The sequence below is a fragment of the Alteromonas sp. 5NW40-0090 genome, assembly GCF_057552975.1.
In genome coordinates this window covers 1-115,343 of sequence record NZ_BAAJLT010000008.1, presented here as the reverse complement: position 1 = coordinate 115,343, position 115,343 = coordinate 1, and the positions used below count along the sequence as shown (strand labels likewise).

Below are 115,343 nucleotides of genomic sequence, written 5' to 3'. Positions count from 1 at the left end.
CGTTGATCTTGATGATTGCCGCATGGGCCCTGCTATCCAAGATTTGTGGATGATGCTAAGCGGCGACCGCCAACAACAGCTTTTACAGCTTGATACTTTGGTGGAAGCATACGAGGAGTTTCACCCGTTTGACACTGCACAGTTGCCACTTATTGAGCCCCTGCGCGCTATGCGAATGGTACATTACATGGCATGGCTTTCACGACGCTGGGAAGACCCTGCTTTTCCGCGGGCATTTCCTTGGTTTGCTGAAGACAAATACTGGGAAGGCCAAATACTTGCTCTGAAAGAACAGCTATCAGCACTACAGGAGCCTCCGCTAAAATTGGGTTACTGATCCAACCATAACACGACTTAAAGAGCGCTTTTTCGATGACCTTTGCTCAATAACCATATGCGGGTTACGAAAAAGCGTAAGGTATAAGAAACCGTATTCGCTATCACTTTTTAACTTAGATATAATCGTTATCGTGTAGGTGCTCTTGTCTAGCTCTAATGTTAACTACGGCGACAAGAGTTAAACGGGAAATCAGTGAAAAACTGATGCTGCCCCCGCAACGGTAAACTCAACGCGTTGTCGTTTTCTTTTCATACGCCACTGTCTTTTATACGTTATCGCGCTATTGCGGACTAAGCGCCATTAGATGGGAAGGCAAAAGAGCTATTACACTTTTAGTAATGGTGAGTAAGCCCGGATACCGGCCTGTACTTCATGGTGTCGTTTGCTTGCTCACATCCATAATTAAGCAAAAACGTGCACTTTCACTAATCATGTGCTCGGGTGGAGCGCATCAAAGACAACATAAAAAACATGCGTACACATTTTACCAAAGCAGCCCTTAGCGCTGCAGTTATTTCGTGCTTAAGCACACCTGCCTTTGCTCAAACTTCTGACCAAGATATTGAAACTTTAACAGTAACAGGCACGCGTTTGCCTATTTCGTTGACCAAACTTCCTGGTTCAGTATCGGTACTAACTGAAAGTGATATTAAAGCTTCGGGCGCACTTCAACTTACCGATCTCATTCGCGGCCTACCCGGCGTTAGCTTGTCTCAGTCAGGAAGCCCTGGCGGATTAACAGAGCTACGCGTGCGCGGCGGTGAAACTAACCATCTACTCGTTTTAATTGATGGCGTTGTTGCCAACGACGTAGGCCAAGGAAGCCTGGTTGACCTTGCTCACTTAACTAGCGCAAACGTGGTGCGCATAGAGCTACTTCGAGGCCCGCAAAGTGCAAGATGGGGAAGCGGCGCTATCGGTGGCGTACTAAGCATTACTACGAAATCAGGCCAGTTTGCAGATAATGGGTCACACGTAGACTTCTCTGCTGGCGTCGGCACACAAGGTACGTTGCAGGGCAGCATGAACGCGCGCTCGCAAAGCGATAACGTAGGTATTTCTGCATACGCCAGCTACATACGTACCGACGGTGACAACGTATCTCGTGTTGGTAACGAAGATGATGGCTACGACAACATGACCGCAGGCATTAATATTAATTATGCCGCAACGTCGGAGCATACGTTAATAGCTAACCTTCGCACGGTTCAGTACGAGAACGATTACGACGGCACTGATTTTGTGACGACGGGCCTTCCTGCTGACTCAGATAACGTGACGGATGGTTCACAAATTAGTGCGAAATTAAGATGGGAATTTGCTGCGGAAAATACAGGCTATCGCTCAGCGCTAAGTGCGCATTATCGCAAAGACGATAACGATAACACTGAGTCAGGTGCAGACACTGGCGGTACCACTGGTGAGCGCATAGAGCTAAACTGGACAGGTTTCTATACCATGGATAACTGGGATTTTGCTGGCGGTGTTGAATACCTACAGCGCCTTTTTACCCAGCGCGGCCCAATTGCATTTGGCGATCCGAACCAGAAGCAGCACGACAATACTTATAGCGTATTTGCCGAGACAAATGGCCAGTTAACCGAGTCGCTAACCGCAACACTAAGCGCACGATTCGACAACAACAGTGAGTTCGACAATGCCGTAAGCTATCGCGGTGGCCTTACATGGCAGCTTAACAATTACTACGCTGTTTTTACCAGCTATGGTAAAGCTGTTAAAACACCCACCTTCACCGAGCGCTTTGGCTACTTCCCAGCAAGCTTCATAGGCAACCCAAACTTAGAACCTGAAACCAGTGAAGAATGGGAAATAGGCGTTAAGGCAAACTGGAAATCACTGTCTGCACAAATCAGCGCATACACTACCGATCTTGAAGATGAAATAAACGGTTTTGTGTTTGTATCTGACTTGGGGGCGTTCAGCGCAGATAATATTGACGGTGATAGTTCACGAGAAGGGATTGATGTAGAGCTAAACTGGGGCAGTGGCTATGGTGACCTTACTGCTGCCTATAGCTATCTAGATGCTGAACAAACTGACGGTGGTATCTCAAGCACTGAGTTACGTCGTGCGCGCCATCAAGGCTCGTTAACCTACACCACTAACTTTGGGACAGAAAAGTTCAGCTTTTACACCAAGCTGGCCTATACAGGAAGTCGTTACGATACTTTCTTCCCACCATTCCCTGAACCCTCTCAAACGTTAGCGCTTTCAGCTTATACCCTTGCTACGGTTAACTTGAGCTACCAGATAGACAAACAGTGGCAAATATCTCTGAAAGTAGATAATGCGTTTGATACCGATTATGAAGACATTGTGGGTTATGCAGGTCAGGAGCGACGAGCGCTGTTTTCTGTTAACTACGCTATGTAGTTAATTAAGGCTTAGCCTAGCAATTTAATCGGCTACATCTTGGTGTAGCCGTTTTTCGTTCAATAGTTTGACGTCTATTGTATTACTTCAGCTTTTTCTTCTAATTATTATCATTTCTTTTACCGCTAACTTAGGCTTCAGATCGTTCCCTTTCTCACGTTTTATAGTCTACCCTTCGCATTTAATGTTATTCATATTCTATTCATAGTGAGAGGTTTATTCTGCGACAATCGCTTATCCTATCGCAGACAATGTTAACCTTGTCGCGAACTAAGACCTTGTTGTGAAACAGGTCCTAGTTAAGCGAATAAGGCTGTGATAATCTCAACTTTGATAATTATTTTTTTAATACAGGATCATAATCCATGAAAAAGTTTGCAGTAATGTTTGTCATGGCAATGCTTTTGCCATTAGCAGCTTGCGCTCAAGAGCCGGTGTCTAAATGGAAAGAAGGCACGCACTATAAAGTGCTTGATAAAGAAGCCACAGATAAACCAGTTATTACTGAGTACTTCTCATTTTGGTGCCCACACTGCTTCCAATTTGAGCCAATCGTTGCACAAATTAAAGAAAAGAAAAGCGACGGTACTAAGTTCAATAAAGTACACGTAAACTTCATGCGCTTTACCGGCCCAGAAGTTCAGGACGATGCTACCAAAGCCATGCTTATTGCACGTGCAATGAAACAAGAAGATGCAATGAACAGTGCTATCTTCAACTATATTCATAAACAGCGTGCGTCTATCACAGGCTTGAAAGACCTTCGCAATATCTTCGTTGTTAACGGTGTAGACGGTGAAGAGTTTGATAAAATGGCCAAAAGCTTTGGCGTGAACAGCATGGTGCGCAAGAATCAACAGCAAATTGATGAGTATCGTGAGCACTTAACTGGTGTGCCAAGCTTTATTATCAATGGTAAATATCAGCCTACGTTTACTGCTGACATGACCTTCGACGATATCGCTGACCTAATCGTGTGGCTATCTGAGCAAAAATAATCTGGTTTATAACCAATACACTCATTAGAACTCGAATAATTAAATGGGCGCTCAGGCGCCCATTTTTACGCCTTGGAGCATCCCAATGTATGCAGTAAGTGACTTTGCTGACTTTATCTGTGAGCTTGACCAACTAAAAGCAGTTAAGCGCCAGATAACCCTCCCCTGTGATGACTATCGACAGGAAAACTCCGCAGAACACAGCTGGCATGTTGCATTAATGGCAAATATGTTAAGTGAATATGCAGCTAAACCTATCGATATTACCCGTGTTATTCGCATGATCCTCATTCACGATATCGTGGAAATTGACGCTGGCGATATGTTCGCTTTCAATCATCAAAGTGACCATGACGCGCAAGCCGAGAAAGAGCTTGCTGCAGCCAAGCGCATTTTTGGGTTGTTACCGAGTCCACTGGATAATGAAATGCTTGAGTTATGGCTTGAGTTTGAAGCAGCCGAAACCGCAGATGCAGAATTTGCTAAAGCAATGGACCGAGTGCTACCTGTTTTTCAAAACATGAAAGACAATGGGGGAAGCTGGAAACGCCATTCAATTGCAAGAGAGAAAATTGAAAAACGTAATGCCCATTTAAAATCTTGCGCACCAGCGCTGTGGGACTACGTATTGCAGCAGCTAGATATAGCTGTTGAAAAAGGTTGGCTAAGTCAATAACGACTAAGCCAACCTAAATTTGATGTGGCTATTGCGCTACGCGGTATCTAAAAACTGATTCACCCTGCGATTAAAAACGGGTACCAACCCACATCCAAAAGCGGTTAGCATCTACTTTTATATCGCCCGCGTCATAAGTACCGTACTTGATACCGAAATTATACTTTCCAGCGAACTTCTTAGTATATTGAACGTTAATTTCGCTACCTAAATCGTCAACACCATTGCTGCTATCGTCTGCAGAAAAGTCATGGTAAGCCAATAACCATTTCCCCCCTGCTAAGCCTCCAGATAGTGAAAACTTAAGGTCTTTCAAACCCTGGGCAGGCGTACCCAAAAACTGATCGGTCCATCCATTGAATTTGTGTAGAGTAGCAAGGGGCGTTGCAAATCCGTACATGCCATCGTCTGAGCCTAAAATTTCGTAATCCACTTTAGCCGTTACGCCAGAGAATGTAGCAGCTAAATATGTATTAAGATAAGACGCATCAAAATCAGTGGCAGTTTCACCCGCACCAGCTTCGCTCGATTGAGTCGCAAATTCACCACCATAAGCCCAACTAACGCTATCGCCTTTCATTTTACCATCGTAGCTTACACCATAAGTATCTAGTGCGTTGTCAGTATCGTTATCAACTTCTAACAAATAAGCATAGGCCACAAATTTACCTATCTTAGATGTATAGGTTGCGTGAAGGATGTGGTCTTTTGAATCAAGATCAGCGGCCTCTGCAAAGATACGGTTGCGCTTGTACAAATAGCCATAGAAAAGCGCTAGATTGTCCGATGCTGCATATTTAGCACTTACGGCGTCGAAGGTCTGGCGGTCTTGTCTCCAGCCAACGTGGCCAACAAATCTGTGATCATCTAGCGTAATCACTTGGCGACCTACTTTGGCAGTGAACTTGTCCGTTTTATATTGAATAAAAGCTTGGTCAACTTCCGTTGTTTCAGGGTCGGCAATTACCGAGTATTCACCTACATTAAAGCCCGTAGGCCCTACGGTAAACTCGTCCTGCCCCATTACTATGCGGCTGTCTTCAACCTCGGCGGTAAATGAGAATCCATTAACACTTCCTGAGCTAAAGCCTAAACGCGTGCGCAAAGTCAAAGCGCTAGCATCTTCTAATGCATTGTCTTGATCAACTGACTCGTAGCGCAGGTTCAGGTCTGCCCATGCTTTTGAATCACTAAGAGCGGCGTGAATATCGGCAGCCATCGCGCTGCCGCCGAATACTGTCATAACAGATGCCGCTAGCACATTCATGCTTAATTTTTGTAACGTGTTCATGTGTATTCCCTATCGGTTTTGATTTTTATTAGCCAACACTTACCCAGCCAGCATTAAAACACTGGTTGAAAAGTGAAATTCGTAGGTTGTGGGCGGTGAAGCTACCGCCCTTATCAGATGCCGATAATGCTAGGCAGCATCTGATTTTTTAGCGTCTTTTTTTTCAGATGTCACCCCGCTGGGTTTTGATGATGCGCTATTAGCGCGTGAGGTAACGGTTTCAACCTTCTTCTGCTTGTCGTATAAGAAGGTCAGTACCTCATGTCGGTAGTGGTTGTATTGTTTATTATCTGCAAGTGCTAATCGGTCTCGTGGACGCGGCAACTCAATATCCAAGATTTCGCCAATAGTGGCCGCAGGACCATTGTTCATCATAACAATGCGGTCAGATAGCAATACTGCTTCATCTACATCATGCGTTATCATGATGACGGTATTACCTAAATCAGCATGAATTTCCATTAGCGAGTCTTGAAGGTGAGCGCGCGTTAACGCGTCTAGTGCACCGAACGGTTCATCCATCAGTAACACTTTAGGCTCCATAGCCAGCGCGCGCGCAATGCCCACTCGCTGCTTCATACCACCTGAAATTTCACTAGGCAGTTTGTCAAGAGCGTGGGTCATGTGTACAAGCTCTAAGTTATGCATGATCCAGTCACGCATCTCGCTTTTACTCTTGCCCCGCATGGTCGATTTAACGGCCAGCTCTACATTTTTATATACCGTAAGCCAAGGCAACAAAGAGTGATTTTGGAACACTACGGCGCGCTCTGGCCCTGGCTGCTTTACTTCAGCACCATCTAAAATTACACCGCCTGTAGTTGCTTGGTGCAAGCCGGCAATGATGTTCAAAACCGTCGATTTACCGCAACCCGAGTGACCAATTAATGACACAAATTCACCTTTGCTAATTTTAAGATTTACATCTTGAAGCGCAGTAAATGGCCCTTTCGGTGTTGGGAAGTCGATACCTACCTGCTCTAACTCTAAGTGTTTAGTGTGCATAAATTTCTCCTCAAAATTAGCGTAAGACGCTCGACTTATCCCAGCTTACCGCGCGCTGAATTGATAGCATTAAGCGGTCTAGCACGAAGCCGATGGCACCAATAGTGAGCACTGCCACCATGATTCTGGCTAACGACTCCGAGCTGCCGTTTTGAAACTCGTCCCACACAAATTTTCCTAAACCAGGATTTTGAGCAAGCATTTCGGCAGCGATGAGTACCATCCAGCCAATACCAAGCGACAATCGAAGTCCAGTAAAAATCATGGGAATAGAAGACGGCAGTACTATCTTGGTCAGGTGTGCAAAAGGGGTAAGCCGTAGCACTTTACTCACATTGATAAGGTCTTTCTCAATGTTTGATACGCCCACTGCCGTATTTATTAGGGTTGGCCACAAGCAGCAAAGTGAAACGGTAAAGGCAGACGTTACAAAGGACTTAGAAAAAGCTGGGTCGTCACTGACATAAAGCGCACTAACCACCATGGTAACTAACGGCAACCATGCTAGCGGTGAAACTGGCTTAAATAACTGTATCAGCGGGTTTATCGCTGTGTATGCCGATTTGCTTAAGCCACATAAAATACCCACAGGCACTGCCACTACAGACGCGATAAAAAAGCCAACCATGACGGTGTAAAGGCTTGTCCATATTTGGTCGAAGAAAGTAGGCGCCCCTGTGAACTCTCTAATTTTAGGCTGATATGTAGGGTCTTGCGCTACGCGCGCTGCATTTCTTTCTTCTTGACGTTGATAGAAAGCGTCCGCTTTTTCACGCTGAGCAACGTGCTCATCTACTAAGGCACCTGCTTGCTCAAAAACCTGTGCTGGGCCTGGAAACTGCCCTAACGACGTGTCAATACTCTTTGCAACGCCATTCCAAATGGCCAAGAACATTAGCAAGCCGATAACCGGCAACAGCAACGCAGGCGTGGATTGATATAAACGGCTCAACACAGAGTTGGCGTTTGACGGCGATGATGGAAGGCGAAGAATGGTTGTCATCTTGCTCATTGCTTGCTCCTGACTCTTTGTATGCGCTAATGCGCTGTGTAAGTGCCCCGCCTTCACAAAGGCAACGACGGGGCTGTTCTACAAGACACTTACAGTACAGTGTCGCCTTTAAGACCAATGTCGAACTGCTCTAAGTAAGCGTTAGGTTTGCTTCCATCAAACGTCACGCCATCAATAAATTCACTCTGAGGTGGTTTATAACCCGTTTCCGCTCCAAACTCAGGAAAGTCAGATGCTTTAGCCTTACCTTCTGCGATTAGCGCTTTAGCAGCCTGAGCATAAACCTCTGGTTTGTATACTTTTTTGGCCGTTTCTTTATACCATTCATCAGACTTTGCTTCTGAAATTTGGCCCCAGCGGCGCATTTGAGTGAGATACCAAATTGCATCACTGTAGTACGGGTAAGTGGCGTTGTAGCGGAAGAATACGTTGAAATCTGGTACTTCACGCTTGTCGCCTTTTTCATATTCAAAAGTACCTGTCATGCTGTTAGCCAGTACATCTTCGTCTGCACCAACGTAGTTGCTCTTAGCAAGAATTTTTACTGCTTCAGGGCGGTTAGCATTGTCGTTTTCATCTAGCCACATTGCGGCACGGATTAATGCTTTGACCACGCGGATATGAGTATTAGGGTATTTTTCAGCCCAGCCTTGGCTTACGCCAAATACTTTCTCTGGGTTGTTTTTCCAGATTTCATAATCGGTGATCACAGGTACACCAATACCTTTAAATACCGCTTGTTGGTTCCATGGCTCACCAACACAGTAGCCATAGATAGTGCCGGCTTCCATTGTCGCAGGCATTTGTGGTGGAGGCGTCACAGATAATAGTGCTTGAGCATCAATTTGACCTGCAGTATCCCCTTTATGCGGTGCGTAGTACCCAGGGTGAATGCCACCAGCAGCAAGCCAATAGCGCAACTCGTAGTTATGGGTAGAAACAGGGAATACCATACCCATGTTAAATGGCTTTCCTGCATTGCGATACTCTTCAACCACTGGCTTTAAGTAATCAGCCTTAATGGGGTGCACAGGCTTGCCATTTTCTTGTGGGATGTGCGCCTTCATTTTCTCCCAAATTTCGTTCGAGACAGTAATGCCATTACCATTTAGATCCATACTAAACGCGGTAACTACATGGGATTCCGTACCAAAGCCAATTGTTGCGCCAAGTGGCTGGCCTGCAAGCATGTGAGCGCCATCTAGCTGGCCATCAATAACGCGGTCAAGCAATACTTTCCAGTTAGCTTGCGCTTCTAATGTGACGTATAGCCCTTCATCTTCGAAAAAGCCTTTCTCGTACGCCACAGCGAGTGGCGCCATATCCGTTAGTTTTATGAAACCAAACTTTAGCTCTTCTTTTTCCGGCCAACCAACTGCAGGGGCTTGTGCTGAAACAGAAGTTGAAAACGTTGCTACAGAGACAACAAGTGCAGCACAAACGCTCGCACTCGCCGCCCTTAAGCGTTCAAATAGTGATGTTGTCTTTAACCCAGTCATACGTGTTCCTCGTAACCAAAAAAAAACCCACCTGCTATCGACATTAATCTGTCTAGCATGGTGGGCTTCGTTGCCGTGTTAGTAACATCGGAGTAATTACTAACGCATCAAATTGTTGTTGGTAAGTCAGGAATTCCCGCTCACACACCTCATCTTAAAGGGAGGTTATCTAAAAGCTTTAGCTTTAAAAACCATCTTTTATTATTGTTATAATCATTTGCCATAAATGCCGGAGAAGATGGAGCTTCCTTACTGCTCTCCATTGATTCCTGATAATTTTTCTTATTCACACTATGGTAAATGTTGTGCTGTACACACTGCCAAACAGTTGTGCCGCACTCGCTGCCTTATATGACAACGTTGATATTGCACGTATTGTTTAGCAGCGAGCGTGCCAAAATTTTAAACACCTGATAAATATAAGGTTTTCAAAAAAACCAACATTATCAAAAGGGATTGATTTATGATTTGGTGCACCAAAACGGTGGAGGTGTTCAACCATGGTGCGAGTGAGCGTGCACCATGGTTGGTCTAATACAACCTAAGTAAGTGAGATGTATATTATCTTCTATAGACGTTTAGTGAATTGTCCGATGGCGTTAACCACCTCATTGGCCCCGCCTTGAATCTCTTCCATCGCATGGCCGGATTGCGTTGAGTATTCAAGTGCCTCGCGAGCTTTTTCTTGCCCAGCTTCAATTAACTGAACCGCATTCTCAGTGAGCTTTCTGTTCTCAACCACCACGTTTACTATTTCTTCGGTTGCGCTGCTTGTCCGTGAAGCCAATTGTCTGACCTCGTCAGCAACGACAGCAAACCCTCTACCTTGATCACCCGCACGAGCCGCCTCAATAGCCGCGTTCAGCGCAAGTAAATTTGTTTGGTCAGCAATTCCGCTGATACTTTTTACCAAATCAGCCACTTTCTGAGATTGCTCATCGAGGTCTTTGATCCCTTCGCTCGCATTACCCATTTGTGTTGTAAGCTCATTCATTGCTTTTACTGTGGCATTCAGCACTTCATTGCCTTTGCGCGCCTGCTCACCCGTTTCTTGCGATATATTAAACGCCACGTTTGCCGCTTCAGAGATGGCGAACTCACGCTGCATTTGCTCGGTAATTACCGTGGCAAACTTAACGACTTTATAAAGATTGCCGTCCTCATTTCTGATTGGGTTATAAGAGGCTTCTAGCCAAACTTCGTTTCCTCTGCTATCTATTCGTTTAAACCTTCCGGACTCCAATTTCCCTGCGGCTAGATCGCGCCAGAAATGTTTATACTCTTCGGAATTAGCTTCTTCTTCTGTACAAAAAACCCTATGATGCTTACCTTCTATTTGCTCTATGGTATAGCCCATACCTTTAAGAAAGTTTTCGTTCGCTGTTATTATCGTTCCATCTAAATTAAACTCAATAACTGCCGATGATCGGTGAAGTGCGGCAATCATATCGCGCAATTCGTTACTTTGAGTGATGTTTCGCGTTTGCTCTGCCATGTAGAAAGCAATGTATTTTACATTTCCATACGCATCGTCAACGGGCTGCACAATACCTCGCACCCACATTTCTTGCCCCTTTGCATCCTGAAAGCTGACCGCACCGTGCCAATGGCGATGGGTTTTAATAGCGCCTAGCATGTCCTGTGCCGCAGGCTTTTGAAGCATACTTTGACTCATTATGCTTTCCAGCGTCTTCCCTTCCAAATTACCTGACGAGTACCCGGTGGCTTGAGAGCATAAGTCGTTTATTCCGTTCACTTTACCGTTTGCACTTAACTCGATGTAAAGCATCTCTTCACGAAGCTCTTCCTGAACAGTTCGATATGCCTCAATTTCTTTTTGCAAACGCGAGTTTTCTGCTATCAACTCTTTATTTTTGAAAAACATTCTGTGCTCCTGATAATCTAAGCTTCTCTCACTGTTCAGCCCTTAAACCCTTTGCGCTCCCCAAATTAAGGTAAGATATGGTAATACACAATTAGTGACGATGAGTGCCTGAAGCTATAAGCTTTTTTTACTTTTGATTAAAGATAGCAGAGGAAAGAAAAATTTTTAGAAACTAACGAAAATAAAATAAAGTAAAAGCGTTGAAGCATTTCTTTTAATAAAAGTCCCTTTTCTTTGAAATCAAAGGAAGTAAGTTTCAAGCTTGCCATGATCGTCGACTACGGAAGCGATGTGTATACGCAGCAGTTTCGTCCATTAGATTTAGCGTCATACAATGCTTTGTCAGCGGCATTTAAAATCGTTGTTAGCGCCCAACTATCGTTTTTAGCAAATTCAACCGTTGCAACGCCTAAACTGACAGTTATTGCGGGGGCAATCGGGTTTTTACTATGCGCTATTTTTAAAGCTTCAATGGCTTTTCTAATCTCTTCAGCTTTAACTCTTGCTCCTTTTTCATCGGTATCGGGTAAAATGGCAACAAACTCTTCCCCGCCATAACGAGCGCAAAAGTCGGTGTTGCGTGCTACTACATTATTCAATTCTACGGCGACCGCTTTTAAACACTCATCGCCTTTAGTATGGCCGTAATTATCGTTGTATAACTTAAAGCTATCAACATCCAACAAAACCATTGTCAATGGCCACTTGTGACGTTTTGACATCGCCATCGCTTTTTCCATTTCCATCTCGAATGCCCGTCGATTGGGAATGTGAGTCAGTGGGTCGCTTAGGGACAAACGAGTGAGTTCTGCTTCTTGGTTTTTCACTCTTTCAAAATATAACGCAAAGGTCTTGGCTAGACGTGAAATTTCATCATTGCCTTCAAACCTAACCACTTCCTCACTACTTTTCTCGACCAGATTCGTTAACGCTATCAAGCGCATAATTATGCGCTTATAAATGTAAACGATTATGGCGCAGCATATAAACATGACAATTAAAGACAAAGCTACCGAAAGCCTAATTTGTTTTGCAACCGCTATGTTTGTGTCTAATGCATATGAAGAGGTATTTTGGGTTACAGATGAAGCGCTAAACTCGATGTTTGATGCCACTTCTTCGGCCAAGTGTTCAACAAAACTGCCACGACCTCTAGAGCGTCCTCTTATGCGCATTACGTTAGCTTGCTTATCTATCATACCCCATTTACCAAGCACCCCTTCTTCAAGCGTATTCACTAGTTCACGGCTTCGCTTATCCAATGACGATGTTCGAAGTGCCGCAATACTTTTCTCTATGCTATCCTCAAGCTTTCTCAATTCGTGCAGTTGAAACTGCTGGTTGATTTGCGCTATTTGCAAAACTAAAGGAACTAGGCTCTTAGAAGATTGAAGACCATCATACTGTCTGTTTTTTCCTTCAAATATGCTATTTAGATAGGCAAACAATACTTCTCTTTCCACCCTCACTTCTTTTTCTACATCAATACGCTGGCGTACCAGCTCATTAAGTTCCTGTATTTCTAAGGTGAGTACTTTTAGTTGTGTCGCAAGATATTTATCACTTTGTTCCACATTTGAATTAGATGAATTTAAGCGTTCAATGGTTTCGTCGAGTTGCGTTTTAATGATACGTCGCGACGATTGACTTTCAGAAGAGGTCAATCGTGCTGAAAGAGAAATCAAATGTTGAACTTCACGAGTTATTTCAGTTGCTTGGCTGAGCGTGGGGATAGAAGACGTGGTGATATCGTCAAGCACTTTTCGCACGTCATTTAAGCGCAGCAGCGACAACACCAGTATCAAAAGAAAAAATCCCATTACACTGCATTGCGCAATGATAAACAGATATAAGGTCTTTTTCTTATGCTGCATCGGCTCAACCGCCTTTTGCCATATTTATTATGCGGTTATCAGTTTCAGGCTTTATATCGTATTGATTGATGATGGCCTGCATCACAAGGTCTGATATTTGGGGAGGACGGGTGCTCATGGCCGGGCGCTTTTGAGTATTCTTCAACGCATAGAAGCCGTCTCCGCCATTAGCCAAAAAGTTACTTGTAGCCAGTGAGTAGGTTTTCGATTCATCTATTCGCTTTCCATTAATCGTGACATTCTTTACTCGTTGAAGCACTTTGGCTGAAGGGTCGAAACTATAAGACATACCCGATACATGAGGAAAACCGCCTTTTAAGTTTTGATATTGTGAAAGCCCTTCTTCCAGAGCTTGGATTAACTGAGCGCCCGTTATATCCAAAGCCACAACATGTGCACGAAATGGCATTTCAGTGACAATGTCTTGCCGAGTTATTGGTGTACCTGCCTGATATTGTTTGTTGCCTCGAATGCTGCCGCCATTTATCAAGGCAATGTCAGTCTTCGCATAGCGTTTAATGGTATCAGCGACAAAATTTACAAACGGGTTTTCTTCACGTCTCACTGCTTTGCGCGCAGTCGAAACGGCAATCTTCCATTCGCCAATCTGGATATTTAACAACCGCTTTAGACGCGCTTCGTATTCAACGAGTTGTTCATTTAACTCTGCGTCAGCCTCTATATCTTCTAACGGCTGTTCGGTATACGACGTTGCTAACCACCCAGCATTTTTCATAAAGCTAGCAACGACAGCGGTGCCCTGCTGCGTAAGTACCATACTATTAGGATGACGTGTAGTTTCGAGCATATGTTTCTCGTCTAAGCGACTGTCTGTTATAAAAGCGACATCAATGATGCGTTTGTTTAACATGGTATTTATAAAAGGGAATGGGTAGGAATAGTGCAGCAAAACGATATCCGCGCCTTCCTGACGCAGTCTCCTAGACTCCTCCATAATGGCCTTTTGAGGAGGCGTTATAATAATATCAGATAATTGGTACTCCTCTATCACTCTCTCATGTAAAACTGATATAACACCAAGAGTTAATTCTTCTTTTTCAACAATTACAGAAGTGTGCAGGCCGTCAGGGGAGCGCCCCATCCGGTTATCTATCACGTTGCTGGTTACCAATGGAAAGGCAGCCTCATAAGAACGAAGAGACAACTCATCTTCATAGAAACTAAATTCTCTTTTTGTGACCCCCATCACATCTGGCTCAAGGGAATTGAGGATATCAATAATGTGGGAACCACGGTCAAACGAGGATAGCGCGCTCGGTCCAATTGAACCGCCGCCGAAAATGAAGAAGACAGTATCACTATTTTGCCGCTGCTGTTTTACGAGGGTCTGTAGATTAGCGTAACGCCCTGTGCGGGAATCGCTAATATTAGGCATATCTGCGGTTAGAACGAAAGTTACGCTAGAGGTTGCATCCTGCTCTCGATTTTCAGATACAGCATATCCTGCTCGAAATAAGAGCGACAAGCTAGCTAAAAAGACGAGCCATTGCGTGATTCGCATAACACTACTTAAGGAGACTTTGCTAATACTATTAACAAGTATAGCAATGATTAAGTCAATGCGACGATTGACTATTTTCCTCAATCAAGAGGGTTTTACGCCCCCCGCGGTTAAGCTTCTATTTAGTAGGCAGCTAACACGGGCTATTCGACCAATACTCGGGACGTGTGATCTTTGATGGAGTTAAACGGTTATTACACCGAACGATTAAAACGGCGTTGAGCTTTTATCGCGCTGTGCCCAAAGCTGCCTTGCCTGCGATAAGGCATCTGCGACATCACACTTTTGTAACAGCACTAAATAGCTGGCAAGTGTACTCAAAATGGCTTGTTCACCATAAAGGCTACTCGCGTTACCCGCCCACACATCAAGCATATCGCCTACCTTCATCTCTTTGTCTTTGAGCGCCCATTTGTCAGCAACCACCGGCATTATTACTTCTTCGGTCTCACCATTTCGGGTAATAAATAGTTCAGTTTCCCGCTCACCATTAACTTCAGGGTCTCCGCCGTCACCACGAAAGCAAAGCGCGTCGATAGAAGGATAATTTTCGTTAACGCGGCAGTGTTTGTGGTCAAGGTGCATATGATAAACGCCCTGTACGCAAAATTGTGCAGCGGTGGGATTCAACAACCTTGCAAGCGTATTTGCGCATGAACGCAGACCAAATACCTCGCGAAGTTTAATAATTGTGTCGAGCGCAGGCAGCAAATAAGACAAGTCAAGGTAAGTCACTCCTTTTTCAGTTAACTGCTGTTTGGCATCCGCAATGCTGCTAACTTCAGGCAGGCCCAATTGGGGTAACGCTATACTTGCATAAAGGCGCCCCGAACCCGGTTCATGAGCACCGTGAAGCATAACCGAGTAACCATTGTTGGCCAGTACCGCTACGGCCAATAAGTACCACGGTAACTGGCGACGCTTTCCCGCATAGCAGCCAATATCTAACGTGGGGGTGAGGGTTTTAACTTCTGGCTCTATCAGCTCTCTGCATGCATCGACAAAGCCAATAACTTCTTCTGGTGTTTCTTCACGGGTACGAAGCAACATAAGAAATGCGCCGCGTTGATCGCCTGTCACTTCATTGGCCAACACCATTTTCATGGCATGGTAAGCTTCATCACGGGTGAGGCTACGCCCTCCTTTTTGGCCCTTACCAATAATTTTTATGTAGTCGCTAAATGGTTGCTGCATGCTCGGATGAATGTAGTAGAAGAGTATTTACCTGTTGACGAGACTCTACCACCTTTCCAAATATAAGTAACGTAGGCCCTGTTAAATTTGCAGCGTTAACTTTGCTATAAATATCGGCAAGCACGCCAGTAATTACGCGCTGTTCAGGAGACGTGGCATTTTCAATTGCCGCTACGGGCCATGTATTCGGCACCTTATTGTGAACCAAGCCTTTGCATAACCCTTCTAGTCGGCTTAGCCCCATATAAACTACCATGGTTTGCTTCAATACATTTTGCGCCATGGCTGCCATTTCTGGCCATTGTTCCGCGTCTTTAAAATGTGCCGTCATAAAACTCACCGATTGAGCACAGCGCCTATCAGTTAAAGGGATCCCCGTATAGGCTGACACGCCCGATGCCGCCGTAATACCAGGAACAATAGCAAAAGGGAGGTGGGCTTTTGTTAGCGCGTCGGTTTCTTCGCAAGTTCTTGCAAATAAGGCTGGATCACCACCTTTTAACCGCACGACAGTATGCCCTTCACTTGCCAATTCAACGACGCGTTTGCAAATAGCATCCTGAGTAAAGCTGTGCTTTTTGCAGCGCTTCCCTACATACTCTTTCACCACTTTAGAGGGAATTAGTGCAAGAATATCTTCGCTGACTAAAGCATCGAACAGCACGACATCGGCTTGCTGGAGCAGACGAAGCGCTTTTAAAGTGAGTAACTCTGCATCGCCCGGTCCAGCACCTACGATATACACGTGTCCCTGTTTACGACATTCATTGTGTCTAGTTGCTGACTTCAACCACTTATCTAGGTACGAATGCTCAGATGAAGATTGAGCATTCGCAGAGCGCTGGCTTGTGGTTTTAGTCGAGGTTCTCGCCAAAATAGCTTCGCGAGTAAACAGATTAAGAAAAGATTTCTGCGGTTTAAATAAGGTGCGCAAAAACAGTAACGACCAACTAGATGCAATTGACATAATTTAACGCTCCTATACAGATTGGGTTTCAATGACTAAATGCTTGTCTATAAGCTGAGACAAGGCGGGCTTGCACGAGCCGCAGTTGGTACCGCATTTTAACTGCTCTCCTAGACTAGCTACTGTGGAACAACCGCCGTTGATGGCATCTGTTATGGTCTTTTCTCGCACTTCAAAGCAGCTACAAACCACGTCACCATTTAAAAATACGTCGTCGACTTGGCCTCGCAATAAGTTGCGCTGAGTCTCTACCGAAATAGGTGTATTTAAGAGGCTGGCAAGCCATGCGTTAGGCACTGACCATGTACTTTCTGGGTGTGGCGCTGCCAAGGCTTTTGTCGTATTTTCCGGCTTATCGCCTAAAAACGCAGCGAAACAGAGTACGTCATCGACAAGTGCTAAGCATACTGAGTATGCATGGTGATGAAACTGCATTAGCACTGCGTTTTGCGGTAGAAGAGGTATTAATGCTTGTGCAAACTCTCTACGGCCTTTATTCAAAGCAACATTCAATACTGATAATGCTGCATCCGAGTTACTTACAGGTGAAGACGCCTCTGTGCTTTCAAGCGGTGTTGTATTCCAGTAATCACATACATGCTTTAGCGCGTCTTCATATGAGGAGCTAAGCTCTGAATTATTTGCTGATTGGCTTACTGATGAAACAAAGAGCTTACCGTAGGTAGTAAAAGTAACTGGCGCGATAGCAACCGCCGCGTGCTTTAACTCAGGTTGCCCTGAAATAGGGTCTACCGCGCTGGCGTAAAGTGCGCCTAGTTTACTGTGCGAACCCCATTGCGCCGACCAGTGAATGGGGATGAACACCTCCCCTTTGCGCATATCCGTATCTGCTTTAACCGGATAGATAACAGGAGCGTCTTTACATACTGCACTTGAAAGAGAAACAAGATCTCCGCTTTCAACGTCCAATTCAGCAGCGTCTTTAGGGTTGATATGCACGTAAGCACTTGGCATATGCGCCAGTAACTTTGCCGCTTTACCCGTGCGCGTCATGGTATGCCACTGATCTCGTGCTCGCCCGCTGTTCGCAACAAAAGGGTAAGCGTTCGACGTAATCTGCATTGGCGCTTTGTAAGCTACAGGAATAAGTTTAGCTTTGCCGCTAGGGGTTGAAAACCGTTTGTCTTCGAAAGGACGTTTACTGGTAAGGCTAGGGTTAGATTTAGAATTAGCATTGGCCGTATTCTCAGCTTTTGTAACTGTTTGAAAAGGCCACTGCAAAGGCGATAGCCCATTGTATTGAGCTTCACTTAACGATTGTAAAGGTGACAGGTCTAACTGACGCTTACCGTCATTTTGATAGCCGGTTAGCCCAGCGTATTCAACGAATATTTGCGACGGATGGGTAAAGCTAAATGCCTCGCCAAAGCCCATTTTACCCGCCACTTCGCAAAGTATTTGCCAGTCGTGTTTTGCACTGCCTGGTGGAGGCAATATACCGCGCTGACGTGAAATACGGCGTTCTGAGTTTGTCACTGTGCCGTCTTTTTCCGACCAGCCGGTCGCAGGGAGGGCTATGTGCGCGTAGTTTAGTGTATCGTTGGACTCAACAATATCAGACACTACAACCATGTCACATTTTGAAAGTGCGCGCTCAACTTGACCGCGATTCGGCATACTGACAACAGGGTTAGTCCCCATTATCCAAACAAATTTCACCTTACCTTCTTCAATGGCATTAAATAGGTCTACCGCTTTAAGCCCCTGCCCTTTAGGCATAACAGGGGCGTTCCAATAGGTTTTAACAGTGCTGATATGCTCAGGGTTTTCAAGGTCCATGTGTGCAGCCAGCATATTAGCTAAACCACCCACTTCGCGGCCCCCCATTGCATTGGGTTGGCCAGTAATAGAAAACGGACCACAACCGTCTTTGGCAATTAAATCCATAGCTAAGTGACAGTTGATAATAGCTTGGGCTTTGTCCACACCGGCAGAAGACTGGTTTACGCCCATAGAATAAAAAGTAATGGCGCTAGAGGCTTTGCAGAAGGCATCGAAAAAGGCCTTAATGCTGTTAATGTCCAGGTCGCATACTTCAGCAACTTCATCTAATGTTAGGGCATTTGCTCTTTTAAGGGTTTCTTCAAGTCCCTCGGCGTAGCTCTCAACAACGGATTTGTCTATACAACCTTGTGCGTTTGCATAGCTGAGTAAACCATTAAATAGCGCCACGTCGCTACCCGGCTTTAATGGAAGGTGTAAATCGGCAATGGTACAGGTTTCGGTTTTGCGCGGGTCAACAACAATGACCTTCATATCAGGGTTTTTCAGCTTTGCTCGCTGAATGCGTTGAAAAAGCACTGGGTGCGCCCACGCCGCATTACTTCCGGTGATCACCAGTAAATCTGTACATTCCAAGTCGGTGTAATCGCAAGGCACCACGTCTTCACCGAACGCACGCTTGTACGCGGCAACGGCCGATGACATACATAGGCGTGAATTCGTATCGATATTGGAACTGCCGATGTAACCTTTCATAAGCTTATTGGCAATGTAATAGTCTTCGGTGAGAAGCTGACCTGATACATAAAAAGCAACGGCATCCGCGCCATACTGCGCAATGGTAGATGTGATCTTATCCGCAATCACATCGGTGGCCGTGTCCCAATCCACCGATTGACCTGCTATGGTTGGGTGAAGCAAACGTCCGTTTACGTCGTTTGTTTCAAGCAGGTTTGTTCCTTTAACACACAATCTTCCATAATTGGCGGGATGCTCTGGCGTGCCTTTAACAGTGTCCAGGGTTATGGCACGCGGGCTTACGTTGCAACTGATATCTACACCACACCCTACGCCGCAGTATGGGCATGTTGTTTGTCTTAATTGTTCAGACATCATGTCGGGTTGTCGTGTAGCCATATTCATTTCATTACCTTTTTCGATTTCACAGCTTTTGAATGCATTTTGCTAGAAGGCTTTATTCATGTGGGCGTTCAAATAAAGGTAGTTTGCTTAAACGCCGACAAAAACCTTTTCGCCCTCTACCTTTACAGCGTAAGCCGTGACAGAAACATCATCGTGTTCTTTACACAGCCCGGTTTCTAAAAAGTAATGCTCTTTGTATAAAGGCGAAGCAACAACAGGCGCACCGCCTATCGACCCTAGAAGCCCGCGATAGAGTACGTTTGCTTTACCAATAGGGTCGTAGTTACTAATGGCGAAAACCTGGGTTTCGCCGTTTATCTTTAAACTGAAAATTGCCACTTGCTGTGAGTCGACAAGGGCGCAAACCCCACTGTTTGTCACTAAGTCGTTCGTCTCACAAACATAGTGCCATTGCACTTGCTGTGGTTCTGACGCCATTACATTTTGCGCAGCTGTCATAATTTGATTCTCCTAACAGGGTTGATAAGCCAGTGGCTATACCATAGAGACAGGAATGAACTGATCTTTACCTGCTACTTTTTCAGCTTCAGTAGCTGGGCGAACCTGGCCTCGCTCTGAAACAAACTGGATATTGGTGTCGCTAGCATTGCTGTTTACGAATTGACGGAAACGTTTGCGCGACTCAGGGTTTTCAATGGTGGTTTTCCATTCGCACTGATAAGCATCAACCACAGCATCCATCTGTGCTTCAAGCTCACCATTAATGCCAAGAGCATCGTTTATCACAACGTCTTGCAAGTAAGCTAACCCACCTTCTAAGTTGTCCATCCACACCGATGTGCGCTGTAGGCGATCAGCCGTTTTCACGTAGAACATCAGCACGCGGTCGATATACTTAATAAGGGTTTCGGTATCTAGGTCGGTGGCAAACAGGTCTGCATGTCGAGGCTTCATGCCGCCATTCCCGCAAACATACAGGTTCCAGCCTTGCTCGGTAGCAATAACGCCAATGTCTTTGCTTTGGGCTTCTGCGCACTCACGGGTACACCCCGACACTGCAAATTTAATCTTATGTGGCGCACGTAAGCCTTTGTATCGGTTTTCTAAATCGATAGCGGTTCCTACAGAGTCCTGTACACCGTAGCGACACCAGGTGCTTCCCACACACGACTTCACCGTGCGCAGCGCCTTCGCGTAGGCGTGGCCGGTTTCAAATCCACCAGCAACGAGTTTTTCCCAAATATCGGGTAACTGCTCTACGCGTGCACCAAATAAATCAATGCGCTGACCACCAGTGATTTTCGTGTACAAGTTGTATTCTTTTGCCACTTCGCCCAACAGTATCAGTTTTTCAGGCGTAATTTCCCCGCCCGGTACACGTGGTACAACCGAATACGTACCATCTTTTTGCATGTTGCCAAGGTAAATATCGTTGGTGTCTTGTAGTGGAAGATGTGAAGACTTAAGAATGTAGTCGTTGTACACCGAGGCCAAAATTGAGCCAACTGCAGGCTTACAAATTTCACACCCTAGACCTTCACCATGTTGCTCTAATAGCTCGTCAAAGGTGCGAATGCCGTTTACCTTAACAATGTGAAAGAGTTCTTGTCGGGTGTAATTGAAGTGCTCACATATAGCTTTTGATACTTCCACACCGCGCTTTTCAAGCTCGCTGTCTACCACATTTTTAAGCAGGGCGGCACAACCACCACACCCTGTGCTGGCTTTGGTTTCACCTTTCACATCGCCAACGCTACAACAGCCACCTTCGATAGCTGAAACAATGTCGCCCTTAGTCACGTTTAGACATGAACAAATAGAGGCCGTGTCTGGAAGTGCATCGGCACCTAATGCTGGTGCAGCATCAGAAGATGGCAGAATCAGGCTTTCTGGGTGTTCAGGCAATTCGATATTATTAAGCGCATACTGTAGGAGCGTGTCGTAGTCACTGGTATCACCTACAAGGACCGCACCAAGTACATACTTTTGCTCGCTATCTACCACCAGCTTTTTATACACGCCCTCGGGCTGATTTAAGTAGGTGTAGCTAAGCGCTCCGTCTGTGCGTTCATGGGCATCGCCAATTGAGCCCACTTCTACGCCCATAAGTTTGAGTTTAGTGCTCATATCTGCGCCAGCGAACTCTGCATCGCCACCTGTGATATGACTCACTGCGGTACGTGCCATGGTATAGCCTGGTGCAACAAGACCAAAGATTTTGTTATCCCACAGCGCACATTCACCCACAGCGTAAATGTTTGGATCAGACGTTACGCAATGGTTATCTATAACAATACCGCCGCGCTCGCCAAGTGTTAATGCCGACTTTCTGCCAAGCTGATCGGAAGGTCGAATACCAGCAGAAAAAAGTATCATATCGGTTTCAAGTGCAGTGCCGTCAGCAAACACCATTTTATAGCGACAGGTATCACCAGCCTCTATAGTTTGGGTTGCCTTTTGGGTATGAACTGTAACGCCCAATGCTTCAATTTTATCTTTTAAAACGTTACCACCAGCTTGATCTAGCTGTACCGCCATAAGCTGCGGGGCAAACTCAACCACGTGGGTATCTAGACCGGCTTGTTTAAGTGCGTTAGCTGCCTCTAAACCTAAAAGTCCACCACCAACAACAACCCCTACTTTGCTCACCGCCGCTGACGCTTCAATAGCGAGTAGGTCGTCAATGGTGCGATACACTAAGCAATGCTCTTGTTCGTTGCCTGGAATAGGTGGAACAAATGGGTATGAGCCCGTGGCTAGCACTAGCTTGTCGTAGCTAAACACCTGCCCTTCCGACGTCGTCACTTTATTATTGTCACGGTCTATATCCGTCACCAAGGCATTGGTGACTACGTTTACGCCCCATTCGGCGTACTGAGCGGGAGTAGTAAGCGCTAAGTCATCAGCACTCGCGCCGCTAAAAAAAGACGACAGATAAACGCGGTCGTACGCAAGGCGTGACTCGCCGCATAAAACGGTTATTTCTACATTGGCATCGCTTTGGTGAAGCTGCTCAACAAAATGATGCCCCACCATGCCGTTGCCTACGACGACAATTTGCGTTTTTGAGTCCAATGAAGTCATGATATTCCCCTTTTTTCGGGACAAAAAAAAGCCCGCTTCAACTTTCGTTGATGCGGGCTTCGTTGCCTATTTTGCTAGTACTGACACTTAAGATCAGCATGCTCTAGCTAACACATTTTACGGAGTGCTATAAATCACACAATTTTTCAGCGATTGACACAAATCACCAAAACACACTTTACGCTTATAGCTATCCAAGTTCAGTGCCAAAACCGTAATCCATTGTTTTTATTTGATTTACTAAAAAACAGGTATTATTCAGTCTTCACAGCTGCACCAAACAAACGCAAACCTGTGTTCACTTGGTGCATTAAGCGCTATCAAATTAATTAGGCCAGTTTATCCGTTGCTACGCGGTAGCGAGGGTCTTCAACCACGTTAATTTCAACAAATTTGTCGGCCTTGCGAAGCAGTGAACGACACTCATCGCTGATATGGCGAATGTGTAGCTTCTTACCTTGCTCCTCGTATTTATCTGCAAGGGTATCTAGTGCGTCGATACCTGATGAATCCCAGATACGAGAGTCTTTAAAATCGATAACGACATCTTGTGGGTCGTTAGCGATATCAAATAAGTCTTTGAAATGCGATACCGAGCCAAAGAACAGCGGGCCATCTAGTTCATAGACTTTCCAGCCGTCGTTATCAATATGCGACTTCGCCTCTATATGACGGGCGTGTTTCCATGCAAATACTAGGGCTGAAACGATAACACCAACAACAACGGCAATCGCCAGGTCGGCGATAACGGTAACCCCAGTCACTAGGAATAGTACAAAGGCATCTTCTTTATTTACGCCGCGAATAATTCTGAATGAGGCCCACTCGAAGGTAGCAATTACCACTACGAACATTACGCCAACAAGAGCAGCAAGCGGGATCATTTCAATAAGCGGTGCGGCAAATAGAATGAAGCCCAATAGTACAAGTGCGGCAGTAATACCGGATAAGCGACCACGGCCGCCAGAGTTTATATTGATCATGCTTTGACCAATCATGGCACAACCGCCCATACCGCCAAAGAAACCGTTTACGGTATTTGCAACGCCTTGGCCAACGCACTCTTTGTTGCCGCGTCCGCGGGTATCGGTCATTTCATCAATTAATGAAAGAGTAAGAAGCGACTCAATAAGACCAACCAAGCAGAGAATTACTGAGGTTGGTAGTACTATCATAAATGTTTCCCAAGTGAACGGAACCATAGGAATAGCGAAGCTAGGAAGCTCGCCAGCAAGTGTTGCAGTGTCGCGCTGGTCAGCCGGTAGCAAGTCACGAACAAAGTCGATTACCGTACGTGCTTCTAAGTCGAGGCCGTGTACTAATGCGGTTACAGTAACAATCGCTACTAGCGAGGCAGGAACGGCTTTTGTGAGCTTAGGCAGTAAATAAATAATGGCCATGGTTAACGCTACAAGCCCTAGCATCCAGTACAGCAGTGTACCTTCCATCCACTGAAGCTCTCCAGCAGCGTTGGTGACTTTAAACTGACCTAACTGAGCTAAGAAAATAACGATAGCAAGACCGTTTACAAAGCCAAGCATTACCGGATACGGCACTAAGCGGATAAACTTTCCAAGCCTGAATATACCGCACATGATTTGCAGCAAGCCGGCTAAAATAACCGCGGCGAATAGATATTGCACACCGTGTTGGGCAACCAGTGCCACCATTACAACGGCCATGGCGCCGGTAGCACCAGAAATCATTCCAGGGCGACCGCCAATAGCAGACGTAATCAAACCCATCATAAAGGCCGCGTATAGACCTATCATTGGTTCTACGCCGGCTACAAATGCAAATGCTACGGCTTCAGGGACCAGGGCAAGTGCCACTGTAATACCTGATAGCACATCGTTCTTAACGTTGCTGTCTTTACTGGTAATTAAATCGAACATGTTCTCTCAGAAGCTAAGATGTTAAACACAACAACCCACCGTGGCGTAAACCGCGTGATAGCAGTACACCAAGTAGGCAGGATAATTTTTCGGCGATTCTATCACCATTGCAGCTTAAAATCTTTTAATAGATTGTTACGAGTGTATAAACACAGGTCAAAGGGCGTGGCTGACCATCTAGCAGCGCAGAAGTCTCTTTACGTCTTACCCATACAGCTTCTCGATTTAGCTTCAGGCACGCTAAATTTTTGCGCCTTTGCTGACAAGAGGCCTCTTACATGGCATCGTATTGCAGTATTTTATAACCTAGCCCATCGGGGCGCTTAGCTCATAGCATTAGCTCGCTACTTTGCGCTAAGTTGCACATGATGATAGGGCAATGATGTAAGGCATAAGTCTTATTTAACGAGGAGTTTACGTGGTACCTTATATTCTTACCATTTTGTGCGTGTTAGTGGCAGGCGCTATTCATTGGATGTCGCCAAAGGCTTATTGGAAAGCCACCATTATGTCTACCGCCGTTATCTTATTATTTTCTGTCGCCGCGCTATTTATTTTTCAGGCTTCTGGAATGCTTGTGAGCGAACATACTGGGGAAAGTGCAGACTTCTCAGGGCAAATGCTCACCATTACTACTATGATTGCCTTCTTTGGCTTCTTGATTTCTCTCTTTGTCGGCTGGTTTCTCCGCGTGGTTAGAAACTAGCTTTTGAAATTAGATCTAAGCATCTGCAGGCGGGTTGCACCACTAAAGTGCAATTCCGCTTGCGCACTCTCTTAAAGTGCCCGTCATCTTTCACTCATCAAATTACAGTTAATTCTGCTTAATACCTATAAGAGTCACATCTGTTAAGCATTCAACGGATTACACTCGCCTCCAAACCTTGCATAACTACATTCTTATAAACAGGGCATAAGTGTTGCTTAATTTATTGTGCTTTAAAGCATTATTTCGCAAACAACTATCAACAAAAAAGCGAATTGGGTAAACCAACATTTAGCAAGGCCTTTTATGCTGCACGAACCTGAACAAACCATTGCGCTTTGTAGCGATGCGACCAAACGTTTTTTGCTGGCCGCAAAACATGCAGAAATCACTGTATTAGAACAGCTTTCTAGTAACTGTCGTATTGTTATTGCGGTTCGTGAGCTCATACATGAACTGCAAAAAGAGCGCGGAGCCAGCAATATCTTTCTTGCGTCTAAAGCCGAGCGCTACCAAGTTGAGCGAATGCAGTATGTCAGTGCTAGTGAACAAGCAGAGTCAATGTTAAAAAGCCATTTGAAGTCTCTTTACTTAACTGATGAGATCACCTCTGGCAACCCGCGCCTATTAAGCAGTATTACTTTAGCCATGCAGGCGACAGACTACTTGCCACGCTTAAGAGAACAAGTCGATAAGCAACAGTTAACGCCACTGGAATCAACACGGGCCTACAGCCGTTTAGTGGCAAGTTTACTTACTGTCATTTTTGAAGCAGCAGATATCGCGAGCGATCCAACTATTACCCGTTTGCTGGTTGCTTTGTTCAATTTTATGCAGGCCAAAGAATATGCAGGGCAAGAGCGAGCGTGGGGGGCAATTGGTTTTGCAGAAACCCATTTCGACGCGCGCCTATGTGAAAAACTAGCCGCACTTCAGCAAGCCCAAGAACATCACTTCAATATATTTTGTGAGTTTAGCTGTATGCCTCACAAAGCGGCATTGGAAGAATTAAATAAAAGCCCCGCTGCAATAGATATTACACAGCTTAGAAATATGATCGCGCAGCTTGGCGACGGCAGTCCGATTGCCGGTGAAATATCAGAAGTTTGGTTCGATGTAGCGACTCGTCGTATAGATGCAATGCAGGGTATCGAGGTAGCACTGACCGAAGCCTTAACACAGCAAGCTAACAGTAAAGTAGCCAATGCAAAAAATGAAATGGCAAATCATCAACAGTTACTTACACGCTTTAACGATGAGCACGCCAATGATGGCTCGCCGCTCACCTTACTGTTTGACCCTAGCATGCCGGGCTTAGCAGAAGATACAAAAGACGACGAGAATAAAACGCTGTCACTCAGCGAGCAAACTAAAACACTGTCAGCCCACCGCTCTTTCTATGACTTACTACGCTCTCAAGCCCAGCATATAGAAGACATGGAGCGAGAGCTTGAAGAAGCTAAACGTGCAATTCAAGATCAGAAGCTGATAAGCCGAGCAAAGCTGGTAGTTATGGAGCAATTTGGACTAAGCGAAAACAATGCGTATCGCCGACTGCAAAAACAAGCCATGAGCGAAAATACAACCATAGCCGCTATTGCCGCTAAAATAGTAGATATTACTACAAAAAACTCAGCCGCAAGGTAAGCATAAATCATTGCTGATGTTGTGCTATCAAGCAGCGCTACTGTCACTAAGTTACAGCAGGCACTACATTTTAGTTTTACATTAAGCTAACGACTTATTTAAGTTCGAACACCTGCTCTACTGGAATTGCAAAATAATTGGCAATTTTTAAAGCAATAACTACCGATGGTGTGAAGCGCCCTGTTTCCACGGTACTTATGGTTTTTCTGGAAACACCAATCGCATCAGCTAGTTCTTGCTGGGATATTTTATGCTGCAATCGGAGCTTGTGAATATGGTTATCTAAATCTTCATTCACTGAGGTCTTCCTCACGTAGCTTCCACAAAATAGATGTTCCATGGGCGGCTGCGGCTACACCAAGCAAGACTTGAAGCGCATTGGTAATATCAAAGGGAGCAATTACTTCTACAAACCACTTACTGTCCCCCCAAAAAGCAAGAATCATTGTGCCAAAAATCAGGATATGACAAGTAATACGCAAGCTAAATGAGCTGACATAGTCCACGTATTCATCGTCAAATGTAAGTGTCCAAAAACCCAAACGAGATATATTTTGGGCAAACTTCATAGATTTGATCCCTAATACTACGCAGTAAATAGCGCTTGCTAATGACGCTAATCCTAGTGTCCAGTAAATAACTGAGTCTGTATTCTCAATCATAACTAATGCGGCTTTAACTAAAATAAATAAAGCTAAGGCGAGACTGACTTTACCCGTTATTGTTAAATACTCTTGTTCCGTCTCTGGTGGTACTAAAATTGATGTTGCCATTTTTAAATTCCCTATTATTAACGGCGTATTGATGCCGTTTACAGCTCACTGCATTTAAATGTCGCATATGATACCTAAATAAACCATATGTAACCTTTAGGTATCAATGATACCTAAAGGTTACATAAGTGCAAGTTTTTTATGCAACTCATATGTTACGCGTTTTCGGTAACAGCGTTCTTTCGTAATTTTTTCGACGATAGGCACAAAAAAATACCGAGATAAATTGGTTTTTTAGTAGAGCTTTACTGATGGCATGAAAGCAGAAAAAACAACGTATTGTTATGCAGAAGAATGTTTATTGTGGCTTTGATTAATCAAAGTATAGTCTGAAAGATTGCGCGCCGATTCGCACAAATACGTACTGCTTTCCAGCTATATCTGGACTGTCAGCGAAGGCCAAACAGTGAGCCAGTTCTTAGAAGCAAGTCGCTGTTTGAAAACATCGGGTCTTGGATATTTTGGATTAATACTTATGGTGCCTGCGAAGTTTGCTTCCAAGCCAAATGGCGCCAGTAGGTCTAAATCATCATTGGCTAAAAGACGAACCGCAACACAGGTTTCTCGCTCTATCCAATATGAAATAGCGTCGTGGCAATTTTTATAGGGAGCATGCCCGTGAGCCAAGTGCATCCGTGCCTGGTTTTTAACCTGCCAATTAGCTTGGGGCACAAGGCGAGAAAGTCCACGCTCAATCTCTTGCTCCTTTGATTTTGTTAAAAATAGAGCTTGCGACTGAGCGTCTTCTTTTTCTTTTGGTAAGTTTAGAGCGTGGATACTTTGGGTTTGGAAAACTTCATCACTAAAGTAAATAACGTCAATATCATTAAGCGGTGTAGAGATGTCATTATTGTGCAAATCATCCCATATCGCATTTCGAACAAACCCTGCACCTATGTAGCCCTGCGGTAAATCAAGCATCCGCAAGGCATGAAGGCAATCCATTCTGAAAGGATCTCGCTTGATAATATCGCCAAGCCTTTTGAGATCTTGCACACTTAACCTTTATCTTTAATACGCAGCTTTCGCTTCCACTTAATCACGTAAAAGCAAAATGCCGCCATGCTTCCGCCGGCAAACCAGCCTGCGATAATATCACTAGGCCAGTGCACACCCAACAAGACACGGCTAAGACCAATGCAAAATACCAGCAGAGTAGTCGCAAGGTATATCCATACTCTTACCCGCGTACTTGTTGCCAAATGTGTGAGCAAATGAGCTACATAAAAGTAAACCAGGGTTGATAGCGTGGCATGAGCCGAAGGAAAGCTTTGAGTGTACACATCGACATGTTGCATGCTCAGCGATGGGCGCGGTCTGTCGATACCCGCTTTAAGAAGAAAAGTCATAGCAATGCCAGCCGCAACGGCAATGATAAAGGTAACAGCCTTTTTCTTCTCTCCCGCCATACCCAAAGCACCAGCGACTGCTGCCACAACAAAAATTAGCACCGTATTGCTACCTAGCGCTGTGGCATCTCTAAGCACGTCACGCTCCCACCCCGACACATTGCCTAGCTCGCTAATTGTGTTAAACACTGCATTATCAAATGACGTTAAAACGCCCATGTAAACAAACAGCATCATTAACAAAAAGCCTGTTCCAAGTAGTAAAACTTGAATAGCGGGTGTTTTTATCATGCTTAAATAATCGGCGATGGCGCCATTTTTTGTCTTTTCACTGCTTGTCATGTTTCTACTTCCATTTAGTACGATTGAGGGTGCTACTTATCGTGCTTGCTGCCGCCTAGACAGTGGGGTGATGCTAGCGATTCTCCACCTCGCGCTTCCCACTCTGCAGGCGTATACGTGTGAAGTGCCAATGCGTGAACAGGGCCCTGCAGGGCTTCAGCCGCAAGACCGTTAATTTCTCTGTGCCTCGCTATCAAGCGCTTACCCTCGAAAGCATCGCTCACTACCGTTACTTTGAAATGACTTTGAGCCCCCTCTGGAACATTGTGCATAAAACTCTCATCTACAACCTCGAGATAACTCGGATTAAGTGCAGCTTCAATCGTAGTTTCCAGAAACGCTTTTACTTGCATTTGGCTTACCTTGCTTTTTGGATAAGATGTCGGAATGTAAGGTTAATTCTACCACCGATAGGCTTCGCCGTCTTCGCAATACCGTGTACATAATGAGTTTGTGTTGTTCCCGCCATAATCAACACACTGCCGTGTTCAAGTACTTGAATATGCTTCGCCTTTGTTTCCTTATGCTTGAAAACAAAAGGTCTTGCCTCCCCTAAGGTAACTGATGCAATCACGGGGTTGATACCTAGCTCCGGCTCATCATCTGAATGAAAGCTCATGCTATCTTGTCCGTTGCGATACCAATTCGCTAATACACTGTTGAACTTTGTGTTTTGGGTTGGAGCACATAACGCTTCACAACAATCTTTAATACTTAAAAGACTGTTCGTCCACGGATTTGGCGACATGGTTAAATTCGAATAGGTATAGGTGCAATCTTCATCACCGTGCCAGCTCTGAAGGCGGGGAATTTTTACCGACTTGCCAAACAATCTGATCGAGTCCTGACGCCAGGGTAACTCGGCCTTCAGTAACTCAAAAAAAGTATCTGCATCATTTTTTGATAGCGCTTGAGGAACATAAGTGACATCGCCCTCTGACAGCGGGAGCTTATGAAATGAGCTATTGTTTTCTGGGGTCTCGAATAGAGAAAACTGCATGCGTAACTATGATATTTCCGGTGATTTATAATCTTGGCTATGGTCACTTGATCTCAAAAGTGCTTAAACACACCTATGAAGTCCCCCAATTACACTTTAATTACGCATGCATTGCTAATGTGGATTTTTCTGCGAACTGTAAAAGTGATTCTTCCACCAGTACATTGTCACCATCAACAGTGCGCGGCATAAGAATAACACGTTATTGGTTAGAGCCGCGTAGCTGATATGATAAGATAGGCAACGCGTACATAAACCAAATAGGCATTCTCAAAAGTGTGTGAGTGCTTTGAGCCTTCTCTGAAAAAAGACTCCAATGAATACAGAATTTATTTTTGCCGACCGACAATTCTCGCTTATTCGCTACCCTGAAAAGCACCAGCACATAAGCCTTCAAGCATGGGATAGCGCTGATGAACTCGTTATTGAGCACATTGAGAGCTTATTAAGTGAAGCGTCGCTTTCAATTGGCAATGGTGACAATAATGGCTCAATGATGATTTTTAACGACGATTTCGGCGCGTTAGGTTGTTGGTTTTCGCACTTAGCACCTTACTGGGTATCTGACTCCTACATATCTTTGCGTTCACTCTCTGAGAATTTAAAAGCCAATCATTTACTGAGTAATGCAGAGGCGAGCAATAAAAACGGCCTGCTAACCGCGCCGCTGAAAACCTTGACTAGCGTGCAAAGCTTAACGTTTAAGCCAGAAAAGGCGCCGTGTCTAGTTGTGCTGAAGGTCCCCCGCGCCCTTGCACTTCTTGAACAACAGCTTATTGATTTACAAAAATATATAACACCTGACACGCGCGTTATCGCAACAGGTAAAGTGAAGACCATCACAAAATCCGTACTTAACCTATTTGAACGATATATTGGCCCCACCACCACTTCCCTTGCCAAGAAGAAATCGCGGCTTGTGTTCGCTTCGCCTCGTGAGTCTCTAAAACTCGCTGACTCTCCCTACCCAACGCGCTGGCAGTGTAAAAGCACCATGGGCGCAGAGCTTACTATCGATAACCTTGCCAACACATTTGCTCGGCAGTCGCTGGATATTGGCGCGCGTATTATGCTTGAGCACATGACGGTGAGTGCCAATGACGTGGTGGTAGATTTGGGCTGTGGTAATGGTGTATTGGGTGTAAACGCGCTGTCTCTCGCTCCTGACGCCAAGGTGATATTTGTGGACGAGTCCTATATGGCATTAGAAAGTGCCAGACTCAATGTGCTCAACAACTTTCCGGATAAAATCGATCAATGCGAGTTTGTTGCAAGTAATTGCCTTGAAACATTAATCAATAGAGAGAATAAACCTGCTGTTACCAAAATTCTGTGTAACCCACCGTTTCATCAGCAAAACGCGATCACCGACCATATTGCATGGCAAATGTTTACTGACTCTCGTGAATTACTGATTAAAAGTGGTCACTTGGTGGTGGTTGGCAACCGACACCTCGACTACCACATTAAACTTAAAAAGCTGTTTGGTGGCGCCAAGGTACTTGCGAGTGATAAAAAGTTCGTTATCTTAGGCACTGCAAAACGCTAAGCGCATAAAAAAGTGCGCAAACTAAGGAATACATTTAAAGGCATTTTTATGAAGAAAATACTTTTATCAATCATGACCGCCGTTATGCTGATTGGCAGCAGTTCACCCGTTATGGCCAAAAAAGACGATGGGTCTCAGGTTCAGCCCGATAACTATTACCCTCGGGTGAAAATAGAAACCACCATGGGCGATATCGTAGTTGAGCTAGACAGAAGACGCGCGCCAATTACGGTAAATAACTTTCTTCGTTATGTGGATAAGCGCGCCTACGAAGACACTATTTTTCACCGTATAGTGCCTGGTTTTGTTGTGCAAGGTGGTGGTTATACGGCCGACTTCAACGGCAAGTCGAACTTTCCAGATATCTTTAATGAGTCAGGTAACGGTTTGACCAACGACCTGCACACCATTGCAATGGCAAGACAAAGCGACCCGCATACCGCAAACCGACAGTTTTTCTTCAACGTGAATGACAACAGCAGCTTAAACCCAGGAAGAGATTGGGGCTACGCGGTTTTTGGCGTGATTGTGGAAGGCGAAGATATTGTTGATGCCATGTCGGAAGTAGAAACCGAATACTCCATTCGTCTTAACGCAAACAACGTACCCATTGAGCCGATCATTATTAAAAAAGTGACCGTTTTACCACCGCTATAAGGTTGTATCGGCTTTGGCCGAAAAGCATTATACATTCAGCCATAGAGCTGACTCATCTATGGCTGAAGCTCAATTCTAAACAAATGCTGTTTTGGAAACGTTTTATCGAAGTAAAGACCCTGTTTTTTAAAACCTAGTCGCTGTAATAGCTTTTGCGATGCCTTATTGTCTGGATGCGTCATTGCGGTTAAAAAGCCATACCCTTCAGCAGTAGCCCAAGCTATAACCTTATTGCATGCCTCGTAGCATAAGCCGTTTCCTCTTGCTTCAGGCAACATGGCGAAGCCCAAGTCTGGGCATTCAAAGGCAAAGCGATTAAATAACCCGCAAACTCCTAACGGTTGTTTGGTGTCATTTAACTCAACAGCAAGTAAACCGTATCCCCATTCTTCTCGCTGCGAATTGGTTTTTCCAATGTAGTCGCAGGCGTCATCTAATGTGTTTACATTCTTACTTCCAATGTACTTAAGCCACAACTCGTCTTGCTGTAATGCTAATACCCAGTGTTGATCATCAAACGTGAGCGGCCTTAAGGTAATTCTGTCGGAAGTTAAAATTGATGCTTCAGTATTCACACTAAACTCTCTGCCTAAGGGGCGTCTGTTACTGCTAAAACTAGCGCTTTGCTAGAATTCTGTCTATATGCTCAATAGCTTCACTATTTACTTTTGCCGCACGCGGGTATTTGGGTTGTGCTCTATCGTTTGTTCTTGGGTGCTCCCACAGCGAGGTATGCATTACAAATCGCTCCGCTTCTTTAATGCCACCATGTTCTAGGCACCCCGCCATACAGGTATCAACATAGGTTTGGCTAACAGGAAAAGCTTCGCTTGCTGGCTCGCACGCGAGTGTTTCACAAATCCAGAAAGTGAACTGCGCCAATTGCTCATTTAACATATCTGCTACCACACCTTGATGAAGGTGAAAATCGAGTGCTTTAGGACTCACTTCAATAAACCTATAGTCTTTTTCCCTCTCCTGTAAGGCAGGGTTAATTTGCGTGGGGATAAGCTGAGCGTTCAGATGACTGCGGGCGTTGGCTACGGCGCCAACATATGTCTGTTTTTCATGAAGACTGCGAGTCACCCAAGCTCTTTCGAAGCCAGATACAGTTACAGGGATCCCTTTAGTGAAAATGTTCGAGTGACGTTCTCGGCTGTCTTTACTGAGTAAGCTTCCGTAACCTAAAACCATATGCTTTTCGGTTTGCGCACTTAGCCAGTTCGCTATTTCATTCATTTTTACCTCTACGTCATAGCCGCTTCATTATCACTATTTTCGGACTGTTTACCTTCTCAGTGCAAAGCCCTAAAAAATTGCGTTCAGCATTTTTCACACAGCATAAACAAAAAAGGCGGAGTAACAAGTTACACCGCCTTTGCTTAATATAGTTATGGTGTTAATTAAAACAACGCTCTCACACCCATAGTAAAGTTTCTACCTGGAAGCGGTGCTTGGTCTTTTAAGAAAGATGTATGAACACGAGCTTCCTCATCAGTAAGGTTTTCACCACGGGCAAACACTACCCAGTCGATGCCTTGAGAACCAAACTCATACTGCACGCTTGCGTTAACTAACGTGTAACCGTCGGTTGTAGTTTCAAACGACGCAACTTCGTTCTGGTCGTCATACCATGTAAAGCCAACGTCAGCACTTAAGCCATCGTTTACATAGCTTAATTCACTACCGAAGCGCATAGGTGGCGTGCGCGGAAGATTGTCACCTTCTACTTCTGCGCGAATATAGTCACCAAATACAGTCAAACGTAGCGTGTCTGATAAATCAACGTAAGTTTCTGCTTCAAAGCCCCAAATGTCAGCGTCAGCTTGTTGGAAGTAATAGATAGGCAAGCCTTCTTCATCGCCGTGCTCTTCATGCTCACTAAGTGCAATTAAACCCGTGCTTGTTTGGAAAATATAGTCATCCGCTTGATTGTAGAAGAACGACGCACTGTAGCCCCAGCTTCCGGTAAACTTACGGAAAGTAATATCTAGGTTGGTACTAACTTCTTCTTTTACGCCTTTAAGTGTTTCTTCGATATGGCCTTCCTCATCCATATCAAAAACTAGACCTACTTCGTAGCTTTGCGTTGCTAAATGCTGGCCAGCAGAGAAAAGTTCTTGTTGGCTGGGTGCACGTTCGCTGCGTGATAGGGTTACGGCAATTGAGTGACCTTCCTGGTATTCCCAGTTAGCGCCCGCTGAAAGTGATAGGCTGGTGAAGTCGTAATCAGGGAAGTTGAAAGCAACAGCGTGCTCTTCATGTTCTTCACCCTCATGCTCTTCATCGTGCTCTTCGCCTTCGTGCTCATCATGTAAAATGTCAAGTTCTACTTCGCTTGCGTCAGCATCCAAAGTCGTGCGTTCAAGTCGGCCACCAAGCTCAAACGTTACATCGCCCACATTCTTTTGCTCAACAATGTAAAGTGCATAGCTTGAGGTGGTATTGGCTGGCGTGAAAGCTTCTTCGCCAACAGCATTATAATCGCTATGGTTAAACTGTAAGCCGAATACGCCGTGCCATCCGTTTATTTCTTCGTGATAAGCCGACAAGCGAATGTCGCTTGATTCGTTTGTGAATACAGTACCAGGCTCGCCGTCTTCAATTTCAGCATGCTCGTAATCAGTGTAGGCTGCTGCAAATTTAAGATTAGTTAACCCTTCGAAAGGAGAATGCCATTCACCGGCTGCTTGGTAGCGGGTCATGTCTACATCAAGCAGCACGCCTTCTTCGCCATGGTCGTGTTCTTCGTGCTCTTCATCCTCATGCTCTTCGTCATGTTCATCGTGCTCCTCTTCACCGTGAGCATGACTGTGGCCTGGCACGCCATATTCATTATCTAACTGCTCAACCGCGAAGCCAAAGTAACCTTCGTCTGCTACGTAAGATAGACCCGCAACAATGTTGCGCGTTTCCATTGCGCTGCTTTCTAGTACGCCGTTAGGTTCATCTTCATCGGGGTCGATAGATGCGAAGCCTGGGATGTCAGCATTGTCTGTGTCGCGATAAAAGCCATCTACATGCCATACGATATTTCCACTACCGCCACTCACATCTGCGCGGGAGTACGAACCATTATTCACTGTGCTGTAGCTGGTTTCTGCTTCGCCTTCCACGCCGTCTATCTGGTACTGAGGAATACGCTTGTCAACCACATTCACTACACCGCCAATAGCGCCACTGCCGTATTGAAGCGTCGCTGGACCGCGAAGTACTTCTACCTGTGTTGCGCTAGAAAGGGTAGCCGCTACGTTATGGTCTGGGCCAACGCGAGAGACATCAGATACATCCAAACCGTTTTGAACAATCTTTACACGCGGGCCATCGTTACCGCGAATAACCGGACTGCTTGAAACTGGGCCAAAGTAGGTGCTGTGCACACCAGGTGCGTTTTTAAGGGTTTCACCTAAGGTAGGCGCTTCTATTTTACGCAGCTTCTCTGCACTAATAACAGTTACTGGCGTAACAGATTCAAGTACAGATGATTGAAGTGCATTGGCGGTAACGACGATATTTTCGACGGATGCAGGCTTTAAAACGAAGTCTACATTTTGATCCGTATTTACGTCGCCTAAGTCGTTATCACCATGAATGTAGTTTGAAGAATAAACATGTAAATGAATATGTGGCTGCTTTACATCGTCAAAACGGTACACACCGTTTACATCGGTGTAAGCTACGCGGCGGCTGCCTTCAATTTTTACTTCAGCCCCTGCAACAGGCTGGCCTGCCGTGTCAGTGACTTTTCCTGTTACCGTTGTGGCATACACAGGCGCACTTAACAGCCCTGCTATGGACAAACTTAGCAGTGAACGCATTTTCATGGGTATTCCTCTGAGGATGTTATAACATTATTTGGTGATGTTATAACATTTTTCAGCATTGACCTGCTCATGTCAACAGCAGGTCAACGTAACTTACCAGTTATCTAACGTTATTTAATGTTTTGGGACTATTTAAGTGCAAAGTCTGCGCCTTTCTAACCCACAAGTAATAAAAAAGCCTTAAGCTCTGCTTACCGTGAAGTTAATCACCTCTTGTATGTGTTTCGCGTTGGTTTTAAGCATAAGCAGCCGATCGATGCCCAGCGCCACACCCGCACACGGTGGCAAACCTGCGTTGAGCGCACTTAGAAAGTTTTCATCGATGGGCTTTGCAGGTAAACCCGTTTCTTGGCGTTTCTCGTTATCAGTTTCAAAGCGCTCTCGCTGCTCTTTTGCCGCACTTAACTCATGGAAACCGTTAGCAAGTTCAGCGCCTTTGTAATACACCTCAAAGCGCTCGGCAACCCGTTCATCAACTGGGCTTAGTTTGGCAAGCGCCGCCTGAGAAGCAGGGAAATCGTAGATGAAGCACGGTTTTTCGTTACCGATTTTAGGTTCGATTACATAGCTGAATAACAGTTGTAACTTGCTGTCATAGCTTAAGCTTTGCGGCGCGTGAATATCTATGTTCTGCTCTTCCATTGCCTTTAGCAAAACCTTGTTATCAGCACTTAACGGGTCAATATTTAAATAGGTTTGAAAAGCTTGCTGATACGTCATCTTATCGGCCGAAGCCGTGTTTAAGGTTTCTTGCAGCAAGGCGTCAACCTCGTCCATTAGCACAAAATGGTCAAAACCTAAGCGGTACCACTCTAGCATAGTAAATTCTGGGTTGTGCCAGCGCCCTTCACCTTCATGGCGAAACGCTTTACACACTTGATAAATACTACCGCTGTCAGCGCACAGTAACCGCTTCATGGCATATTCAGGGGAAGTTTGAAGATATAGCGTAGTTGGCTTACCAGATGAGGCAAAATTAAATTGTGTATCAAACGCGTCTAAATGCTCATCGGTAACCGTGCCGTTAGAAAGTAAAGGTGTATCGACTTCTAACACGTTTCTTGCGTAAAAAAACTCTCGGATTGTTCTGAGTAATTCTGCTCGCGCAACACGGGCTTCATGAGTGGTAGTAGGCTGCCAAGATTGCATGTGTTCAAACCTAAGAAGAATAGCTAAAACAAAAAACCGGTACACAAAGGCACCGGCTTTACACCTAAACAGAATGCGCGATATGCGCTTAATACCAATCCGCATAGATCATTGCCCACTCAGAAGGCGCTGGCAAGCTTCATAGCGAAGCGTGGGAATGCAGGAATGGTTGTTCCCTTTCAAATTCCCAGAATGAAGCTAGGAAGCTTGCCAGACCTTCCCCAAGGGCGAGTTTAAAATGTCCGTACTCTTTGTTGTGTCACCTTGATGTAGAACCACTATACCTGCGGCAACACGCCGCGATTACGAACATTTTAACTCTCGCTGAGTGGGTAATTATCTATGCGGACTGGTATAAGATATTATTTTTGTGCGCGAGACACGTATTCGCCAGAGCGCGTATCTACACGGATAACTTCGCCTGTTTGAACGAATAGAGGAACGCGAACAACTGCACCCGTGCTAAGTGTTGCTGGCTTACCGCCAGTACCTGCTGTATCACCTTTAAGGCCAGGATCAGTTTCGGTGATTTCAAGCTCAACGAAGTTTGGTGGCGTTACTGTGATAGGTGAACCGTTCCACAGTGTAATGGTGCAAACGTCGTTTTCTACCAACCACTTGGTATTCTCGCCTACCGCTTTTTCGTCTGCAGCGATTTGTTCGAATGTATCGTTGTTCATAAAGTGGTAGAATTCGCCGTCGGTGTACAAGTAGGCAAGTTCCGTATCCATTACGTCTGCGCCTTCTACTGATTCACCTGAGCGGAAAGTTTTTTCTAAAACTTTTCCTGAAATAAGCTTGCGGATTTTTACGCGGTTAAACGCTTGGCCCTTACCCGGCTTTACGTATTCGTTTTCTAGAATGTTGCAAGGTTCGCCGTCCAGCATGATTTTCAGGCCGCCTTTGAACTCGTTAGTGCTGTAATTAGCCATAATTCCTCTGTCTAAACATAAGGTACAAAAAGTTTCGTGGAACAAATAATACCTAAAAAACCGATTTCTGTAGAGCATAACTGGCAAAAAGAATTAGCAAGTAGCTTTACCGATCCTGCAAAGCTCTTGCAACACTTAGGTTTAGACCAAGAAAAATACGCTCAACACATTAAAGCACGTCGTCTTTTTCCTATGCGTGTTCCACGACATTTTGTGGATCTGATGGAAAAAGAAAATCCCAACGACCCGCTGTTTTTGCAAGTTATGCCGCTTAGCGACGAGTTTCTAACATCACCAGGTTATAGCGAAGATCCGTTAGACGAACACGATACGGCAGGCAAAGGCATATTGCACAAATACGATTCTCGCGTGTTATTAATGGTTCGCACCGGCTGTGCGGTAAACTGCCGTTACTGTTTTCGCCGCCATTTTCCTTACGCCGACAATGCGGTAAGCAAACACCAATGGCTTGATGTGCTTGATTACCTTCGCAATAACAGCCAAATAAATGAGGTGATTTTTTCAGGTGGCGACCCACTGATGGCGAAAGACGATCATCTGTCGTGGCTAGCCAACGAAATTGCCGCTATTGCCCATATAAAGCGCCTGCGTATTCACAGCCGCCTACCCGTGGTACTCCCAGAACGAATTAGCCATGACTTTGTTGAATGGTTTACCGCATTGCCGCTTCAAAAAGTATTGGTGCTGCATGCTAATCACGCGAACGAAATGTCAGAAACGCTAAAATCCCGATTAAACACATTACGAGAAAGAGGTGTAACCCTACTTAATCAGTCGGTATTGCTAAAAGGCGTGAACAATTCCGGCGATGCAATAAGTGATTTAAGCGAAACCTTGTTTGAGGCTGGTGTTCTGCCCTATTACTTACACGTGTTAGATAAGGTACAGGGTGCAAGCCACTTTTATGTGAGTGATGATGAAGGTCGTCGAATCATGAAAGAAGCGATAAAGCGCCTACCGGGCTTCTTGGTACCAAAACTGGTGAGAGAAATTGGCGGTCAACCCGGCAAAACGCCTATCGACTTACATTTGCATCCGTAACTTACGCGTAGGTATCGATGTTGGCGCCTAACGCGGGGTTTGAAGATGACGCTTTTGGTACGTCAGCGGCTGATTCCAGCAGCTGAAGCGACGCTTTTCCCTCTTGCTCTTGCTGGCTTTTTGCCAACTTAAGAGAGGCCAACTCAAGTGACGCACCGGACGCTCCAGAGGCACTAGTACCTTGTAGATCCATACCATTTTCCTTTGTTGCTTGTAGCAAAGTAAAAAAATGGGCAGAATTGCCCACCCTTACGGCGTGTTGTGCATTACGTAACCAACAAGCTTCGTAATTTACAACAGTCTTTAGGTTATCGGCCTTGAAAGACGAAACTTTAACCATTATTTACCGTGATACATTTGGCGTAGCGTAAACAATAGCTGCGCAGTATATGAACATTGAGTGTGCGGCTAGCACGTACACCGGATTACATTAGAAACAAAAGGCATGACCATGCAACAGAGCCAAGAGATGCAAGCTGTTCATCAACAACTTCAGGAAACCATTCAAACGTTACACCGCAAAGCTGTTGATGCTGACCAGATATTAGATAATTTACAGCGCGATCAAAAAGGTAAGTTTGCAGCAGTGTTTGCTGATGACAGCGGGTTTACCACATCAGCCAAACGATTCGGTCCGTATGTACAAGAAATTGCCAGCGACTGGCAAACGCTAAAGGAACTGGATGACGATGCGGCCAAACAAGCACTTGCGCCACTGGTTAAAAAGATAGAATTAGCGTTGGTGACCATTGCGCAATTTCAGCAATCTCTATCTAAAAGCTAGCACGTACTAAATTTAATAACGAAAAGCCCGCTTTATTTGCGGGCTATTTTGAATTAGCACATCACTTTCGGCGCACTCTCACGCCTTACCACTTATTTTTGATAAAGCGGCAGTAAGCGAATTCTGCGTTTAATTTCCTCGACTTCTTTTAAGTACGCTTCACTGTCTACCCGTTGATATTGTTCGGTAAACGCTTGCTTACTTAAGCCTTCAGGCAGCCCATCGATCGGCGGGATGATTTCAAGCTCACTTTGAATGCGCGCCATCGCGTTTTGTACATCCATCGCGGTGCTTGGATTTGTAGCAACCTTCGCAAACTCAGTGCCCGACATGTCTGCCGCCAAATCCACAAAGCTATAGCCCGAACCACCATTGCCCCTGTCCATAAGCTCTTTGAACTCGCCAATTGCCAAGGACATGCCTTGTTCAGCCATTAACTCTAATGCCGCAGAGATAATAAAGTGACGAGCCAAATCGTTGCGCTTGTGCAGCACCGCACCTCTGCGAGGCTTTAACGCTTTTTCGGAATCTGGCTGTATGTCGCCCACCAGAGTCCCAACACGATGATGCCCAACGTAAACCGCTAAAGCGAGGATTACCGCATTATTATGCAGTACTGCATCTTCAGGGGTTTGGCTTTGCTCTCGCGCTCGTGCCATCCCTTCGCGCAAATATTCAATAAGGGATACCGGTTTAGTTGATAAGGCTATTTCTCTACCAGACAAATAACGTAAATAGTACGCAGATAACTGCTGAAGCTCGGTCTGTTCGCTTACCGACATGTTCGACGCCACCACGTTTAACTCGCTTAGCAGCTCATCTAAACGCCCGACATCTAAAGTAAGCTCACCGCTTCGCATCGTCACACGCTCAACCCGCGACAGCGCAATGGTGGCTATTTCTGATTGCGTATAAGAGTTCACCGTACGCTCTAAAAACCCTAGTAAAAAACGACCCGGAATGGTTAAGTCGCCAACTTGGACTTGCTCTATACGCAAGCTATCACCAGGCAGTACTAGCGCTGACGCATTTACATAATACCCCGTATTGTTGATAGCGTAAGTAACGTTAATGGTTCCCGCCAACGGCGTGATATTCACTACGCCCTTAAAGTCAGGTAATGCGCGCTGTAACACACCTACTAAGCTTTCGACTTGGGTTTCGGTGAGCGTAACTTGATGGCCCTCTTCTCGGCGAGAAAACGCTTGTTGCAACTGACCGAGGAGTTCATTAACGCTATCAGCACCATCTAGCTGTGTGGGCGCTGTCGATGCGACTAATGGCGCTTTTTGTACAGCCATAACAGTAACCGTAGCAACGCTTACTACAAGCAGAACAACAATGATGGCAAGAGTAATCAAAAGCCATTTTACGCTACGCAAAATCATGAGAAATCAGCTGTACCTGTCATAACAATGAATAAAAAATAAGTTAGCGCCTCTTGCGTTCTTTGCTGTAAAACAAAGAAAGTTACGCCCTAACGTGCTGGTTATACTACGTTATCTATTTTCGCGCCACCAGTGACAAGTGGCACGACAAGTCGGCAATTAACCTCCAGCACATTCGCTAAAAAACGAGTTCGCAGTCCACCCAGTCTTTCAAGCTTGTATACCGCACTGTAGCACTAGACAAGTCATGATGTTTCGACAAATCCGTGGGTATCACAACGCAGGCTAGGTCTGCAGCAAGTGCCGCTGTCATGCCGGTTTGCGTGTCTTCAATTGCCACACATTCACCTGGTATTTTTCCTAGCTTGTCCATTGCAAGCGCGTAACAATCAGGTGCTGGTTTGCTGTTTTCGACATCTTCCACGGCAACCACACAAGAAATATAAGCACTTAAACCATACTGAGATATGGTTTTTTCCACCGATTTTTTACTTCCCCCAGTCACAATGCCAATGGTGTAACCTTTGTTTGCACAATGTTCAATAGTTTCTTTTGCAAACGGCATTAAGGGAAAAGCTTGCTTATCTAAGTAGTCGCTAATGCTTTTGTGTTTTTGCTCTGCTAGCACCTGCGGCGCTATATCCATATTAAAGTATTCGACGAGATCGACAGCATTTTGCTTTACGGGAATACCCGCCATCACTTCACAATAAAAATCCTCGCTCAGTTCAACATCGTACTTCAGCAAAATGTCTTTCCACAGGTCAAAATGTACGGATTCTGAGTCAATAAGGGTACCGTCGTGATCAAATAACAGCGTTGTGGTTTTATCGCTTACCGCTAACTTGCGGGCTGATGAAGAAACTGGGTTCAATGCCAAAATAAACCTCCTTGCTAGTTCAATACCGGTTTTGAAAATATATTAGATGTAATCGATACCGAAAAAACGATAACACCTTTAGATCCTGGTGCAGTGCTTTGTTAATGGTGATTGTTTTCATGCCATATTTCAGAACATGCCAGAACAGTGCCAGTGCTGTGGTACACTGTGGCTTTGTGGCTTTCACGAGCTAGAACATTTTCAACGTGGAGCAAATTGGGTGCTTTACCACATTCTAGGCTTTGCCAGTACCGCGCTATTTTTACTGACATGGTTAGGGTTATGGTCGCAGATTAAGGCCATGACGCGCTTTCAAGTGCCCGTTTCTAGCGAGAGTGACGATGCTAACTATAGTTTGTCACTTAACCAGTTTGGCTCTAGCTATTTTGCCTTTTTCTCTATTTTTCTATTTGGCATTTCGGTAGAGCCTTTCAACCATTATTTAGTGTGGACCCGTTTTGGGGCGCTCATTCTTACGCTCATTATCATTTGGAAAATTTGGCAGCACAGGCGCACTGCAATTTCAGGTTACGTTGCCGTAGTCGCCTTGCTAGCTCTCATCGGTGGCACTCTTTCCATCGCTTTTCGCCCTTTCCCAGCGCTTGCACAACTTGGCGCAAACACGTTAATGCTAGTTGTAACCGTCATCTTATTTCAAGGTTCACTGCACCAATGGCTTGTACTGCAGCGCAGACAAAAAGTGGGGTCGCTGTCCTTTTCGCTGTTTCGCAATATCTTGATAAAGGACGTTAGCACTTTATTGTTTGGCCTAACAATGCCATTAAGCCAAAGCTGGCCGCTGCTTATCTTAAATGGTACGAGCGTAATTATGCGTGGCAGTATTTTGTTGCAGATGCACAAACTAAAACGCCGAGAAATTTCCGTATCAGGATAGTATCTCGGCGTTTTCGATTTGCTTCATGTCGCGATAAGGTTGCTTGTCTAGCGGTCACTTGTTTGAACAGCGTTATCAATACACGCTTCTATAAATAAGCACAAAAGCGGCGTGCTTCTGCAATCTACAACGCCACTTCAGCCATATTACCTTTGCTTTCAAGCCATGTTTTACGGTCGCCAGAACGCTTCTTAGCAAGCAGCATGTCCATCAACTCCATCATTTCTTCCGCGTCTTCAATAGTCAGCTGAACAAGTCGACGGGTGTTCGGGTCCATGGTGGTTTCGCGAAGCTGTAGCGGGTTCATTTCGCCCAAGCCTTTAAAGCGCTGCACGTTAACTTTGCCACGTTTCTTCTCCGCTTCAATTCGGTCAAGAATGCCCTGCTTCTCGCCTTCATCTAGCGCGTAATACACCTCTTTGCCTACATCTATTCTAAATAGCGGCGGCATAGCAACATACACATGGCCTTGTTCAACCAAGGTTCTGAAGTGACGCACAAAGAGCGCACATAGTAACGTTGCAATGTGTAGCCCATCGGAGTCAGCATCGGCAAGAATACAAATTTTACCGTAGCGTAAACCAGACAGGTCGGTTGAATCTGGATCGATACCCAGCGCAACTGAAATATCGTGAATTTCCTGTGATGCCAGCACTTGAGAAGAGTCGACTTCCCAGCTGTTCAGGATTTTACCGCGCAGCGGCATAATTGCTTGAAACTCTCGGTCTCGCGCTTGCTTGGCCGAGCCACCCGCCGAGTCACCCTCTACTAAAAACAGTTCAGAGTAAGAAATATCTTGCGATGAGCAGTCGGTCAGTTTGCCTGGTAGTGCAGGCCCTTGGGTAACCTTTTTACGCGCAACTTTTTTGGTTTGACGAAGGCGACGCTGTGCATTGTTGATACACATTTCAGCAAGCGCTTCAGCAATTTCAGTGTGTTGGTTTAACCAAAGGCTGAATGCATCTTTCACTACACCTGATACAAACGCGCTGGCCTGACGTGAAGACAAGCGTTCTTTGGTCTGCCCGGCAAACTGTGGGTCCTGCATCTTAGTCGACAGGATATAGGCACAGCGGTCCCAAATGTCATCTGGCGATAACTTAACACCTCGGGGCATTAAGTTTCTAAATTCGCAAAATTCGCGCATTGACTCTAGTAAGCCTTGGCGCAGCCCGTTAACGTGTGTACCACCTTGCGCTGTAGGAATAAGGTTAACGTAGCTTTCCGTTACCAAATCACCACCTTCAGGCAACCACATTACGGCCCAATCGGCGGCTTCTGTGTTGCCGCTGAATGTACCTACAAATGGCGTGTCAGATGGTAAGGTTTCAAACTCCTCTACCGCTTGATACAGGTAGTCTTTAAGACCGTCTTCGTAATACCACTCTTGGCTTTCTTTGGTGATCTTGTTGTCGAAACGAATGCGCAGACCGGGGCTTAATACCGCTTTTGCACGCAAGTTGTGTACAAGTCGGCTGGCGGAGAATTTTGCCGAGTCGAAGTATTGCGGGTCAGGCCAGAAGTGAACACGGGTTCCTGTATTGCGCTTACCGCAGGTATCAATAACTTGTAAGTCTTCGACTTTGTCGCCGTTTTCAAAGGCAATTTGGTATACGTTACTGTCTCGTCGAATAGTTACTTCTACGCGAGTTGAAAGCGCGTTAACTACCGAGATCCCCACCCCGTGAAGACCACCAGAGAAGGCATAGTTTTTATTTGAAAATTTACCACCCGCGTGAAGCTTACATAGAATAAGCTCTACGCCTGATATTCCCTCTTCCGGGTGTATATCTACCGGCATACCACGACCATCGTCGATAACTTCTAACGATTGGTCTTCATGCAAAATTACTTTGATGTTAGAGGCGTGACCAGCAAGCGCTTCATCCACACTGTTATCGATGACTTCCTGACCCAAATGATTTGGGCGGGTAGTGTCGGTATACATACCAGGGCGGCGTTTTACGGGGTCAAGGCCGTTTAAAACCTCGATAGCATCTGAATTGTATTGATTTGACATAGTTATGGTTGTTATTTAAGCCAGCGACAAAGAAAGAGGTACGCGGCACTAAGGTTAGCTATAGTAACTTCAGTAAGCATAGCGCCGCACAGCATAGGATTGATGTTAGCAGGGCGAGTACAGACTGGCAATGCGCTTATTTCAGCAAAAACTCGGCAATAGCAGGTAAGTGATTTTCGTAACCTACAAAGCTGTGATCGCCGCCTTCTTCAATAACAAGATGACTTTGTGCGTACTTTTCAGCCGCCAAGCGGTAATCCAGTGTTTCATCCTCGGTCTGAAGCAGCACTTTGTAATTGCCTGGCGTTTTAATTGAGGCAGCTTCTAATGCTTGGATTACCCCCATATCACTTTCTACTATTTCAAACTTTTCTTTGCTGTAAGGGTTTTCGTGGGCACCGATAAAGCCTTGCAATAGCTCGTAAGGGCGAACAGCGGGATTGATTAACACGGCTCTGCCACCAAACTTTTCAAGCAAAAACGTAGAGAGATACCCCCCCATTGAACTACCAATAAGTTTCAGCCCGTCTTCAAGCAATGCCGGTGTGTTCTCAATAAGTGAAATTAGCTGGTCTTCCACTTTACTAGGAAAGTTAGACAGCTCAGGTATGTGTAAGGTAACGTTTGAGTGATGCTGCTCAAAATACGCTTTAGTGGCTTGCGCCTTAATGGATTTCGGCGAACTTAGAAAGCCGTGAAGATATAAGATGTGCTGCATGTTTTTCTCTATTTTGTGTTCTCTGGTCTTTTTTGTTTCTTTGTTTGCTCTAAACTCGATGCGAGTATGAAACGGTTTTAACGCCAAACGCGCCTACAGCATCCTTCAAAGCCAAGCTCGACTGAGCTAAACCCTGACAACGGTAACGTTTACCGTGCCGTCATCCATTAAATTCATCACTTGATACCCCGGCGCTTCATTGTTAACACCAAACTCGGGCCGCATTTCCCACTGCCAACACGTAGAAGGGCTGCCGTAAGAAGGCGTATTGTGCTTTCCTATCTGCTGGCGCAACGGCGAATGCACGTGTCCGTGTAGGAAGGCTTTTATTTGCGGATATTTATCTGTAAGCGATACTAACCGCTGAGCATCAACCAAAGAGTGCTTATCCATCCAACTGTTTGAAGGCAATATGTGATGATGAAGCGCAACAAGATGATTTGTCTGCGGCGACGTAGTTAACGATTGCTCTAGCGCCTGTATATCGTTTTCTTTTACTTCCCCCGCTGCCGTATGCATATTACTTGTAGCACGGGTATCCATGCCGTGTATTTGCCAATTGCCCAAACTTAACGAGTCATTGCTTTGTAAGTGCCGACTGCCAACGTACTTTTCGAAGTACGGATTATTGTCATGGTTTCCCGCCAGCACACACCATTCTATATTTGCTGGCTCAATATGTTGCTCCATCAATGCAATAAACTGCTGATAGCTCTCAGTGGAATTATCGCCGCTAATATCCCCAGTAACCAGCAAGACTACTTGCTGGTTTGCTCTCTGCTGGGGCTCACTGGCAACTTCTTGAACAATGTAATTTGGGATATCAGAAAGCACGCGTGCTAGTGAATCATAGGGCGCGATGCCCGCATATCCCGTCTTATCTTTGTCTTTTAGTAAGTGGCAATCACTTAGCTGAATGAGTGTTATCACGCTTCAGAGGTAACGCTTGAGGAATGTTGCAAACAGAAGTTTAGCCATTCAGCTAAAAAGATATTCACCATGTGCTTTTCGTTACGCTGGCGCATTTTTAAATTCGGATACTCGTAAGACGGTTCAAGCGCTCCCGTGTTTTGGCTATTAATAACCTCTGCCATACGCGCATCGTGATATAAACGCACCGTCATGCTGGGCGTTAAATATGAGGGCATATCTTTAGTGGTTTGCTTAATGCTTAACGTACTGGTGTAGCGAGCAGACTCCACAATACGTATTTCATAAGACAGGCCGACACCAACCGAAAATTCATAGCTCAAATCTTCCGTATCGCAATCAGGCAAAATCCTCAGAACATGGGAGTAGTTCAGTTCGCAAAGCGCCTGCATTGAAGGAAGATGAGGTACGTATTTTCGTTGATTGCGTTGTGTCACGATGTCTGCCACTGCTCCAGAAGTTGTGTTTTGTGCATAAAGAACCATTGTAGCGCAATTACCGCTGCGGCGTTGTCAATATGGCCATTTTCCAACCATTCAAGGGCGGTATTTTCTTTTATTCGGTGTACTTTAATGTCTTCAGACTCGCTTTCTAGGCCGTGAATGCCTTGCGCTTGGCTAGCATCAGTCTTTGCTATAAAAATGTGTAATCTTTCGGTCGTGCCGCCCGGGCTCGATAAATAACTCAGCGCTTTGGTTAATTTATCTAGGGTAATACCTGCCTCTTCCATCGACTCTCTATGACATACTGCTTCTGGTGTTTCTCCTTTGTCGATCATGCCCGCGATAATTTCTATTAACCAAGGGCTTGAAGATGTGGCTAATGCCCCAATTCTAACTTGCTCAATGAGCACGAACTCTTGGAGAACGGGGTCGTAGGGTAAGACACCCACCGCGTGACCGCGTTCAAATATTTCTCGCGTGACCGTGTCGCTCCATTCTCCATTAAAACACTTGTGCTTAAATTGATACTGATTCATGGTAAAGAAACCACGATACACTGGCTTAATGTCGGTGATTTCGACGTCATTTGAGGTAAATGAAAGGAATTCCTTGCTCATTTGCAGACACTTATGGTTCAAATAGATTTATCATACATAGTACATTTACACACCAACCATGTATACGCATGAAAATTGCGATATGGCGTGTGAGCGAATAACAGAAAACTCATATTACAAGTCGTCTATTACTATAATAATTGCGTGGGTAGATCACATATTCTGTTACAGTTAATCGAATACTGTTACGAGTTTGGACTTTCGGTTTGTGGTTGAATTTTCATACACTTGATTTTAATAAGTCGTCTCAATGAATAAACGACGACGCAACTTGAACACAACAGGAAGACGTAAGCATGAAACGAACACTTCTGTCGCTAGTTATCGGTGTTTCGATGACAACTGGTGCGCTAGCCGATGACCTAATGCAGGTATATCAACAAGCACTGGCAAACGATCCATTGGTAAACCAGGCGAAAGCGCAACGTGATGCTGCGTTTGAAGGGATCAGTCTTAGCCGCGCAAGCCTACTACCCCAAATCTCAGGCTCTGTGGGTTACACCCAATCTGAATCAGAACGCTTTCAACAAGCGGCTGGTGACAATGGCCTTCAAGTATTCACGACAGATACTGAAGTAGACACGCTTAACTACGGTTTATCACTTTCAATGTCTTTGTACGACCACGCAAATTGGTTGGGTCTAGACCGCGCAGAGAAAGTAGCTGAGCAAAGCGATGCACGACTTGCCGCTAGTATGCAAGACGTTATCGTGCGTACCGTTACTGCTTACTTTGACGTATTACGCGCCCGTGACAATGTAGAGTTCGTAGGGTCAGAGAAACGCGCCATTGAGCGACAGCTTGAGCAAACACGCCAGCGTTTCGAGGTGGGCTTAACGGCTATTACTGACGTGCACGAAGCGCAAGCGAACTACGACAGTACAGTAGCTCAGGAAATCCAAGCGAAAAACCAGCTTGAGTTTGCCCTTGAAGCACTTCGTGTTATTACCGGCAAGTACCACGACCGTCTTTTCGGTCTAAATACAGAGAATTTCTCTGCGACTATGCCGGTACCAGAAACTGTAGACAGCTGGCTAGAGACCGCACAGGACCAAAACCTTGCTCTATTAGTTGACCGTTTGGCCATGGACGTGGCAAAAGAAGATATTGCGATCGCGCGCTCTGGTCACTTGCCAACATTATCACTGTCTGGCAGTTACGGTCGCTCGAAAGATGATGTTGATGCTGAAGTATTAAATGACGACGGTTCTACCACACCGTTTGGGTATGAAACGCCGTACTTGGATAGCCAATCAATTGGCATTACGCTGAACGTTCCAATCTATCAAGGCGGTAGCGTAAGCGCGCAAACGTCGCAAGCGAAGTACAACTACGTAGCGGCCAGCCAAGCCGCAGAGCAGACGTATCGTCAAACGGTACAGTCAGTTCGTAGCTCGTTTAATAACGTAAAAGCCTCTATCTCTACTATTCGCGCTCTTGAGCAGTCAGTGGTGTCTGCAGATAGCGCACTTAAAGCCACAGAAGCGGGCTTTGATGTAGGTACACGTACTATTGTTGACGTATTGGACAGCACCCGTAACTTGTTTGACGCACGTCGTAACCTTGCGGGTGCACGCTATGACTTTATTCAGTCAGTGATTACGCTTAAGCAAGCGGCTGGAACCCTTACAGGTGAAGATGTGGCTATGATCAATCGTGGTCTTAAACCTGTAGAGAAGAGTAGCAACGAATAGGATGTGATGTAGCGCAAGACCAGCGTTTAAACACCACATAGGAAGGGTGGCTACTGGCTGCCCTTTTTTGTACCTAATACCAATTCGCGCAGGTAATTGCCCACTCAGAAGACCCTGGTAGGTTTCCTAGCGAAGCGTGGTAATGCAGGAATGGTATGATAAATCTTTGATAGCATTGAAGCGAATGACTATTTGGCGCAAGAGAATTTTTGCAAGGCGCCCAGCAACTGTCGATATTCTGCACATAAGGCTTCAGCATTTTGTTTAGTCATTACAAAGTCAGATAAACGCATTGAAACGGCGCGTAATTTCTCTTGCAACAGCTGTAACTCATCATCCATGATTATGCCCTTTAAATTTATCTCTATTTTTAGTGATGTTATTTTTGCCGGGTTTAAGGCTTTAAAGTCGCCTTTTTGCCCCTACATTTTGGTGCATAAAATGTGCTAACAACGACCTTAGTATAACGCCAAGTGAGTTTACGACAAGCTTCTTGGTTCATTGTTTTTTCTTGAGTGATAAATAAAAATGCAAGCCTCTGAACTACAAAATAAATTTGAGCGCATAAGAGCAAATAAATGGTTTGAAGCCTTTGTTATCAGCGTCATCGTGATATCAGCGTTATTAGTCGGTGCTAAGACCTATGAACTACCTACTGGCATGTCATCTATTACTTTGTTTTTAGACTGGTTCATCAGCGCGTTTTTCTTAACTGAGATTACCATTCGATTTTTAGCGGAAAAGAAAAAGCGCTATTTTTTCAAGAGCTTCTGGAACTGGTTCGACACTCTCATTGTGATTATCAGCCTTATACCGGCAGACGATACTGAACTTGCGCTAATAGCGCGATTAGTGAGGGTTTTCCGCGTGCTTCGTATGATTTCCATTATCCCAGAGCTTCGAATATTACTCGTTTCACTAGTAAAAGCTCTGCCTCAGCTAGGCTATGTCATGCTGCTGATGTTTATCATCTTCTATATATATGCAGCGGTAGGCAGCACGTTGTTTGAAAATATTAACCCTGTGCTGTGGGGCGATATTACTATCTCTATGCTGACACTCTTTAGGATTATGACCTTTGAAGATTGGACAGATGTGATGTACGAAACTCAAGAAGTGTACTCACTAAGTTGGATTTTCTATTTAACCTTTATCTTCTTTACCGCATTTGCCTTCCTTAACATGGTCATAGGCATTGTGGTAAACGTGATGGAAAGAGAAAACGAAAAGGCAAGAGCAGAAAAAGAAGCCGCTTTGCTTGAGGAACAAATTGCACAAGGCCACATAGAGCCTACCTTGCATGATGTTTTAAAAGAGTTGCGCGAGCTGAAAGCCCAAGTTTCATCGCAAGGCAGCAATGAATACGAAACCAAAGCCGACTAACGGGCTTTGCAGTTTTATAGAAATGGTAATACATGCCGCACATTAATATATCGGTAGTTGAGTATTACCATGCTCTTAGCAAAGAAACTAAAACGTGAATAAACCGAAGGCCACATTGAGTGGCCTTCGTTCGTATCGGGCTTTTGTAATGCAATAAAGCGCGCCCCCTAGCTCGCTGAACTAGCATTACATCCCGTATTGCTGCTCAAGACTTTCGACTCTTTGTTTTGCCGCTTCAGAGGTGAACTCTCTGCTTGCTAAGCGTCGCTTTGCTAACGCTTTTTTATCAAGTTCAAGCAACAAGGCAACGTGATTTAAATACACCTCATCATTAGCAATGGGGGCTGTTGAAATTTGCTCATAGAGCTTCAAAGCTTCAGCTTTTTCGCCCTTGGCAATATAAATTTGAGCAAGCGTATCCACTGCATCAGCATTTTCTCGCTGTAGCGACACGGCTTTCTTTGCGAGTTCTTCTGCTCGATTCAGTTTTTTATCTTCAAATGCTAAATAAGCCAGGTTGTTAAGCACCACGAAATTGTCGGGGGTTTTGGTAAGTATAAGCTCGTAGGTATCAATGGCCGCAGCTCTATCTTTTCCTATTTGACGCTCAGCTAACAACATTGCACTTTGAACGTCTTTATTGTGCGCATTTACGTGCTTTTGTAGAAAGCTAAACGCTTGCTCTTTTTTACCTGACATTTCAAGGGCCGCAACAAGCAGCAAAGCATTGTCTGAGTTTGAAGTAGCATCATAAGCTGCTTTCGCGTGGTCAACCGCCTGCTCAGGCGCTTTATCTATAAGGTGTAAACGCGCAATAACGCCCCTTACGAACGGCAGCGACTTAACCTCCTCAGAGACATTATTTATAATCTCCCATGCCGGTTTTGATTGACCAAGACGGCTATAAAAATACGCTTTCAAAAGCGTTAGCTGAGCGTCTGGGCGCTTAGACAACACCTTGTTTGTTAACTCTAGACCTTGCTTGAATTGCTTTTGTGAGTCGACAATAAGCAGCTTGCCCAACACCGCATTTTTATCTTGTGGATAAAATGATAACCAGCGATCAAAGAAAGCCGTTGCGTCGTTAACATTATTGCTCGCAATAAGTGCCTGACCTTTTAAGTTCCAAAAAGCCTGAGGTGATGACTCGTCACCTTCAACAGCAGTCAATAATGAAACCGTTTTATCTAGCTGGTTATTAAGCGAGTACATTCTTGCTAGTAAAAGGCGTAGGTTTACGTCGCTCTTGTTCTCATTAAATTGTGTCTGTGCATGATTAATTACAGCATCTGCATTTCCCTTTTCCATCGCTAGCGCAAACCATAACGCTAACGCTTGAACGTCCGAGGGATTCTTATCTATGAAGGTGCGAATAAGCGCTTCCGCATTGTCTTTTTTGCCTTCGGCAACAAGTAGCTTAGTTCTAGAATACGTGATCTCATTACCCGCATCATCAAGCGCACTCGCTTTGTCGAAATATTGTGCCGCTTCTTGGTATGCCCCTTCTGCCGTTGCAATATTCCCCAAATAAATCAGGGGCGCCGCAGTCTGTGGTGAAGCCTCATGCCACTCTTTTGCAGCACTTTTTGCTTTTTCCAGCTGATTCGTCGCTATGTAGGCACGCAGTAAGGTTGCTTGTGAGGTGACGGACTCAGGTGCTTGCTCAACCGCTTGTTCAAGGTTTACTAAACCATCGATATCATTTAATGAAAGCTGTAAAACCCCTAAACGCGATAAGTCTTCGGCTGTAGTACTCACCCCTTCAGATTTTTCTACCATCTGCTGCGCACCAATGACGTTGCCTTCTCTAAGCAACTGATAGCTGGCTTTGGAAAACAGGGCCGCATCAACACCTTGTTCACCTTTAACCCTAGCCAGAACTTCAAGGGCTTCATCGTTTTCACCTAGTTGAAGCATGCTGTCTGCTAGCATTCGAAGGCCAGGGTGATTATCAGGCAAGCTAGACGCCACCATAGTCAAGTGGCGCTGTGCAGCCTCGAAGTCTTGAATTTGATACGCACTAAAACCCGCAACCAAACGCACAACCTGATCGCTCCTACCGTTTTGAACGGCAATTTCCAAGTGTTCAAGGGCTTTCACGTAATTTTCGTTGGCTGACTCAATAATGCCTTTAAAAGTATTTAGCAGCGGATGGTTTTCGTTCAGCACCAACAAGTCATCGACAATAGGCTGAGCGTTATCAAGATCTCTTATCTCAATAAGAAGCGCGGCATACGCAAATTTACTGGTAACGTCATCAGGAAACTGGCTAACATAAACGCCATATACCTCTGCAGCTTTTTCTGGTTCGCCATTTTGCAGATAAATTTTGGCAAGCTGTTGCAATACGTCTTTGTTGGTCGGCGCTTGCTCGCGCAATGCTTCTGTTGCGGTTAATGCACCTTCCATATCGTTTTCTAATACAAAGGCATAACTATCAATAAGGCCCTTGTAAACCGAACTTGTATCTAGGGTAGAAAGATCGGCAAGAAGCGCTTGCGCCTCTTCTTTTTTACCAAGCTGCATCAGTGCTTGAAGCTTATAAAAGCCCACTTCTGCTGATTCAACCGCGGTCATCCCTTCGGCGCGATAGTCTACTTCAGCGAGGGCATTTTCTGCTCCTGACTGTTGATAAGCCACAGATAACAATGGAATAACTTGGCTAACGGGATGACCTAAATCCATTGCCTTGTTAAGTTCTTTTTCTGCCGCCACATAATTGTTTTGTTGTAGGTACAGTTTTCCTAGCTCAAAGCGAGGTTCTGCCGCATTAGGGCCTTTTTGAATAGCGTTTTTGTATTCAACGATGGCCGCATCAAGCTGCTGTTGAGAGGCATAGTTTCGTGCATCAGCCAAATGGCTTTCCATCGACTTCTCGCTACACCCTGACAAAAGTACAGTGGTTAACATAACTGCTAACGTTGTGCGTTTAATTAATTTATTAGTTCTCTGCTTTGTCATTGTAATTCCTTGCCCTTCCTCAGATTTTTGTCGTCACATTCCTGCTCTTTGTCAAAAGCACTGACTAAACTGCTCATTATTTCATCTAATTTGTGCAATTTCGTGGCAACCTGTCCATTATTCGAATATAATACTGTTTTTTGCAACACTGCTGGCAAGCATATCGCGAAATACGCTAAGAATACGCTTCATTAACTCGCCGGAAAGGCCAGTTCAACGCTGTATAGCGTCTTGCGATAATAAACCGAAAAAGTACGGTTTAGTCGTATGCCGCACCCTCCTTACTTAATGCACCAGGACCCTTAATGACAACAACTGTCGACATGACATTTAAAGACCTCAATTTACCAGAACCAATCTTACAAGCCCTTGAAAAAGTTGGCTACGAGAAACCGTCTCCTATTCAGGCTGAGAGTATTCCTCTTATTCTTGAAGGGCACGATTTACTCGGTCAGGCACAGACAGGGACAGGAAAAACCGCTGCGTTTGCCCTGCCTATGTTGGCAAATATCGATCCTGAGCAACGTAAGCCGCAATTACTGGTATTGGCCCCAACCCGTGAACTAGCTATTCAGGTTGCAGAGGCGTTTCAGGTTTATGCGAGCTTTAGTCAAAAAATTAAAGTACTTCCAGTATACGGCGGTCAGTCGTACGACAACCAAATTCGCCAGCTTAAGCGCGGCGTTCAAGTGGTTGTGGGTACACCAGGCCGTATCATTGACCACATAAAGCGCAAAACATTAGACTTAAGCGAACTTAAGTTCTTAGTGTTAGACGAAGCTGACGAAATGCTTCGCATGGGCTTTATTGATGATGTTGAACTTATTCTTAGCCACGCACCAGAAGAGCGCCAAACTGCCCTGTTCTCGGCAACTATGCCTGGCCCAATTAAGAAGATTACTCAACGTTACTTAAAAGATCCTAAGCACGTTAAAATTGCGTCTAAGGTAAGCACCGCAAGTACAATTCGCCAGCGTTACTGCCAAATCGCACCGCACCACAAACTTGAAGCACTAACCCGCATCATGGAAGTGGAAGTGTTCGACGGTATGATCATATTCGTTCGTACTAAAACCGCTACGGTTGAACTAGCAGATAAACTATCTGCTCGAGGTTACGATGTAGAGCCGCTAAACGGTGATATTCCTCAGGCAGCCCGTGAGCGTACAGTTGAAAAACTTAAGCAGGGTAAAATTGATATCCTCGTTGCTACCGACGTAGTAGCCCGTGGTCTTGACGTTGAGCGTGTAAGTCACGTTATCAACTACGATATCCCGTATGACAGTGAGTCTTACGTACACCGTATTGGTCGTACTGGTCGTGCAGGTCGTCAAGGTGATGCAATCCTATTTATCTCTCACCGCGAAAAACGCTTGTTGTTCTCTATAGAGAAAACCACTAAGCAGCCTATTGAAGCGATGCCTATTCCTTCAATCAGCGAAATCAATGAGACACGTTTAAGCCGTTTTAAACAATCGGTTGCCGAAGCTACTCAAGACGATAGCATTGAATCATTAATGCCTATTGTTGAGATGATTAAAGAAGAAAACGAAGCATCGCCTGAAACCATCATGGCTGCGCTACTTAAAATTGCGCAAGGCGATGAGCCGTTAATTCTTAAAGAGTCAGATCGACCAGATATCAATAGCAAGCCCCCGCGCGATAATCGTGATAGAAACTCTCGCGATGGTCGTGATGGCCGCGAAAGAAAGCCAAGAGTACCTCGTGGAAACCGCAAGCCTGAAGAAGGCATGCAGCGCTTCCGTATTGAAGTAGGTCACGTACATGGTGCGAAGCCTGGCAACATCGTTGGCGCTATTGCTAATGAAGCAAACATAAACTCGAAGCACATTGGTGCTATCGAAATTTATGACAACTTCAGCACAGTAGATCTTCCTGACGGCATGCCGAAGGAAACGCGCGATACGCTACAAGGTACCCGTGTTGCTGGTCAGCGTTTGAATATTCGCGAATGGTCAGACACGCCGCCGGCTAAACGAGAAGGTCGTGGCGATCGTGGTAATCGTGGCGACAGAGCGCCTCGCGGCAACCGTGAAGATCGAGGCAATCGTGGAGACCGCGAAAACCGTAAGCGTAAGAACTAAATAGCAATACATTCAGTCTTTATATAACTAATCGAAATATAAAGGCTGTTTTCGTTGTTTTCTAATTAAAAAGAATTGGCGCAAAATAGTGTCAGTTCTTTTTTTGTATTTAAAGCTAAGAAAACCTTTATGGATTACTTTCCGCTATTCCTAGACGCTAGAAAACTCAATGTCCTTATTGTTGGGGCCGGTGAAGTGGCAGCCCGTAAGCTAGAGCTTATTATGAAGACACCTGCAACCATTACAGTGGTTGCACCTTGGGTTTGTGACACGGTTAAGCAACTAGCGTTAAATGAGAAAGTCACGCTGATTGAACGTGAGTTTGAAAATAGCGACCTTACCCATAAAGACATGGTGTTTATTGCCACCGACAAGGGCGATGTTAACCAGTATATTCACGACTTAGCTCGCGCCAACAAAGTTTTGGTTAATGTGGTAGATAACACGCCACTATGCCAGTTTATTACCCCTTCTATTGTTGACCGTTCCCCTATTATCATTGCTATGAGTAGTGGTGGTGTTGCGCCAGTTTTGCTGCGTTATTTACGACAAAAATTAGAGACTGTTCTGCCTGCTAATTTAAGTCGGTTAGGCGCGTTTTCTGAAAAATTCCGCGAAAAAGTAAAACAGACGCTTAACGGTGTAACTGCAAGACGTTACTTTTGGGAGGACGTTCTTGACGGCGACATCGCGGAAATGGTTGAAAAGGGCCAAGACCAAAAAGCTGATGAAGCGTTTGACTTAGCATTGCAAGCTGCCGCTGAAGACAAAAAAGTCGAAGGACAAGTGTATTTGGTAGGGGCAGGTCCTGGCGATCCAGACTTACTTACCTTTCGCGCCCTCCGGTTAATGCAAAAAGCTGACGTTGTTGTTTACGACCGCTTAGTTTCACCACAAATTCTTGAGCTTGTGCGTCGCGATGCTGAGAAAATCTATGTAGGTAAGGCCAAAAGCAATCACACGCTTCCTCAAGACGATATTAATCAGCTAATGGTTAATGAAGCGAAAAAAGGTAATCGCGTGGTGCGTTTGAAAGGCGGAGACCCCTTCATATTCGGTCGTGGCGGAGAGGAAATTCAAACCCTTATTGAACACGGTATTGAGTTTCAAGTGGTTCCCGGCATTACCGCAGCTAGCGGCGCATCGAGCTATGCTGGTATTCCGCTTACCCATAGAGACCATGCACAGTCTGTGGTGTTTGCAACCGGACACCTTAAAAACGGTACTATCGATCTAAACTGGCAAGCCCTTGCGCAAAAAAATCAAACCGCTGTGTTTTATATGGGGCTAACAGGTTTGCCTATCATTTGTGAAAAGATGATTGAACACGGACTTGACGCCTCAACGCCAATAGCACTGGTTCAGTCAGCCACCACTGAAAAGCAGCAAGTATTAACCGGTACACTAGAAGACATTGTGGCTAAGCAGGAAAAGGCGCAGCTTCAGCCGCCGACCCTAATTATTGTAGGTACCGTGGTGAATCTTCACGATGAGTTAAACTGGTTTAAAGAGTAGGCGACGTAAGTCGCCTTACTTTTCACAACAACCAACTGGCCCACACTATTTTGCTATTCATGCCACCTGCCGATTTGATTAGGGCATGAACTTGTTTTTTACACGCAGGCGCGCATACTCAATATACTGTGAATATGTGAAATACGGTGCGCATTCCATTGTTAAAAAAAAGCCTTAGCTGTTATTTGTCTTTTTCGAGTTTTCAGCCGCCTTATGCCTTAAAACCTGTGAGTTGGTATGGGTTAGCCAGCGTATTTTTACTTATTTCAGGGATATTCTTTTCGTGTATTGCCCATGGCGAACAACTCAAATACAAAAAAACTAAAACCGACACGGGGGTGAGTTTTAGTTACGAATGGCTAGATAATGATAACACACGACAATCGATTTCTTTTGAGCTACCCAATAGCGCATTGAGAGAGGCCCCTTCGCGACAAGCCAACTACAAACCAAAGATTGCTCAGCGATACATTATCGTCGCATTAACCGAAGAGGCAAAAAAAATAGACCCGAAAGTTGCGCGTGTGAAGATAACGCCCAAAAGAGAGTCAATTGATATCCAGGTTACAGGGTCAGATGAAGCAAAGGTTGAAGAAATACTCAGTAAATTAAAAGCTATTCAGCAGCAAGAGTACGATAAGTACTTGCGAGATCATTACTTTACGCGCTTTACAACCTTGTTTAATCAAAAGGCGGTAAAACCAGACCACGTGCGATATGTTGCTGAGTCAGTAAAGCCTTTAGTTGCAGCATCACAAGCGTTTTACGAAAAAGTGGCTTCACAGTCAGACTCTAGAGCCTATTTCTCGCTAATTCTTAGCTGGCTTCAAAGTATCCCTTACGACACCTTGGAGGATAGAGTAGCGAGCAATGGTACTGGTTATGCGCCGCCTGTCAGTTTGCTTATGCAAAACCTCGGTGATTGCGATAGTAAAGCGGTGCTTGCGTCTTCAATGGTGCGCGCATTTTTACCTTCTACAAAAATGATCATGATATTTTTACCAAATCATGCCTTGCTCGGTATTGCATTGACGCCTATGGCAGATGAAAGAACTATAGAGCACGAGGGAAACACCTACGTGCTCTATGATCCAACCGGCCCAGCACTCATTCCTTTCGGGCAAGTATCAGAAGATACAGAGCGCAACATCGTGACCGGGCGCTACCAAGTAGAAGTAGTAGAGTAAGTTTCATCTACATTTACCTAGCATTCCCCGAATAAAACATCACTTCACTGCCAATCACACTGTTGGTAGCTTTATCAACAATAACAAAGCTAACAGACTGCATGGTATCAGCCATTGGCCATAATGCTTCAACTGAAAACGGCACATTTCGCTTTTCGCCTGGTGCTACGTTTATAGTCGGTACGTTAATAAGCTGCATATCTGATGGCGTATCTATAGCAATTTCATAGGTTTTGGCCACGCGGGATTTATTTAAAACTGTTAACGTATAAGTGTTTTCAATGTGTCCCGCGTTGTTCTCTCTGTAAAGCGCGTTGCGGTCACGGCTAATTGAAGCTTCGAAGTCCTGCCTGTCGATAGCCCACTCGCCCATTGCGAGCAGTATGGCTATGATTGCAGCGCCGTAAAGATAGTTAGTGAATTTACGCGCAGAATTTCTGCCGGCTCGCGTAAAATTGATAAGTTTGAGTGGATAGCTAAATTTGGCCATGACCTTATCGCATGCGTCAATACACAGGCCACAGTTAATGCACTCGTACTGAATTCCTTCACGTATATCTATGCCTGCTGGGCAGACTTGAACACATAAATTACAATCGACACAGTCTCCCAAGTCTTTGTGCTGTGAAAAACGCTTCCTAGGTCCGCGACTTTCTCCTCTGGTTTCGTTGTAAGTAACCAATGACGTACTGTTATCAAACATCGCAGCTTGAAAGCGAGAATAGGGGCACATATGCGTACACATTTTCTCTCGAAGCCAACCGGCATTGGCATAAGTGCAAACGGCAAAGAACATTGTCCAGCCTGAAATTAACGCAGGCGCAGAGAAAGTAAAAAACTCCGTGTATAGACGAGATGCCGGATAGAAGTAAGACATAAATACCAGCGCAGTAATAAGGCTTAGTGCCAACCATGCACTGTGTTTTGCCCCCTTTACAACTACTTTTGTTAGTGAGCTAGGCTGCTTATCTAAAGCCTTGCTTTGGTTGTGCGTACCTTCAATACGGCGCTCTACCCAATTGAAAGCGAGAGTCCATACGGTTTGAGGGCAAGTAAAGCCACACCATATTCGCCCGTAATGACGGGTGACTAAAAACAAAACAAAAGCCGCAAGAATAAACAGAAAGGTAAAAATCATGAGGTCTTGTGGATACAACACCCATGCAAAAAGCGTAAGGGTTTGACGCCCCACATCAAACAAAATCCCCTGCTGTCCTTGGTATTGAATAAAGGGGAGCGCAACAAACAGCGTCACTAATACTACATTCAAGTATCGACGTATTTTTTGAAAGTGCCCGGTTTCCTCACGGATATAGATTTTTTTGCTTTCTACGGTTGTACAAGCAATGATGTCTTTTTGCCGAATTTTAACTGCCGTCATTAGCTTTCTCCGAAAATTTTGCGCTAATGGTAGGGATTTAAGGCCGTTAAAATAGAAACAGATTAGGGGTTTCTTTATAGATCAGTTGCTATGACTTTTTGAGGCGTAGATATTTATGAAAGACTTTTTATAAATAACGAAAGCTTAAGCAGTTGATTGCGCTTCGCTTCATTCAGAGCAAACGAGGCGTTTAAACGAAAACAATGGTTAAACTCATTGGTTAAGCTAAACAGCTTTCCAGGCGCAATGGTGATGTGTAAACGCAACGCTTCTTTATAAATAGCCATTGCATCAACATGCCCCCGGCATTCCACCCACAAAAAATAGCCGCCGCTATGTGTATGAATAGTCGCAACGTCTGATAGAAGGTTGGTAAGCAGCGCCGTTATCGTCTTCTTACGAGCGATGAGTTTTTTTCGCAGCTGCTTTAAATGAGACTCGTAATTTTTTGTGGATAAATAGTCTACAAGCGCAAGCTGTATCGGCGCACTGGTTGCCAATGTACTCATAAGCTGCTGTTTTTGTATTTCAAGGGCACGCTTACCTGCGGCGACCCACCCTATTCTGTACCCTGCCACTAAAGACTTGGAGAACGATGAACACAACATGCTATCTCCCTCTTTCATAAAATGCTTAATTGGCAGAGGTGGACGCTTATCAGCATAAAGCTCGGCATACACATCATCTTCAATAAGGGCAACATTATACTTATCGAGTAACGCGGCCACCTGCTGTTTTTGACCGTCACTCAATGAGTATCCAACTGGATTTTGAAAGTTGCTCATAAGCCAGCAGGCTTTCACATTATGATTTTTAAATGCGCGCTCAAGTGCAGCTACATCCAGGCCAGTGTTGGGTGATACCGTTACAGTAATCGCTTTTAGACCTAAACGTTGAAGCGCCTGCAGCGTTCCATAAAACACCGGCGACTCGACAACCACCCAGTCTCCTGGTGTAGTGCATGCCTGCAAACTCAAGTTCAGCGCCTCTAGCGCACCAGCGGTAATAATGATTTCATCAGGCGATATATTTACACCTTTGGCGGCATAGCGCTTAGCGATGATTTTTCTAAGGTCCAGGTTACCTGGAGGCAAGTTATCCATGGCGCTGGTCAAGGAAATTTGCTGGGCGGCAGCTGCAATAGATTTATTTAAATGTTGCCTTGGATAAAGGCTTGGGTCGGGGTAAGCAAATCCTAAACTGAACATGTGGGGGTCGCGAGAGGCCTGCAGCACTTCATACACAAAGTCATTAATGCTGACGGCTTCTGTGGCCTGTACACGCGCTTTTGAGGCATTGCTCGCTTTAGCTGTTACCAGAAAGCCAGAACGTTCTTGGGAGCTGACTATGCCTTGGCTTTCTAACATCTGATAGGCGTGCAGCACAGTCATTAGGCTGAAGCCTGTTTGTGCTGCCTGTTTGCGAAGCGATGGGAGCTTTTCATTTTCTACCCACACGCCACGCTCAATCTGCTCTTTAAGTTGGTGAGCTAAAACTTCGTATTTAGCCACGTTATACTCCGATAGTTCCTACCAGCGGAGTATAACAGTGAGGACAGTATTCTGTTATAAAAACAAAACAACCAATTTACGCGCTACCTTAGGTTAAAGATTCTCTTCAGCAAAACTCGCAAGACGACTTCTTACCACGCCGTCTAGGTTTATGGTGGCACTGCCCGAGAAGTCTTTAAACTTCTCAACCAAGTAAGTAAGCCCCGATGTCACTGCGCTCAGATAGTTACTGTCTATCTGCGCCAAGTTACCCCCCACTATCAGCTTCGTTCCTTCACCACAGCGTGTGATGATCGTTTTAAGCTGTGATGCCGTTAAGTTCTGCGACTCATCCAAAATCACAATCGCATTTTGAATGCTTCGGCCTCGCATAAAGTTCACCGACTTGTACTGAATGTTGGCTTTTTCCATGATGTAATTCATAGAACCTTTAGTATTTTCGTCGTGCTTGTGGAGTACTTCCAAAGAATCGGTAATTGCTGCCAACCAAGGCAACATTTTTTCTTCTTCCGTTCCCGGCAAGAAGCCAATCGACTCAGCAATTTCCGGCGTGCTTCGCGTAACAATGATTTTGTCATACATGTTACGCTCTACCACCATTTCAAGGGCTGCCGCTAACGCAAGTAGCGTTTTACCACTACCGGCAGGGCCTGTGAGAATAACCATATCAATGTGTGGGTCTAGCAACGCGTGGAGCGCCATGGCCTGCCCTATATTTTTGGGTGTGATGCCCCAGGCGTGACGACCCATCAAGCGTTCGTAACCTAAATCCAACACCTCTAAATGAGCGTCGGTGATCTCTTCTACTAAACCTGCAAACTGTTTAGTTTCGTCGAGCAAAAACTCGTTGATATACGCTTCTGGCAACATAGACTTGGGGATAGTGTGAATAGTGTCGCGCCCTTCGCTGCGGCTATCCACGCTTTTTACGCTATCCCAGAAATTACCATCAAAGGTATGAAACCCGCGAGATAGATATTTGATGTCAGTAATTAGCTGGTCGGTGCGGTAGTCTTCAACATGAGCGAGGCCTGCTCCTTTCGCCTTAAGCCGCATGTTTAGGTCTTTAGTAACCAACACCACTTTTTGCGGCGCGAACGTCTTTTGCAAGTGCAGCGCTACGTTAATAATGCGGTTGTCATTCTCATTGCTGGTAAAGACTCGCTGGGCTTCGACCATATTAAGGTCGGCAAATATAGACAGACTCCCTGTAGGTGCCGTTTGACCCGCGCCCAACCCTTCCATCGATACACCCGCTAGCATATCTTCTGGCGTTGCGTCGTGGAGCAAATCCTCCATAGCCCGAATGGATACCCGTGCATCACGCGCCACGTCTTTTTTGCTGTCTTTGATGTAGTCGAGCTCTTCCAATACGGTCATTGGAATAACAACGTCATGTTCTTTAAAGGAGAGAAAAGCGTGAGGTTCGTGCAGCAGAATATTGGTATCGAGGACGTAAATCTTAGTATCGGTAGAATTTTTTCTTGGCATCCTTCACTCCGGTAAATAAAGCCAGGTTAGACGTATTGTTCATTTATGAACGCACGCGCTAACAAGCTACAGTTACGGTTGTAGGAGAATGCCGCTCGAAACAGGACTTCTTCCCCTACTCGCGTCGACTGAGAAGCAGTACTACTCTTTCTGCCTCAAAGGTTCGTTTGTTAAATTAGCGACCCCTTAATTCCACCTTAATCCAGTTTTTGAGATTTAGCACTGTTTTTTCTTTTTTATTTTTCGTTAGAGCAAGTGAGAAGCGAAGAACAGTCCCCTCTTCGCCTATGTAGTAAAAATGACAACCAGTAGTCTAGTATTAATGACTTATCACAACGCAATGCGTACAATACTGCCCCCCCGAAAAATAGGTTGGTGATTTATGAGTTCAGATAGTCAATTTTCAGTTGGTCAGCGTTGGTTAAGCAACACAGAAATAGAGCTGGGGTTAGGTGTCGTTATTGGTAGCGACTTCCGTTCAGTTGAAGTGTTGTATCCGGCAACAGGCGAAGCGCGAAAGTATACTAAGCAAGATGCGCCGCTTACGCGACTAGTTTTTGAAATTGGCGAAACGGTCAAAAGCCAAGACGGCTGGGAAATGACCATTACTGAAAAAGAAGAAAGCCAAGATCTTTTCATCTACCACGGGCTTCGCGAAGATACCAAAGCGCAAGCGCGATTACCTGAAACCATGCTAGACAGCCATATTCGCTTGAACCAACCTGAAAAGCGTCTGTTCAGTCAGCAATTAGACAACCCTAAATGGTTCGATTTACGCGAACGTGCTTTAGATCATCAATACGACTATTTACGTTCAAACACCATTGGTCTTGCTGGTGCGCGCATATCGCTTATTCCACACCAACTCCACATTGCGTCAGAGGTGGGCGGCAGACACGCACCTCGCGTATTACTTGCCGATGAAGTAGGTCTTGGTAAAACCATTGAAGCCGCGTTGATCATTCACCAACAGCTTAAAACAGGCCGTGCGGAGCGCGTGCTTATTTTGGTTCCAGACTCGCTCATGCACCAATGGCTTGTTGAAATGCTTCGCCGCGTAAATCTTCCCTTCGCTATTTACGATGAAAGTCGCTGCGAAGCCATAGAAAAGAGCGAAGCAATTGAGAAGAGCGAAGGCTTAGAAGATGACGAAACATCTGACGCGAGCGCTGTGAATCCATTTGAAAACGACCAGCTGGTACTTTGTAGTATCGACTTCCTAAGCAAGAGCGAAAAACGCCAGCAGCAAATTCAAGCTGCAGGATGGGATTTAATGGTTGTCGATGAAGCCCATCACCTTGCGTGGTCAAGTGAGGCTCCCTCTGCCGAATACTTGTGTGTGGAAGCGCTGGCAAACCAAACACCCGGTGTATTACTGCTTACCGCAACGCCTGATCAACTTGGTCACGAAAGCCACTTTGCCCGCTTGCGCCTGCTCGACCCAGCCCGCTTCCATAGCTACGATGCATTCTTAGATGAAGAGTCGAAATACAGCCAACTGGCCGATGCGGTAGCGCCATTACTTTCAGACGCCGAGCCTAACGATAAACAGCGTAGCAAACTCGCTGAATTCGCGCCTGACGTAATGGAACATGCGGGTGATTTAAGTTCGCCGGAACATCGCCATGCGCTGCTGCACCAGCTTATCGATTGTCACGGCACCGGTCGTATGCTGTTTAGAAACCGCCGCGCCAACATAGAAGGCTTTCCGGAACGTAAATTAAGCGCTTACGAGCTTACTTTGCCTGAGGTTTATTCAGAGGCAGTGAGCGGCGGCGACTTAACCTATTCACTGTACCCTGAACGTATGGCAAGCGTGGTTAACAGCTGGACCAAGCATGACCCGCGCGTTGAATGGCTGCTTGATTTCATGCAAGGCGTTAAGCCAGAAAAGATTCTGCTTATTTGCGCGAGCGCCCGCACGGCGCAAGAATTAGGTGAGGTTATTCGCACGCAAACCGGTATTCGCCACAGTGTGTTCCACGAAGGCATGAGCATTGTTGAGCGCGATAAGGCGGCCCATTACTTTGCTGATGAGGAAGACGGCGCACAAATTCTACTGTGTAGTGAAATTGGTAGCGAAGGCCGGAACTTCCAGTTCGCTCACCATTTGGTGCTGTTCGATTTGCCTATTACGCCAGATCTGCTTGAACAACGTATTGGTCGTCTTGACCGTATTGGCCAAACCCAAACCGTACAAATTCATGTGCCGTATTTAGCGAAAACCGCGCAGCATGTATTACTAGATTGGTACCACGAAGGGCTGAATGCCTTCGAAAAGACCTGCCCGACTGGCTCTGGCGTGTTCGACGACGTGAAACCTTTACTTATTGGTGCCTGCTTACACCCTGACGATATGAGCGCCCGTGACGAGCTAGTGAACATGAGTGTTACGCTCAATAGCCAGCTCGTGGCGCAGCTAGAAGCCGGTCGCGATCGTCTTCTAGAGCTTAATGCTTCGGGAGAGGGCCGCGTAGAACAACTGCTTGAAGACATTATTACCCTCGATAGCGAACAAGATTTGTCGCGCTTTATGGGTCGTGTTTTCGATGCTATCGGTGTTCAGCAGGACGAAAAAGGCAATGACTGCTTTATTCTTATGCCAACCGAATCGATGGTGAGTCAGCTTCCAGGTCTAGACCCAGAAGGCATGACAGTTACTTACAAGCGCCGTGTTGCCACCACGCTAGAAAACGTGCAGTTTTTAAGTTGGGACCACCCGCTTGTGCATACCGCCATGGACGTAGTGCTTACTGACGTACACGGGAAAAGCAGCATGGGCTTCATTGCCGAGCCTTCTTTGCCAAAAGGCGCGTACTGGATTGAAGCGTTATTTGTGCTGCAGGCACAAGCACCTAAATCACTTCAACTAGGCCGCTTCTTACCACAAACGCCGGTTAGAGTGTGTTTAGATGCGCAAGGCAATCCGTCTGACTTGAGCTTCGACGTTAAACGTAAGATTGGACGTAAGATCTCAGCTCAGCTTTTAAAAGCTTTACAACAGCCGCTTGAGCTTGCCATTGAAAAGGCGCGTAAGCTTGCCCATCAGCAAGCTAACCAAAAGCAACACGATGCACTTAACAGTATGCACAGCACACTTAACGAAGAAATACAGCGCTTGCGCGATCTTCAAAAGCGTAACCCAGCAGTACGTGACAGCGAAATTGAGTTTATTGAAACGCAAATGAACGCCCTTGATAAAGTTATTCAGGATGCAGATGTTCAGCTGGACGCCATTCGTATTGTGGTAAATAACCCGTAACCTCTAAAGGTTTAACATTCAAAAGCGACTGTGAAGTAACGAGAACATAATGGCGAACCCAAGTTTTGTTTATAACCCACCGACGACACCTTATCTTGATATTTTGTATCAAGATGAGGACATGGTGGTTGCGCATAAACCTAGCGGGCTATTGAGCGTTCCGGGCAAAGCATTAGCGCACCGCGACTCGCTGATTAGCCGGGTGAACCGTGTGTATCCCACCGCCACAGTAGTGCATCGCTTAGACATGGCGACCTCGGGTATTTTGGTGCTGGCGCTTAATAAAGATAGCCATCGCCATATCTCGAAACAATTTGAATTACGTCAAACTAAAAAGCGCTACTTCGCCCGAGTTCATGGACATGTAGAGCAGGACAGCGGAGAGGTTAACCTTCCACTCATTTGCGACTGGCCGAACAGGCCTAAGCAAATGGTAGACTTAGAGCGCGGTAAGAAAGCCGTGACACACTTTGACGTAATAGAGCGCACGCTGGACGAAAAAGGGCGCCCTCACTCTCTTGTAGCCCTTTACCCCATTACCGGTCGCTCTCACCAACTGCGCGTGCATATGCTTGCTTTGGGCCACCCTATTTTAGGGGATAGACTCTATGCCCATGAAGAAGCGTTATCCATGGCGCCTCGTTTACAGCTTCATGCTGAAAGCTTGAGTTTTTCGCACCCGACACGTGGGCATTGGCTGCGCTTTCAAACTACTATCCCTTTTAGCCAGTATCGTCCCAACCCGCTTGCGGAAAATGTCGAGTAGCATTTTCGCGTTACTCCGCTTTACCAAACGACCTCATTATAGTTTTAAAGCGCATTGCCGATAAGCTTATTAGAACGATATGGTTGATGAATTGATTTGATACAGACAGCGCTGTCTGTATCAAAGTGATAGCTAAAGGCAAACCACTTTTTATGAAAAGGCACGCTCTCCTTTTAACCTTGGCAGTTATGATTTCGCTATTGCCTTTAAAGGCTTACTGCGACTTTTTTACGGATGTAAAAAATGCTTATCTGCCAGGCGAAGTACAAGCGCTTATGGTTGGCGAAATGGAAGTGCCACTTATTGAAGTTGAGGCAAAAACACCTCTCCCCTTGGGGGTTGCCATTGTGCTCACAGAGCCTTTTCCATCGAGCCTTACCCTCGCGCAAGGAAATAGCTTAGCAAATATGCTTGCAGAAAAAGGCTGGAATGTCGTTATAAGCCCTTTCAACATGCCCATAAGTTCGACCACCGCCAAACCCAATGGTGAACAGGACAGCGAAATATTGACAGAGGGAGCCTCGCCATTAACTGATACAGCGAAAGTCATTCACCCTAGAAGTAACCAACTAACGCAGTACCTCAACTTTGAAACATCGACCACAGCCTTAGCGTTACAGCTTAATGCCCTAGACAATTATTTACAGAATAGAACAGGCTATCGCATGGTCATCGCGCAGGGCATGCTTGCTACCGCTTACCTGTCCTCCATAGAGACAATACCTAGCTTACAGCCTGACACTTTTGTTGCCATTTCGCCGTTTTGGCCAGAGGAAACTACAAACAACTTAGTAATTGACACTATAGCGAAAGCGAGCTTCCCAGTGCTCGACCTATCTCTCAGCAACTTTAATGACTGGGAGACTAGCACGACTATGAAAAGGAAAGTTAGAGCAAAAAATGAACTGAAGTTACACTACAGGCAAGTTATCATTCCAAATAATTCTTTAACCTTTAGTATAAAAGAAATTGAAAAAACACCTAACATTCAGATGGTTGCGAATAGCACCATAGGTTGGACACGGCATCTAGGCTGGTAATTACGTCATCTTGAGATTACGCTAAATTAGTACCCAAAACAGTTACCTACCCGCTATAGAGCGAACAGTGGGTCAATGCAGTCAATGGGATTCAAGTAATGGACTATACTAATTTAAGCAGACAAAGACGGTTGAGTTACTCGTGAATGTTCAGGATTTTGTAGATAACAAAGCGAAACAGCTGTGTTTCTATTTGAGGGCATTTTGGCAGGGAGAGCTTCCGATCGAGGAGATCGAGCTATTCTTTTGGGATAGTATGGAAGAATGGGGGCAAATTGAATGCACGCTAACACAGCCTTACACGCAGAAGGAACGTGTATTTTGGCATTTGCTTCACCAAGTGCATTATTGGAATGAAGAAAAATTGACAAAAGATCAGTTTCTTGTTGATGAGCTTACTAATTGCGTCAATTTTCTTGAAGGCCTAGGGCATTGTCCTCTAGACTGCGTGGGGATCCGCCCTTAAATCTCTCTTACCTAACCAAGTTAATAATAACAATCCGCCTTCACAGTTTTATTGCTAAACACCGTGGTTCATGGCTCAATACACTTTTGAGTTAACGCCAAAGGTCGAAGTATTGCTAACTGCATTAAAAACGTTCAATGACAAACGTTACCTAACCATTTTTCTTTTTGGCATTTCCAGTGGCTTTCCTTGGATCATGATTGGTTCGGTATTATCAGCATGGTTAAAGGATGAAGGGTTATCGCGTTCGGCTATTGGTTTGTTTGGCATCATCTTCGCCACTTACTCATTTAACTTCTTATGGTCTCCTCTTGTCGACAAACTTAAGCCCCCACTGTTAGGGCAGCGACGAGGCTGGATTTTTTTGATGCAAAGCTGTGTCGTACTACTGTGCTTAGCGATGTCACAACTTAACACTGACCATGATTTATTTTACGTTGCATTAATCGGCTTATTGATTGCCATTGCTTCTGCTACGCAGGATATTGCTATTGATGGCTTTCGGATTGACTGTATTGAACAAGGTGATAAAGACGGTATGTCAGCCGCCTCATCGATGGCGACCGCCGGTTGGTGGACAGGTTATGGTGGCCTTGGTGCTATTCCCTTTTTTTTAGCAGATCTAACGTCGTGGTCATGGCCAAACATATATCTATTACTGGGTGCTATCATGGCTTTATTGGCCTTTGCGACTTGCTTTGCCAATGAGCCAAGCGTAGATAGAGAAGCGCTGCTTGGCCGAATAACAAATACCCACGCAAATAACTCGGCGGTGATTAATTGGTTAAGAACAACGCTTGTTACGCCATTTTCTGAGTTCTTTAATCGAAATGGTATCAAGCTGGCAGCTTCATTTTTATTATTCATTTTCCTTTTCAAAATTGGTGAAGCTTTTTTAGGTCGTATGAGCATTGTGTTCTACAAAGAGGTTGGGTTTTCAAATAGCGATATTGCCACTTATTCAAAGCTTCTTAACTGGTGGGTGACGATCGTCTTTTCACTACTAGGTGGGCTAGTCAATATCCGTTATGGTATTTATCGAGGGCTGATGACTGCGGGTGTTGCTATGGCGGCTTCAAACCTTCTGTTTGCGCTCATTGCACAAACGGGGCCTTCTACTTCACTGTTAGCCATTACTGTCATTGTAGACGGTTTTACAGGAGCATGGAGCACTGTAGCTATGGTCGCCTTTATATCGCTTCTATGTAATCGTGCTTTTAGCGCCACTCAATATGCCCTTATGGCCTCGCTCAGCGTTGCGGGGAGGACGTTAGTCGCCTCTAGCAGTGGCTTGGTTGTGGATAGCCTGAGCGGAAACTGGAGTTTATTTTTTGTTTTAACGGCGGTTATGGTAATACCAAGCCTTTGCTTTTTACACGCTATTAGGCATCACATTAAACGCGTTGAAACGTCATAGTTAAACGGTTCTATTCTTTTTTTACTTCCAATTAATTTGACGACATTTCCTTGCAAGTTAGCGTTAGTTGCCTACCTTTATAGAAGGCAACTAACGCTAACTTGCAAGGAAGAAAGTTGAGTCCAAACGATGCTACTAAGCTACAGCGGAAGACATTGAGCAACGCCGTCGCATTTAGTTTTTCTAAAGTGAATGCGACGGCCTTGTTGTTTGGCATCGTTATTTTTTCAATCTTGCTGGCATTAATCAGCAAGCAGCAGTCTTTTATTACCAAGCTCAATCAGCAAAGCGAGCTTCGGGACGGGTTGCTTACCTCTGAGCATAGAATTCATCAACTCTACACTCATGATCAAGGAGCTAACCGCACCCGCACTGCTTTAGAGTATGAGTTACAAATTGCTTTTCAAGGGTTGCAGCAACATATACAAAAAGAAGGTGGCGTTGATGAGGCGCTTTCTCCCCTTTCTGACACTGCGTTTAGGGAAGCAACAACCAGCCTGGGAAACACCTCGGCGAAAGAAACCACAAAAACAACGCTGCTACTGCTTCACACGCTTATTCAACTCCCACACACAGAGAAAGTTCGCTACATTAAAAAAGATGGCTTTAGCCTGCTTCCGCTTTTAAAAGCCTTACAAGCAGAAGAAAACGCCCTGTTGAGCCGTATTCAGTCACTGCAACACAAAATATTTCTTACCACACTATTTGGTGTGATTATTTTGGTGCTTTGGTACTTTTTAGTATGGCTCTTTTACAAAAGTTCAATCAAAAAGCCATTGCGAAAACTACATAAATCAAAGTTGAGACTGGCAATCGCAGATGATCAGACGAATTTGCAAAATAAAGAGTTTTTGAAACTTATCAGCCATGAATTTAGGGCCCCCATTAGCGCCATTATTAGTGCCTTGGAGCTTATTCCTAATTTGAAAGAACAGCGTACTCGATTGATTCAGCAAGCTGAGCAGTCCAGTTACCGGTTACTAAATTTAACAAACAATCTTACTGATATACTCAATAACCACGTAGAGGATGACCTTCAACTTTCGAATGTAGATTTAATCAGTCTATTAGACGAGTGTATTTCACCGTTTTCGGTTAGAGTTAAAGACAAAAAGCTTGAATTCAATATGCATTGCAGTCATAGCGTACCTAGCCATGCAGAGACCGATCCTATGGCACTCTCCAAAGTCATAGTGAATATACTCGATAACGCCGTAAAGTTTACTTCTACAGGGCTTATTGATGTAACCGTCACAACCTTAGTAAAAAATAAACGAATATTCTTAATAATCACCGTTAATGACACCGGCATCGGCATTGATGATAATACGCAGAAGCATATGTTCGAGCGCTTTTACCGAGGGGAACATCCACAAAGTCAGCGCTACCCAGGTGCTGGAATTGGCTTATACGTAGCCAAACGCAGTATTGATATACTTGGCGGTACTCTTCAGGTTAATAGTACTGTCGGCGTCGGCTCGGAATTTAAAATATCACTGCCTATTAAGCCCCTAGAAGATTCACCATCGGTGTCATCTACTCCTTCAAATGCCAAATTCGCGGTTGTCGACGATTTAGAAATATCAAGGCTTCACCTTCAGTCCATTGTTACCAAAGAAGGCTATAGCGTAAGAACATTTTCGTCTGGCGCCAACCTTTTGAACCTTCACGAAGAACTGCTTCAATTCTCGGGCATCATTGCCGATTTATATATGCCTGGGATGAATGGACTTGAACTGGTGAAAACACTACGCGCCATCTACGGAGAGCGAGTGCCACCGGTCATCGTATTATCGGCAACACCGGATATTGCAAATATTATCGCCAACAGCGAGCTACCCATATATCAGAGTTTTGTTAAACCTATCGACAGAAACCGGTTTGTAGACGCCATTCATCAACTAACGTTAAATAATACTAAAGCCATAAAAGATAAAGCCAAGGCCAACATATTAGTTGTTGAAGATGAACCGATTAACGCCGAAATGGTAGAGTACATGCTAAAGAGTATGGGGCACCATGTAACTGTGAGCTACACTGGCGACGATGCCATTAGCCGGACTAACGAAACCGCTTTTGACTGCGTGTTGCTCGACATCAACCTGCCAGATATTAACGGCTTGGAAGTAGCAAAAATAATGAAAGAAGGGCACCCTAACCTCCCTGTAATTGCCCTTACCGCTAACGCCCACCGAAATGATAAAGAGGCTTCACTGCAAGCGGGCATTCGCTATCACCTTGTAAAGCCGGTCACCTTTCAAGAACTTAGAAACACCTTGCGCCTTGCGCTATCCTAAAGGGCGTTCTGGTCTAAGCGTAAATACGGTACTGATTTCTACCATTTTCTTTAGCTTGGTAAAGGGCTTGGTCGGCACATTCAAGCCAGGCCATCGCCCCCTCAAAATCGGATGAGAATTGCGCTAAGCCAAGACTAACGGTGAAGGTTATCGACTCACCATCGTGTTCAACTACCAAACGCTGTGCGAGTTGACGAATACGCTCTGCCACCGCCTGTGCATCTTCAACGGACGAGTCGTTAAGAATAATGGCAAACTCTTCACCACCATAACGCCCAGCTAGGTCAGTCTCACGCACACAACGCTTGATCAAGGCGGCAAGCATTTTTATCACCTTGTCGCCTGCTTGGTGACCGTAGGTATCATTAATGCGCTTAAAGTGGTCGATGTCTAACATAAGGGCAGTGCTAGGTTTTTCTCGCCGAACACACAATTTGTGCATTTCATCAAAGCGTTCTTGCCAATAGCGGCGGTTAAATAAGCCTGTTAAACCATCCACTCGGCTTGCGGTTTTCAATTCTTCGTTTAGATGTTCCATGCCAAGCTTACCAAGTGCCTGTTCAGTTACATCGTAAACTAACATACAGAACCGCTCTACATGGCCATTCTGGTCGACAATTGGGAACATAGTCACGTTCTGATACATAAAATCAGCAGCGCAAGTTACCGGGCGGTTACAATCGAATTTAAATAAATAGGGTCGCTGCTCCCAAATGATAAACACTGGGCTTTTTAAATTAAACACAGGATCAACTTTGGTTCTAAGCCACCTTTCTTCAATTTCAGGGAAGTGAGAGAACAAGCTGTTTCCAATAATAGATTCAGCTTTCTTGGCACCATGGTTCTCTAGAAATTTGTTCCATACTTGCACGTTGAAATTGCGATCTAGTACCGCAATCCCAACTTCGATTGAATCAAGTAACTCAGCTGGTACATACGATGAGTCAATAAGCGCACCAGCATTGCTCATATCTGTTGAAGCATTCATAGGCCTTCCTGGTCCTGTGTTACTAAGCCGTCATCGAACAATCTGGCGTAAATATGATTCATTGCATCGCCAGGAAACAGCAGTAATAGGTCAAAAGCGATACCCTTTGATTTGATCGCATAGCCGATTTCAATGGCCATCAACTTTCCCCAGCGCTGTACATTATCGCTCAATAGGGTTGATAACCCTTGATGCTGCCCCAGCAAAACAGGATGCGTATGGCTGAAGGCAACGTTAAGCTGTTCTGACAAACCGTTCAAACAAGCGCCTATAAGAATGTTTGAAACATCCATGAGTGCCTCAAGAGCGAGCTTATCTGAAGAGGCAGACGGGGGATACTTTAATAGCTCCACAATATTCTGTGAGTTAGTATCATTAAAGATGACCAGAGCCTCACCGCTTATCCCTTCGCTAATAAAACCTTTCGAAACCGCTGAAACACTGTCGCTACGATTAATCTCAGCAATCGCCATGGACAGTTCATTGCTTTCTATTAGGTTTACGTTTGGTATGGGTAAGTCAATAAACTCGCCTAGCAACGCAGCAAGATTTTCTCCAGCACGTCCCATGGCAATATTCACCATTTCGCGGCATGCGTCTAATTGATCTTCTTTACTTGTTTGACCATTGGGTTGAGCGTTACCCGGCTCATACTGGACTTTTTGCAACCGCGTACCAGAAGCGTGTTTCTCCCCGCTGTAAATACCGTAAGAGGCTAAGATGTGACTAAGCTTTTCGTTATCGATAGGTTTTCGAATGAAATCCAAAGCCCCAAGAGCAAGCATTTTTTCTCGCGCTTGTGATTGAACATCTCCGGAGACCACTACCACTAAACATGGTAGGTCATGTTGACGGATAGCCTCCATGGTTTGGTAACCGTCCATTACCGGCATGTTTAAGTCGAGAAACACCACGTCGCCTTTGCCTTCTCGAATAAGAGCAAGGGCTTGTTCACCATTCTCGGCGAACGAAATATCGACATCCCAGCCATCAGGTAAACTGCGCGCCATTTGCCGCCTTGCGAAGCCTGAGTCATCGCAAATCAAAATCGGAGTACTCATGGTAACTCCTAAATAGCTACAGGGGCTTTAATGTGTGGGTGTGACTGATAGTTTTTAAGCGTAAAATCGTCGAAAGAGAACCCAAAAATATCTTTAACCTCTGGGTTAATTTCCATAGTTGGGCGTGCAAACGGTTCGCGACTAAGCTGTAGCTCTACCTGCTCAAGATGGTTTGAATACAAATGCGCATCGCCTAGCGTGTGAATAAAATCGCCGGGCTCTAGGTCACACACTTGCGCCATCATCATTGTCAATAAAGCATAACTTGCGATATTGAAAGGAACGCCCAAGAAAATATCGCCGCTTCGTTGGTAAAGTTGGCAGCTAAGCTTACCGTCTAACACATAAAACTGGAAAAGTGTATGGCAGGGGGGCAGTGCTTGCTTGCCCATCGCTGCATTTTCTTTAGGAGAGTAATTAGTATCAGGGAGTACCGCAGGGTTCCAGCCGCTTACGATAAGCCGGCGAGAGTCTGGATTGTTTTTGATTTGCTCAACCACTTCGGCAATTTGGTCTACCGATGTGCCGTCACCGCGATCCCAACTACGCCACTGACGACCATAAACCGGCCCAAGCTCGCCTTCATCGGTAGCCCACTCGTCCCAAATACTCACACCATGCTCTTTCAAATAAGCGATATTCGTTTCGCCCTTAAGAAACCATAGTAGCTCGTGAATGATTGATTTAAGGTGACATTTCTTTGTTGTCACCAAAGGGAAACCTTCCTGAAGATTAAAACGCATCTGATAACCGAATACACTTAACGTACCTGTACCAGTTCGATCTTCCTTTTTCACACCCGTATCACGTACATGGCGCATTAGAGCGAGATATTCTTTCATCGTTATTCTTATATTTTTTGCTGTTCAACATGGTCTTTTCCGCGCATGTAAGCACGGACTATTAATCCTATTCCTAAAGCTATCATAGGTAAACAAAGAAGTTGCCCCTGACTTAGGCCCATTTGATATAAGCCAATATGTGCGTCGGGTTCTCTGAAATACTCAACAATAAACCGGAAGCTTCCGTAGCCAAGTAAGAACAAGCCACTTACTGCCCCTACTGGACGCTTTTTGGCAGAATAGAGCCATAGGATAATAAAGAGTAGTACGCCCTCAAGAGCAAATTCGTACAATTGGGACGGGTGCCGAGGAACATGGCCCGCATTAGGAAAAATGACGGCCCAAGGTACGTCCGTGGTGCGTCCCCAGAGCTCGGCATTTAGAAAGTTGCCAATTCTGCCGGCACCTAAGCCAATGGGTACTAATGGCGCAACAAAATCACCTAATCGCAAGAAGGTGGTATTCATACATTTGGCGCGCCAGAAAAGCGCCGTCAATACCCCTAACAAGCCGCCATGGAAAGACATTCCACCTGCCCAAATTTTAAATAAATACAAAGGGTCATCTAAGAACATGCCAAACTGGTAGAAAAGCACATAGCCTATGCGGCCGCCCAAAATCACGCCAACAAAGCTCCAAAAAAGCATATCGCTTAGCTGCTCACGACTCCAGCTAGTCTGTGAAAGACGCTTTTGTGCCAGCAAGTATGCGGCAATAAAACCCACTAAATACATTAAGCCGTACCAGCGGACACTTAACGGACCGACACTGAAGATAACGGGGTCGATACTGGGAAATACCAGATAACTGCTCTGTTCCATTACTTTATTCAATTCCTAAAATCATTCTGATACTTACTAAAACAAGTAAGCATGCCAACATCGCTTTCAACACGCGTACATTTACTCGCTGCCCAAGCTTCGCCCCTATATTTGCGGTAAACATAGAGGTTGCAACAATACCAGCTGTAGCAGGCAGATAAACATAACCCATACTGTATTCTGGTACATCTATCTCACCCCACCCAGCTATAACGAAACTTGTGGTACCAAAAACGGCAATAACCAACCCGCAAAAAGCGGCACAGCCAATTGCCGCGCGTACATTAACACGAAACCATACTAACGCAGGCACCAATAATGCACCGCCGCCAATTCCCATAAGTGCGCTAAGGAGGCCAGCAGCGCCGCCAACGGCGCTCAAGGAACCTTTAGAGGCTTCGTTTTCAGATGCTTTTTGCTTACCAAATATCATCTGTAGCGCGATCAAAATAACCAGTACAGCGAACACATCTTTAAGTAATTCGCCAGAAATATGACTTGCCACCTGTGCACCAACAATTGCGCCAAACGCGATGCCTAAGCCTGTGTAAAGTACAATATGCTTTTGAATATTACCCAGTTTGTAATGCGCTAAAGCCGACGACATGCCAGTGAAAATAATGGTCGATAAAGAAGTGGCGATAGCGACAGGCATAACTGTTTCGGTAGTCATGCCAAGAAAATGAATCAGTAGGTATGACAGCGCAGGTACGATAATTAAACCGCCCCCAATACCTAACATACCCGCCAGAATTCCAACCACAGAGCCCAACATCAAACAGCTGACAATAATTACTACAAATGGGTCCATTTTTAAGCACCTGCTCGGATAAGGCCTCCTAGGCCCTTAGTTTCAAGATATTGATTCAAGTGCACAAAAACTTCTTCTTGGCTTACAGAGGTGAGTGCCAATGATAGTAGCTTCTTACATTCATCCAGCGTGACTTTTCTAATAAGCCAGTTTATTTTTCTTAAGTTAAAGCCGTTCATGCTTAATCGGCGATAGCCCATACCCATCAATAATAAAGCGCCAGCAGGCTCACCCGCAATTTCACCGCAAATAGTTACTGGCACTTGGCTTTGATTAGCTTTTTGAACTACATCGTATAGCGCCCCTAAAACGGCAGGATGATAGCTATTATAAAGCCCAGCCACTCGCGTGTTATTTCTATCCACCGCCAATAGATATTGGGTTAAGTCATTACTGCCCACTGAAAAGAAATCGACGTGTTTGGCCAGTTGAGGTAGCTGATAAAGTACCGACGGCACTTCAAGCATAATACCCAGTTTTGGCTTAATCAGGCTTTGTCCAGACTCTGCAATTTCGTCAGATATCTCATAAAACGCCTGATTAATAAGGCGCTTAGATTCCTGCACTTCAGATACCGTAGATATCATGGGCAGCATAATTTGAAGGTTGCTTAGCCCTACGCTCGCCCGAAGCATTGCGCGAACCTGAACCAAGAATATTTCTGGATGGTCAAGTGTAAGACGTATGCCACGCCACCCCAAAAACGGGTTTTCTTCATTAATTGGGAAATAAGGCAGGGGTTTATCACCCCCCACATCGAGTGTACGCATGGTGATGGGTAACGAAGGTGCCGCCTCAAGTACTTGACGGTACAACAGTACTTGCTCTTGCTCTGATGGAAAACGCTCGCGCAGCATGAACGGAATTTCTGTGCGATACAACCCAACGCCAGCTCCAATTTGTTCAGCATTCAGTTCCACTTCAGCAGAAAGGCCCGCGTTAATATATAGTGACATTTTACAGCCATCTACGCTCTCGCAAGGTTTATCAGCCTCAGCGTCGATTTTATCCGCAATGGCTGACTCTTCTTCAATAAGCTGAATAAACTCGGTCTTAATGTTGCGTTCTGGCGAAATAATGACTTCGCCCGAATAACCATCAAGCAGTATTTCTTTATCTTCAAGTAGCGCTGGGGTGACATTTTGACAGCCCATTACGGCGGGTACGCCCATGGCCCTTGCTAAGATTGCTGCATGAGAGTTGTTCGAGCCACGGATTGAAATAATGCCTTTCAGCTTGTCTCGTGGAAACTCAGCAAGCATGGGGGCTGACACTTCATCGGCAACAAGAATACTGGCTTCGGTCACCGCCTTTTCAGCGATTTTTTGCCCGTTCGCTTCATACAAAATATTAGCTAAGATACGATCTGATAAATCGACGATATCGATAGCTCGCTCTTGCATGTAAGGGTCTTCCATTGCCTGAAAGCGCGCGGCATAGCTTTCTACAACCATTTTCAACGACGATGCAGCATCCCAACCTTGGCGAATTTTCTCTTCTACTTCGCGCCCTAGACTGTTGGCATCTAATAGGTGATGGTACAGCTGGAAAATGGATTTAACGTCATCGGGGATTCCGTCATCCAATCGCTGAGACAGAGCGTCAACATGCCCCCTTGTTACCTCAACACCTTTGCGGTAAAGCTGAATTTGATCTTGCGGCGACTGTGTGCGTTTTACTACCCAGTTTTTGAGGTTAATCGATTTATCTGGCGATACGCCGATACCAATAGCTAAACCAGGCGAGCCTGCAATACCACGCACATTTTTTTGCCGAGCAATGTTGTCGGTGGAGTTAGAGAGTGTCAATGCGCCGCGTATATCAGCATTAGTAATCTCTAACGCAAGCTGTGCAGCCAGAGTGACTAAAAATGCTTCTTCGTCTTCACTGAAGCGCCGCATTTGTGATTGCTGAAGGGTGATAACACCAAGAACACGCCTTTGATTGATAATGGGCGTGCCTAAAAAAGCATTATAACTTTCTTCTTTTACTTCAGGATAGTGTTTAAATCGTGGGTGGTTGTGAGCATTAACAATATTAAGTGGTTCTTCACGTTGGCCGACCAGACCAATAAGCCCCTCTGAAAACCCAATGCGTACCTGCTCTACTGCATCAGGGTGCAAACCGTCAGTCGCTTTAAGAATGAATTCTTGCGTGTCGTAATCGGCAAGGTAAATAGAACAGGAGTCAACGCTGAGGGTTTGCTTTACACGTGTAGCCAGCCTAAACAAAGCGGTATCAAGTGCAGGAATTTGATTCATTTCCTGCACGATACGTTTTAATGTAGTTAACATAGCACCTTGCTGGCTCTGAGGGCTCACCGTTTTATCCTTGTGTAATCACAGTTTGCTCGTCGCTGGGTGTTGCACATCGCCACCTTTGACACCTTTAACATCTCTGCCACCTTACACACTTTTCCCATTAGCGGCTTAACCGCGCCTGCGCTTTTTACCACGCTTGTGCGGGGCTACATTTTGGCGCTGTTGAGGTCGATGTTGCATAGACATAACTACCGGCGAGAACTCTTTCATAACTCGTCTGTATACATCTCGTTTGAACGATACAACATTTCTAATAGGATACCAGTAGCTTACCCACCTCCAGTCATCAAATTCAGGATGGCCTGTTTTTAGCACATTAACGTCGCGCTCGTTGCAATCTAGCTGCAACAAGAACCACTTTTGTTTTTGCCCTATACAAACAGGGTTGCTGCCTTGTCGAATTAATCGCTTTGGTAGCTTATATCTAAGCCAGTTACGGGTAACACTTAAAATGGTGACATCTTTCGGTGTCAGCCCTACTTCTTCGTGAAGCTCGCGGTACATAGCTTGTTCAGCAGATTCCCCTTCATCAATTCCGCCTTGAGGGAACTGCCATGAATGTTGACCATAACGTCTTGCCCAAAATACTTGACCCATTTTGTTGCAAATCACTATGCCCACATTCGCACGGAATCCATCGGCATCTATCACATAGACTCCCGGGCACACTATACTTGTATATGTTTTCATTCTTCCACAAACTATGCTCCAATCATAGTCTTAATGTTCGCCTTCGCTTTCAAACAGGAAATTAACCACCTTTATGCAACCTCCTTCATCGCCTCCATCTTCGCCAGACAGTCTTTTGAGGCGATGTCACGCCATTGCAGGTTTAACATTAGGAGAACTGGCGGACATGGCCAATGTTGCCATCCCTGCCAATTTACAGCGTCACAAAGGGTGGCCGGGCATGCTAATTGAGAAATGGCTTGGCGCAAGCGCAGGTTCAAAGCCGCAGCAGGACTTCCCCGAGTTAGGCATAGAACTTAAAACCATTCCCATCGATGCCCATTTTTCACCATTAGAGACCACATATGTTTGTTTTGCGCCGCTTTTAATGGCGCCGGGGATCACGTGGGAAACCTCAAATGTTCGGAACAAGCTACAGCAAGTACTATGGCTGCCCATAGAAGGCGACAGAGCCATTCCATTAGCACACAGGCGTGTGGCGACGGGGTTTTATTGGCGTCCAAATGAGGATGAAGACGCCATGCTTAGAAACGATTGGGAAGAATTGGTAGAACAAATTGCTACGGGACAGGTGGAATCTATTACCTCTCGACAAGGTGAGGCACTTCATATTCGCCCCAAAGCGGCTAACGGCAAGGTGCTTACCGATGCATTAGGACCTGAGGGCCAACGTATTAAAACTCGTCCTAGAGGCTTTTATTTGCGCAAAACCTTCACTCATCAAATACTGCGCAATGCATTTGGTGGGTGAAGCTTGACAGCTCATGTGGGTAGTTTGAAGGCGTAAGCACCCGGTAAAACACCTCCGTTATTTTTAAGAGCCAGACTTTAAGTGCTTGACCAAATACTCACTCAAAAACTTTTCTGAATTTATGCCCATGCGTTTTGCCACGGCTTCAAGCTTAGCGTCGCTGCGAAGCAGTACATTTTTTGCGTATTCCAATCGGTAGTGAAAAATAAACCGCCTAAAGTTTTTCTTTTCAGTAAGCTGCAAAGCTATGGCCAGTGATGTGGGGTCAATATCAGCGCCTTGGCAAAATTCAGCAAGCGTAAGGAAACGGGTTTTGTAAGCTTTCGATTCAATGGTGTAGCGCTCAGCTTTAGAAATGATACTGCTTATTTCGTAAGGCGTCGCCTTACCTTCATCTAGTCGTTCATAGTCAAGGGGCGATGGTGCAGTGCGACGAATAAAGGTTAATGAAAACAGAACGACCAACAGCGCACAACCAATCATTAAATGATGCAAGCTTTCCCAAAAGGAGACGGGGAAAAAGCCAAAGGTCGCGGCGGTAACAAGTAGAATACTCATAAAGGCTACACCAACCATGCTCCCCATTACACCGGCAAGCCTAGGCATTTTTAAGCTTTTAATGTCTACGGCCTGCTCAGGCAAATGCCTGTGATACATTTGAATATGCTCGGTGATAAGAATGCCAATCAGCAATACACTGAAACCGGTTAACAGTGAGGCAAAATAAGCAGGCCATAGCAACAAAGGCTCGCCAGTAGGTGACGCTGAAAGCCACTGTTGTTTATCATCTACTGGAATAAGCAAAACGGTGCACTGAAAACACGCCGTCACCACTGTCGGCCACCACAACCGTTTTCTTGCGGTGGGGTGCGCTAATAACATAGGTTTTATGGCTCGATAACAACAGGTTATAGCAACAACAGCAAACACATCTGACAAACCATACAAAGCTGCCAATGACGTCGCATGTGCTATTCGCAACCATTCATCTAGCATGAATAGAGGCCAGCAGACAAATGCCCCCAATAACCAGCGCATGCTGCTTAAATTAACCTTCTGAAAAAGCAGGCGCGCAAAACAGAACAAGTAAACGCCCAATAACGAATAAAGAAAGTAGTCATAGTAGTTTGAAGTCATTACCGCCCTTCTTCCTTGAAAAAAAATTTGCTAACGCAATACGTATCTACTGACATGGTTTACCAATAGATTTCACGTTGCATAGCCACTGTGCGTGTTCGCTCCATAATTCGAATAAGCGTGCTGAGTTTCTCTGCTGTCCATTTACGCACTTCGTCATGGGAGTCTACTTCGGCGTCGTCTATCGACTGCTTTAACATAAGCAGCGCATTCAGCTCATCAATACCAGTGAGCAAATCTAACCACGGTGCGCGAAAATTACCCCGCTCCTCTACAAACAAGTCACCAAGCAGAAATCCACTCCATAATGTCTGCCTAAGCATCACTTCTACAGCACTGTAATTAGCAGGACCCATGGTTTTACTTAGGGGCATGCTTTGCTGCACAGTTTGCCAACCTTGCGACAGCCAGCCTTTTGCATGATCAAGCACCGGATGGTCAAAACCCGTTGCGACTTTTTGCCACGGCTTATTCTGAATAAGACTTATGGCGTGTAGCTTAATGTCTGTGGCATCGTTGTCGAAAAACAGCTTTTCGGGCTCATGAGCCTGCATTAAACCTGTTTGTCGTCCTTGCAAATAGCTCACTACTGCAGGATGTTTGCTGAGTGTTTTGTTAAACATGCTCTTTTTAGAGAGCAAATAACGCAAACTTTGTAAGTCGTCTTGCCAGCCCCACTTTTGCGCATGGGTGACCAGCTTTTTATGCAGGGCGAGTAGCTCAGGGCACTGCAGAACCGGCAAGTAAAGCGACACACTTTGAAGCAACAAGCGTACACTCTTGGCGACTTCTGCGAGCATTTTTATTGAGCCACTTTCGCAAAACACATGCTCGTGGTGCTGCCAATGCGCCAATGCAGTTTGAACCGCGTGGCTAAATGCTTCTTCCGTGGTGGTTGTGTCTTCAAGCGCAAGGAAATCTGGCAAGTGTCGAACTTTAGCGTTAAAGCCGTGAAGTAATTGATATCCCTGCGCCGCTTTTGATACATCACTAAGGCGTACCGGCATGTTGTCGTTTATTAGCACCGCCAACGTAAACAAACTGTTGATATCACCTGACATCAACTCAAGCTCTATTTCGTTGATTGGGGAGCCGGCTTTTTCGGTGCTTGCTTCGCCACAGTCCAGCACAATCTCAACCACACTTTCACCCACATTAACCACATAGGCATTTCGAGTAAAGTGAGTGCTAAACTGTTTAGATAGCCGCGTGTTTTTTGCCGCCACATCCCAATCTTGGGGCCAAGCGCTGGCTTCAAATAGCGTAAGATCGGGCCTTGAATTATCAAGGCTCACATTGTATTCCATGCGTTTGTGCAGACCACCGCTGACCACGCCGTTAGTCTTTAGCGTTTGTTCGTATTCACCATTGTTACCTCGAACACGAAAGCCCATTTTATTGTTTTGAAAATCGAGCTTATCTGTATCGTAATAGTCGTTCTCAAGGCGCATTTCACGATGAGAGTTCACTTGAATACTGTTTTTTTGGAAAAGAGGAAGTACACGTTGAGTAAACGCATGGTGGGCATTGTCACCCGTTACAAATTTTAATTCTATTTCTGACATGGTTGCGCTAGGCACAGCTTATGATGCTGACACCTTACCTTTGTCGCTTACTTTTCGCAATGCTGGCGCCTTGAAACAAGATGCTTTAATTATACAAAAGTGGAACAAACTTGCCTTTATCGCGGTCAACCAATACCATCTTCACGTTTTAAATTCTAAAATTGGACTTCATATGATTCGAAAGTGGTTAGCAGCAGCCCTTATTGCATGCTCTTTTCAAGCATTTTCGCTACAAGATACCGCTGATTTAGAAGCGTCTTCTTCGCATTACATAAGAGATGACTTGTTTATCTTTATGCATACTGGACCTGGTCGTAACTACCGTATTCTAGGTTCAATTGAAGCAGGCACACCTATTACTGTGCTTGCACGCGATAACGATGCTGAATTCACGCAGATTACCGACAACGAAGGTCGCGAAGGCTGGGTTGAAAGCCGCTTTGTGTCAAATACCATGTCGCAAGCCGAGCAATTGCCAATCATAAGTGAGAAGCTAGCCGAGAGCCAAAGCGCACTGCAAACAGCGCAGTCTGAAAACGCCAGACTTCGCCAGCAACTTAACGATGCACGTCAGCAGGTATCGAAGCTTACAACAACTAGCGAAGAACAAGCCTCTGAGATAACTCGTCTTACCGCCAAAGTAGATAGCGCGAATAAAGATGAGCTGGTTACCTGGTTTACACGCGGTGGTATGGTAGCCGGTGTGGGTATATTACTGGGCGTAATGCTGACTTACCTTCCCAAGCGCAAGCGTAGAAACAGTGAGTGGATGTAGCGCTAGGCAACGAGTTTTAGTAACACGATTAAAAAATGGCCAGCTTTAAAGCTGGCCATTTTTGTTTTTCATTTACTGATTTTAAGCATTAGGGTCTGCTCAAATCTGATGAACAAACCTGAGATTTATTGATTATTCATCATCTTCAACTAGGGTCATCAGCGATGTGTTACCGCCTGATGCCGTAGTATCGATACTTATGGTTTTTTCAGTCATCAAACGCTGAATAAGGTTGTCATTATATTCAGCTGTGATAACTGGCAAGATAGCCCCTTCGCGAGATGACAGCATTGCTGTAATACGCGCAGTACGCTCAGTACCAGAGTCGACCACCACGCCAGATAAATCTTCATCCATTAGCAAGGTATCCAGATGCGCAAGACGCGCTACCTGGAATAAGCCTTTTGGTGCGCCAGTTGATTCAAACTTGTTTTGAATTTCAACGGCTTCTTCATAGAAGATTTCAGACACAACTGATACTACCGGGTTACCCGTTGATAGCGCAGTCACAATAGACAGTAACCAGTATTCGAAGGTTACTTCTTTATCGGCAAAACACACCAAGATCCCGCGAGGCTCTAGGTAAAGCTTGTTCGATTCACCTGTTGGGCCCGGCAGGGTTTGTGGCTTGGCAAGCTTACGTTCAACACTGGTTAACTGCTGACGCGCCGTCGCAAGCGTGCGGTTCAAGTCATCAGCAAGCTCGTCAACAATGTCTACTTTCGCAATTTTTGCCAGAAGCTGACGTACCATAGAAATACGGTCATTCAACGGCGTATGACGCCACTGCACTTCTACCGCTTTCGCTTTATCCATCATTACGTGCGCACGCTCGGCAATCTTTTCATCACCGACAAGCGCTGCATCAGTACCGTCTACATCATCAATGTGCGATGGCTTAGGTGTGGCACGTTCCATCATTAAGCGAGGCAGATAGTTAGGACCACCCGCTTTTGGACCTGTGCCAGACAATCCACGTCCACCGAAAGGCTGAACGCCAACAATAGCGCCAATCATGTTGCGGTTAATGTACACGTTACCCGCGCGGCTCTTCGCTGCTAGCTCGTTAGCACGCTCTTCAATACGCGAGTGAATGCCCATAGTTAGGCCGTAACCTGTGCCATTGATTTGCTCTAGTACACTATCAAGGTCTTTCGACTTAAAGCGAACAATATGCACCACAGGGCCGAACACTTCTTTTTCAAGCACATCAATGTTCTTGATTTCATACAAGGTTGGCGCAAAGAAAGTACCGTTTTCAAAGCCTGCTGGCATTTCATTGCGATAAAGCAGCTTAGCCTTATCTTCCATGTACTCTTGGTGATCGGTCAGGCTCTTAAGCGCCTTCTCGTCAATTACAGGGCCCACATCGGTAGCAAGCTGCGTTGGATCACCAACGGTAAGCTCTTTCATAGCGCCGGTTAGCATTTCGATAAGATCATCAGCAATTTCGTCTTGTACGAACAATACGCGAAGCGCTGAACAGCGCTGACCGGCACTTTGGAAACCAGAGTGGATCACGTCATCAACTACCTGCTCTGGCAGTGCAGTTGAATCAACGATCATACAGTTTTGACCGCCCGTCTCTGCAATCAATGGCACCTGTTCGCCACCACGTTCTGCAAGTACTTGAGAAATTAACGTACCGGTTTGCGTTGAACCTGTGAACATTACCGCTTTAATACGCTCGTCTGGAAGAAGGGTTTCGCCCACTTCTTTACCAGGCGACACAATAAGTTTCAATGCATCTTCTGGCAGGCCTACCGAGTGCATAATATCTACCGCACGCTGCGCAATAATGCTGGTTTGTTCAGCAGGCTTAGCAATAACCGTATTACCTGTTACAAGTGCCGCTGCCACTTGGCCTAAGAAAATGGCTAGCGGGAAGTTCCACGGACTGATACACAGCACAACACCACGAGGCAGTAAGCGTTGATCTTCAGCAAGCTCTTCTGCACGCGCCGCATAGTAGCGACAGAAATCAACGGCTTCACGCACTTCATCAATACTGTCTTGCGCTACTTTACCCGCTTCACGCATACAGATAGCGATAAGCTCAGCCATGTGGCGCTCAAGCGCATCTGCTGTTCGATTGAGTATTTCAGCGCGCTCGCTTACATCGCGTTTAGACCAACCTTCAAACCCTGCTTCGGCTTCATCTAATGCTTTGCGCATATCATCAGGCGTAGCGTAATGGTGATACCCTACCACGTCGTTGTGGTTAGTTGGGCTAAGTACCGCTGTCGCACCTTCTGGCACTTCACCGGTTACTTTGTAGTAGTCCTGCCAGCGTTCAAGTTCGTGTTTAAGCGCCGTTACCGCGTTGGTGTCGGTTAGGTCCAGACCACGCGAGTTATCGCGCTCTGGCGCGTACAGCCCACGTGGGGTTTTGATTAACTTGTTATAACGTACTTTCAGGCGTTGTGTTTTCTCTACCGGATCTTCAAGCAAAGACTCAACCGGTTTTTCATCGTCAACGATGGCGTTTACAAACGACGAGTTCGCGCCGTTTTCAAGAAGACGACGTACAAGGTAGGCCAATAAGTCTTCGTGTTCACCTACAGGCGCATAAACACGGCACTGGATCTTATCCTGCGTTACCACCTGATCATAAAGGGTATCGCCCATACCGTGTAGACACTGGAATTCAAAACCTTCTTTGTCGTCACCAGCAAGCTCAACAATCACAGACGCTGTGTAGGCATTGTGAGTGGCAAACTGCGGGTATATGGTGTCGCGATACTCAAGTAGACGGTTCGCACAGGCATGGTATGACACATCTGTTGACGACTTACGGGTAAATACAGGGAACTCTTCAAGGCCCGCTTGTTGAGTAAGCTTAATCTCAGTATCCCAATAGGCACCTTTAACCAAACGCACCATTAGCGGACGACCTACCTCTAGGGTAAGTTCACGCAAGTGTTCTATAACGTGGATTGCGCGTTTTTGGTAGGCCTGTACGGCCAAGCCAAAACCTGTCCAACCGTTTAGGTCTTCATCGCGAAATACGGCTTCGATAATATCTAGAGAAAGCTCTAGACGGTCAGCTTCTTCCGCATCTACCGTTAAACCGATATCGTATTCTTTTGCCATCATACACAGCGCTTTCAAACGCGGCGGAATGTCTGCCATGGCACGTTCGCGGTGAGAAAATTCAAAGCGTGGGTGAATAGCAGAAAGCTTTACCGAGATCCCCGGTGAACGTTTAGGCCCACGTCCGTTAGCCGCTTTACCGATTACTTTTATCGCTTTCACGTATGCATCGTAGTAACGCTCAGCGTCGCGCATAGTACGTGCGCCTTCGCCTAGCATGTCGTAAGAATATACGTACCCTTTCGTTTCTTTGTCTTTGGCGCGTTCTACCGCATCTTCAATGGTTTCACCCATAACGAACTGACGGCCCATCACGCGCATCGCAATGTTCATAGCACGGCGAATAACAGGTTCACCTAAGCGGCCAAGGGTTTGCTTTAACAAACCAAACTGTTCTTTCTTGCGCTTATCAGCATAGTTCACCATGTTGCCCGTAAACAACAAGCCCCATGCCGACGCGTTAACAAATAACGACTCTGAATTCCCCAAGTGAGGTGTCCACTGTCCCTGAGACAGCTTGTCACGAATAAGCTCATCTTGAGTGGCTTTGTCTGGAACACGCAGCAAAGCTTCAGCCAAGCACATCAGTACCACGCCCTCTGCTGTAGATAGCGAGTACTCATTTAATAGTGCGTCAACACCACCGTGCCCTTCTTGTTCGCGGCGAATTTGAAGCACCATCTTACGAGCGCGTTCCCATGCACGACTTCGCGCACGTGGGTTTACCTCGGCGATAGGAAGAATTTGATCCACTGCCACCGACTCGCTAATGCGATAGTAGTCTCTTATGCGCTGGCGTAGGGGTGAAGTTGTATGAAGTGTGTCGTTAATGAGCATTGCAACCCTTTCATAGAAATAGCTGTAACAAAAAGCGTTCCCGCCGTGTAAGACTGCCCACGGTTACATGGAAGCGGCTAAATAACAAGCAAAGTCGAAACCCTGCGTTGACCTGTCGTACTTCTTTTAACTTTATACTTTTGGATGAAGATCACGACTGGGCCAAATTTGCGCGGATGGTAGCACACAAAATTGCCCTGCCAAGCCCCCGCTCACAAAGTTTTTCAGTTTCTCTGTCAAGCTACGTAGTCAGTGCGTTGGATGACATTTTACATGTCGCTGAATCGTCACTGCTTTTCACTGTATCAAGGATTTCGCTAAGAGAACTTAAGTCATCAAATAGACTCCCACTCGCTAACTGAGCGAGTGTTGAACACGTATAGATTCTCCCAGCGCGACGGGCTACACACATACGCCCGTCTCTCCACAAAGGCAATTGCGAAGATTCGTGCACTGCCTTTTCGTCTTCACAGGGCCTGCTTGTTTTGAGTTAGGCTTCCAAGTAGAAATTAAAAAACCGTCTACACTATAAAAAAACATAATTATAAATAGATAGGTATTTGCCAATGTGGTTACGAAAATTTAGTTTAATTCAACGTTTGGGCATTATTGTTGGGCTAATTACGCTGCTGTTTATATTGCTAACAGCAGTCGTATTAAACAGGCACTACGAAGCACTGAAGCAAAAATCTTACGATGAAAACCAACACCTAGTTGAAGTGGTTCATACCATGCTTGGTAGCTTTGAAGCGCGTACCGACGTAGATGAGGCTACCGCAAAACGACAGGCGCTAGAGGCGGTAAAGGCGCTGAGGTATGACGGCAGTAACTACTTTTGGATTCAGGACCAAACCCCGTCTATGGTTATGCACCCCATAAAGCCCGCGTTAGATGGCAAAGACCTCAGGACTTTTAAAGACGGGAACGGCAAAACCTTTTTTATTGAGATGGCGCAAAAAATCAAAGCGAACGGTGATGGTTTCGTTGATTACGTCTGGCCCCTTCCTGGCGAAGAAACACCTACCGATAAGATCTCTTATGTGAAAGAGTTCAAGCCGTGGGGTTGGACTGTGGGTTCGGGCATATACCTTACTAATCTCGAAAAAGAGTTTTCCCACCTTCGCAACCTGATTGTGGTGTTTTGTTTGGTTAGCGTTGTTTTGGTTGTGGTACTGGTATATGTGATTGGCGGTAGCATTGTAAAACCTGTTCAAGAAGTAACAGAACGCATGAAAGATATTTCTCAGGGAGAAGGCGATTTAACACGTTCTCTTCCAGAGACAGGACAAGATGAGATCACTCGTTTGGCGCGCTATTTCAATGAGTACACCGATAAAATGCGCCAGTCATTATTAGGTATTCGCGAAAATATCAGTTCTCTTACTCAGCAAGCAGAACTAGTGGAAACATCGAGTCAAAATAGTAATGCACAAGCACAAACGCAGAACGAAAATATGCTGCAAGTTGCCGCTGCAATGGAGGAAATGACGACTCAAATTAACGACGTGAGCAGCAATGCAGACTCTGCGGAAAAAAGTACCATTAGCGCTCGCGGCAATGTTCAAAATGGTGCGGCGGTAGTAGACAGCACGGTTAAAGACATTCGTTCACTCACCTCGGATATAGAAAGTGTGAGTACGGTGGTTACCGAACTTGCTGCGCAAACAGACAGTATTGGCGCTGTGTTAGACGTTATTCGCGGTATTGCAGAACAAACGAACTTACTGGCCCTTAACGCCGCTATTGAAGCCGCTAGAGCAGGTGAGCAAGGACGAGGTTTCGCCGTTGTAGCTGATGAAGTACGTACACTAGCAAGTCGAACCGGACAAAGTACCGATGAAATTCAAGCAATGATAGAAAAACTGCAAAGTAATGCCAAAAGCGCTGTAGATGCGGTAAAAGTGAGCCAATCAGCGTCAGCCACAACAGTGGATAATGCTATTCAAGCAAATCAAAACCTACAGGAAGCTGATCGTTTGATGACAGAAATAGCGGACATGAGTAGTGAAATTGCAAGAGCTACTGAACAACAAGCGGAGGCCGCTACAGAAGCCAACATGCGTATAAACGCACTATCTGGCGCAGCCGATAGTAGTTTGAGAACAGCTGATGAGTTAGCTGCTGCTAGCGAAGCACTTAAGCGCAGCTGCTTAGCTATTATGGAGATAGCAAACCGCTTCAAGCTGTAAACTTTATTTCTTTTTAGGCCTGATAGAGGAGTGAATTAGAATTCTCGTATTCAGGCCTGCCTCCCCCTACTGTTTGCTTCACTCTATACCCTACTCTACCTTTTTCACTATTTTCATCGTTTAATAGAAGACTGAACTTTGTCGTGACTTGGCATTCTTAAACTATCAGTGGCTCGCTCTGCCTGTGGAACAATAGGTCTGAGTGCATTACACTCAGACACTAAAAGTCGCTACGTGCCGATTTCCGCTTTTTAATTGGCTTTTCCACTGGAATTAAGTAGTAACTTATTGCTCGTAACGGTAGACACGTATCAAATCAAGGAGTTGAATATGAGTAGTGGTTCAAAGGGTAAGCCTATTTTATTATGGGTTGTCGGTTTTTTCGTATTGCTATTCTTGGTGTACTTTTTATTCGCCAATGCCATTATTAAGTCCATCCTTGAATCAAAACTGGGTGAGTCCTACGGGGCAGAAGTAAATATCGATGAATTCGATCATTCTCTTTTTCCAACAACGGTAACGCTAAAAGGTATTGCGCTAACCAACCCCACTAAGCCATCACACAACCAAGTTTTTGTGGGTGAAGCGAATGCGGACGTAGAGTTAAAGCCACTGCTTGATGATCAGGTTATTGTTAATAACTTAAACCTACTTAAAGTACAGTTTGATACTGAACGTGAGTCTGAAGGTGAAGTGTATCGCGTTCCAGAACGCTCTCTGTCGTTTGACGAAATTAAAGCAAAAGCCAAAGAAGCCGTGCCTACGGTTGACGAACTTCTCGCCCGCAATCCACTAAAAACCACTGCTGCCATTGAAAATGCAAAGTCTGCTTACGAAACCTATGGAAAAGGTTTGAAAGAAGACTATGAATCTTTACCTGATAAGTCGCGCATTGAGTACTATAAAACACAGGTAGCCCAGCTAAAAGAAACAAACTACAAAGACCCACAAGCTTTGGTACAGGCGAAATCTTCGTTTGATAAATTAAAAGAAGAAATGCAGGCAGACCGCGCGCTTATTAGCAAATTCACGGAAAAAGCGAGTGATGCCAAACAAGCCCTAAGCGAAAGTGTTGAAGCACTAAAGAAAGCGCCACAAGAAGATTACGCGCTGCTGAAAGGGGTAATTGCAGGTGACCAAGCGGCACTTTCTCAAGTAACTTACTTTGTGTTTGGTGACAAAGCGGCGGAATACACGGAGTACCTTTTGGCAGCAATGCAAATTGTTATGCCGCTCATTCAAGGTGAAGAAAAAAGTGAAGCACCGACTGAAGTGCCCTCGATTTTGGTGAAAGAAGCCAATGTATCAGTGCTTTGGCAAAATGAATCTATCACCAGCAAATGGAACAATATTACAAACGTTCACGAAGTATTCGGTAACCCCACCACCTTTACTATTGAAGCAGCGGGCGAGTTATTAAAGTCGTTTACTTCCAGCGGTGAATTCTGGATTGACGGCGACGGTGTTGATGCCAGCCAAGTCTGGCAGCTAGCCGGCGTAAATATGTCTAACATTTCGTTTAGCGGTAATGAAACGCTAAATGCGGTGCTTAAATCAGCGCTGATGAAAACCAATGGTTCGATGAAAGTCACAGATAACATGCTTACTGGTTCGGGCGAAGTTGACCTTCAACAGCTCGTTATGGAAGCAACTGGAACCAGTGATATCACTAGTGCTATTGCGCAGGCACTGCAAACGTTAACCAGCTTGAACATGACGATGCTGCTAGACGGCACGCTTTCAGATCCTGGCTTTAACATTAAGTCTGATCTTGATAACAAGCTGGCCAAAGCGGCGCTTTCACAGCTTACTGCCAGCCAAAAAGACAAGCTGGATGAATTAAACAATAAACTCAACAGCATGATAAGCAACGAGCAATCATTGCTATCAGGCGAGCTTGTCGACGTAAACAGTATGCTTAGCGCGGCCCAAGGCGACAGCGCAGCTCTTCAGGAACTACTTCAAGCTCAACTTAACAGCGTTGTTGAGCAGCAAAAAAGTAAGCTGTTTGATAAATTGAAGGGAAAATTGGGCCAAGGTGAATAATGCGCCTTTGACTCGACGCTGCTTCGCGGCATAATAAGACTCAGCAGAGGCGAAGAGCCTCTGCTTTTTTTCCGCTTAACCACATTGTCAGGTGAATCTGTGTTGCAAGGTAAATGGCTTCCCATTGTATTGATAGTACTGCTTGGTCTATTGCAATACAGGCTATGGTTTGGAAAAAATAGTATTCCCGATTACTTCAACCGAAAACAAGAAGTTCACTCTCAAGCTCTTCAAAATGCCAACCTCGCTCAGCGCAATGCCCTACTTAAAGCTGATATTAGCGATTTAAAAATTGGTCTAGAAGCCATTGAAGAAAGAGCCCGAAATGAACTCGGTCTGATCAAAAAGGGAGAAACCTTCTACCGTATTTTGCCCGCAGATTCTAAGTGAACAAAATGACATCGCCCCGCGTTGTTGCGGTTATCCCCGCAGCCGGAGTTGGCAGCCGAATGCAGGCTGACCGCCCAAAGCAATACCTCACCTTAAATGGTAAAACTATTCTTGAGCACACGATTGACGCGCTGCTACAGCATCCGTTAATCGACGACGTGATCGTAGCGATAAGCCCAGGTGACGCGTATTTTGATCAATATCAGTTACGTGAAAAACCCATTCGCGTTGTAGATGGCGGAAAGGAACGCGCTGATAGCGTATTGAACGGGCTTATGTCACTTGGCGAGAACGATTGGGCATTGGTTCACGATGCCGCGAGGCCTTGTATAGAAGAGAGCGATATTTCCGCGCTGCTCGAATTAATGAACAGTGATGACGTTTCTGGCGGCATTCTAGCAACGCCGGTTCGTGACACCATGAAGCGGGTCAAACCTTCAACTAATGTTATTTCTCATACTGAGGATCGAGACGGTCTTTGGCACGCTTTAACGCCTCAACTTTTTCCAGCAACATTGCTAAAACGCGCTCTTCAAAATGGTTTATCACAAGGCGCGAATATCACAGACGAAGCCTCTGCCATGGAGCTTGAAGGCTATAAAGTTGCCATGGTAAGCGGAAGTCCGGCAAATATAAAAATAACGCATCCGGCCGATCTTCCGTTGGCAGAATTTTATCTTAAGCAAAAATTTAGCGCGCAAGGCCAGAACGCTCAAAACTACAGAGTTCAAAGCCACAGCGCAAAAAATCAAAAGGCACAATCATAATGCGAATTGGACACGGATTTGATGTACACAAGTTTGGCGGTAAAGGCCCCATCACAATAGGGGGAGTCAGTATCGACTATGAGCAAGGACTTTTAGCCCACTCAGATGGCGATGTTTTGCTACACGCATTGTGTGATGCAATGCTAGGAGCAGCAGCACTCGGTGATATTGGCAAGCACTTCCCTGACACAGACGACGCTTACGCGGGTGCAGACAGCCGCGTGCTGCTGCGTCACGTTGTCAATGTAGTAAAGGAGAAAGGCTACGGCTTAAGTAATGCAGATATGACCATTGTGGCGCAAGCACCTAAAATGGCGCCGCATATAGCTGCTATGCGCGAGATTATTGCCCAAGACTGCAACGTATCGCTTGACGACATCAACGTAAAAGCAACGACCACTGAAAAGCTAGGCTATACAGGCCGTAAAGAAGGCATTGCCTCTCACGCCGTTGTTCTACTGGAAAAATTATGAAGCCTTTACACACTGACCACTGGCTGTACTATTTCGCAAAGCCTGTATCCACCGGTATTTTTAAATTCCAAGCCGACGATTTTCAAGTTGTCGAGGATTTGGGTTATACCCCTTGTGGTGAAGGCGAGCACCAGTTTGTATTTATTGAAAAAACCAACACTAATACCGCGTTTGTCGCTGAGCAGCTAGCCCGTTTCGTTAACCTTCCATTACGCCAAATTACCTATGCTGGTCGCAAAGACAAATACGCGGTAACGCAACAGTGGTTTGGTATTCACGCGCCGGGTAAGCCTGACTTCGACTTCAGCAACTTTGAACTGGAAGGCGTTAAAGTGCTTAAGCAAATGCGTCACAATAAAAAGTTGCGAACCGGTCAGCTTAAAGGCAATCACTTTACGATTACCCTGCGCCAGGTACTGCATCCTGAGGCCATTGAAGAGCGTCTTCAGGAAATTGAAAAGCACGGTGTGCCAAACTATTACGGCGAACAACGCTTTGGCGTGATGCGCTTAAATGACATGGGTGAAGTGCAGCGCGGTGGAAACCTGGTAATGGCCGAGCGGATGGTAAACGGTGAAACCATCAGACACCGCAACAAACGTTCCATGGCGCTTTCTGCACTGCGCAGCTGGCTATTTAATGAAATGCTTTCTGCACGTTTAGAAAAAGACGTGTTCGACAAGGTCACTCACGGCGACGCGCTGGTGCTTTCGGGTTCTAACAGCTTTTTCATCAACGAAGGTTCTGACGGCTCTGAGCAACAGCAAGACGCACAACGTCGTTTTAATGCCAAAGATGTGTGCCCATCGGCTCCACTTTGGGGTAAAGGAGACCTTGTTACGCAAGCTGACACGCTCGTTTTAGAACAGGCTGTTGCTGAGCAAAATAGTGAAGTTATCGACTTTTTAAGCCAATGCGGGCTCGAACAAGAGCGTCGAGCGATAAAAATATGGCCTTCACAGCTTGAATGGCAGAGCAAGGGTGATACATTTACTATCTCATTTGCACTTCCAAGCGGCTGCTTTGCAACCTCAGTCCTTAGAGAGTGCGTAGAGACCTTATCCCCAATTAATCGGGTTTAACAGTATTGATAAAAAAGTGTGGCGCGCAACAGACTTAACCTCGCGTAGCTGTGAATAAAAATAAAGGAAAGTACGCAACATCATGAGAGCTTCTAGAAAAGGAGACGCGTTAGCACAACTGCTTTATAACGAGGGAATACGTTCGCAAGCAGTATTGAACGCCATTGCTGGTACGCCGCGGGAGAGCTTTTTACCCGACGCGCTGAAACATAAGGCCTATCAAAATACGGCACTGCCGATAGGTCAAGGACAAACCATTTCGCAGCCTTATATTGTTGCGAAAATGACAGAGTTGCTGCTAGGTAGTCCCAACAAACCCGAGAAAGTGTTAGAAATTGGTACGGGATCAGGTTATCAGACCGCTATTCTTGCGCAGCTATTCGCCAAAGTATTCAGTGTTGAACGTATTAAATCGTTGCAGTTCCAAGCGAAACGTCGAATGAATCAGCTCGACCTTCACAATATTGCAATGAAACACGGCGATGGTTGGAAAGGTTGGGCGTCCAAGGGCCCTTACGATGCCATTATTGTCACCGCCGCCGCTGCAAGTCTTCCACAGGATTTGTGCGATCAGCTTAAAGAAGGCGGGCGGTTGATTATTCCCGTAGGTAACGAGCAACAATCGTTACTGTGTATTGATAGGATTGAAGGTGAACTAAAAACATCGACCATTGAATCGGTCCGATTTGTTCCCCTTGTAGCAGGAGAGCTAATGTGAAGCTTTTTGAGCCATGTTATGACATGGCGTTACGCTGGGCGAGACATCGTCACGCAACCAAATATTTGGGCGGGTTAAGCTTCTCAGAGTCGGTTTTCTTCCCTATTCCACCTGATGTTATGCTCGCTCCAATGGCACTGTCCCAGCCTGCTAGAGCATGGCAGTTCGCTTTTATTACGACCATCGCGTCGATTTTGGGCGGTATAGCTGGCTATTGGCTTGGTTACTTTGCTTTCGATGCTTGGCTGGCGCCGCTTATCGAGAGCTGGGGGTATACCCACAAAATAGACACGGCAATGCAGTGGTTTAAAGACTACGGCGTATGGGTAGTTTTTCTTGCTGGCTTTTCGCCTATTCCCTATAAAATCTTTACTGTAAGTGCTGGATTCTTGCAAATGGCTTTCTTACCCTTTGTACTTGCATCGGCCATTGGACGAGGCGCCCGCTTCTTTTTGGTTGCCGCGCTTATGCGTTGGGGTGGTGCAGCCATGGAACAAAAGCTAAGACAGTATGTAGAAGTGCTAGGATGGGCTGTCGTCATTCTTGCCATACTCGCTTATTTATTACTGCGATGACATGCGTACATCCAATGTTCACATAGGAATTTTGTTATATATTTGTGTACTCATCGGGGGCTGTGCAGGAAGAAGTGCACCCGCTCCCGTCGTTTTATTAAATAGCCAAGTTTCAGATGGAAGCGAAGAATACACAAAAAAAACCTATAAAGTGCAACGGGGAGATACCCTTTACGCAGTAGCTTGGTATACCGGGAATGACTATCGCGATTTAGCAAAATACAATGGTTTATCAGCCCCTTACACTATTTTTCCCGGTCAAATATTGAATGTATCGCCTCCGTCGAATGTGGCTGTAGCTCCCGTAAAAACTGAGGTCAAGACCAAACAGTCAACAACTCCGACCACCTCTAAAGTAGACAAAAGTTTGGTTGACCGCCCATCACCACAAGCGTATCGTGAAAGTGAAAAAGTTGTTAAGCCACAAAAAGTTACAACTGTCAAGAAGCCGTCACAAAGCGTCAAAAAACAAACGCCGACGAGCTTTCCAAGCAAAGTTGAAAAGTGGGTTTGGCCAGCAGAAGGTAAGATAGTTGGTACTTTCAGTAAGTCTGAGTCAGGCAACAAAGGAATTGATATCGCTGGTGCTAGAGGCAGTAAAGTCGTCGCAGCAGCAGATGGAAAAGTTGTTTACTCAGGAAGTGCCTTAAGAGGTTACGGTAATTTAGTAATAATTAAACATACCGACACCTTTTTGAGTGCTTATGCTTACAACGACACTATTTTAGTCAAAGAACGAGAATGGGTGTCGGCAGGGCAGCAGATTGCAGCCATGGGTGACAGCGGCACAAATTCGGTAAAACTTCACTTTGAAGTTAGGTATCGAGGGAAATCGTTAGACCCTATGAAATACCTGCCAGTATTAAAATAATAAAAATAAATAATAATAATAATAGATAAAGGAGAAACGTCATAAGGTAAACCTTGTAGCAGGAGATTCACGATGGGTAAGTCAAATAAAGCCTTGGAATCAAAACCGCAAGATGACTTAGATGTCATCGATATGCCAGCTGATATGAAAGCTGACGAAACCTTAACCAACGACGCTGACCTAGAAAATGATGATGCCATTTTCAGTCAGGATGACCAACCTAAAAACCTAGATGCCACACAGCTTTATCTAGGGGAGATTGGTTTTTCACCACTACTGACCGCAGAAGAAGAAGTTTATTTTGCGCGTCGCTCACTGAAAGGCTGCGAAGCCTCTCGCAAACGAATGATTGTTAGCAACCTTCGCCTTGTTGTTAAGATTGCTCGCCGTTATAACAACCGTGGATTAGCACTTCTTGATTTAATTGAAGAAGGTAATTTAGGGCTAATTCGTGCCGTTGAAAAGTTTGATCCTGAACGCGGGTTCCGCTTCTCAACGTACGCCACATGGTGGATTCGACAAACCATTGAACGCGCTATTATGAACCAAACGCGCACCATTCGTTTGCCCATTCATGTAGTGAAAGAACTAAACGTTTATTTACGAGCTTCTCGTGAACTTTCACAAAAGCTTGATCATGAGCCAACTGCTGAAGAAATTGCGGCAGCGCTTGATAAGCCTGTTGAAGACGTCACTAAGATGCTACGCTTAAACGAACGCATTACCTCTGTTGATACACCTATCGGTGGAGAGAATGATAAAGCACTTCTCGACATTATTGCTGATGAGAAAGAGTTTAGCCCTGAAGAAAGCTTACAAGACTCAGATATCAAAAGTAATATTGTTACTTGGCTTGAAGAACTAAACCCTAAGCAGCGCGAAGTACTTGCTCGCCGATTCGGCCTTATGGGATATGAACCATCAACTCTTGAGGATGTAGGTGCAGAAATTGGCTTAACACGTGAGCGTGTACGTCAAATTCAAGTGGAAGCACTTCGCCGTCTTCGCGATATGCTGGGTCATCAAGGTCTTTCACTAGAGAATTTGTTCGACCAAATGAAGTAGCTTCTGCGTACATTGCAAAGCAAAGGCAAAATGCCAGTGTTGAAACGCTTCTAAACAAGCGTTTCAACACTGGCATTTTTTTATTCTAACGTTGAAAAGGTTTAGCGGATTCCTGCCCCTAGTCTTGTTGGTTTTTTACAAGCGTAACGAAGGTGTAAGCATGCGCATTCTTTTCATCGGCGCTATGCGGTTCCCGCGATATTTCAGTCCAGCTTGCTGCTGCCTCGTAATCTGGGAACTGGGTATCTCCCTCAACGCTTAGCTCGATATGAGTAAGGTACAAAATATCCGCTTTATCTAAAAATGACTGATAAATAGTGCCGCCACCAATTATCATTACTTCGTCATTCTCGCCACTTTTATTACTTAATACTTTTGCGACCTCAAATGCCGATTCTGGAGAGTCAACCACAGTAGCGTCAGATAAGCTGTAATCTTCATTACTCGTGATCACAATATTTGGCCTACCCGGAAGCGCCCTACCGATTGATTCGTAGGTTTTGCGACCCATTATTACAGCCTTGCCCAAGGTGATAGCTTTAAAATGCTTCAAGTCAGCGGGTAAATGCCACGGCATATCATTGTCTGCACCAATAATTCTGTTTTTTGCCATAGCAGCAATCATCGCTATCTTCATTTTTAAACCTTCAGACTAAGTTCTTTTTTATGCAATGAAGTATATCAACTTCGAAAGAAAAAAGCGTCCGCTCTTCAGTTATCAAATAAAAACAATTATCATTTGCAATAAGAAAAAAGATACTCTAGTGTAGAGTCAGGAGGTGGCGACAATGCTAATAAATTACTTATGCCCTAAACATGCTGACTGGGTCTATAGCAATCCAGAGCAAGCGCTTCACGTAATGGCACGGGATGAAATGCAAGGCACTATGCTGATGCAGAGTGGTCAGTTAAGTGAAGCAATCCCTTATCTTGGATGCGCATTTGATATCGCTGTTATTTTGCTTGAAGTTGACGGCGGCGAGAATAACGCGATGACTGCCAAAATTATGAATTTAACCAGCTCGCTTGAAGAGATCTATTTCCACTTAACACTTCCTCATCATAGAAACGCCATAGTAGATAGAGCTCATGCGGTAATAAGAGCGTCTAATAGTGTTGCAAACAACACCATACCAATGAGCTTTACCGTATAAAAATGGTTTGCGCTGCATGAAAAAAGCTCGCACTTTGCTTTAACAAATATGCGAGCTTTCTATTTTTGACAACGATTTATTTACGTCAAACTATTACCGATACAAACACGATGCTAATTGCTTTAAGTATTTTCTTATCGGTTATTGCTTAAGGTCTGTTTTACAACTGCTGACTCTCAGCGATTGTTTCTCAACGACTGTTTCTCAGCGACGATACTCAACTTCCACGTCGTAATCGTCTTCGTCCCAGTCGTCATCATCGAGATCGTCGCCTAAGCCATCTTCAAATTCATCATGGGCTTCAAGTGTATTCTTGTGGTAAGTGTCCCACTTGAATTCTACTTCTTTTTTCTCTTCTTCCTCTTCCAGTTCTGCTGGAAGGGTTTCGATGAAGTCCATAATGTCGTTACACAAAGGGTCTAGGTTCATCTTTTGGAACGCAGAAATTTGATAAACTGGGCCTTCCCACTCTAATGCGTCAATAACATGCTGACAGCGCTCTTCGGCTTCTTCTTCAAGTAGCAAATCGACTTTATTAAATACCAACCAACGGGGCTTTTCTGCCAATTTAGGGCTGTATTTTTCAAGCTCTTCAATGATCGCTTTTGCGTGTTCGGCAGGATCGGTTTCATCAACAGGGAAAATATCGACCACGTGAAGCAAAATACGGCAGCGCTCTAAGTGCTTTAAGAAGCGTATGCCTAATCCAGCACCATCGGCAGCACCTTCAATCAAACCGGGAATATCAGCAACAACAAAGCTGCGCTGTGAGTCTTGACGAACTACACCTAAGTTAGGCACAAGGGTGGTAAACGGATAATCAGCCACTTTAGGCTTAGCTGCTGATACAGAGCGGATAAAGGTTGATTTACCTGCGTTAGGCATACCAAGTAAGCCAACATCGGCGAGAAGCATAAGCTCTAGCTTAAGGTTGCGAATTTCACCTGGTGTACCATTGGTTTTTTGACGTGGGGCACGGTTCGTACTGCTTTTAAAACGGGCATTACCTAAACCGTGAAAACCGCCTTGTGCCACTTTAAGCTTTTGGCCATGACGAGTTAAGTCACCCAAAACTTCGCCCGTGTCGCTGTCAGTAGCACGTGTACCCACTGGCACCATTACGGTGAGGTCTTTACCTTTCTTACCGATACAGTTGCCGCCTTGCCCATTTTGGCCACGCTCAGCACGGTGAAAGCGCTCAAAGCGATAATCGATCAATGTATTTAGGTTTTCATCGGCTTGTAAGAATACGCTGCCGCCGTCACCACCGTCGCCACCGTCTGGGCCACCTTTAGGTACGTATTTTTCCCTTCTAAAGCCAATGGTACCGTTGCCGCCGTCACCGGCTTCAACGCGAATTTCAGCTTCATCTACAAATTTCATTTATCACTCCGGGCTGTAATGCCGTGGGTTATTAACTTATTAATGCGAATACTAAGTTTACACCAAATTGCGCATCGGCGCTCTTGAGTCTGCTCAGCATTCTAAAAAATTGAAAAGTAAAACCTTGTTCAGCGCTAATTCATTTTCAGAATGTAAACGCTATTAATTAAGAACAGAAAAAGAAAGAAAGGTTTCACAAAACAAAAAACCCCGCAAGCGCGGGGTTTTTCTAAGCCTGTTCGGCGAGAAGCTTTCGCGCTTACTCAGCTACGATGCTTACAAATTTACGGTTCTTCGGTCCTTTAACGTCGAACTGAACTTTACCGTCTTTTAGTGCAAACAACGTGTGGTCTTTACCGATACCCATGTTGTCACCAGCGTGGAAACGAGTACCACGTTGACGAACAATGATGTTACCAGCAAGAACAGATTCACCACCAAAGCGCTTAACACCTAGGCGTTTACTTTCTGAATCACGACCGTTTTTGGTACTACCACCAGCTTTTTTGTGTGCCATGTGTTCGTGCTCCTATTATGCGTTGATACCAGTGATTTTCACTTCTGTGAACCACTGACGGTGACCCGCTTGCTTACGAGAGTGCTTACGACGACGGAACTTAACGATTTTTACTTTATCGCCACGACCGTGTGTAACAACCTCAGCAGTCACCTTACCACCAGCAACGATTGGTGTGCCGATTTTTACGTCGTCACCGTTGCTTACCATTAAAACTTTGTCAAATTCAACCGTTTCGCCTGGGGCTACTTCGATTTTTTCAAGACGAACGGTTTGGCCTTCGGCCACACGGTGTTGTTTACCGCCACTTTGGAAAACCGCGTACATAGTTAACTCCGCTCTGCGTCCACTGACGCTTCAATTCAAAAAACAGGGCGCGAATTGTACGTGAAACATCCGTAAATCACAACCCCGATTCGCAGAAAAATAGATTATTTTTCCAACATGGGGCGAATTATGCCCCAATTGCTTATTTGATGCAGCTTCAAATGCCCAAAAACCGTTAAAAAATCACAATTTTTTTCATTAAATCAGCAAAAAATTATCAGTATGGGAAGATAAAAGTAGCCGTAATACAGGTTAAGTTTGATGAAAAACGCGATCTCAATTGTAAGAGATCCGTTAACAAGATCGCCAACAGATCGGCAACGCACTACTACGATCATACGTTCAATTTCCGACTTAATTGTAATTACATTCGCTTTGAGCAAAGAGCGGGGTGTTTGTACGAGCGATGATCAGATCTCTAGTACGGATCGCTTCAACATTTGGGCGTTTTATTGTTAATGTGAAATTTCGATCTCCGTCGCCCACTTTCATTTTTCTCTTTTGGACCAAAATCAACCTGGCAGTACCGCTCAATTTTCTTGCTTAAACATCAAAAAATAGCGCTTTGGCATGAAAAATTGACAAGAGCATCTATAATCAGAGGTAACTGAATGGATTCGCCCGATTTGGCAACAAAACGCTTGAACAAATACACTGCAAAGAATGGAATTTCGATAGTGGATTACATTTCGACTAATTTCACTTTCGGTTTAACCGTATTTAAGGAATTACACGTAAATACGTTAAGCTGTCATTTTTTAAGACAATTTGGTGGATAGTACTGATGATTAAGGTACAATCGCCACCAATAATTGCCCAAGACGATAAGAGTAAGTATTTATTGCCATGCCTATGGATATAGATTCAATCCGCGCCCTGTCTAATGATGATATGCAGGCGGTAAACCAGCTGATTCAACAACAAGTCGACTCTGATGTTGCCCTTATTAATCAGCTTGGTTTTTACATAGTAAACAGTGGCGGCAAACGCTTACGCCCACTTCTTACCGTGTTAAGTGCGCGGGCAATGGGAATAGACAACAACGATCACCATACGCTTGCAGCAATTGTAGAATTTATTCATACCGCTACCCTGCTACACGACGATGTGGTTGACGAGTCGACCATGCGCAGAGGGCGTGAGACTGCAAATGCTATCTTTGGCAATCAGGCGTCGGTATTAGTAGGCGACTTTCTTTATACTCGCTCTTTCCAAATGATGGTAAGCCTGAAACGCATGCGCGTTATGGAAATTCTTTCCGAAGCCACAAACCAAATTGCAGAAGGCGAAGTGTTGCAGTTGATGAATTGTAACGACGCTAGCACTACCGAAGCGCGCTACTTTGATGTTATTTATGGTAAAACAGCGCGTCTGTTTGAAGCTGCAACACAGTTAGCTGCTGTTTTGACTGACAAAGACGAGCACATTGAACACGCCATGCAAGAATACGGCAAGCACCTAGGTACTGCCTTTCAGCTAGCTGACGATATTCTGGACTACATGGCTGACAGTGAAGAAATGGGTAAGAATGCTGGCGACGACTTAGCTGAAGGTAAGCCTACGCTGCCATTGTTGTACGCTATGTGGCATGCAAAAAATGACGACGACAAAGCGCTTATTCAAGAAGCCATTGAACAAAGTAATGGACTTCCACACCTTACGCGTATTCAAGGTATTATGAAAGAAACCGGCGCTTTGGACTACACACGTGAATGTGCGCAAAAAGAAGTGCAAATGGCCATTGATAGCCTTAACGCTATAGAAGACTCTGACTACAAAGAAGCGCTTATTGCGCTGGCTCATATTTCAATTGAGCGTACTAGCTAATTACCGACTGATGCTATGAAAAGGCGTGTTGTAACCAACACGCCTTTTTTGTGGGTAAAACCTGGATCGCACTTAAAACGTAGGCTTCAAATTTGTCGATACACAAAACGTTTTCGAAACTCTGACAAGCCAATTCAATAAAGAACTTTCTCTGCTCTGATTCATCATGAAAACAAACGTTTAGGCTAAGCGCATTTTTTATAAGCTACCCTTCAAGCATAAAGCCGATCAGGCCCACTAAGAAGCCAAGAATACCGCCAAGTGGAGGAAGCCAATGGTTTTCCATACGAATTTGCGGAGCAATATCTTGGAACACTGAATAAAGGATACCACCTGCAGCAAACAGCATGATCCCACTCATAACCACTGGGAACTGCGCTAAATAATAAAAGCCTAGCAAACTGAACAAGGGGCCAAGTAGCGCCATCAAAACAAAGATAACAATGAGTTTATTGCTACGCTGTTTGTTTTTGGGCAACATCTCTCTGTAGGCATTAAACCCTTCAGGTAGATTTTGGACCGCAATCAATAGGCCTAACAACATAGTGCCACCGCCTAGTGCTGCCGTAGTACCAAGGGCGATAGACTCAGGCACAAAATCACTGAGCATGGCGGCTAACTGGCTGCCTGCGGTTTTCTTTTTCGCCAAGTAAATATCAAGAGCCATAAAAGCTAAAGCGCCACCAACAAAGCACATTATGGCCGCCAATAACGATACGTCTTTTATCCCTTCGGGCACAAGCACTAAGCCTACCGCAGAGATTAGGGCCCCCGCCCCAAGTGCTAAAATGCCGTGGCGTAACTCTTTTTCTAACCACTTAGGTTGAATACCCTGGTAAGTCGCTAAAATAGCGCCCGCGGGCATGGCAAGGCCAGCTACCGTTGCCATTATCAATAAACCTACTATATTGCCTTGTGCCATAAAGACTCCTTTCTAGCCATTACTTGTGTGCGCCTTCTAATTGATTACTGCTCTCAGCACCATTGGTTTACAAATAAATCCTTTTCTACGCGCGTAACGAAAAAGAGCAGCCTTAGACTGCTCTTTGCATTCATGACGATGGGTTGTGTTAGCTATTAGCCATACACAAGCAAGCCGATTAATTTAAATCCAAATCTCGGGTCATGTTCTCGTTCTTATCGCGATGCACAATAATGTTGTCTTCAATGCGAATGCCGCCAAAGGGCTTGTATGCATCAATGGTATTCCAGTTGATGTATTTAGACGCAGGCGTTGCTTTAAGGTCGCGCAGCAGGCTATCGATGAAGTATAAACCCGGCTCAATAGTAAACACTTGGCGCGCTTCTACCATACGCGTGCAGCGCAAGAACGGGTGATCGTCAGGAGCAGGCTTAGGCGTACCGCGATCGTCGTTTACAAGACCACCTACATCGTGCACTTGTAACCCTAAGAAGTGACCAATGCCATGCGGGAAGAATGTGCGCGTAATCCCCATTTCCACGATTTCTGGCGGCGTAAGGTTCACCATGCCGGTGTCGTGAAGAATTTGCGCAATACCATCGTGGGCTAACAAGTGAATGTCTGTGTAGGCTACACCCGGCTTTAACGAATCGACTAAGGTCAGCGTAACCTTATCTACCGCTTGAATGAGGTCGCGGAACATCGCTGAATTATGAACCCCCTCTTGAGCGTAGGTACGCGTAATATCTGCCGCATAGCCATGATAATTCGCTCCCGCATCAATTAAGAACGAACGCGATTCTTTTGGCGCTACAGTATCGCACTGCATGTAATGCAGAATTGAAGCATGTTCGTTAAGTGCCACAATACTGGTGTAAGGCACATCGTTATCGCCCTGTCGACACGCAGAGGCATAAGCTAAATTAATGTCGAACTCGCTTTTACCATTGCGAAAAGCTTGCTCTGCCGCTTTATGACCTGCCACCGCCAGCTTGTTAGCTTCACGCATGCAGTCAAGTTCATAGTCGGTTTTATAAGCACGTTGATAGTGCAAATAATGCAACACGCGGTCTGGGTTTACATTGTCAAAACCCAACGCTTTGGCTACTTCAATATATTCGCCCACATAGGCAAAACGGCTTTTATCGTAAGGCAGAAATTTCTCTACCGCATCGGCCTGTTGAAGTAGTTTAATGTCGAAGCTGTCAGTCCAAAAGTCATTTGGCTCTGGCGGCACTTTGTGCCAGAAATCTTCGGGGCGATAGAAAATGAGCGTAGGCTTGTCTACACCGTTTACCACCAGCCAACAGTTGGGGTTATCAATAACAGGCACCCATGCTTTGAACTGCGGGTTGACCTTGAATGGGTAGTGATTATCGTCCAAGAAAAGACGTTTGCCCTGTCCTGAGTGAATAACTAGTCCGTCTAGCCCTTCTCGCTGTAGTGCTTCGCGAGTTCTAGCTTGAAGCTCTTCGATATGCTGTTGGTAGGTTGCTTTATGTTGCGACATAGCCCCTCTTATCTTTTTAGTCGTTAGTTAGCTACTAGTGTATCACGAGGCCAGCATGACATGCATACTGGCTCAGACCGCTGTGCTGTTGTATACGTTAAGTTTCCCATACTGGTAAAATAACAACGTAATGAAAGGCGTACCCGTACGCCTAACCTTCGATAGCTATCGCGGTGCTAGTTGCAGTGTACCTGTTACCGGATGTGTACTTACTGCATCTGCCGATGGGATCATATCGCGGGTAAGTTGAGGGAAGATATTCTCGTTTCCACCTAGCTGCTGGTCGTAAATATGCTGATACGCCATCACCGCCTTCACGTAGGCACGGGTTTCTTTGTAAGGAATATTCTCAATCCAAATATCCACTGGTAGCGCTTCATTAGCAGGCAACCATTCCAACACTTTGCGCCAACCAGCGTTATAAGATGCGGACACCAGCACTGGGTTATTGTTTAACTTGTCCATTAAATAACGAAGGTACTGCACGCCGTATTCAACGTTATCGTCTACCTGAAAAAGTGTGTTGCGACTTACTTTCTCTTTTGCTACATAACGCGCGGTTCCCGGCATAAGCTGCATGAGTCCTGCCGCTCCCACCGAAGAGATAGCATCGCTTCTAAACGAACTTTCTCGGCGTGCAATAGCCATAGCCAGCGACTTTGAAATACTGTATGCCTGCGACTTTTCGCTGAATACATCATTAAAGGCCAGTGGGAATCGGCGCTCGACATCATCCCAATAGCCACTTCGCGCAAAACTGGTAATAGCTTGATCGTATAAGCCCCACTCATACGCCAAAATGCCCGCATCGGTGACTTTCGATTCGGGTAAATGTGACAGTAAATAGAACCACTCACGGCGCGCTTCTGTGGTTCTGTCTAACCTGAAAAATTCAACAGAGCGCATGGTGGCAGGGGTTTTCGCCACACTGGCAATAGCTGCCGTGTCTCTTGGCGCAGGCGTGTGCGCAAGCGACGGAATTTCGCCTATGTGCGCACTTGCCATAAAGCCATAATAATGGCGTTCTTGAGAAAGCTCTTTATAAAGCACGGTAGCCTGCATAGTTTGACCAAGCGCTTCTAAAGCACGGGCTTTCCAATAGCGATAGTTCTCTTCTTGCTGCAAACTGGCAGGGGCGCTAACAATAACATTAACCACTTCCTGCCACTTTTTCGTGCGAAGCAAATGGGAAATATGCCAAAGCTTTACATCTTCACTGGCACCGTGAACATCAGCAAGTTCAAGCCAATGGTGCGCTTGAGGAAGGCGGTCTAACGTGTAGCTAAGCGCTATTGCTCTTCGCATAACGTGCTGCTGTGCTTGTGAGAAGATGTTCTTGTCGTTGTAACGGTTAAAAACTGTGCCGGCTAAATCGGGGTTTCGCCATGCAAGTTTTTCTACCGCCCATACAATGACCTCCGCTTCATGGGATGTATTTTTTAACGGGAAGAGTGCTGCTTTGTTAACTCGGCTTGAATCTCGGGTTACTGATAACCACGCATCTGCAAGATATTGCTTATCACTGGGTAATTGGCGCTTGAGATAAGAGATAATACTTCGATTATCTTCTTTCGCAGCAATCTCAATACGTTTTATCACCATTTCTGGTGTCATCATGCCCGCTTTTTTCCACTTAGCAAAAAGCGGATCGCACTCATCAGGTTGAGACTGCCCATGAAGCCACAGGGCATCAACTTCAGGTAATATATCTTTTTCGCTTTCACCTTCTTTTAAGCGGTAATTAAGCGCAATACAGGTAAGCCTTGCCCCCATACCAGGGCGATAGTTTTCTAAAAATGTGCTGCGGTAGTCATTTTTTGCAAGGTAGTTAAGCCACTTATAACGCACACCATAGCTTACCGGCTGTCCATTAAAGTCTTCCAGAAACTGTTTAACATCGCGCTTTGTTCTTATTGACATGGTGCGTTCAAGTTTAAGCCGAAGCAAATAAGGATAAAGTGGGTAGTGCGCTAACTCATAAATGTCGTTATCAAGATGCTGAACGCTGCGTTTTGAGTAAGTTAATAATTTCTTTTCAACTTCTAAATAGCGAGCGCGATCTTTTTCGAATATGTCTTCGGGTAAAGTTAAGGGCTGGGTTGCCCAAGCACCAAAGGAAGAGAAAGAACACATCAGTGCTCCCACTACGGTGGCGAGCAATTTATTGTTTTTTGTCAGCGAGCGCTGACCTAACCACGAACTAAAATAAAAACCAGACACAATAGAACTCCTACCCTGCTCTACACTCGAACGCTTATAAGCGCTGGCAAATTTGCCAAATCGAGCTGATTGTAAAATGTTGCTGAAAAAAGCAGCATTGCGACTGTTCCAATACGTTCGTTAGATAAACGAAGGGAAAGTTTCAGCCTGGCTCCGTGCCAAAGAAGATGTTGTGCCAGCTGTCGTTAGCTATGCTTTACAAACATAGTTGACATGATTGTAGATTATTCTTTTGCTGGATTGGCGCTTTGCGACAATAACGCTCATTATACAACCACCAATACCGAAATGAAGCTTGAATTCGATATTTGCACTTGAATTTAAGTCATCGGACCACTACCTTAGACAAATTGAAACGCTTGTTTGATTTTTTGTTGAAATTTTGTGTGGCTTTGTAAAGAATCTAGCCACCCTAACGCGTTAGTGAATGCATACGACCCTACAAATTAGTTGGATTACTTCACTAACATCCTGGCCAATGCCGAAGGAGATGATAATGATATACACAGGCAAAAGTCTTTCCGTCAGCCTGTTAGATGACGGCTTTGCTGAGCTGGTATTCGACGCCGAAGGTTCAGTAAACAAGTTCGACCGCCAAACAGTGAGCGAACTTGACGAAGCAACCCAAGCCCTACTTGCTAAAGGCGATGTTAAAGGCTTAGTAGTACGCAGTGCAAAACCTGCATTTATCGTAGGTGCTGATATCACCGAGTTCACTGGCCTTTTCGCTATGGACGACGCTGAAGTACTACAGTGGGTTGCTAATACGTCACAAGTATTCGACCGCTTCGAAGACTTACCTTTCCCTACCATCGCTGCAGTTAACGGCTTCGCACTAGGCGGCGGCTGTGAAATGGCATTGGCGTGTGACATGCGTATTGCAGACACTACCGCCTCAATTGGTTTACCAGAAGTTAAACTAGGTCTTATGCCTGGTTTTGGTGGTACGGTTCGTTTACCCCGTCTAATTGGTGCAGACAATGCGCTTGAGTGGATGACTACTGGCCGTGACAGAAAAGGTGCGAAAGCCCTTGCTGAAGGTGCGGTTGACGCCGTTGTAGCACCAGAAGCACTTGTTGAAGGCGCGCTTTCAATGGTGAAAGACGCAGCAGAAGGCAAGTTTGACTGGCAAGCACGTCGTGCGGTTAAGAAGGCCCCACTACAGCTAAACAAAAACGAAGCGATGATGAGCTTCAGTACAGCTCAAGCCATGGTATTTGCACAAGCAGGTAAGCATTACCCAGCACCGCACAAAATGGTTGAGACTGTTCAAAAAGCAGCGGGCCTAGACCGTGACGGCGCACTTAAGCTTGAAAATGAAGGTTTTGTAGCCCTAGCAAAAACCGACGCAGCCAAAGCACAAATTGGTATCTTCCTTGCCGACCAGTTAGTTAAAGGTAAAGGTAAAAAGCAGGCGAAAGCAGCTACCAAGCAATCTAAGCTTAACGCTGTACTAGGTGCAGGTATCATGGGCGGCGGTATTGCATACCAAAGCGCTGTGAAAGGCACGCCAGTTATCATGAAAGACATTAATCAAGGTGCACTAGACCTTGGCCTTTCAGAAGCAGCTAAAATTCTTGGTAAAGGTATGAAGCGCGGTAAAGTTGATGCGACCAAAATGGCGCAAACACTTAACGCAATCACGCCTACTCTTGAATACAGCACACTTAAAGATGCAGACCTTGTTATTGAAGCGGTTGTAGAAAACCCGAAAGTAAAAGGTATTGTGCTTAAAGAAGTAGAAGACAATGTAGCGGACGACGCTATCATCACTTCAAACACCTCTACTATTTCTATCAACCAGCTAGCTGAAAGCTTAGACAAGCCAGAGCGCTTCTGTGGTATGCACTTCTTTAACCCAGTGCACCGCATGCCGCTTGTTGAAATTATTCGTGGCGAAAAAACCTCTGAAGAAACCATCAATGCAGTCGTTGCCGCTACCCTTAAAATGGGCAAAACCCCCATTGTGGTTAACGACTGCCCAGGGTTCTTGGTAAACCGCGTATTGTTCCCATACTTTGCGGGCTTCAGTAAGCTTCTTATCGACGGTGCTGACTTTGTTGCCGTTGATAAAGTAATGGAAAAAATCTTCGGCTGGCCTATGGGCCCTGCTTACCTAATGGACGTTGTAGGTATCGACACTGGCGATCACGCAGCAGACGTAATGGCAGCGGGTATTCCAGAGCGTATGGCTCGCCTAGACAACGACCCAGTAACTCTTTTCTACAAAGAACAGCGTTTAGGTCAGAAGAACGGTAAAGGTTTCTACAACTACGGTGTTGATAAGCGCGGTAAGCCGTCTAAAACACCTGCTGAAGAAGCCTACGCACTAATGGCGCCACACGTAGCTGAAAAGACAGACTTTGACGCTGACGACATTATTGCACGCCTTATGATCCCTATGGCAAACGAAGCAATTCGCTGCCTAGAAGAAGGCATTGTAGATAGCGCAGCTGAAGCAGATATGGCGCTACTTTACGGCTTAGGTTTCCCTCCATTCCGCGGTGGTATTTTCCGTTGGATTGAAACCATTGGCTTGGCGAACTTTGTTGCGATGGCAGACAAGTACGCTGAACTTGGTCCAATTTATCAGATCTCAGACGGCGTTCGTGAAATGGCCGCTGCTGGTAAATCCTATTTCGCATAAGACCCGGAGGAAAAACTAATGAAAGAAGTGGTCGTAATCGATTGCGTACGTACCCCTATGGGTCGTTCAAAAAACGGTGTTTTCAGAAATGTGCGTGCAGAAGACCTATCTGCAGCACTAATGACCGCGCTACTAGAGCGTAACCCTGGCGTAAACCCAGCGGAAATTGAAGACATCATTTGGGGCTGTGTTCAACAAACTAAAGAACAAGGCTTCAACGTTGCACGTAACGCGCAACTATTAACACAAATTCCACGCACAACTGGCGCGGTAACGGTAAACCGTTTATGTGGTTCATCAATGCAAGCCCTTCACGATGCAACAAGCGGCATCATGAGCGGCCGTGGTGACATTTACATGATTGGTGGTGTTGAGCACATGGGTCACGTACCGATGAACTACAACATCGACTTCCACCCTGGTCTTGCTAAATACACGGCAAAAGCGTCGGGTATGATGGGTATGACAGCCGAACTACTGGGCCGTCAAAACGGTATTACTCGTGAGCAACAAGACGCATTTGGCGCGCGTTCGCACCAACTAGCGCACAAAGCACACCTTGAAGGCCGCTGGGCTAACGAGATTGTGCCTGTTGAAGGTCACGACGCAAACGGCGTATTAAAGCTTATTGACTACGATGAAGTAGTTCGCCCAGAAAGCACAGCTGAGAGCATGGCGGCGCTTCGCCCTGTGTTTGACCCAGTAAACGGTACGGTTACTGCGGGTACGTCTTCTGCGCTGTCTGACGGTGCATCGGCTATGCTACTTATGTCAGCAGACCGTGCGAAAGAGCTAGGCCTAACGCCGCGTGCAAAAATTCGCTCGATGGCAGTGGCAGGTTGTGATGCGGCAATTATGGGTTATGGCCCAGTGCCAGCAACACAAAAAGCCCTTAAGCGCGCAGGCCTAACTATGGACGATATTGAACTTGCTGAGTTTAACGAAGCGTTCGCCGCTCAAGCACTATCGTGCATTAAGCAGCTTGGTTGGATGGATCACCTAGATACTAAGATTAACCTTAACGGTGGCGCGATTGCACTTGGTCACCCACTAGGTTGTTCTGGTTCACGTATCTCGGGTACGCTTATCAACCTAATGGAATCACAAGACGTAAGCTTAGGCTTAGCGACTATGTGTATTGGTTTAGGCCAAGGTATTGCTACCGTATTTGAGCGTGTATAAACGTTTAAATAAGCGCTTTTAAAACTAAGTTTTGAAAAGGGCCTTCGGGCCCTTTTTTGTTTCGGTAAACAAGAAAACTAAAACGCTAAATTAGAAAGTGGGCTGACAACACCATTAGCCCCTTGTTGAAGTATATGGGTATAGATTTGAGTAGTTCTAACATCGGCGTGACCTAGTTGGTCTTGCACTGTTCTGATGTCTGCACCTGATTGCAGTAAATGCGTAGCAAATGAGTGACGAAGCGTGTGTGGCGTAACATGCTTAATTATTCCCGCATCACTTGAAGCACGACTTACCGCGCGCTGTATCTGTTTTTCATCTATATGATGACGCCGTAATAGCTTGCTTTCTGGATCGATACTTAACTTTGATGCCGGGAACAAATACTGCCATTCCAGCGTTTTATTGCGCTGTTGATACTTTTTCCTCAACCCATGCGGAATCCAAGCGCCAGCAAAGTCTGGCACCATCAAATCTCGTTGCAAAAGTTTTTCACTTTCACTGATATGATTTTTTAAAAGTGGGATAAGTGATTCTGACAGCGTTACCACTCGATGCTTGCCCCCTTTCCCAAACCAAATTCTCACACACTTGTAGTCGAAGTCTATATCTCCCGTTCTAAGACGCACGCACTCCATTAATCTAAGGCCACTTCCATAAAGGAGTGCTACCGCTAAGTAATGATGGGTAGGCACCCTACCAAGCAATGCTTTTACTTCTAACTGGGTTAACACAACTGGCAGCTTCCTTTCCCTTCCGCTCCCCACAAAATTCATGTCGGAAGGAAGTGGTTGTTCTAAATATTTATTGTAAAGAAACACTAATGCGTTAAGTGCGGTGGCTTGTGTAGACCGCGCATTCTTTCGCTTGGTAGATAGATGGGTAAGGTATGCTTCAACATGCAACACGTCGAGATCTTTCGGGTGCTGAAATTTGTGAAAACGAATGTAGTCTGAAATCCAGTTTATGTAGGTTTGTATAGTACGCTTTGCATAGCGCTTCAGCATCATGTGCTCGTACAGGGATTTAATAAACTGAGACTTCATATTCGACTCCAAAATAAAAGAAGTCTATTTAAAAAATCACAATGAAATAACTGACTTTAGTACCTGTTTTGTTGCAAAGGCACTCACAAAATATCCCAAAATCACCTGCACCCCGTTTTGGTGTTTTTAGCTTTTGAGTAAAATACACCAAAAACGTATTTTACTAATCCTATCGATAGGTTATGGTTTAATCATATTTATAGCCAAACGGACAAAAAACCCGTTCTGGTTCGTTAAATCGCCCTTTTTAGGGAACGATTAAATTGTTAGAAGGCGTCAGCCTAAACTGCGTTCGGCTCTACAAAAATTCCAGTGCAACTGCCCTCACCTTTTCTTATTAGCATCGCTTTGGCTTGTGGTAGGTTTAAATCCGCCGCTTAAAATTCAAAGGTGGTGTAATAGGCGCTTTACCTTCTTGTCCTTATTTTCAGCCAGCAAGCGCCATTACACTTGATAACTCAGATGGCGGCTAGCTTCTGTCAAATCAAAAACATCATTGCACAACCGTTTTTCTTGTCTGCGTTAACAATCAATCGTATGCTGGCATCAACAGTTTTTAAAAAGACCAAAGGAACTGGCTCTGCTTATAACAAAGCGCTCAAGTTCACTCCCTTCGGTCGCTGGGACGCTAACACGCGGGCTGACTCACTTCGTTCGGATTTTAGCCCACATGCTAGCGCCCCTTAGCTTAAAGTTATGTGCTTTAATGGAATATTCCAGTAATTTTCACTTTATTAGCTATCAGGAATGAACTTGAATGGATTCTTATGTCCTCGCCGATATTATAATCAAATGTATCGTTATTCTGGTTGGTGTATACCTTATCTTCCGAGGCAAGAATGCTAAAAATAGTTTAGGTTCTCAAAGAGAGCTGCTGCCTCCAAATACTATGATTATCATAGGAGTTTTAATCTGCGTCACCAACGCTTACTTAATATTTGAGGCTATTTTGTGAACGCACCTAACAAAAAAATTAAGACACTCACTTCGTTCGCTGGGACGCATACACGTGGGCTGCTTCGCATTCTAGCCCACGTGCCTGCGCCCCTTATTTAAAAGTTATGCATTACCAATAGAACTATAGGCAATCAAACGACAAGGAATGTTTAAAAGCGTGTTTTCACTCAAAGCTCTCTTACCCGATTATTCATTTAATTGGTTTTGGATGTTTGTAAGCTTGTTTCTCGTAATATGGCTGGGACACCAAATTCTTACCGCTGCTTTTCACCAAGAGATACTCAACCTACGAACTACTAATTCTGTTTCCTTAACTGAGTCTCCTTTCTGGTTTTCTTTTGTAGTATTGTTTAAATTTACCGCTTGGTTGTTTGCGCTTTGGTACTTCGTCTCTAGCACCAGATATTTACTACAGAGGAAGTAATGCATAACAACTCAATCAACTCACTCACTACGTTCGCTGGGACGCATACACGCAGGGCGGCTTCGCCATTATGCCCTACGCGCCTGCGCCCGTTATTGAAAAGTTATACACCACCCATTTTTTAATAATAATCAGGCCAAAGTTCAGCACTTTTTTACAACAGCTTTGGGGGTTCGTTTTAGTTTTCGGTCAACATCGAAGGTATCTTGAAAGTTCCGCTTTTCAACTCAAGCCGCCCTCTTCTATGGCAGCAAGTAAAAGTTAAAATCTCTGGTTGTTTTATTCGGTACTTTTACTCTGTTTTCTCTCAACATGCTGGTAGTTTAGAAACGGTTTGTGTATAACAAAAAAATTAAGTCGTGCGCTGGCGCGCACTGGGACGCATACACGTGGGCTGCTTCGCATTATAGCCCACATGTATGCGCCCCTTATTTAAAAGTTATAAGGCGTCAGCCTAAACTGCGTTTGGCTTAATACAAATCCCAGTACAACTACCCTCACCTACTTTTATTAGCATCACTCTGGCTTGTGGTAGGTTTAAATCCGCCGTTTTAGGTCTAGCGGTGGTGTAATAGGCGCTTTATCACCAAGTTCTTATTTTAAGCCAGCAAGCGCCATTACACTTGATAGTCCAACTGGCGGCTAGCTTCAGTCAAATCAAAAACATTTATGCACAGTCGTTTTTCTTGTCTGTGGTAACAATCAATCGTATGCTGGCTTCAACAGTTTTTAAAA

At 45.3% G+C, this 115,343-nt stretch carries 93 protein-coding genes and 1 riboswitch (1 of these 94 running past the window's edge); of the genes, 38 read left to right on the top strand and 55 right to left on the bottom strand.

What is annotated here, in order from left to right; genetic code table 11:
* The 4 genes from AC27KT_RS11460 to AC27KT_RS11445 all read left to right on the top strand — a co-directional run.
* A protein-coding gene (locus tag AC27KT_RS11460) for a serine/threonine protein kinase (RefSeq protein ID WP_487130065.1) crosses the window boundary here: on the top strand, positions 1 to 337 show its 3' end. Its footprint begins 647 nt before the window's first position; the window shows 337 of its 984 coding nt (coding positions 648-984); the start codon falls outside the window, past its left edge; its stop codon occupies positions 335 to 337.
* Between the two features lie 120 nt (positions 338 to 457).
* Positions 458 to 721, top strand: a riboswitch (cobalamin riboswitch).
* A gap of 90 nt (positions 722 to 811) precedes the next feature.
* The gene (locus AC27KT_RS11455; RefSeq protein ID WP_487130063.1) at positions 812 to 2,734 is read left to right on the top strand and encodes a TonB-dependent receptor plug domain-containing protein; all 1,923 of its coding nucleotides are present in this window, start codon (positions 812 to 814) and stop codon (positions 2,732 to 2,734) included.
* Between the two features lie 365 nt (positions 2,735 to 3,099).
* The gene (locus tag AC27KT_RS11450; protein WP_487130061.1) at positions 3,100 to 3,732 is read left to right on the top strand and encodes a thiol:disulfide interchange protein DsbA/DsbL; all 633 of its coding nucleotides are present in this window, start codon (positions 3,100 to 3,102) and stop codon (positions 3,730 to 3,732) included.
* Positions 3,733 to 3,817: 85 nt separating this feature from the next.
* Positions 3,818 to 4,408, top strand: a complete 591-nt coding sequence (locus tag AC27KT_RS11445) for an HD domain-containing protein (protein WP_487130059.1) — start codon at positions 3,818 to 3,820, stop codon at positions 4,406 to 4,408.
* A 70-nt stretch (positions 4,409 to 4,478) separates the two neighbouring features.
* Here AC27KT_RS11445 and AC27KT_RS11440 read toward each other — a convergent pair whose 3' ends face one another.
* From AC27KT_RS11440 to AC27KT_RS11380, 13 genes are all read right to left on the bottom strand, one after another.
* Entirely contained in the window at positions 4,479 to 5,699 is a 1,221-nt protein-coding gene (locus tag AC27KT_RS11440; protein ID WP_487130057.1) for an alginate export family protein, read from the bottom strand.
* 129 nt (positions 5,700 to 5,828) lie between these two features.
* Positions 5,829 to 6,704, bottom strand: coding sequence for an ABC transporter ATP-binding protein (locus tag AC27KT_RS11435; protein ID WP_487130055.1), 876 nt, complete (start codon positions 6,702 to 6,704; stop codon positions 5,829 to 5,831).
* A gap of 16 nt (positions 6,705 to 6,720) precedes the next feature.
* Complete coding sequence (locus AC27KT_RS11430) at positions 6,721 to 7,716, bottom strand: ABC transporter permease (RefSeq protein WP_487130053.1); 996 nt, start codon at positions 7,714 to 7,716, stop codon at positions 6,721 to 6,723.
* Positions 7,717 to 7,805: 89 nt separating this feature from the next.
* Entirely contained in the window at positions 7,806 to 9,215 is a 1,410-nt protein-coding gene (locus AC27KT_RS11425; RefSeq protein ID WP_487130051.1) for a CmpA/NrtA family ABC transporter substrate-binding protein, read from the bottom strand.
* A gap of 568 nt (positions 9,216 to 9,783) precedes the next feature.
* Positions 9,784 to 11,100: a methyl-accepting chemotaxis protein gene (locus AC27KT_RS11420; protein ID WP_487130049.1), complete on the bottom strand. Its 1,317-nt coding sequence runs from the start codon at positions 11,098 to 11,100 to the stop codon at positions 9,784 to 9,786.
* 278 nt (positions 11,101 to 11,378) lie between these two features.
* The gene (locus AC27KT_RS11415) at positions 11,379 to 12,974 is read right to left on the bottom strand and encodes a diguanylate cyclase (RefSeq protein ID WP_487130047.1); all 1,596 of its coding nucleotides are present in this window, start codon (positions 12,972 to 12,974) and stop codon (positions 11,379 to 11,381) included.
* Positions 12,975 to 12,978: 4 nt separating this feature from the next.
* A complete protein-coding gene (locus AC27KT_RS11410) occupies positions 12,979 to 14,496 on the bottom strand; it encodes a bifunctional metallophosphatase/5'-nucleotidase (RefSeq protein ID WP_487130045.1) in 1,518 nt (505 codons plus the stop codon).
* A gap of 207 nt (positions 14,497 to 14,703) precedes the next feature.
* On the bottom strand, positions 14,704 to 15,690 hold the full coding sequence (locus tag AC27KT_RS11405; RefSeq protein WP_487130043.1) for a glycosyl transferase family protein: 987 nt from the start codon (positions 15,688 to 15,690) through the stop codon (positions 14,704 to 14,706).
* A complete protein-coding gene (cobA, locus tag AC27KT_RS11400) occupies positions 15,674 to 16,657 on the bottom strand; it encodes a uroporphyrinogen-III C-methyltransferase (RefSeq protein WP_487130041.1) in 984 nt (327 codons plus the stop codon). The genes AC27KT_RS11405 and cobA overlap by 17 nt, the downstream gene beginning before the upstream one ends.
* A 12-nt stretch (positions 16,658 to 16,669) precedes the next feature.
* Positions 16,670 to 19,543: a nitrate reductase gene (locus AC27KT_RS11395; RefSeq protein ID WP_487130039.1), complete on the bottom strand. Its 2,874-nt coding sequence runs from the start codon at positions 19,541 to 19,543 to the stop codon at positions 16,670 to 16,672.
* A gap of 87 nt (positions 19,544 to 19,630) precedes the next feature.
* Positions 19,631 to 20,002, bottom strand: a complete 372-nt coding sequence (gene nirD / locus AC27KT_RS11390) for a nitrite reductase small subunit NirD (RefSeq protein ID WP_487130037.1) — start codon at positions 20,000 to 20,002, stop codon at positions 19,631 to 19,633.
* Positions 20,003 to 20,038: 36 nt separating this feature from the next.
* On the bottom strand, positions 20,039 to 22,588 hold the full coding sequence (gene nirB / locus AC27KT_RS11385; protein ID WP_487130035.1) for a nitrite reductase large subunit NirB: 2,550 nt from the start codon (positions 22,586 to 22,588) through the stop codon (positions 20,039 to 20,041).
* 329 nt (positions 22,589 to 22,917) lie between these two features.
* Positions 22,918 to 24,483, bottom strand: coding sequence for a SulP family inorganic anion transporter (locus AC27KT_RS11380; RefSeq protein ID WP_487130033.1), 1,566 nt, complete (start codon positions 24,481 to 24,483; stop codon positions 22,918 to 22,920).
* A gap of 418 nt (positions 24,484 to 24,901) precedes the next feature.
* Here AC27KT_RS11380 and AC27KT_RS11375 point away from each other — a divergent pair, with 418 nt between their 5' ends.
* Both AC27KT_RS11375 and AC27KT_RS11370 read left to right on the top strand, forming a co-directional pair.
* Complete coding sequence (locus AC27KT_RS11375) at positions 24,902 to 25,189, top strand: hypothetical protein (protein ID WP_487130031.1); 288 nt, start codon at positions 24,902 to 24,904, stop codon at positions 25,187 to 25,189.
* Between the two features lie 306 nt (positions 25,190 to 25,495).
* On the top strand, positions 25,496 to 26,836 hold the full coding sequence (locus AC27KT_RS11370; protein WP_487130029.1) for a nitrate- and nitrite sensing domain-containing protein: 1,341 nt from the start codon (positions 25,496 to 25,498) through the stop codon (positions 26,834 to 26,836).
* A 94-nt stretch (positions 26,837 to 26,930) separates the two neighbouring features.
* On the opposite strand, the gene AC27KT_RS11365 is transcribed toward AC27KT_RS11370, so the two are convergent.
* The 6 genes from AC27KT_RS11365 to AC27KT_RS11340 all read right to left on the bottom strand — a co-directional run bounded on the left by AC27KT_RS11365 (position 26,931) and on the right by AC27KT_RS11340 (position 30,300).
* The gene (locus AC27KT_RS11365) at positions 26,931 to 27,176 is read right to left on the bottom strand and encodes a helix-turn-helix transcriptional regulator (RefSeq protein ID WP_487130027.1); all 246 of its coding nucleotides are present in this window, start codon (positions 27,174 to 27,176) and stop codon (positions 26,931 to 26,933) included.
* A complete protein-coding gene (locus AC27KT_RS11360; RefSeq protein ID WP_487130025.1) occupies positions 27,127 to 27,609 on the bottom strand; it encodes a hypothetical protein in 483 nt (160 codons plus the stop codon). Before AC27KT_RS11360 ends, AC27KT_RS11365 begins: the two co-directional genes overlap by 50 nt.
* Before the next feature lie 375 nt (positions 27,610 to 27,984).
* Positions 27,985 to 28,605, bottom strand: a complete 621-nt coding sequence (locus AC27KT_RS11355) for a nucleotidyltransferase family protein (protein WP_487130023.1) — start codon at positions 28,603 to 28,605, stop codon at positions 27,985 to 27,987.
* Positions 28,606 to 28,607: 2 nt separating this feature from the next.
* Positions 28,608 to 29,300, bottom strand: coding sequence for a phosphatase PAP2 family protein (locus AC27KT_RS11350; RefSeq protein WP_487130021.1), 693 nt, complete (start codon positions 29,298 to 29,300; stop codon positions 28,608 to 28,610).
* A gap of 32 nt (positions 29,301 to 29,332) precedes the next feature.
* Positions 29,333 to 29,653 (bottom strand): BolA family protein, encoded by a 321-nt coding sequence (locus AC27KT_RS11345; RefSeq protein WP_487130019.1) that lies wholly within the window; start codon positions 29,651 to 29,653, stop codon positions 29,333 to 29,335.
* A 5-nt stretch (positions 29,654 to 29,658) separates the two neighbouring features.
* Complete coding sequence (locus AC27KT_RS11340) at positions 29,659 to 30,300, bottom strand: alpha-ketoglutarate-dependent dioxygenase AlkB family protein (protein WP_487130017.1); 642 nt, start codon at positions 30,298 to 30,300, stop codon at positions 29,659 to 29,661.
* Between the two features lie 316 nt (positions 30,301 to 30,616).
* Here AC27KT_RS11340 and AC27KT_RS11335 point away from each other — a divergent pair, with 316 nt between their 5' ends.
* A complete protein-coding gene (locus AC27KT_RS11335; protein ID WP_487130015.1) occupies positions 30,617 to 31,849 on the top strand; it encodes a methyltransferase in 1,233 nt (410 codons plus the stop codon).
* Between the two features lie 48 nt (positions 31,850 to 31,897).
* Positions 31,898 to 32,506: a peptidylprolyl isomerase gene (locus tag AC27KT_RS11330; protein WP_487130013.1), complete on the top strand. Its 609-nt coding sequence runs from the start codon at positions 31,898 to 31,900 to the stop codon at positions 32,504 to 32,506.
* Between the two features lie 56 nt (positions 32,507 to 32,562).
* Here AC27KT_RS11330 and AC27KT_RS11325 read toward each other — a convergent pair whose 3' ends face one another.
* The 5 genes from AC27KT_RS11325 to efp all read right to left on the bottom strand — a co-directional run bounded on the left by AC27KT_RS11325 (position 32,563) and on the right by efp (position 38,411).
* Positions 32,563 to 33,081 carry a GNAT family N-acetyltransferase gene (locus AC27KT_RS11325; RefSeq protein WP_487130011.1) on the bottom strand — a complete coding sequence of 173 codons (519 nt, stop codon included), beginning with the start codon at positions 33,079 to 33,081 and terminating at the stop codon, positions 32,563 to 32,565.
* 40 nt (positions 33,082 to 33,121) lie between these two features.
* A complete protein-coding gene (locus AC27KT_RS11320) occupies positions 33,122 to 33,745 on the bottom strand; it encodes a gamma-glutamylcyclotransferase (protein WP_487130009.1) in 624 nt (207 codons plus the stop codon).
* Between the two features lie 164 nt (positions 33,746 to 33,909).
* On the bottom strand, positions 33,910 to 36,330 hold the full coding sequence (locus tag AC27KT_RS11315) for a TonB-dependent receptor (protein WP_487130007.1): 2,421 nt from the start codon (positions 36,328 to 36,330) through the stop codon (positions 33,910 to 33,912).
* 180 nt (positions 36,331 to 36,510) lie between these two features.
* A complete protein-coding gene (gene epmA, locus AC27KT_RS11310) occupies positions 36,511 to 37,479 on the bottom strand; it encodes an elongation factor P--(R)-beta-lysine ligase (protein WP_487130005.1) in 969 nt (322 codons plus the stop codon).
* A 362-nt stretch (positions 37,480 to 37,841) separates the two neighbouring features.
* Positions 37,842 to 38,411 carry an elongation factor P gene (efp, locus tag AC27KT_RS11305; protein WP_014948217.1) on the bottom strand — a complete coding sequence of 190 codons (570 nt, stop codon included), beginning with the start codon at positions 38,409 to 38,411 and terminating at the stop codon, positions 37,842 to 37,844.
* A gap of 36 nt (positions 38,412 to 38,447) precedes the next feature.
* On the opposite strand from efp, the gene epmB reads away from it, so the two are divergent.
* Positions 38,448 to 39,473, top strand: a complete 1,026-nt coding sequence (gene epmB / locus AC27KT_RS11300; RefSeq protein ID WP_487130003.1) for an EF-P beta-lysylation protein EpmB — start codon at positions 38,448 to 38,450, stop codon at positions 39,471 to 39,473.
* A gap of 1 nt (position 39,474) precedes the next feature.
* Here epmB and AC27KT_RS11295 read toward each other — a convergent pair whose 3' ends face one another.
* Positions 39,475 to 39,666: a hypothetical protein gene (locus AC27KT_RS11295; protein WP_105930787.1), complete on the bottom strand. Its 192-nt coding sequence runs from the start codon at positions 39,664 to 39,666 to the stop codon at positions 39,475 to 39,477.
* A gap of 258 nt (positions 39,667 to 39,924) precedes the next feature.
* Between AC27KT_RS11295 and AC27KT_RS11290 the strand changes: the two genes are divergently transcribed.
* Positions 39,925 to 40,257 (top strand): hypothetical protein, encoded by a 333-nt coding sequence (locus AC27KT_RS11290; RefSeq protein WP_014997269.1) that lies wholly within the window; start codon positions 39,925 to 39,927, stop codon positions 40,255 to 40,257.
* Between the two features lie 92 nt (positions 40,258 to 40,349).
* Here AC27KT_RS11290 and AC27KT_RS11285 read toward each other — a convergent pair whose 3' ends face one another.
* Positions 40,350 to 41,645: a hypothetical protein gene (locus AC27KT_RS11285; protein WP_487130000.1), complete on the bottom strand. Its 1,296-nt coding sequence runs from the start codon at positions 41,643 to 41,645 to the stop codon at positions 40,350 to 40,352.
* A 178-nt stretch (positions 41,646 to 41,823) separates the two neighbouring features.
* Positions 41,824 to 42,525 carry an HAD family hydrolase gene (locus tag AC27KT_RS11280; RefSeq protein ID WP_487129998.1) on the bottom strand — a complete coding sequence of 234 codons (702 nt, stop codon included), beginning with the start codon at positions 42,523 to 42,525 and terminating at the stop codon, positions 41,824 to 41,826.
* A gap of 220 nt (positions 42,526 to 42,745) precedes the next feature.
* Here AC27KT_RS11280 and AC27KT_RS11275 point away from each other — a divergent pair, with 220 nt between their 5' ends.
* Positions 42,746 to 43,420: a hypothetical protein gene (locus tag AC27KT_RS11275; RefSeq protein ID WP_487130279.1), complete on the top strand. Its 675-nt coding sequence runs from the start codon at positions 42,746 to 42,748 to the stop codon at positions 43,418 to 43,420.
* 124 nt (positions 43,421 to 43,544) lie between these two features.
* On the opposite strand, the gene parE is transcribed toward AC27KT_RS11275, so the two are convergent.
* From parE to nudF, 5 genes are all read right to left on the bottom strand, one after another.
* Entirely contained in the window at positions 43,545 to 45,440 is a 1,896-nt protein-coding gene (gene parE / locus AC27KT_RS11270; RefSeq protein ID WP_014975634.1) for a DNA topoisomerase IV subunit B, read from the bottom strand.
* 136 nt (positions 45,441 to 45,576) lie between these two features.
* Positions 45,577 to 46,158 (bottom strand): YqiA/YcfP family alpha/beta fold hydrolase, encoded by a 582-nt coding sequence (locus tag AC27KT_RS11265; RefSeq protein ID WP_487129996.1) that lies wholly within the window; start codon positions 46,156 to 46,158, stop codon positions 45,577 to 45,579.
* A 126-nt stretch (positions 46,159 to 46,284) separates the two neighbouring features.
* Positions 46,285 to 47,088, bottom strand: coding sequence for a metallophosphoesterase family protein (locus AC27KT_RS11260; RefSeq protein WP_487129994.1), 804 nt, complete (start codon positions 47,086 to 47,088; stop codon positions 46,285 to 46,287).
* A complete protein-coding gene (locus tag AC27KT_RS11255; protein ID WP_049587313.1) occupies positions 47,085 to 47,525 on the bottom strand; it encodes a DUF1249 domain-containing protein in 441 nt (146 codons plus the stop codon). The genes AC27KT_RS11260 and AC27KT_RS11255 overlap by 4 nt, the downstream gene beginning before the upstream one ends.
* The gene (gene nudF, locus AC27KT_RS11250; RefSeq protein WP_487129991.1) at positions 47,522 to 48,148 is read right to left on the bottom strand and encodes an ADP-ribose diphosphatase; all 627 of its coding nucleotides are present in this window, start codon (positions 48,146 to 48,148) and stop codon (positions 47,522 to 47,524) included. Before nudF ends, AC27KT_RS11255 begins: the two co-directional genes overlap by 4 nt.
* A 296-nt stretch (positions 48,149 to 48,444) precedes the next feature.
* Here nudF and tolC point away from each other — a divergent pair, with 296 nt between their 5' ends.
* Positions 48,445 to 49,842 (top strand): outer membrane channel protein TolC, encoded by a 1,398-nt coding sequence (tolC, locus tag AC27KT_RS11245; RefSeq protein ID WP_487129989.1) that lies wholly within the window; start codon positions 48,445 to 48,447, stop codon positions 49,840 to 49,842.
* Between the two features lie 188 nt (positions 49,843 to 50,030).
* Here tolC and AC27KT_RS11240 read toward each other — a convergent pair whose 3' ends face one another.
* Positions 50,031 to 50,183: a hypothetical protein gene (locus AC27KT_RS11240; protein WP_487129987.1), complete on the bottom strand. Its 153-nt coding sequence runs from the start codon at positions 50,181 to 50,183 to the stop codon at positions 50,031 to 50,033.
* Positions 50,184 to 50,370: 187 nt separating this feature from the next.
* On the opposite strand from AC27KT_RS11240, the gene AC27KT_RS11235 reads away from it, so the two are divergent.
* Entirely contained in the window at positions 50,371 to 51,225 is an 855-nt protein-coding gene (locus AC27KT_RS11235; protein WP_487129985.1) for an ion transporter, read from the top strand.
* Between the two features lie 186 nt (positions 51,226 to 51,411).
* On the opposite strand, the gene prsT is transcribed toward AC27KT_RS11235, so the two are convergent.
* Positions 51,412 to 54,186, bottom strand: coding sequence for an XrtA/PEP-CTERM system TPR-repeat protein PrsT (prsT, locus tag AC27KT_RS11230; protein WP_487129983.1), 2,775 nt, complete (start codon positions 54,184 to 54,186; stop codon positions 51,412 to 51,414).
* A 305-nt stretch (positions 54,187 to 54,491) separates the two neighbouring features.
* On the opposite strand from prsT, the gene AC27KT_RS11225 reads away from it, so the two are divergent.
* From AC27KT_RS11225 to AC27KT_RS11215, 3 genes are all read left to right on the top strand, one after another.
* Positions 54,492 to 56,291: a DEAD/DEAH box helicase gene (locus tag AC27KT_RS11225; protein ID WP_487129981.1), complete on the top strand. Its 1,800-nt coding sequence runs from the start codon at positions 54,492 to 54,494 to the stop codon at positions 56,289 to 56,291.
* Positions 56,292 to 56,420: 129 nt separating this feature from the next.
* Positions 56,421 to 57,806 (top strand): siroheme synthase CysG, encoded by a 1,386-nt coding sequence (gene cysG, locus AC27KT_RS11220; RefSeq protein ID WP_487129979.1) that lies wholly within the window; start codon positions 56,421 to 56,423, stop codon positions 57,804 to 57,806.
* 185 nt (positions 57,807 to 57,991) lie between these two features.
* On the top strand, positions 57,992 to 58,993 hold the full coding sequence (locus tag AC27KT_RS11215; RefSeq protein ID WP_487129977.1) for a hypothetical protein: 1,002 nt from the start codon (positions 57,992 to 57,994) through the stop codon (positions 58,991 to 58,993).
* A 13-nt stretch (positions 58,994 to 59,006) separates the two neighbouring features.
* Here AC27KT_RS11215 and ccoG read toward each other — a convergent pair whose 3' ends face one another.
* The 3 genes from ccoG to AC27KT_RS11200 form a co-directional block, all read right to left on the bottom strand.
* The gene (ccoG, locus tag AC27KT_RS11210) at positions 59,007 to 60,374 is read right to left on the bottom strand and encodes a cytochrome c oxidase accessory protein CcoG (protein ID WP_487129975.1); all 1,368 of its coding nucleotides are present in this window, start codon (positions 60,372 to 60,374) and stop codon (positions 59,007 to 59,009) included.
* A gap of 113 nt (positions 60,375 to 60,487) precedes the next feature.
* Positions 60,488 to 61,885 carry an aminotransferase-like domain-containing protein gene (locus AC27KT_RS11205; RefSeq protein WP_487129973.1) on the bottom strand — a complete coding sequence of 466 codons (1,398 nt, stop codon included), beginning with the start codon at positions 61,883 to 61,885 and terminating at the stop codon, positions 60,488 to 60,490.
* Between the two features lie 93 nt (positions 61,886 to 61,978).
* Positions 61,979 to 63,376 carry a PhoH family protein gene (locus AC27KT_RS11200; protein WP_487129971.1) on the bottom strand — a complete coding sequence of 466 codons (1,398 nt, stop codon included), beginning with the start codon at positions 63,374 to 63,376 and terminating at the stop codon, positions 61,979 to 61,981.
* A gap of 382 nt (positions 63,377 to 63,758) precedes the next feature.
* On the opposite strand from AC27KT_RS11200, the gene rapA reads away from it, so the two are divergent.
* The 6 genes from rapA (at position 63,759) to AC27KT_RS11170 (ending at position 72,624) form a co-directional block, all read left to right on the top strand.
* On the top strand, positions 63,759 to 66,638 hold the full coding sequence (rapA, locus tag AC27KT_RS11195) for an RNA polymerase-associated protein RapA (protein WP_487129969.1): 2,880 nt from the start codon (positions 63,759 to 63,761) through the stop codon (positions 66,636 to 66,638).
* Between the two features lie 49 nt (positions 66,639 to 66,687).
* On the top strand, positions 66,688 to 67,404 hold the full coding sequence (gene rluA, locus AC27KT_RS11190; protein WP_487129967.1) for a bifunctional tRNA pseudouridine(32) synthase/23S rRNA pseudouridine(746) synthase RluA: 717 nt from the start codon (positions 66,688 to 66,690) through the stop codon (positions 67,402 to 67,404).
* Positions 67,405 to 67,556: 152 nt separating this feature from the next.
* Positions 67,557 to 68,444 (top strand): DUF3530 family protein, encoded by an 888-nt coding sequence (locus tag AC27KT_RS11185; RefSeq protein WP_487129965.1) that lies wholly within the window; start codon positions 67,557 to 67,559, stop codon positions 68,442 to 68,444.
* Positions 68,445 to 68,586: 142 nt separating this feature from the next.
* A complete protein-coding gene (locus tag AC27KT_RS11180) occupies positions 68,587 to 68,910 on the top strand; it encodes a hypothetical protein (RefSeq protein WP_039217459.1) in 324 nt (107 codons plus the stop codon).
* A 70-nt stretch (positions 68,911 to 68,980) separates the two neighbouring features.
* Positions 68,981 to 70,327: an AmpG family muropeptide MFS transporter gene (locus AC27KT_RS11175; RefSeq protein ID WP_487129963.1), complete on the top strand. Its 1,347-nt coding sequence runs from the start codon at positions 68,981 to 68,983 to the stop codon at positions 70,325 to 70,327.
* 116 nt (positions 70,328 to 70,443) lie between these two features.
* The gene (locus tag AC27KT_RS11170; protein WP_487129961.1) at positions 70,444 to 72,624 is read left to right on the top strand and encodes a response regulator; all 2,181 of its coding nucleotides are present in this window, start codon (positions 70,444 to 70,446) and stop codon (positions 72,622 to 72,624) included.
* A 13-nt stretch (positions 72,625 to 72,637) separates the two neighbouring features.
* Here AC27KT_RS11170 and AC27KT_RS11165 read toward each other — a convergent pair whose 3' ends face one another.
* The 7 genes from AC27KT_RS11165 to rppH form a co-directional block, all read right to left on the bottom strand.
* Positions 72,638 to 73,612, bottom strand: a complete 975-nt coding sequence (locus tag AC27KT_RS11165; RefSeq protein ID WP_487129959.1) for a GGDEF domain-containing protein — start codon at positions 73,610 to 73,612, stop codon at positions 72,638 to 72,640.
* The gene (locus tag AC27KT_RS11160) at positions 73,609 to 74,673 is read right to left on the bottom strand and encodes a response regulator (protein WP_487129957.1); all 1,065 of its coding nucleotides are present in this window, start codon (positions 74,671 to 74,673) and stop codon (positions 73,609 to 73,611) included. Before AC27KT_RS11160 ends, AC27KT_RS11165 begins: the two co-directional genes overlap by 4 nt.
* Positions 74,674 to 74,681: 8 nt before the next feature.
* The gene (locus AC27KT_RS11155) at positions 74,682 to 75,515 is read right to left on the bottom strand and encodes a thymidylate synthase (protein ID WP_487129955.1); all 834 of its coding nucleotides are present in this window, start codon (positions 75,513 to 75,515) and stop codon (positions 74,682 to 74,684) included.
* An 8-nt stretch (positions 75,516 to 75,523) separates the two neighbouring features.
* On the bottom strand, positions 75,524 to 76,336 hold the full coding sequence (gene lgt / locus AC27KT_RS11150; protein WP_487129953.1) for a prolipoprotein diacylglyceryl transferase: 813 nt from the start codon (positions 76,334 to 76,336) through the stop codon (positions 75,524 to 75,526).
* A 4-nt stretch (positions 76,337 to 76,340) separates the two neighbouring features.
* A complete protein-coding gene (locus tag AC27KT_RS11145; protein ID WP_487129951.1) occupies positions 76,341 to 77,147 on the bottom strand; it encodes a sulfite exporter TauE/SafE family protein in 807 nt (268 codons plus the stop codon).
* 2 nt (positions 77,148 to 77,149) lie between these two features.
* Positions 77,150 to 79,441, bottom strand: a complete 2,292-nt coding sequence (gene ptsP / locus AC27KT_RS11140) for a phosphoenolpyruvate--protein phosphotransferase (protein WP_487130277.1) — start codon at positions 79,439 to 79,441, stop codon at positions 77,150 to 77,152.
* A gap of 135 nt (positions 79,442 to 79,576) precedes the next feature.
* Positions 79,577 to 80,119 (bottom strand): RNA pyrophosphohydrolase, encoded by a 543-nt coding sequence (rppH, locus tag AC27KT_RS11135; RefSeq protein WP_487130275.1) that lies wholly within the window; start codon positions 80,117 to 80,119, stop codon positions 79,577 to 79,579.
* A gap of 112 nt (positions 80,120 to 80,231) precedes the next feature.
* On the opposite strand from rppH, the gene mutH reads away from it, so the two are divergent.
* The gene (gene mutH / locus AC27KT_RS11130) at positions 80,232 to 80,909 is read left to right on the top strand and encodes a DNA mismatch repair endonuclease MutH (RefSeq protein ID WP_487129949.1); all 678 of its coding nucleotides are present in this window, start codon (positions 80,232 to 80,234) and stop codon (positions 80,907 to 80,909) included.
* 63 nt (positions 80,910 to 80,972) lie between these two features.
* Here the strand turns inward: mutH and AC27KT_RS11125 are convergent, their stop codons facing one another.
* The gene (locus tag AC27KT_RS11125) at positions 80,973 to 82,046 is read right to left on the bottom strand and encodes a helix-turn-helix domain-containing protein (protein ID WP_487129947.1); all 1,074 of its coding nucleotides are present in this window, start codon (positions 82,044 to 82,046) and stop codon (positions 80,973 to 80,975) included.
* A 59-nt stretch (positions 82,047 to 82,105) separates the two neighbouring features.
* On the bottom strand, positions 82,106 to 83,611 hold the full coding sequence (locus tag AC27KT_RS11120) for a CYTH domain-containing protein (RefSeq protein ID WP_487129945.1): 1,506 nt from the start codon (positions 83,609 to 83,611) through the stop codon (positions 82,106 to 82,108).
* A 172-nt stretch (positions 83,612 to 83,783) separates the two neighbouring features.
* On the opposite strand from AC27KT_RS11120, the gene AC27KT_RS11115 reads away from it, so the two are divergent.
* A complete protein-coding gene (locus tag AC27KT_RS11115; RefSeq protein ID WP_487129943.1) occupies positions 83,784 to 84,386 on the top strand; it encodes a TIGR04211 family SH3 domain-containing protein in 603 nt (200 codons plus the stop codon).
* 132 nt (positions 84,387 to 84,518) lie between these two features.
* On the opposite strand, the gene putA is transcribed toward AC27KT_RS11115, so the two are convergent.
* Entirely contained in the window at positions 84,519 to 88,316 is a 3,798-nt protein-coding gene (gene putA, locus AC27KT_RS11110) for a bifunctional proline dehydrogenase/L-glutamate gamma-semialdehyde dehydrogenase PutA (RefSeq protein ID WP_487129941.1), read from the bottom strand.
* A gap of 566 nt (positions 88,317 to 88,882) precedes the next feature.
* Between putA and AC27KT_RS11105 the strand changes: the two genes are divergently transcribed.
* From AC27KT_RS11105 to rpoS, 10 genes are all read left to right on the top strand, one after another.
* Complete coding sequence (locus AC27KT_RS11105) at positions 88,883 to 90,505, top strand: methyl-accepting chemotaxis protein (protein ID WP_487129939.1); 1,623 nt, start codon at positions 88,883 to 88,885, stop codon at positions 90,503 to 90,505.
* Positions 90,506 to 90,835: 330 nt separating this feature from the next.
* The gene (locus AC27KT_RS11100) at positions 90,836 to 92,551 is read left to right on the top strand and encodes a TIGR03545 family protein (protein ID WP_487129937.1); all 1,716 of its coding nucleotides are present in this window, start codon (positions 90,836 to 90,838) and stop codon (positions 92,549 to 92,551) included.
* 99 nt (positions 92,552 to 92,650) lie between these two features.
* Positions 92,651 to 92,941 carry a cell division protein FtsB gene (gene ftsB / locus AC27KT_RS11095; protein WP_014948164.1) on the top strand — a complete coding sequence of 97 codons (291 nt, stop codon included), beginning with the start codon at positions 92,651 to 92,653 and terminating at the stop codon, positions 92,939 to 92,941.
* A gap of 5 nt (positions 92,942 to 92,946) precedes the next feature.
* A complete protein-coding gene (gene ispD, locus AC27KT_RS11090; protein WP_487129935.1) occupies positions 92,947 to 93,708 on the top strand; it encodes a 2-C-methyl-D-erythritol 4-phosphate cytidylyltransferase in 762 nt (253 codons plus the stop codon).
* The gene (ispF, locus tag AC27KT_RS11085; protein ID WP_487129933.1) at positions 93,708 to 94,181 is read left to right on the top strand and encodes a 2-C-methyl-D-erythritol 2,4-cyclodiphosphate synthase; all 474 of its coding nucleotides are present in this window, start codon (positions 93,708 to 93,710) and stop codon (positions 94,179 to 94,181) included. The genes ispD and ispF overlap by 1 nt, the downstream gene beginning before the upstream one ends.
* On the top strand, positions 94,178 to 95,263 hold the full coding sequence (truD, locus tag AC27KT_RS11080; protein WP_487129931.1) for a tRNA pseudouridine(13) synthase TruD: 1,086 nt from the start codon (positions 94,178 to 94,180) through the stop codon (positions 95,261 to 95,263). Before ispF ends, truD begins: the two co-directional genes overlap by 4 nt.
* A gap of 82 nt (positions 95,264 to 95,345) precedes the next feature.
* Positions 95,346 to 95,981: a protein-L-isoaspartate(D-aspartate) O-methyltransferase gene (locus tag AC27KT_RS11075; protein WP_136780390.1), complete on the top strand. Its 636-nt coding sequence runs from the start codon at positions 95,346 to 95,348 to the stop codon at positions 95,979 to 95,981.
* Complete coding sequence (locus AC27KT_RS11070) at positions 95,978 to 96,556, top strand: YqaA family protein (protein WP_487129928.1); 579 nt, start codon at positions 95,978 to 95,980, stop codon at positions 96,554 to 96,556. The genes AC27KT_RS11075 and AC27KT_RS11070 overlap by 4 nt, the downstream gene beginning before the upstream one ends.
* Position 96,557: 1 nt before the next feature.
* A complete protein-coding gene (locus AC27KT_RS11065; protein ID WP_487129926.1) occupies positions 96,558 to 97,427 on the top strand; it encodes a peptidoglycan DD-metalloendopeptidase family protein in 870 nt (289 codons plus the stop codon).
* 72 nt (positions 97,428 to 97,499) lie between these two features.
* Positions 97,500 to 98,492, top strand: a complete 993-nt coding sequence (rpoS, locus tag AC27KT_RS11060) for an RNA polymerase sigma factor RpoS (protein ID WP_136781015.1) — start codon at positions 97,500 to 97,502, stop codon at positions 98,490 to 98,492.
* Between the two features lie 118 nt (positions 98,493 to 98,610).
* Here the strand turns inward: rpoS and folA are convergent, their stop codons facing one another.
* The gene (gene folA / locus AC27KT_RS11055) at positions 98,611 to 99,117 is read right to left on the bottom strand and encodes a type 3 dihydrofolate reductase (protein ID WP_487130273.1); all 507 of its coding nucleotides are present in this window, start codon (positions 99,115 to 99,117) and stop codon (positions 98,611 to 98,613) included.
* 163 nt (positions 99,118 to 99,280) lie between these two features.
* On the opposite strand from folA, the gene AC27KT_RS11050 reads away from it, so the two are divergent.
* On the top strand, positions 99,281 to 99,646 hold the full coding sequence (locus tag AC27KT_RS11050) for a hypothetical protein (protein WP_487129924.1): 366 nt from the start codon (positions 99,281 to 99,283) through the stop codon (positions 99,644 to 99,646).
* A 204-nt stretch (positions 99,647 to 99,850) separates the two neighbouring features.
* On the opposite strand, the gene cgtA is transcribed toward AC27KT_RS11050, so the two are convergent.
* The 3 genes from cgtA to rplU all read right to left on the bottom strand — a co-directional run bounded on the left by cgtA (position 99,851) and on the right by rplU (position 101,873).
* A complete protein-coding gene (gene cgtA / locus AC27KT_RS11045; RefSeq protein WP_071816947.1) occupies positions 99,851 to 101,029 on the bottom strand; it encodes an Obg family GTPase CgtA in 1,179 nt (392 codons plus the stop codon).
* Positions 101,030 to 101,288: 259 nt separating this feature from the next.
* Complete coding sequence (gene rpmA / locus AC27KT_RS11040) at positions 101,289 to 101,546, bottom strand: 50S ribosomal protein L27 (protein WP_012517170.1); 258 nt, start codon at positions 101,544 to 101,546, stop codon at positions 101,289 to 101,291.
* 15 nt (positions 101,547 to 101,561) lie between these two features.
* Positions 101,562 to 101,873, bottom strand: coding sequence for a 50S ribosomal protein L21 (gene rplU, locus AC27KT_RS11035; RefSeq protein WP_012517169.1), 312 nt, complete (start codon positions 101,871 to 101,873; stop codon positions 101,562 to 101,564).
* An 852-nt stretch (positions 101,874 to 102,725) separates the two neighbouring features.
* On the opposite strand from rplU, the gene ispB reads away from it, so the two are divergent.
* Positions 102,726 to 103,700 carry an octaprenyl diphosphate synthase gene (gene ispB, locus AC27KT_RS11030; protein ID WP_487129920.1) on the top strand — a complete coding sequence of 325 codons (975 nt, stop codon included), beginning with the start codon at positions 102,726 to 102,728 and terminating at the stop codon, positions 103,698 to 103,700.
* Positions 103,701 to 103,905: 205 nt separating this feature from the next.
* On the opposite strand, the gene AC27KT_RS11025 is transcribed toward ispB, so the two are convergent.
* From AC27KT_RS11025 to AC27KT_RS11015, 3 genes are all read right to left on the bottom strand, one after another.
* A complete protein-coding gene (locus AC27KT_RS11025; protein ID WP_487129918.1) occupies positions 103,906 to 104,622 on the bottom strand; it encodes a ZIP family metal transporter in 717 nt (238 codons plus the stop codon).
* 178 nt (positions 104,623 to 104,800) lie between these two features.
* On the bottom strand, positions 104,801 to 106,132 hold the full coding sequence (pepQ, locus tag AC27KT_RS11020) for a Xaa-Pro dipeptidase (RefSeq protein ID WP_487129916.1): 1,332 nt from the start codon (positions 106,130 to 106,132) through the stop codon (positions 104,801 to 104,803).
* A gap of 165 nt (positions 106,133 to 106,297) precedes the next feature.
* Positions 106,298 to 108,352 (bottom strand): transglycosylase SLT domain-containing protein, encoded by a 2,055-nt coding sequence (locus AC27KT_RS11015; protein ID WP_487129914.1) that lies wholly within the window; start codon positions 108,350 to 108,352, stop codon positions 106,298 to 106,300.
* 496 nt (positions 108,353 to 108,848) lie between these two features.
* Here AC27KT_RS11015 and fadB point away from each other — a divergent pair, with 496 nt between their 5' ends.
* Together fadB and fadA are read left to right on the top strand one after the other, a co-directional pair.
* On the top strand, positions 108,849 to 110,999 hold the full coding sequence (gene fadB / locus AC27KT_RS11010) for a fatty acid oxidation complex subunit alpha FadB (protein ID WP_487129912.1): 2,151 nt from the start codon (positions 108,849 to 108,851) through the stop codon (positions 110,997 to 110,999).
* An 18-nt stretch (positions 111,000 to 111,017) separates the two neighbouring features.
* The gene (gene fadA / locus AC27KT_RS11005; RefSeq protein WP_071816941.1) at positions 111,018 to 112,181 is read left to right on the top strand and encodes an acetyl-CoA C-acyltransferase FadA; all 1,164 of its coding nucleotides are present in this window, start codon (positions 111,018 to 111,020) and stop codon (positions 112,179 to 112,181) included.
* 77 nt (positions 112,182 to 112,258) lie between these two features.
* Here fadA and AC27KT_RS11000 read toward each other — a convergent pair whose 3' ends face one another.
* Positions 112,259 to 113,227, bottom strand: coding sequence for an integron integrase (locus AC27KT_RS11000; RefSeq protein ID WP_012517162.1), 969 nt, complete (start codon positions 113,225 to 113,227; stop codon positions 112,259 to 112,261).
* Positions 113,228 to 115,343 lie beyond the last annotated feature (2,116 nt).

Excerpts from the sequence above, each read along its gene's own strand:
- ccoG (WP_487129975.1), bottom strand. The coding sequence starts at position 60,374 with ATGACGGCAGTTAAAATTCGGCAAAAAGACATCATTGCTTGTACAACC.
- AC27KT_RS11175 (WP_487129963.1), top strand. The coding sequence starts at position 68,981 with ATGGCTCAATACACTTTTGAGTTAACGCCAAAGGTCGAAGTATTGCTA.
- AC27KT_RS11345 (WP_487130019.1), bottom strand. The coding sequence starts at position 29,653 with ATGCAAGTAAAAGCGTTTCTGGAAACTACGATTGAAGCTGCACTTAAT.
- AC27KT_RS11370 (WP_487130029.1), top strand. The coding sequence starts at position 25,496 with ATGCTGCACGAACCTGAACAAACCATTGCGCTTTGTAGCGATGCGACC.
- AC27KT_RS11235 (WP_487129985.1), top strand. The coding sequence starts at position 50,371 with ATGCAAGCCTCTGAACTACAAAATAAATTTGAGCGCATAAGAGCAAAT.
- truD (WP_487129931.1), top strand. The coding sequence starts at position 94,178 with ATGAAGCCTTTACACACTGACCACTGGCTGTACTATTTCGCAAAGCCT.
- parE (WP_014975634.1), bottom strand. The coding sequence starts at position 45,440 with ATGTCAAATCAATACAATTCAGATGCTATCGAGGTTTTAAACGGCCTT.
- efp (WP_014948217.1), bottom strand. The coding sequence starts at position 38,411 with ATGGCTAATTACAGCACTAACGAGTTCAAAGGCGGCCTGAAAATCATG.
- AC27KT_RS11125 (WP_487129947.1), bottom strand. The coding sequence starts at position 82,046 with ATGACTTCAAACTACTATGACTACTTTCTTTATTCGTTATTGGGCGTT.
- AC27KT_RS11435 (WP_487130055.1), bottom strand. The coding sequence starts at position 6,704 with ATGCACACTAAACACTTAGAGTTAGAGCAGGTAGGTATCGACTTCCCA.
- AC27KT_RS11330 (WP_487130013.1), top strand. The coding sequence starts at position 31,898 with ATGAAGAAAATACTTTTATCAATCATGACCGCCGTTATGCTGATTGGC.
- AC27KT_RS11075 (WP_136780390.1), top strand. The coding sequence starts at position 95,346 with ATGAGAGCTTCTAGAAAAGGAGACGCGTTAGCACAACTGCTTTATAAC.
- putA (WP_487129941.1), bottom strand. The coding sequence starts at position 88,316 with ATGCTCATTAACGACACACTTCATACAACTTCACCCCTACGCCAGCGC.
- ptsP (WP_487130277.1), bottom strand. The coding sequence starts at position 79,441 with ATGTTAACTACATTAAAACGTATCGTGCAGGAAATGAATCAAATTCCT.
- AC27KT_RS11285 (WP_487130000.1), bottom strand. The coding sequence starts at position 41,645 with ATGATTTTGCGTAGCGTAAAATGGCTTTTGATTACTCTTGCCATCATT.
- epmA (WP_487130005.1), bottom strand. The coding sequence starts at position 37,479 with ATGCAATCTTGGCAGCCTACTACCACTCATGAAGCCCGTGTTGCGCGA.
- prsT (WP_487129983.1), bottom strand. The coding sequence starts at position 54,186 with ATGACAAAGCAGAGAACTAATAAATTAATTAAACGCACAACGTTAGCA.
- AC27KT_RS11315 (WP_487130007.1), bottom strand. The coding sequence starts at position 36,330 with ATGAAAATGCGTTCACTGCTAAGTTTGTCCATAGCAGGGCTGTTAAGT.
- AC27KT_RS11000 (WP_012517162.1), bottom strand. The coding sequence starts at position 113,227 with ATGAAGTCTCAGTTTATTAAATCCCTGTACGAGCACATGATGCTGAAG.
- cysG (WP_487129979.1), top strand. The coding sequence starts at position 56,421 with ATGGATTACTTTCCGCTATTCCTAGACGCTAGAAAACTCAATGTCCTT.
- tolC (WP_487129989.1), top strand. The coding sequence starts at position 48,445 with ATGAAACGAACACTTCTGTCGCTAGTTATCGGTGTTTCGATGACAACT.
- AC27KT_RS11430 (WP_487130053.1), bottom strand. The coding sequence starts at position 7,716 with ATGAGCAAGATGACAACCATTCTTCGCCTTCCATCATCGCCGTCAAAC.
- rapA (WP_487129969.1), top strand. The coding sequence starts at position 63,759 with ATGAGTTCAGATAGTCAATTTTCAGTTGGTCAGCGTTGGTTAAGCAAC.
- rpoS (WP_136781015.1), top strand. The coding sequence starts at position 97,500 with ATGGGTAAGTCAAATAAAGCCTTGGAATCAAAACCGCAAGATGACTTA.
- AC27KT_RS11165 (WP_487129959.1), bottom strand. The coding sequence starts at position 73,612 with ATGAATGCTTCAACAGATATGAGCAATGCTGGTGCGCTTATTGACTCA.
- AC27KT_RS11265 (WP_487129996.1), bottom strand. The coding sequence starts at position 46,158 with ATGCAGCACATCTTATATCTTCACGGCTTTCTAAGTTCGCCGAAATCC.
- rpmA (WP_012517170.1), bottom strand. The coding sequence starts at position 101,546 with ATGGCACACAAAAAAGCTGGTGGTAGTACCAAAAACGGTCGTGATTCA.
- AC27KT_RS11155 (WP_487129955.1), bottom strand. The coding sequence starts at position 75,515 with ATGAAAGAATATCTCGCTCTAATGCGCCATGTACGTGATACGGGTGTG.
- AC27KT_RS11145 (WP_487129951.1), bottom strand. The coding sequence starts at position 77,147 with ATGGACCCATTTGTAGTAATTATTGTCAGCTGTTTGATGTTGGGCTCT.
- lgt (WP_487129953.1), bottom strand. The coding sequence starts at position 76,336 with ATGGAACAGAGCAGTTATCTGGTATTTCCCAGTATCGACCCCGTTATC.
- AC27KT_RS11415 (WP_487130047.1), bottom strand. The coding sequence starts at position 12,974 with ATGCAGCATAAGAAAAAGACCTTATATCTGTTTATCATTGCGCAATGC.
- AC27KT_RS11335 (WP_487130015.1), top strand. The coding sequence starts at position 30,617 with ATGAATACAGAATTTATTTTTGCCGACCGACAATTCTCGCTTATTCGC.
- AC27KT_RS11225 (WP_487129981.1), top strand. The coding sequence starts at position 54,492 with ATGACAACAACTGTCGACATGACATTTAAAGACCTCAATTTACCAGAA.
- nirB (WP_487130035.1), bottom strand. The coding sequence starts at position 22,588 with ATGACTTCATTGGACTCAAAAACGCAAATTGTCGTCGTAGGCAACGGC.
- cgtA (WP_071816947.1), bottom strand. The coding sequence starts at position 101,029 with ATGAAATTTGTAGATGAAGCTGAAATTCGCGTTGAAGCCGGTGACGGC.
- nudF (WP_487129991.1), bottom strand. The coding sequence starts at position 48,148 with ATGAGCAAGGAATTCCTTTCATTTACCTCAAATGACGTCGAAATCACC.
- folA (WP_487130273.1), bottom strand. The coding sequence starts at position 99,117 with ATGATTGCTGCTATGGCAAAAAACAGAATTATTGGTGCAGACAATGAT.
- AC27KT_RS11295 (WP_105930787.1), bottom strand. The coding sequence starts at position 39,666 with ATGGATCTACAAGGTACTAGTGCCTCTGGAGCGTCCGGTGCGTCACTT.
- AC27KT_RS11360 (WP_487130025.1), bottom strand. The coding sequence starts at position 27,609 with ATGGCAACATCAATTTTAGTACCACCAGAGACGGAACAAGAGTATTTA.
- rluA (WP_487129967.1), top strand. The coding sequence starts at position 66,688 with ATGGCGAACCCAAGTTTTGTTTATAACCCACCGACGACACCTTATCTT.
- AC27KT_RS11445 (WP_487130059.1), top strand. The coding sequence starts at position 3,818 with ATGTATGCAGTAAGTGACTTTGCTGACTTTATCTGTGAGCTTGACCAA.
- ispF (WP_487129933.1), top strand. The coding sequence starts at position 93,708 with ATGCGAATTGGACACGGATTTGATGTACACAAGTTTGGCGGTAAAGGC.
- AC27KT_RS11290 (WP_014997269.1), top strand. The coding sequence starts at position 39,925 with ATGCAACAGAGCCAAGAGATGCAAGCTGTTCATCAACAACTTCAGGAA.
- AC27KT_RS11405 (WP_487130043.1), bottom strand. The coding sequence starts at position 15,690 with ATGCAGCAACCATTTAGCGACTACATAAAAATTATTGGTAAGGGCCAA.
- nirD (WP_487130037.1), bottom strand. The coding sequence starts at position 20,002 with ATGACAGCTGCGCAAAATGTAATGGCGTCAGAACCACAGCAAGTGCAA.
- AC27KT_RS11240 (WP_487129987.1), bottom strand. The coding sequence starts at position 50,183 with ATGGATGATGAGTTACAGCTGTTGCAAGAGAAATTACGCGCCGTTTCA.
- AC27KT_RS11120 (WP_487129945.1), bottom strand. The coding sequence starts at position 83,611 with ATGTCAGAAATAGAATTAAAATTTGTAACGGGTGACAATGCCCACCAT.
- pepQ (WP_487129916.1), bottom strand. The coding sequence starts at position 106,132 with ATGTCGCAACATAAAGCAACCTACCAACAGCATATCGAAGAGCTTCAA.
- AC27KT_RS11455 (WP_487130063.1), top strand. The coding sequence starts at position 812 with ATGCGTACACATTTTACCAAAGCAGCCCTTAGCGCTGCAGTTATTTCG.
- AC27KT_RS11160 (WP_487129957.1), bottom strand. The coding sequence starts at position 74,673 with ATGAGTACTCCGATTTTGATTTGCGATGACTCAGGCTTCGCAAGGCGG.
- AC27KT_RS11065 (WP_487129926.1), top strand. The coding sequence starts at position 96,558 with ATGCGTACATCCAATGTTCACATAGGAATTTTGTTATATATTTGTGTA.
- AC27KT_RS11320 (WP_487130009.1), bottom strand. The coding sequence starts at position 33,745 with ATGAATGAAATAGCGAACTGGCTAAGTGCGCAAACCGAAAAGCATATG.
- AC27KT_RS11025 (WP_487129918.1), bottom strand. The coding sequence starts at position 104,622 with ATGGCACAAGGCAATATAGTAGGTTTATTGATAATGGCAACGGTAGCT.
- AC27KT_RS11450 (WP_487130061.1), top strand. The coding sequence starts at position 3,100 with ATGAAAAAGTTTGCAGTAATGTTTGTCATGGCAATGCTTTTGCCATTA.
- AC27KT_RS11440 (WP_487130057.1), bottom strand. The coding sequence starts at position 5,699 with ATGAACACGTTACAAAAATTAAGCATGAATGTGCTAGCGGCATCTGTT.
- AC27KT_RS11200 (WP_487129971.1), bottom strand. The coding sequence starts at position 63,376 with ATGCCAAGAAAAAATTCTACCGATACTAAGATTTACGTCCTCGATACC.
- AC27KT_RS11425 (WP_487130051.1), bottom strand. The coding sequence starts at position 9,215 with ATGACTGGGTTAAAGACAACATCACTATTTGAACGCTTAAGGGCGGCG.
- AC27KT_RS11380 (WP_487130033.1), bottom strand. The coding sequence starts at position 24,483 with ATGTTCGATTTAATTACCAGTAAAGACAGCAACGTTAAGAACGATGTG.
- cobA (WP_487130041.1), bottom strand. The coding sequence starts at position 16,657 with ATGTCAATTGCATCTAGTTGGTCGTTACTGTTTTTGCGCACCTTATTT.
- AC27KT_RS11365 (WP_487130027.1), bottom strand. The coding sequence starts at position 27,176 with ATGGAACATCTATTTTGTGGAAGCTACGTGAGGAAGACCTCAGTGAAT.
- fadB (WP_487129912.1), top strand. The coding sequence starts at position 108,849 with ATGATATACACAGGCAAAAGTCTTTCCGTCAGCCTGTTAGATGACGGC.
- AC27KT_RS11410 (WP_487130045.1), bottom strand. The coding sequence starts at position 14,496 with ATGCGAATCACGCAATGGCTCGTCTTTTTAGCTAGCTTGTCGCTCTTA.
- AC27KT_RS11395 (WP_487130039.1), bottom strand. The coding sequence starts at position 19,543 with ATGAATATGGCTACACGACAACCCGACATGATGTCTGAACAATTAAGA.
- mutH (WP_487129949.1), top strand. The coding sequence starts at position 80,232 with ATGCAACCTCCTTCATCGCCTCCATCTTCGCCAGACAGTCTTTTGAGG.
- AC27KT_RS11350 (WP_487130021.1), bottom strand. The coding sequence starts at position 29,300 with ATGACAAGCAGTGAAAAGACAAAAAATGGCGCCATCGCCGATTATTTA.
- AC27KT_RS11185 (WP_487129965.1), top strand. The coding sequence starts at position 67,557 with ATGAAAAGGCACGCTCTCCTTTTAACCTTGGCAGTTATGATTTCGCTA.
- AC27KT_RS11420 (WP_487130049.1), bottom strand. The coding sequence starts at position 11,100 with ATGTTTTTCAAAAATAAAGAGTTGATAGCAGAAAACTCGCGTTTGCAA.
- AC27KT_RS11105 (WP_487129939.1), top strand. The coding sequence starts at position 88,883 with ATGTGGTTACGAAAATTTAGTTTAATTCAACGTTTGGGCATTATTGTT.
- ispD (WP_487129935.1), top strand. The coding sequence starts at position 92,947 with ATGACATCGCCCCGCGTTGTTGCGGTTATCCCCGCAGCCGGAGTTGGC.
- fadA (WP_071816941.1), top strand. The coding sequence starts at position 111,018 with ATGAAAGAAGTGGTCGTAATCGATTGCGTACGTACCCCTATGGGTCGT.
- rplU (WP_012517169.1), bottom strand. The coding sequence starts at position 101,873 with ATGTACGCGGTTTTCCAAAGTGGCGGTAAACAACACCGTGTGGCCGAA.
- AC27KT_RS11100 (WP_487129937.1), top strand. The coding sequence starts at position 90,836 with ATGAGTAGTGGTTCAAAGGGTAAGCCTATTTTATTATGGGTTGTCGGT.
- ispB (WP_487129920.1), top strand. The coding sequence starts at position 102,726 with ATGGATATAGATTCAATCCGCGCCCTGTCTAATGATGATATGCAGGCG.
- AC27KT_RS11050 (WP_487129924.1), top strand. The coding sequence starts at position 99,281 with ATGCTAATAAATTACTTATGCCCTAAACATGCTGACTGGGTCTATAGC.
- AC27KT_RS11115 (WP_487129943.1), top strand. The coding sequence starts at position 83,784 with ATGATTCGAAAGTGGTTAGCAGCAGCCCTTATTGCATGCTCTTTTCAA.
- AC27KT_RS11340 (WP_487130017.1), bottom strand. The coding sequence starts at position 30,300 with ATGCAGTTTTCTCTATTCGAGACCCCAGAAAACAATAGCTCATTTCAT.